This window comes from Enterobacter cloacae complex sp. 370H10 (assembly GCF_050031535.1).
GTDB classification, from domain to species: domain Bacteria; phylum Pseudomonadota; class Gammaproteobacteria; order Enterobacterales; family Enterobacteriaceae; genus Enterobacter; species Enterobacter intestinihominis.
The window spans coordinates 4,493,713-4,607,485 of record NZ_JBLGWG010000001.1; the positions used below are offsets into that span (position 1 = coordinate 4,493,713).

Sequence of the window (113,773 nt, forward strand, 5' to 3'; positions counted from 1 at the left end):
GCCAGTAGCCACAGAGGTAATCTTTAATAGCCGCAGGTGTGGCGTCGTTAAATATCTGCTTGAACCTCACAGGTGCTTTACGATGCGACTCCAGAAACTCTTTCAGAAGTTCATCCGTTGCCGAGTGATCTTTATTTTTGCGAATATCTAACTTCAGTTTTGACATCAAGGCTTTCTTTTCAATGTTAAAAACCGTTTCTTCATTCCTCCAGACAACCAAGTCATGGGTATATTTTTCAAACCATTCTTCTTCCAATTGATACAATGGCTTCATCAGTAGTTTGTCCACAGTACTTTTGCGTTCACCAGATTCCGCCAGCGTCAGTAAGAAAAGTGATACCGGACTGCGCAAATTATTCAGTCGGCACACATCAATACGGTTCTGGCATGCAAGCGAAATAACCCCCAGTACCGATGCGGCAATCAAAGCCTGAGGAGCCTGCGTGTGCTGTTCCACTTCATAAACCGCATTTCTGATAATCTGAGGAAACGAATCAATAGGAAAAGGACGAGCGTTAAACATGCAATACCTCTAATAAAATTAACGTTAAAAAGTTTCGCTCAAGTTGCCATTCCGCTATTAATTGCAGAAATAGCAGGATGAACACGGAGCATTCAGAAAAAAACAAAAAAATAAAAGCACAAAACCTCTGGATCCTAACGTTCGTTAATCCAGCAAAGCAGATCGCTTAACAACCAACCACAGGACTTCAACCCAATAGACTTACGCAACGGAAACTGACCAACTTGCTCCAGTTTCCAAGCCGTTGAACGAGATATCGATGTGATGCACTGACGTTCTTTTTCACGTACGAGGCGATCATGGGGTTCGCCATAGTTGCGTAGGATCTGCAAGCGTTCGCTTGATGTTGGATACTTGAATGTTGTTTTCATACTGCCTCCATTGTTTTGGTAAAAGAAGCATGTATCAGATTTACAACTCAAGAAAGTCATTCTTGTCTTACTAAGCAGTTAATAGCCACTTAGTAAGACAAAATTTTTATGTATTATGATTAAATTATCCATGTGGCTACCTCTAGTTCACTAAAAGTGACTTCACAGTTAAAACAATATTTTTCAGAGTGAATAAATTCATTCAACAAAGATGCAACTGCCATAGGTTCTTTTTTAATGTTTTTCGTACTACAGTACTCAGAAATTAAAATGGACAAAACTTTTTTCTGATCAGACATGCTTCTATATTTTGCATTTATTTGCGGTTTTTCAGCCCATCGTTTAACAGTTGAATGCTTAACTTTTAATTGATGACTCATTTCAAGATGTGTGACCAATTTATTAATCACTACTTCCTCAGATGATCCCGCCCCCCACCATTCATGTATAAAAATATATAGCGCCGCTCTATAGTGTTCAATAAACGGAATTGAATCCACTGACTTTTTTATATCACAATAATTATAATCAATGCTGTCTTTAGAAACTTCCACTTCATCACTTAATAAATAATAATTCTGCAAAAAATCAAAAGATTTACTATCAACATACACCTCAACTAAAATTTTTGACGCCTCATTGGACAAAATTAAATAATCACTATCATCTCGCCCATGAATAGTGATACTCTCAAGGACTTCATTATCACTTAACACAATATTTAGGCCTGGTGATATAATTTTTTCTTTTAAAAAATGGGCTGTTTTTGTTGGTTTCAATCTCCAATAACCATACGCATAACCACTATATGTAAAACGGGATATTCCAAGGTCATTATTTATTAACCTGGCATCAATGTCGGTATTCTTGGTTGGATGGAATTGTCTAACTTTGAATTCCGGCATTAACTCATGTTGATAATAATCCATTCCATTTTTTATTTTTAAAATCTCGTATTTCAACAAAAAAGAATCGGCACCAATATACCGAATAATTCTACAGGGCAAAGAATTCAATTTCATATACAATGAAACCCTATGTTGAAGCCACTCATCAACGATCAACTCAGGATCTATCTTCAATTTATCAGAAACTAATTTTAAAGAATAAAAATAAGACCCAGCTTTCATTTTACTTCCTTATGATATTTTCCACACAATGATGCTATCAATTTATATCAATAAAATCAGTAGCCTTGTTCAGAAATTAAGATACTTATTGCGGATACTGAAAAGTTAGATATGCGAGGCATCTTGTTTAGAGTACTGTTCTTCTCTAAAATTAACAAAATAGTCCAAGAAGAACAGCTCGTGAGAAAAAAAATAGTTACCAAAGCACAAATTTACCGTGCCGTCGCCAGCTCAACCGCAATTGAAACCGGTGTTTCTGTGCAAAAAATTGAGCAACAACTCAAACAAAATCAGGCACAGGCGAAAGCCGTTGGCCTCGCCCGTTAGTCTGGCAAGATGTCGCTAACCAGTCGCATCATAGGGCTGTATTTCCCTGATACACCTGCCTATATTGCCCTGAAGTAAAGGTTTGTGCTCACCCCACAGGCTCTAAATAGCTGCGCCTAATACTGCTACAACTGCCACCTATTGACGTATGGCAGTTACCACAAGAGCAGCAAACCACAAGCCAGATGTAACGCGGCTGAGTGGGTATAATGCTTACCCCTTGTCCTGCAAGGACTCATCAAAAGTGGAGCACTATTCCGCGCAGCTATTTAGCCCAACGAGTCCTTACCTCCGCCCAAACAAGTTCACAACGTTGTTTTCCTGCTGTCGCTGATAGTTGTTGACCCTATCTTCCCAAATCTCAAGCGCCCTGCGCTTTTCAGGCAAGTAATCATAACGATCATAGTGTTTCGAGCTGACGTCATTCAAAGCGTGATTCTGGATACGGTCGCGGATCTCTTTGCTGATCCCCGCCTCCCCCATCAACGTTTTACAGGTGCGACGTAAATCTCGCGCCGTGAAAACTTTAAACTCAGGATTAAAAGCCCGGAAATACATGATGGAACGCGCCAGACTATCAGTGCGTACCGGTCGATCTCCATTGGTCGAGAGTGGGAAGATATAGGGACTGTTGCTTTCCTTAGTCAGTTCTTTCACTGAGGCTAATTCCTGTAGTGCCGATTCAGTCAGCGGGATCAGATGCTCACGCTTGTTTTTCGATACATCGGCTATGACCAGCAACGTCTTTTGTTGCCAATCAATAGCACTCCACTGGCTGGCAATCATTTCAAACGGACGCTGCCCACCAGCATAAACACAGAAGCGAATCAGATGCTGCATCAGCGGCCCAACGTTGGTGGCCCCGGCGAACTGTTCCATGACAACACGCAACTCTTCCAGTGTTAGCCATGTATCACCCACTTTTTCCGCCGAAGACTGTTTCGGTATGGCCGAGACCGGGTTAACTTCAAGACCAAACGTGATACCCACGCTGGTATTAATCGGATCGTTATCAGCTTTCAGGCCGTAGTTAAATGCCGCCATCAGATACGAGCGAATCCGATTAGCATGCACCACCGCATCACGCTGGATAATGCCTGAGAGGATGGTTTTGATCTGCAGAGGTGTTACATCTTTCGCTTTGGTTTCTCGAGGGATAACCGTGTAGCACTCTTTTTCAAGACGCTTCAGAACATCAGCCCAGGTCCGCTTATTGTCGAGCTTCATCTTGTTAACGTAGCCATGCACCAGCTCTTCAAACGATCCTTGAGAGCGATGGATCTGCATAATGTGCTGTTCGGCCAGGCGCTGTTGCTCAAGCTCTTGCTGGGGCTCTTTTCCTTCAACAAGCCAGGCACCATACTTTTTCGCCAGCTCATTGGCCGTCACCAGTTTCATCTCAGGCCAGATGCCCAACTGGATGAACTTCTCTTTCTTCCCTTTCTCAACGTAGTAACGGAAATAAAAAACTTTGCTGCCAGAAGGCTGAACCTTAACGCCAAGCCTGCCAGTACCACGTTGAGCACTGTTGCTCCACACGTAGTACGCCGTGCTTTTTGTCTTCAATCCACGTATAGCAGTCTCAGTAAGATTAGCGGCCATGAGTTTACCTTTCTAAGATAAGCGTTACCTGACCCGATGCCCATTTCGGGTCAGGTAATGGGTCAGGTAAGGATAGTACAATGAGGAAATAAGAGAACCAATTAGAAACAAAAATAACTTCATAACCAATTGATTATAGACAATTTAAAATACAAACAGAGACAATGGCGAACAATTAAAAACATGCCAATTTTATGACTCATAATCGCTTGGTCGCTGGTTCAAGTCCAGCAGGGGCCACCAAATTTTAGCTTTAGAATCATCCAGTTAAGCCACTCTTGCGAGTGGCTTTTTTGTTGTCTGAATTTTAAGTGGCGATGAAATGGCGGTAAATTTTTAACCCGATTTTCCTCGGCGCATAAAAAAACCCGCACAGGGCGGGCACTTAGCAGGAATTTATCACAGACATAATGGCTGCTGACCACCCACAGTCGGGTGAGGTGGAGCGGGAGTTAGTCAGTGTCAGACTCCATCACCGCTGGCGTGGGCGGAAATGTCGTGTCGTCTGACGGGGTGATGACGAGTCGCGGGACATTGTAATTCGCCCCAATCTGGTCGAGATCGCTTCCGGCAGCGTAAGCCAGCATGACCGAACGCGCGGCCTCGTTGACGCGCTGTCGCCAGATAACTCCCCGGTAGGCGTTTTCCTCCAGCAGCTTAACAATCGGCTCTGATTCGAGGATCAGCGTGCGCGCGACTGCCCCCTATTGTTCCTCCGGGTATAACGAGACGAGGGTCGCCTTTCGCTCTGCGAGGATGGTCTCATAGTCCAGCACTTCCACGACATCAGGCGTAAGGTCAACAATTGCCATAGCGTTTAACTCAGTGGAATGGTGAGGGAAAAGGGCTGGCCGTTAGCCGATCGCGTGCCGGTGATATCTACATACAGCCCGCCGTCGGTCTCCGACCGCTCAAAGGTGATGGTTGTCAGACTGACGCGCGGCTCCCACTTCTGGATCGCGGAATAGCACGCGGCCATAATCTGCAATCGCAGTGCCGGTGTCTGCGGCTGGTCAATCAGTGCCGACAGAAGCGAGCCGTATTCACGGCGCATGACGCGCGAGCCAACCGGCGTGACGAGAATATCGCGCACGCTTTGCCTGATATGCTCGACCTCAGATATACTGAGGACGGTCTGGCTGTTCATACCGAGATAACGCACCGTCATTTAGTACCCTCCGTCCAGCTTCCGCCCCGTTCAACGCCGCCGTGGTCATGGTCATCCGCCTGCACGCCGTTTGAGGTCAGTTTCCCGCCGGTGTGCTCGATGTTCCCGGTCATCTTCCCGCCCTTCTGCACTTCGAGCGTGCCGGTCGTCAGTTTGTTGGTACACACCACCTCGGTGTGTATCGAGCGTGATACGGGTCGAGGCTTTCACCAGCACCACCGGCACGGTGGCTGTAATGGAATCCGACGCGGTAACGTCTGCGGTTTTGATACCTGACACGGTGAGCGCACTGTTTTCGGGTTCGTACTCAATGACCGCACCATCAGGGAAGGTAACGTGAAGCGCATCGGGTGAGGCTGACGGCGCGGGATTGTCATCTGAGAAAATGCCCGGCAGCACAAAGGCCGTATCGAGCTCACCGCCGATGGCCAGCAATAACACCTGCTCGCCAACGGACGGAGCCCACCACACGCGAGAGCGACCGGCGCGACAGGTGAGCCAGTTAAGCCAGGTGGTTTGCATGCCGCCGGTCTGGACACGACACAGCCCCTCGTCGTGGTCGACGTCGGTTACGATGCCGGTGCGGATGAGGTTGCGGATCGCGCGTGCGATTTCCTGTAGAGAATTTAAATTATTCATACAGGAAGGATGCCGCCGGGCAAGGCCAGCGGCAATTGGGCGAGGTTTTGTTAGGTACGACACAACGATACCTTGCCACATACAGCATGAATCGTTAGCCTGCCAGACAAAACCATAAAACATCAAAATCATTGATGACCGATGTGGCAACCTTTTCTCGTTGAGTGATATATTTAGATAAAATAATAGAAGGAACTGACTAAAAATGTTTGACTCAATCGTTTTGAACCGTTCAATTGATGGTCCTGCCATTACCATTGGTGAAATAGCAGAAGCATTGCTTTTCTATCAAAATATTCATATTGTAATGGACACATCAAATTTATTAGGACTCATTCAGTCAATTGGTCCCCATAACATTATCAGATTACTTTCCCATCCCGATGTAAAAACAACCTACATTGAGGAAATTCTCGGGGTTATGAGTGATGAGACTAACTTTGGAACTGAATACACTCTTGCGAGTGGTTATTTTTCAGGAAACCAAGAGCACGGAGAGATTAAAAGCTGGAAAAAACGTCTTGAATTCATGCTGACAAGGCAGGGGTTGAATAAAACTCAAGCCGAGAATTTCACCGAAAGATTTAGACAATGCGTCACATTAAAAAGACTTACTGGAGACCACTTTATTAATGGTGGAGTTATATCTGCTGCAAAAGAAAATTTCAATGATCCTGAATACGTCTCAAGTGCTGCGCGTATTATCCTGAGAAACCTACTTCCAAAAGAAAAATCTGAGGATGAATTCTACTTCAGGATCCATCCATCTCATGGAACATTTCGCGTTTCTACCAATATTGATTTTCCTGAAATTAATAGGTATCAAAATAATGTACTTGCTAACAATGATGAAACTACGCCAGCGAGTATAGCTTCAAGCATACTTAACTCATCCTATGGCCTCATACTGGCAGCTCACTATGGTGGCGACTTTCACACATCAACAACCGAATCCAAGATAATCCAGCAGAAAAACAAACAAATTCTAACTCGTGCTAATGCCAACCGTAATGAACTAAGTAATTTTTATGAAATAGCACTCACAGGGTGTCCCGACATAGCAACAGTTATAAATAAAGGGGAAAGATCTTTTGAGGAGTTCTTAGAACTTTTAACACGTGCCAAAAAGTTCAAAAAATGGCTAAAAGGAAAATCCCCCGACGAGAAACTTTTATCTCAATACCTTGAAGATATTACAACCTCCAGTTGGTTTGGTAGTGGTTCAGGCAAAGCCTTGAGATACTTAGCAAGTAATGGCCTAGGGCTTATAGATCCTATCACAGGTCTCCTTACATCAGCCCTCGATTCTTTTATACTCGATAAATTAACTGCTGGCTGGAGGCCTAATCAATTTATCATCAAAGAAATAAAACCTTTCGTTGATATACATGATAATTGTTGAAATCATTTGGCCCTGACTAAACAGGGCTAAGAGAATAGTATTTGTATATTGAGGCCATCAAACCAAATGCTCTATTATAGCATTTGTAATCAATTTTTTGTCTTCCAAGCTGAATCCGAGTAACTGGCGCTCTGCGTACTGCACATCCTGAGCGTGCGCGTTTGGACGGTCTTTTAGTCCGTAATGATGGACACGCGCGATGCGCTGCACATTTCCGGTAAATTCCACCACTGCACCGTTTTCACGGCCACTGGCTTTCATGTACCGGTTAGTGCGAAGCTTCTGATACATTGCCCGTTTAATTCGACCTTTTTTGGCTCTGAGTGGCTGGCGCTTTCGTGCCTGATACGGTGAGCCATCCGGGGCTTTTTGCTGTTTGATACGTTGCTGTTGCGCCGTTCTGAGTTGCTTCGCAATCTCACTGGCAAGCTTCCGACGCCCTGCGGGTGACAGGGCAGCAAGCAGCCCCGCGAGCTGGTTATCAAAGGGTTTAAATTCACTCATCCCACTTGCTCACCAGTTCGCCGTTGATATAGAGCTCTTTTGGACGCGTGACGGGTTCAGGCGGTGGCGGCTCCGGGGCATAGCTCACATGCAGCGCGCCGTTTTCCTCCCTGATGATGGTGCGCTCGGTGAGCTGGAGGCTGATACTGATATCAACCGTATCCTCGTCGTTTAAATCCATCTGGAAACGGTAACCTTTTTTATGCCCCTCATCGAGCGTGCAGATATCCGGCTGGTTTTCCCTCAGCCACGCGACCACCGGCACGAAAATCAAATCAGGGTCGCCTACAAAATCGCACACGATCACATTCAGGGTGTAAATTTTCTCGTGGGACAGGGAGGCCGCGAGCCGTGCATCGATATTCCCCTCGTCGGCAAAAATGCGCATCATCTCGGGGTTGGTTTTAAGCTGCGGGATGGCGTCAGTTAGCGCTTTTCGCAGGCTGATTGCTTTCTTCATCGAGATTATCCTGACAGGCTTTGACGGTTTCAATCTGTAACGCACAGGCGGCGAGCGCGTGCTCAAGCCTGCGGATATCTGCACTCAGGTCGCCATTAGTGGCCGGGTCGCTTCCCGGCATCGGGCAATAGCTCACTTTCGGGCAGGCGCTGTAAACAATGACCGGCGGAGGCGCAACCGGCGCGGGTGTGCAGCCTGCGCACAACATCAGGCAGCTCAGCGCTGTATGCCGAAGGTCTTTCCGAGATTATCCAGTAGCTGATACCCCGTTCCGCTATGGGTGAAATGTGGGATCGGACGGTCTAAATAATCTGCATCCGGCACGCTGAAGGTCAGGCCGCTGTGCTCTGTCAGCCAGCTGGCCACTTCGCGCAGCGTGGGGGGCTGGAAGGAACATGGCCAGAGGCGTTCGAATACGCCGACCAGTTTAGGAACAAACAGACGCTGAAAGCCGTTTTCAGCAGGTTGCGAGCGTTCCACGTACCCGGTAAACCAGCGCAACACCAGATCGGTGTATCGCCGCCGCTGTCTGGCTGGATATCCGCTGCTGAATCGCCTGGCTGATATGGGGCAGACCTTTGCCCGGTGGATGCTGCTGTTTCCCAATATCGCACGGGTACGCCGTGAAAACTTACACGCTGCTCATCGAGTCATTGACCCGACCGCAAGGGATTTTTAAATAAATATTTATCTATCGACTAAATTTCCCCTTGTCCCAGCTCTCGCCGCGGGCCGTTAAGTCAATTGACGGCACGGCCGCTATTCCCTCAGCATCATAAAAAAATGCGGACGTTGTAAAGCTGTACACTGTGCCGTGAACAGTAAATGAGATATTGTTGCCTATGCCTTCAACTTTTGCGCGGGCGGTATTCGCTGTAAGCGTGGGCGCGATATGTTGTTTTTCGAGAGCCACCAGCGGATCACCGTCAATCTTACTCGCTAAAAAATAACGATACACTTCCCCGGTGGTCATGTTCGAGCCGTCATACTCAGTAATGTATAACCAGGTCCGGGGCGTGAGCTGGCGAACTTGATATAGCCGATCACTAACAGTTAAACGCTGTATATGTTGGAAATAACAGTACCCCGCAACCGCCAGGGCCATAAGAATAGTGGCGATCCAGTGCAGCGTCCTAAAAGTGATGCTGTTTAACATAGTCGATGCCTTGCTTTATCCAAAATTGGTCAATCGGATCATCACCAAACGGCGGGGTCCCCGTAAAATTACCCCATTCGGGTCTTGATGTGCCGGCTTTCCACTGCGCCGCGCCGGCAGCAATAAGCAAAATCTTTGCAGGGATGCACGCTGCATAACCCACAGCGCCGTAATGGAAATTCCCGAAGTCAGCATAAGCCCGTTTATGTTGTTTGTAATCCCACGGCCCGCCGTTTCTTACTCGCTCATAAAACCACGTATACGTAAGCGGGGCGGCCATATTCTGGACTTCGTGACGCGCCCGCGCGAGCCTTATGTGTTCGCGCAATATCTCCAGCCCGCGGGGTGGATAAATCGGTATACATGCCATCGTTCTTCCTTTCTGCCAGGCAAAAAGGGCAACATAAGAGCAATAACGGTAACGCGTATTGCTGAAGATCAATTTATTAATTTTATTTGCAACATCAATAAGTAACGAAATTAAATAACACGAACCTATAACACAATTTGTATCACCTGCGATCCGTATTTAGTCATTAATGAGGGTTTACCCTAATGGAAATGGAGTTTTAAAAATGGCTATTCCTGCTTATCTATGGCTTAAGGATGATGGCGGCAACCCGATTAAGGGATCTGTGGATATTCAAAATAGAGAAGGTAGTATAGAGATCCTCTCTTTTAGTCACGGCTTGTTAGTTCCGACCGATAACAACACAGGCAAGATCACCGGCACGCGCTTACATGCGCCGCTCGTAATTGAAAAAGAGTTTGATAGCTCCAGCCCGTATCTCTACAAAGCGGTAGCCACCGGCCAAACGCTGAAAAGCGCAGAGATCAAGTGGTATAAAATCAACGATGCGGGCCAGGAGGTTGAATATTTCAATATGCTGCTTGAAAACGTCCGGGTAGTCAGCATTAACCCCGTCATGCATAACTGTAAAGAGCCAGCGTTACAGATACACAATCATAATGAGGGAATACAGCTCCGCTATGAGCGGATCACCTGGAAGTATTGCGATGGGAACATCCAATACTCGGACGCGTGGAACGAGCGGGTTACAGCGTAAAAAAAGGGCGGTTAATCCGCCCTGTATTGTTTTTAGTGCCAATTCTTTCGCCCCCTCGGTTTGCCAGCACGTAGCCTCCCCTCAATGGCAACATCCCGCGCGATCACCTGGTGCCAGCTCTCCGCACTTTTTATACATTTGGGGTATTTTAATCATGCTTAATGCTGTTAAGCATTCTCTGGCAGTTATTGCGGCGTACCGCTGCCGCTGCAGCCTCCAGAACCCCAAATTTTCGAGTTTCTCGGCTCACGCATTCAAAAGTGAACTCTAAGGTCACATTTAACCCCGTGCTCCCCGTTCCAGAAGGAAGATTCAACAACTCTCACTCTTTCACAAACCCTAAAAACTAAAGAAATCCCCCATCGCGCCGATCATCATCCGTGTGTATTATTTCCTTTAGCTTTTACAACAACTAACCTTAACTCAAATACTTAAGCGCCAGAGCGAAAGGCATCATGAGCACACCGATCAAACGGCTAGAAATCATTAAAAATGCCATTGAGCTGGAAGATGACGACATCATCCGGAGCCAGTTGAAACGTCTCAAAGAGGAAGCCTTTGACGATAATCTCCTGTCCATCGTCGCGGCGCTTGAGCAGAAAAATTACACCGCAGCCCTTCGCGCTATCACCGCCTGGCTGCAAAGCCAGCGCGCCGTTACCCCGTGGCGTGACCCGCAGCTGGCGGCCAGCAAGCTGGAGCTGAAAGCTCTGGAAGAGCGTCTGCGCGATCTGATTGATCGCCGTAACGCTCGGGTACAGCAGCTTGATGAATTCAACGATCTCTATTTCTCCCGCCTCGGGCCGTTGATGCAGCAGATCCTCGCCCTGCGTAAAACGCTGGCGGAGCTTAACCTGCGTCGTCAGCAGGCGGAGACGCGTCGTCGGGAAGAGGATTACCGCCGCTGCCAGGGCTATATGGCGCAGGCCGTAGAGGTTCTGACAACGCTCACCCGGCGCTGGCGAGATCTGCCTGCGGATTCCGTTCAGGCGGCAGAGGCGCGCAAGCATCTTCAGCAGCAAAGTAATCTGATTGCCAACCTACTGGCCGAAGCGATGGAGCTGGAGACCGGTTTAACGCGTGAAGAAGAGCCAGCACGTCAGGCGCGCGATGAGGCCAACGAAGAGTACAAAAAGTATCGCGAACAGCATCATGATGCCGAGGTGCGCCTGCGTAAAGGCAAGGATCTCTCTGAAGAGGATCGGAACGAGCTGAAGCGGCTCTGGCGTCAGGCGAGCAAGCTATGCCACCCGGATCTGGTTGCCGATGATTTAAAAGAGGAAGCCAACAGGATGATGGTGCAACTCAACCAGGCCAAACAGCGCGGCGACGTGAAGGCCATTCGCTCGCTGGTCGCCCGTCTGCAACAAGGGTTTGAACCGATGATGGCGAGCGACAGGCTGAACGACCTGGAACGTATTCGCAAAAAAATGGCGCAGGTGCGTGAGCAAATCGACACCCTGGTGAACGAGCTGGCAGAGCTGGAGAAGGAAGAGTCCTGGCTGCTCGTCTCGTCGCTCAGCAATATGGAAGCCTACTTTGCCCAGCAGGAGAAAGCGCTGAGAGAGGTATGCGCCTCGCTCGAACATCAGGTGAGCGAAGCGCAGCTGGATCCGGCAGCCTGATTATTTGGCGTGCCAGTACGCACTGGCACGTACCAGCTGTGGGTCAATTGCGTCGGTTTCAAACTGACGGCTCAGGCGTTTCACCACCTTCCCCTCTCCGGTCAGCCAGATAAAGTAATCCTCTTCCGGCACGGCCAGCGCTGCAAGATGGTCGGCTACCGCCTGCTCGTTGTGGCCGATAACCCAGGTGATGTTGAACCCGCTCAGGTGCGCCAGATAGTCCTGGTACGCCGCATCGCCCACGGTGACGATGGCGTGGATCGCCGGGGGAACAGGCAGTTTTGCGATGCTTTCTAAACGGCGGCGCAGCGCGGGCATACCCGACTCGTCGCACACGTACAACTGCCAGGCGTAATCTTCCGGCACCACCAGCGAACCACGCGGACCGCCGATGGTCAGCTTGTCGCCCACCTTCGCCTCTACCGCCCAGTTGCTGGCAATGCCGCCATCATGCACGAAAAAATCGAGCGCCAGCTCGTGTTTTTCGTCATCGTACAGCGGGGTGTAGTCACGCGCCTGCGGACGCACCCCATCGCCCCAGTCGATGCCTTCATCGGTCACCACAGGCGGCACGAAAGGGGTGCCCGGTGCCGGGAAAAAGACTTTGGTATGGTCGTCAAAGCCGCGAGAGCTAAAGCCCTCCAGCGCCTCGCCGCCTAGTACAATGCGCTGAAATCCTGCGCTGACTCGCTCAGTGCGCATCACGTTCAGCTCACGAAAACGCAGGTCATTGCGGACACGTTGAGGGTAACGGGTAGATGCCATGTTGATGCCCTTCTCAGGTGAATACGATATATCGGAATGAATTTTTAATGATAATGATTGCTATTAACTCAGAAATCAAGATCTTTTAGATTGCATCTGAATATATCTTAGATATAGTTTAGATATATCAAATTGAGGAAGAAACATGCGACACGAACACGACGGCGGCGGACGCCGGCCACGATTTTTTGGCCATGGTGATTTGCGGCTGGTGATCCTGGATATCCTGACCCGCAACGCGAGCCATGGTTATGAGCTGATCAAAGAGATCGAGAACCTGACGCAGGGACATTACACGCCAAGCCCTGGCGTGATCTACCCGACGCTGGATTACTTGCAGGATCAGGCGCTAATCACCATTACCGAAGAAGAGAACGGCCGTAAGCGGATTGCGATTAACGCCGCCGGGCAGCAATGGCTGAATGACAATCGGGAACAGCTGGAGCAGATCCAGACGCGTATCAAGGCGCGCTCCGTCGGGTTCCAGCTGCGCAAAAACCCACAGATGAAGCGGGCGCTGGATAACTTCAAAGCGGTTCTGGATCTGAAGGTTAATCAGGGAGAACTCAGCGACGCGCAGTTAAAACAGATTATCGGCGTGATTGACCGCGCGGCACTGGAGATCTCCCAGCTGGATTAAGCCAGCACGCCGTCGCTCACGCGGAACACGCGGACCAGCTCTTTCAGGTGCATCGCCTGTTCGTTAAGGGATGCCGCCGCCGCAACGGACTCCTCCACCAGCGCGGAGTTCTGCTGGGTGGTGGCGTCTATCAGGCCAATCGCGCTGTTGATCTGCGAGATACCTTCCGTCTGTTCATGGCTGGCCTGGCGAATTTCACGCAGGATGACGTCCATCTCTTCCACGTTGCCGACCATGCCGTTGATAAGCCCGCTGGCTTTCTCCACAAGGTTCATGCCGTCCTGCGTCTGGCTTGTGGAGCTTTCAATCAGCTGGCGGATCTCACTTGCTGATGTTGCACTTTTCTGCGCGAGCTGGCGTACCTCACCCGCCACCACCGCAAAGCCGCGACCATGCTCACCCGCGCGCGCCGCTTCGACCGCCGCGTTCAGCGCCAGAATGTTGGTCTGGAAGGCAATGGCGTCGATCAGGTCGATAATGTCGGACATCCTGTTCGATGTTTCGTTAATCAGGCGCATTTTGCTGGTGACCTGCTTCATCATCTCGCCGTTGTTTTTGACCACGGCAGCCGCATCGGCAGACAGGTTCGTCGCTTCTCCGGTGTGGGACGCGGTGTTCTTCACCGTGGCGGTAATCTGCTCCATCGACGCGGCCGTCTGCTCAACGGAACTGGCCTGCTCCTCCGTGCGGGCAGCCAGATCCTGGTTGCCTGCGACAATCTGCGCGGCGGCGCTGGAGATGTTTTCCGATCCGGTTTGCACCTGCTGCACAATCTCCAGCAGGCGCGTTTTCATCTCCATCAGTGCGGTGAGGAGCAGTCCGGTTTCATCTTTACCGTGCGAGGTAATGCTGCCGGTGAGATCGCCATCGGCGATGGCCTCCGCAAAATTTACCGCGTCGTTCAGCGGGCGGGTAATGGATCGCACAATGAACCAGCCAGTCAGGCTGGCTGCCGCGACGCTGAAAAGCGTAATCAGGATCAGCAGCAGACGATTAGTGCGGAAATCGCCTTCCACCTGCTCGCCCGCACTCTGCATTTCATGATCCTGGATCGCAATCAGCGCCTGCACTTTCGCTTTATAAGACTGTTGCAGGTCCAGGGTGTTGGTCATCATCTCGTTTATCGCGCCTGCACGGTCGTTATTCTGCATGGCCTGCAAAATGCGGTAGCGCGAGTCAAGATATTGCTGGCGTACGCCGTGGATGTCCGCCAGCACCTGTTGGGATTTTTTATCCTTGAGAGCGTTGTCCAGCTCGCTCAGGATTGCGGTGATGCGCTCGCTTATCGCCTTCAGACGCTGTTCTGATTGCGTCGTGTACATTCCCTGTTCGTCCAGCAGCATGAGCTGCTGCGTGCTGATAAATTCCTGGAAGTTGTCGATTAACTGGTTCGCTTTTACCGTAGTTGGATAGTCGCTGGTAAGGATGGTTTGCATTCCATTGTTTGCCCGATTCAGGCTCATCAGAGACAAGCTTGCGCTGACGACCATCAGGACAATAAATAATCCAAACGCCAGAAATAATTTCGTGCCGATCTTTACGTCATGTATGAACATATTTACCCCATCGATGTGATTATTTCTCAGACGATCGCTGTTATCGGTAGGAAACGCGCTAACTTTATGACTTTGATCGTTTTTTTATTTCTCACTTTCAATAAACCCGGGGCGTAGCAATTAAAAATCGGGTGCTTTTTTTAGTTACTTAATATTTCATTAACAACATAACTTATTCTGAAAAACAAAAAAGCCGTTTACCCCGGAGGAATAAACGGCTTTATCGAAGCATGCATTTCTTAATGCAGCACGGTAACCGCATCTTCAAGACGTCCGGCCCGGTGCTTAACCATCGCGGAAATCTGCGCGCTCTCTTCGACCAGGTCAGCATTTTTCTGCGTAATGCTGTCCAGTTCTGCCACGGCACGGGTCAGCTCTGTCAGGCCTGTCGCTTGCTCGGAGGTGGAGTGGCTGATCTGCGCGATAAGCTGCGTGACGTTTTTCACCTGCTCGACAATATCATCCATGGTACGTCCCGCGGCGTGGACCTGATCGGCGCCCGACTGCACTTTGCTGGCGCTGGCGTCGATCAGCTTGCGAATATCGTTAGCCGCGTTCGCGCTGCGGCTGGCAAGATGACGCACTTCGCCCGCCACCACCGCAAAGCCTTTCCCCTGTTCGCCCGCGCGTGCCGCCTCAACCGCGGCGTTCAGCGCCAGAATATTGGTCTGGAAGGCGATGTCATTGATAAGCGAGGTAATAGAGCCAATGCGTTGGGTACTGTCGGCAATGTCATCCATGGTTTTCACCACGGTCTGCATCACGGTGCCGCCCTGCGTGGCCGCGCTGCTGGCAGCCATCGACAGCTTGTCGACTTCGGCTGCGGTCTCAGAGTTACTCTGCACCGACGCCGCCATCTGGTTCATTGTTGCCACGGTCTGCTGCACGTTAGCCACGGTCTGGCGCGTGCGGTCGTTGAGATCTTCATTACCCTGCGCCAGCCTGTCGCTGCCGTCGCGCACGCTCACCACCTGGCTGGAGACGTCGTTGATAAGCCAGCGGCACATCAGCCCCAGTTGTCCGACGGCCCGCAGCGTCAGCCCCAGTTCATCGCTGCGGTTAAGATGCTGCACGCTGTTACGCTCGCCGGTAGCGACCCTGAGCGCCTGCCGTGCGACGTTTTCCACCGGGCGGACAATCTGTTGCTCAAATACCAGGGTGCCAAGCAGCATCACCACGGCTGCCGCCACCAGCGAAGCCCAGCCTGCGGCACTGGCAACCAGCGTTGCAGCCATCACCGCAAAAAGTACCGCCATTACGCTACGCACGCGCCAGCGCAGCGGCATCGCCGGTAATTTGCCGAGCCAGCCTTTGCGTACCACCAGCCCTTTATGAATGCGTTTTTTGCTACGTCCTTCATTGAGCGCCTTATAAAGCGGCTCCACCGCGGCGACCTCGTCCTCGGTGGCGCGGGTACGAATGGACATATAGCCCGTCATCTGACCGTTACGCACCATTGGTACCGCATTGGCGCGTACCCAATAGTGATCGCCATTTTTACGTCGGTTTTTGACAATCCCGCTCCAGGGCTCGCCCTTTTGCAGCGTGTACCACATGTCGGCAAAAGCCGCTTTCGGCATATCGGGGTGGCGCACAATGTTGTGCGGCTGCCCGAGCAGCTCCTGTAGCGTAAAGCCACTCACTTGCACAAAGGTGTCGTTAGTGTGGGTCATGTAGCTGTGGAGGTCGGTGGTCGACATAAGCGTGGTGTCATCGTCCAGCGGATATTCATTCTGGGTGACATAGTCAGGAGAGGACATAGTGAGCATCCCTTGCAGGTTATTTGAATGTTAATTTTGTGGCTTATGTTTTTTCGGCGATAAAAAATTTATCTTTAGTTGTTAAATATGATTGAGATCGCAAATCTCGGTTAAACCGCACTTTTCGTACGCTTTTCTAATTAATTGATTTAAAATACTTTCGACACGAAACTACCTACAAAGCATGATCCCCCGGCGCACACTTAAGGCGCATTTCCTGCCCTGGAGCAGTGCAATTGACGAAACCCCATCCCCGGCTCGTTATCCCTTATCCCGTGCGGCGCGCGATGGCATGATTAAATATTGTGCAACTTTGATTTCACCTGGCGTTTATCCCGATTTTTGTTAAGGCATCTGAGGTGGCGTAATCCCTGCAATACTTAACTCAGTATCATGTGATACGCGATCCCCGGGAGCATATTTTGAACAGGTTACCTTCCAGCGCCTCGGCTCTTGCCTGTACCGCGCACGCACTGAATCTCATTGAAAAGCGAACGCTTGATCATGAGGAGATGAAACAACTTAACCGTGAGGTCATTGATTACTTTAAAGAGCATGTGAATCCTGGTTTTCTGGAGTATCGCAAATCTGTTACCGCCGGCGGGGATTACGGAGCCGTAGAGTGGCAAGCGGGGAGTCTGAATACGCTTGTCGACACCCAGGGACAGGAGTTTATCGATTGCCTGGGTGGTTTTGGTATTTTCAACGTGGGGCACCGTAATCCAGTTGTGGTTTCCGCCGTACAGAATCAACTTGCGAAACAACCTCTCCATAGCCAGGAACTGCTCGATCCGCTTCGCGCCATGCTCGCGAAAACGCTGGCAGCCTTAACGCCCGGTAAGCTGAAATACAGCTTCTTCAGCAACAGCGGCACCGAATCGGTCGAAGCGGCGATTAAACTCGCCAAAGCGTACCAGTCGCCGCGCGGGAAATTCACCTTTATCGCCACCAGCGGCGCGTTCCACGGGAAATCCCTGGGCGCACTGTCTGCTACCGCCAAATCCACCTTCCGCAAACCGTTTATGCCGCTGCTGCCGGGCTTCCGCCACGTACCGTTCGGCGACATCAACGCCATGCGCACCATGCTGAGTGAATGCCGTAAAACCGGCGACGACGTGGCGGCGGTGATCCTGGAGCCGATTCAGGGCGAAGGCGGCGTGATCCTCCCGCCGCAGGGCTATCTGCCCGCCGTGCGTCAGCTGTGCGATGAGTTTGGCGCGCTGCTGATCTTCGACGAAGTGCAGACCGGGATGGGGCGTACCGGCAGGATGTTCGCCTGCGAGCATGAGAACGTTCAGCCAGACATTTTATGCCTGGCGAAAGCGCTCGGCGGCGGCGTGATGCCGATTGGCGCAACGGTCGCCACTGAGGAGGTCTTCTCGGTGCTATTCGACAACCCGTTCTTACATACCACCACCTTTGGCGGTAACCCGCTGGCCTGTGCGGCAGCGCTGGCCACCATCAACGTGCTGCTGGAGCAAAACCTGCCTGCGCAGGCGGAGCAGAAAGGCGACATGCTGCTGGACGGCTTCCGTCAGCTGGGCCGGGAATACCCGGATTTGGTACAGGATGCACGCGGGAAAGGGATGCTGATGGCGATTGAGTTCGTTGATAACGAAACCGGTTATAGCTTCGCAAGCGAGATGTTCCGCCAGCGGGTACTGGTGGCGGGAACGCTCAACAACTCGAAAACCATCCGCATTGAGCCACCGTTGACGCTCACCATTGAGCAGTGTGAGCAGGTGCTGAAGGCGGCGCGTAAGGCGCTGGCGGCGCTGCGGGTGAGCGTGGAAGAGGCATAAAAAACGCCGGGTGGCGCTACGCTTACCCGGCCTACAACATACTGCAGATGTCGGCCCGGTAAGCGTTAGCGCCACCGGGCTGCTTTTTATCGGTGAAACTCTGCCACCGTCATGGTGAAGCGAAGCACGGTATCGCCTTCATTGGCGTAGCCGTGCGCCGCTTCCGTTTTCGCTACCGCCGACGCGCCAGCATTAACCTGTGCCACCGTCTCGTCCACCGTCAGGGTTAATACGCCTTCGTTCACGTGCAGCAGCTCAAACGTTCCCGCCGGATGTCCCGGAGAGGTGAACGTTTCTCCCGGATGCATCTCCCACTGCCACAGCTCAATCATGTCCGGGCCTGCGGTGCCTGCCAGCAATCTGGCGTAACCGCCCTGTGCGCCCTGCCACAGAACCGGGATCGCCTCTTCCTGAATAATGTGTACCTGCGGCTCGCTGGAGACATTAACGATATCTGCCACCGAGACGCCAAGCGCGGCGGCCAGTTTACACAGAATGGCAATGCTGGGGTTGGCAGCCCCTTTTTCGATCTCCACCAGCATGCCTTTGCTGACGCTGGCGCGGCGAGAAAGCTCGTCCAGCGACAGTTTTTTCTCTTTCCGCCAGCTGCGGATACGGTTCGCCACGGCCAGGCTTACCTGGGCAACATCGGCGCCCGCATCGGTCATTATATTGACTTTATCAGTCATTGGTCACTACCATGGTATAAAACAGTCAATACAGGATTATTTATGTCTCTTGTAGCACCGTCAATAGATTCGCGACTTGTCGGGATCGCGCCCGGCTTTCGGGCGCTGAGCATTCAGGTTGAAGCCGCCCCGATTACCCAACCGGAGGTTGCTCCCGCCGCGCTGGCGCAGGTCTGCCAGCAGATGCTCAATGATGATGTGCCCTGGGCAGAAAATCATCTCGCCGCCTGGGATGAGGTGTTTAAAGCCTTTGGTGCAAAACCCAAACGTACGCCCTGCTCGGCCTCGGCTCTGCGTAAGCGCGTGATGAGAGATGGTTCGCTGTCGCCGCTCGACCCGGTGGTGGATATCTATAATGCCATCAGCATCCGCTACGCTATTCCGGTGGGGGGAGAAAATCTGGCGGCTTACGCGGGTGCGCCGCGCCTGACGCTGGCCGACGGCAGCGAGCCGTTTGATACCTTTAAAGAGGGTGAGCCGGTAGTCGAAAACCCGGAACCAGGCGAAGTTATCTGGCGTGACGATCTTGGCGTCACCTGCCGCCGCTGGAACTGGCGACAGGGGATACGCACGCGTCTGGACAGCCAGGCGCAGTCCATGTGGTTTATTCTCGAAAGCCTGCCGTCGATGCCGCTGGCGGCATTACAGGAAGCTGGCGATGAGCTGGTGAGCAATCTGCAAAAGCTGATGCCGGGCGCGACGGCGCGTGTTCAGTTGCTGGAGCTGGCGTGAACAACGCCGGGTGGCGCTTCGCTTACCCGGCCTACAAAATCACCCCCCCCGTACCCGTAGACCCGGTAAGTGCAGCGCCACCGGGCAAACACCGCACCATCCTCCCGTAGGCCCGGTAAGCGTAGCGCCACCGGGCAAACACCGCCCCCTCTCGCCCCCGTAGGCCCGGTAAGTGCAGCGCCACCGGGCAAAACGCTACTCCGGCAACAACCCCACAAAGCAGCGTTTTTTGCGCGGCTCTGACATCAACTCTTCGAGCTTGTCCACGCACGCCAGATAGTGTGGCGTTTGCTTATGCGCCAACACCGCCTCTTCGTCTTTATAGGCCTCATAGATAAAGAACCGGGTTTTCACCCTCGGGTCCTGCAAGACGTCAAAGCGCAGGTTTCCCGGCTCCTGGATCGCCCCCTCGTGGTTGGCGCGAAATACCTCCAGAAACTCATCCACCCGCTCGGGTTTGATGTTGATTTCCACCAGCGTCACGTTCATTTTGCTTCTCCCTGTTTCTCTTCCTGCCAGAACTGGAACGCCTCACGGGCGCTCATGTTCTCGTGAACCACTTTCTTCACCGCCTTCAGCATGGCGAGCGGCGCGCTGGACTGGAAGATGTTGCGCCCCATATCCACGCCGGACGCGCCCTGGTCAATCGCCCGCCAGCACATCTCAAGCGCCTCATGCTCCGGCAGCTTTTTGCCGCCCGCGATAACAATCGGCACCGGACAGCTGGCGGTCACTTTTTCAAAGCCCTCGTCCACGTAGTAGGTTTTGACGAACTGAGCCCCCATTTCGGCAGCGATGCGGCTGGCGAGCGAGAAATAGCGCGCGTCGCGCGCCATCTCTTTACCCACGCCCGTCACCGCCAGCGTCGGCATGCCGTAACGCGCCCCCGCATCCACCAGCTTGATGATGTTGTTGATTGACTGATGTTCAAACGGGCTTCCGATATAGACCTGCGCCGCCACCGCGCAGACGTTCAGGCGCAGCGCGTCTTCCATCGCAACCGCCACGCACTCGTTAGACAGCTCGCCCAGAATCGAGTTACCGCCGGAGGCGCGCAGCACCACCGGTTTGTTCGTCGCGGCAGGTACCTGGCTCCTGAGGATGCCGCGGGTACACATCAGCACGTCGGTTTCGCCAAACAGCGGCGCGATGGAGAGATCGATACGCTCAAGGCCGGTGGTCGGTCCCTGAAAGTAACCGTGGTCAAAGGCCAGCATCACCGTGCGGTTGCTCTGCGGATTGAAGATGCGCGAAAGCCGGGACTGCATGCCCCAGTCGAGCGAACCGCAGCCCTTCAGGGTGTACGGCACATTCTGCTGCGGCGTACCGATGCCAAAATCCTTGCCGTCTTTGATGTCGTCTAAATCAGCCATTTGCTCCCCCGTCAGAAATCGTATTTGCTGATGTTCTCTTTGGTGAACACCACCCGCTCCGGCAGCAGCACGATGCCGTTGCCCTTCGCCTCATACTGGTAGCCCTGCACGCTGTTCGGCTCGACCTTCAGCGTCCCGATATCTTTCACCTCCACGCTGTCGCCAGGGTTAAGATCGCCTTTTTTCAGTAAACGATCGGCGACATTGACTGCAATTTTGCCCTGCTGCACCACGTCCCACAGGCCGAAGGCTTTCACCGTGCCGCGCTCAACGTACGGACGCATCACGTTTGGCGTGCTGAAGCCGACAATCGCCACCCCTTCCCGCTTCAGGTTTTCCGCCGCCTGTGCCGCCGCCGGCAGGGCGTTGGCGTCCGGGGCGATGATCGCATCCAGATCCGGATAGGCTTTTAAGATCCCCTCGGCGGTTTGCAGGGATTTAGTGGCGTCGTTATAGCCAAACTGCGTGGTGACGACCTGCCACTGGGGATGGTCTTTCTCGATTTTGGCCTTCGCCTCTTTCACCCACTGGTTCTGGTCGGTGACGGTGGGGCTGGAGTAGAAGAACGCCACTTTAGCGTTCGGTTTGGTGACCTGTTTGCCTGCCATCTCCACCAGCAGGCCGCCCAGCTGTTCCGGCGTGCCCTGGTTGATGTAAATGCTGCGGCACTCCGGTTTGGTGTCGGAATCCCAGGTCAGGACCTTCACGCCGCGCTGCATCGCGCGCTTCAGCGCCGGGCAGAGACCGTCCGGCGACACGGCAGAGACGATGATGGCGTTATAGCCCTGGTTGACGAAGTTATTGATCAGCTGCACCTGGCCGGAGACGCTCGGCTCGGTCGGGCCGTCGTAAGTCACGTCCACGCCAAGTTCTTTCCCCGCCTCTTTCGCGCCGTTGCCGCCGCTGGTGAAGAATCCCACACCCACCAGTTTTGGGATAAAGGCAATGCGGTCCGCCGCCTGCGCCGAAGCGAAGCTGAGGGCCATTGCCAGGACGAGCAGTTTTGTTTTCATCTTACGCTCCGGATAGTTTTCTGAAGAGAGAACGCACCCATTCACGGTGCAGACTCAGCGAACGCCCCATCACCACCACAACCAGCAGCGCCCCTGACAGCGCGCTCGACACCTGGTTGGGGATGCCAACCATCTGTAAACCCTGTTGCAGGTACCCCACCAGCAGCGCCGCCAGCGCCGTACCGACAACCGAACCTGAGCCGCCGTAGATATTCGCTCCGCCGAGCACGGCGGCGGTGAGCGCAGGCATCAGTAAATCGCGCCCCAGATCCGAACGCGCGGAGCCGAAATAGGAGACCATCACCAGCGCGGCAATCGCCGAAGCCACGCCCACCAGGCCGTACAGCGCATACGGCATACCGTTCACCGACAGCGCCGCATAGCGCGCCGCGCGCGGATTCTGGCCAATTAAAAACAGATGTCGACCAAAGCGCCCGCGATGGGTAATCAGCCAGAAGAAAGCGGTAATCACCGCGAACAGCACCAGCGGGATCGGCAGGCCCAACACCGTGAGGTTAGCGAACGCCGTGAAGCTGTCCGGAAAGCCGCCGATCCCCTCGTAGCCCGTCGCGCCCGCCATGCCGGAGAGCAGCAGCGCCCCGCCGCCGTAGAGGTAGAGCGTGCCGAGGGTGATCACTAAAGGGCTGATACCGGTGTAGTGGATCAGCGCCGCATTCAACAGTCCGCACAGCAGGCCGAGCAGCAGCGTCAGCGGGATGGCGACCGCCATCGGCCACCCCGCCTGCATCATCACCCCCAGCGCGATAGCGCACAGGCCGATGGTTGAGCCGAGGGAGATGTCGATCCCGCCGCTGATAATCACCAGCGTGAGCGGTAGCGCCACGATACCAATGCAGATAAAGTCGCTGGTGCTGAACAGCAGCATATTGATGTCGAGCATGCGCGGGTTGATGGCGCCGAAGAGCAGGATCTCCAGCACCAGTAAAATCAGCAGCGCGCTTTCCCAGTTAAGCCTCATTTACGCCACCTCTTTGTTGCGTTTGGGAAACGGGGTGACGTGCTTTCCCCCTCTGTTACCCGGCTGGAAACGGCTGTATTTCAGCGCCCGCTGATGCCGTGAGAGCGCCTGACGCAGCCGCCCGTCGAGCACCAGCACGCCCAGCAGCACCAGCCCGGCGATAAAGTCATTCCACCAGGCCGGCAGCCTGAACAGCACCAGCACGGTGTCGATTTGGGTGAGGAAGAACGCGCCGAGGAAGGCGCCGATCAGCGTGCCGGTGCCGCCCAGCAGCGAGATGCCGCCGAGCACGCAGGCGGCGATGGCCTTCATCTCCAGCCCGCTGCCGGTCTGGTTGGGCACAAAGCCAATCTGCGCGGCAAAGACGATCCCGGCGCAGGCCGCGAGTATGCCGTTGAGGGTAAAGGCGATCATGCGGGTGCGGTTCACCGCCACGCCCAGCTGACGCGCGGCGGCGAGGTTATCCCCCACGGCGTAGAAATCACGGCCAAAGGCGGTGCGCGACAATGTCCACGCGCCTGTAACCACGATTATCAACACCACAATGCCGAGCGGAGAAATGCCGACGGCGGCAGGCTCAGAGAGGGATTTCAGCCCCGGCGGCAGCCCTTCAATCCACTTCCCGCCGGTCCAGAGCAGCATCGCTCCGCGGTACAGCCCCAGCGTGCCGAGGGTGGCGACAATCGCTGGAATGCGCAGCCCCACCACCAGAAAACCGTTGAACGCCCCCGCCAGCGCGCCAATCGACAGCGCGAAGAGAATGGAAACGGGCAGACTGTAGCCGCTGTTGAGCGCCACGCCGACGGCAATGGCGGACAGCCCGACGGTGGAGCCGACGGAGACGTCGATATTGCGGGTCAGCATCACCAGCGCCGCGCCGATGGCCAGCAAAATCAGGATCTGCGAGCTGGCGAAGATCATCCCCAGCGTCTGTAAGCTAAGGTAGGACGGGTTCAGCGCCACCAGCACGGCGAACAGGGCCAGAATGGCGAGAAACGCGCTCAGCTCGCGGTTTTTCAGTAAGATCTTCATGATTGCCCTCCAAACGCCAGCGCCATCATCCGGTCGAGACTGACGGCCTGGCGCGGCAGTTCGCCGCTGAGCACGCCCTGATGCATTACCAGCACCCGATCCGCGAGGCCGGGAAATTCATCGAGATCGCTTGAGATCATCAGCACTGCCACGTTCTGCGCCGCCACGCTTTTCAGCAGCTGGTAGATATCGGCGCGCGCCGATACGTCCACGCCGCGCGTCGGTTCATCGACGATCAGCAGCAGCGGATTGGCCTCAAGACAGCGCGCCAGCAGCACCTTCTGCTGATTACCACCGGAGAGCGTGCGCACGGTTTGATCCGCATGGTTGAGCTTGATCCCCAGCGCCCGGTGGTAACGCTCCACTACCGCAGACTCCCGCTTTCGCTGCTGCCAGAGCGACGGCTCGTTCAGCGTCACGGTGTTCCAGCGGACAGGCGCGTCGAGAAACAGGCCGGACACCTGCCTGTCTTCTGGCAGATAAACCAGCCCTTTTTCCAGACGGGAACTGACCGGATCGGCGGTGATCTCCTGGTTCTCCAGCCACACCCGCCCGCCGCGTACCGGACGCAGGCCGTAAAGCGTTTCGGCAAACTCGGTACGCCCGGACCCCACCAGCCCGGCCAGACCGACGATCTCCCCGGCGTAAATCTCAAGGCTGAGATCGATAAACCCTTCCCCGGTGAGATCCTCCACCCGCAGCACCGGGAAATCCTGCGCCTGGGTTCGGCGGTTGCCCGGCAGCGCCAGCCACAGCTTTTGCGTATCGCTTAGCGACTTTTCCCGGCTGACCGGCGTCATGGCGGCGATCAGGGCGTTATCGTCAAAGTGCGCGGTTTCGCCGCTCAGCACCACCGCGCCGTCGCGCATCACCGAGACGTGGCTCGAAAGCATGCGAATTTCCGGCAGCTTGTGCGAGATAAAAACAATGCCAACGCCGAGATCCTGCAGCGCGCGGATCTGGCGAAACAGGCGTTCTGTCTCGCCCGGCGTGAGCGATGCCGTGGGCTCGTCGAGGATCAGAATCCTGGCGTTGCGCATCAGCCCGCGCAGGATCTCCACCATCTGCTGATCCGCGACTTCCAGAGTGCTGGCAGCGGCATCGAGATTAAGCTGACATTGCAGCTGCTGGAGTTTCTCCGCCAGCCGCTTTTCCCGATCTCGTTCGCGCGGCAGACGAAACAGGATGTTTTCCCGCACCGTCAGGTTGGGGAAAAGCAGCGGCTCCTGTGGCACCAGATAAATGCCTAACCGGTGCGCCTGCGACGGGGTAAGCCGTGCAAAAGACTCGCCCGCAACCGAAAGCTCACCGCGATCCGGCGTTTCAACCCCGGCGATGATTTTCATCAACGTCGATTTTCCCGCGCCGTTACCGCCCATCAGCGCATGCACCTGCCCAGCAAGCAGCGTGAAATCAATGCCTTTTAACACAGGCACGCCAGAGAACTGTTTGCAGATGTCACGTGCCTCGAGAAGTGGTGTCATCATCGCTCCGCTATTGAACAAATGATTTTTAGATTTAATAATGTTCAAAAGCGTAGACGGTGAACTATATTTACAACCGTGCAGGGATCACAGTTTTATCGATTGAGATTCAGATAAACCGGGAAGGATCGAAAAGATCCGTTTTGTCGCGTGGCTCACATTTTCACGCCGCACCATCACGAACATATGATCTAAATTTTTATAAGAGTCCAACTATGAGCGATAAACGCACTGCGGAAGAAGGACGGTTTGCCGGGCTGGCACTGGCGGAAGAGGAGCTGGTGGCGCGCGTGGCCTGGTGCTACTACCACGACGGGCTGACCCAGAACGACATCGGCGAGCGGCTCGGGCTGCCGCGCCTGAAGATCTCCCGCCTGCTGGAGAAAGGCCGTCAGTCCGGGGTGATCCGCGTGCAGATAAATTCCCGCTACGAGGGCTGCCTGGCGCTGGAAACCGAGTTGCAACAACGATTTGGCCTGAAACTGGTGCGCGTGATGCCCGCCCTGAATACACCGCCGATGAACGTGCGGTTAGGCATTGGCGCGGCCCAGTCGCTGATGGGCGTGCTGGAGCCCGGCCAGCTGTTAGCGGTGGGCTTCGGTGAAACCACCATGAGCAGCCTGCAACACCTGAGCGGCTTTATTAGCTCACAGCAGATCCGCCTGGTGACGCTCTCCGGCGGCGTGGGGCCGTATATGACCGGTATCGGCCAGCTGGATGCGGCCTGTAGCGTCAGCATGATCCCTGCCCCGCTTCGCGTGTCATCCGCTGAAGTCGCCGGGATCTTAAAGCGCGAAACCAGCGTGCGGGACGTGATCCTCGCCGCCACCGCCGCTGACGTGGCGGTGGTCGGCATTGGCTCGGTGAACCAGCGCCGTGACGCGACGATACTGCGCTCCGGCTATATCAGCGAAGGTGAACAGTTGATGTACGCCCGCAAGGGCGCGGTCGGCGATATCCTTGGCTATTTCCTCAATGCCGAAGGGGAATGCGTCGAGGAGCTGGAGATCCACAAAGAACTACTGGGCGTCACGCTCGATGAACTGGCACAGCTGCCCACCATCGTAGGCGTGGCCGGGGGGGAAGAGAAAGCCGATGCGATTTATGCCGCACTGAAGGGCCGCCGTATTAATGGCCTGGTGACGGAAGAGACGACAGCCCGCGCGGTGCTGGCTCTGGCCATTTAAGAGCCCTCCCTGCGCTAACAATGAGGCATGCTCATGAGTTACCTTTTAGCGTTAGATGCAGGGACAGGCAGCGTTCGCGCCGTTATTTTCGATTTGCAGGGCAACCAGATTGCCGTTGGCCAGGCCGAGTGGAAACACCTGAGCGTCGAGAACGTGCCGGGCTCGATGGAGTTCGACCTCGACACCAACTGGCAGCTGGCCTGCCGGTGTATTCATCAGGCGCTGGAGCGCGCGCGCCTGAGCGCGGCGGATATTCAGTCCGTCGCCTGCTGTTCGATGCGCGAAGGGATTGTGCTGTACGACCGCAACGGCGAGGCTATCTGGGCCTGCGCCAACGTCGACGCCCGCGCCAGCCGCGAGGTAGCTGAACTCAAAGAGATCCACGACTACCGGTTTGAATCCGAAGTGTATGACGTTTCCGGCCAGACGCTTGCCCTCAGCGCCATGCCGCGCCTGCTGTGGCTGGCGCACCATCGTCCGGATATTTATCGTAAAGCCGCCACCATCACCATGATCAGCGACTGGCTGGCGGCGAAGCTCTCCGGCGAGCTGGCGGTGGACCCGTCCAATGCGGGCACGACGGGCATGCTGGATCTCTTCTCCCGCGACTGGCGTCCGGCGCTGCTCGACATGGCCGGGCTGCGCGCCGATATCCTCTCCCCGGTAAAAGAGACCGGCACCGTACTGGGGACCATCACCAAAGCAGCCGCACAACAGAGCGGTCTGCGCGAGGGCACCCCGGTGGTGATGGGCGGCGGCGACGTGCAGCTGGGCTGTCTGGGGCTGGGCGTGGTGCGCGCCGGACAAACGGCGGTGCTGGGCGGCACCTTCTGGCAACAGGTGGTGAACCTGCCGCAGGTGCGCACCGACCCTGAGATGAACATCCGCGTAAACCCGCACGTTATCCCCGGCATGGCGCAGGCGGAGTCGATCAGCTTCTTTACCGGGCTGACCATGCGCTGGTTCCGCGACGCCTTCTGCGCCGAAGAGAAGCTGATTGCCGAACGCATGGGAATGGACCCCTACTCCCTGCTCGAAGAGATGGCGAGCCGCGTCCCGCCGGGCTCCCACGGGGTGATGCCGATCTTCTCCGACGCGATGCATTTCAAACAGTGGTACCACGCCGCGCCGTCGTTTATTAACCTCTCCATTGACCCGGAAAAGTGCAACAAAGCGACGCTGTTCCGCGCGCTGGAGGAGAACGCGGCGATCGTCTCGGCCTGCAACCTGGCGCAGATTTCGCGCTTCTCCGGCGTGACGTTTGAGAGCCTGGTGTTTGCGGGCGGCGGCGCAAAGGGCGCCCTGTGGAGCCAGATTTTAAGCGACGTCTCCGGCCTGCCGGTGCGCGTGCCAGAAGTCAAAGAGGCAACGGCGCTCGGCTGCGCCATTGCCGCAGGAGCTGGCGCGGGGCTGTTCGCGGATATGGCCTCGACGGGCGAGCGGCTGGTGAAGTGGAGCCGCGAGTTCACGCCAAACCCGGCGCACCGCGAGCTGTACGACGGCATGATGCAGAAATGGCAGGCGGTATACGCGGACCAGCTCGGGCTGGTGGACAGCGGGCTTACAACCTCGATGTGGCAGGCGCCGGGCCTGATGCGCGACACACGCCCCTCACCCTAACCCTCTCCCCAGAGGGGAGAGGGGACTGTTCCGTGCGGCCTTTCACCCTCTCCCCAGAGGGGAGAGGGCCGGGGTGAGGGGTGAAGTTCTTTGAGATCTATCACAATCATTCGATCCCGCTTTTACCTTTCTGCCGCCGCTGGCTAAATTAGTAACTCATCCGACCACATAACAATAATTTTACACTGGAAGAGACTATGAGCCGCTACCCGTCGTTATTCGCCCCTCTCGATCTGGGGTTCACTACCCTCAAAAACCGCGTGTTAATGGGCTCAATGCACACCGGGCTGGAGGAGCGTCCGGACGGGGCTGAACGTCTGGCAGCCTTCTATGCCGAGCGCGCGCGCCACGGGGTGGCGCTGATTGTCACCGGCGGCGTAGCCCCTGCCCCTTCCGGGGTGACGATGGAGGGCGGCGCGGTGTTGAATGATGCGTCACAACTGCCGCACCACCGCATTGTGACCGATGCGGTTCACAACGAGGGCGGCAAAATCGCCCTGCAAATTCTGCATACCGGGCGCTACAGCTATCAGCCGAACCTGGTTGCCCCCTCGGCTATTCAGGCACCGATTAACCGCTTTACTCCCCATGCCCTCAGCCATGACGAGATCCTGGCGCTGATAGATGACTTTGCTCGCTGCGCCGCGCTGGCGCGGGAAGCGGGTTACGACGGCGTGGAGGTGATGGGCTCAGAAGGCTACCTGATCAACGAATTCCTTGCCGCACGCACCAACCAGCGCGACGACGAATGGGGTGGTGACTATGCCCGCCGCATGCGTTTTGCCGTGGAGGTGGTGCGTGCGGTGCGTGAACGTGCGGGTGCGGATTTTATTATCATCTTCCGCCTGTCGATGCTCGACCTGGTGGAAGGCGGCGGCACCTTCGACGAAACCGTGCAACTGGCGCAGGCGATTGAAGCCGCCGGTGCCACCATTATCAACACCGGGATTGGCTGGCACGAAGCGCGCATCCCCACCATCGCCACGCCGGTGCCGCGTGCGGCGTTCAGCTGGGTTACGCGCAAGCTGAAAGGCAAAGTCTCCGTTCCGCTGGTGACCACTAACCGCATTAACGATCCGCAGGTGGCGGACGATGTGATCTCCCGCGGCGACGCCGATATGGTGTCGATGGCGCGTCCGTTCCTCGCGGATGCCGAACTGCTCTCCAAAGCGCAAAGCGGCCGTGCGGATGAGATCAACACCTGTATCGGCTGTAACCAGGCGTGTCTGGATCAGATCTTCGTCGGCAAGGTCACCTCCTGCCTGGTGAATCCCCGCGCCTGCCATGAAACCAAAATGCCGATCGTTCCTGCGACCAACAAGAAGCGTCTGGCCGTGGTGGGCGCAGGACCCGCTGGCCTGGCGTTTGCGGTCAATGCCGCCTCGCGTGGGCACAGCGTGACGCTGTTTGATGCGCTGGCGGAAATCGGCGGGCAGTTTACTATCGCCAGACAGATCCCCGGCAAAGAGGAGTTCTATGAAACGCTGCGCTATTACCGCCGGATGATCGAGGTGACGGGCGTCGATCTGCGGCTCAATCAGGTTGTCAGCGCGGCGGATCTGATCGGTTTCGACGAGGTGATCCTCGCGAGTGGGATCGCCCCGCGCACCCCTGCGATCGAGGGCATCGATCATCCGAAGGTATTGAGCTATCTGGACGTGCTGCGCGACAAAGCGCCGGTTGGCGAGAAGGTGGCGATCATCGGCTGCGGCGGGATCGGTTTTGATACCGCGATGTATTTAAGCCAGCCGGGCGAAGCCACCAGCCAGAACATCGCTGAGTTCTGCGTGGAATGGGGCATTGATACCAGTCTCAGTCAGTCCGGCGGTTTACGCCCGGAAGGTCCGCAGCTGCCGAAAAGCCCGCGTCAGATCGTGATGCTCCAGCGTAAAGCCAGCAAGCCGGGTGAAGGGCTGGGGAAAACCACAGGCTGGATCCACCGCGCCACCCTGCTCTCGCGCGGGGTAAAGATGATCCCGGGGGTGAGCTACCAGAAGATCGACGGCGACGGGCTACACGTTCTGATCGGCGGTGAGCCGCAGCTGCTGGACGTGGATCATGTGATTTTGTGCGCCGGGCAGGAGCCGAAGCGCGATCTGGCCGATCCGCTGCGTGAGGCAGGGAAAACGGTACATTTGATTGGCGGGTGCGACGTGGCGATGGAGCTGGATGCGCGGCGGGCGATTGTGCAGGGGACAAAACTGGCGCTGAGTATTTAACGGCATCGCCCGGTGGCGCTTCGCTTACCGGGCCTACGGGTCCGAGGCCATTGTAGGCCCGGTAAGCGAAGCGCCACCGGGCATTTGAAACCGTAGGCCTGTGCAAGCGAAGCGCCGCCAGGCAAAGCGATCTTACCGACGACGCCCCAGCTTCACCGATTTCAGCACCACGAATTTGTTATTGGTGGCAATGGTGACGCAGTTACCGAAAATCTTCTTCAGCTTGTGGAAGTAGTCCAGATGGCGGTTCGCCACGATGTACAGTTCGCCGTTGATTTTCAGGCAGCGGCGCGCGTGGTGGAACATCTCCCACGCGACGTTATCCGTCAGGGCGTGCTTCTGGTGGAACGGAGGATTGCAAAACACCGCGTTGAAGCGGAAAGGCTCTACGCCGGACAGCGCGTTATTGATCATAAACTCGCAGCGATCCAGCGCCTCCGGCAGATTGGTTTCCACGTTCAGACGGCTTGAAGCCACCGCCATTGGCGATTCATCGCTGAACACCACGCTGGCCTCCGGGTTCTTCGCCAGCAGCGTCAGGCCAATCACGCCGTTACCGCAGCCGAGATCGACAATCTCCCCTTCCAGGTTTTCCGGCAGATGTTCCATAAAGAAGCGTGCGCCGATATCCAGACCGGTACGGGAGAAGACGTTCGCGTGGTTGTGGATGGTCCAGTCGGTCCCTTCCAGCTTCCAGCTCAGGGTCTCTGGCGCGTCGGCCAGTTCCGGCGCGCTGAAGGTACAGTTGATCAGGCGCGCTTTTTTCCAGGCCAGCGTCGTAGTGGTCGGGCCGAGCACTTTCTCGAACAGTTCCAGCGTCGAGGTGTGAATATCACGCGCCTTGGCGCCCGCGATGATGCGCGTTTCTGGCGTCACGACTTTACGCAGCGCGCGAAGTTGCTGCTCCAGCAGCGCCATGGTTTTGGGCACTTTAATCAGCACCACGCCTGGCGCCTGCGGGTAGTCCGCGGTGCTGTCGAGGAACTTCACGCTGGATTCGTCGATATCGTTGTGACGCAGGTTTTCACGCGTCGCCAGCTCGCTTAAGTAAGAATCGCCGATACTGTAAGGCGCATGTTCCGCCAGTGCACAGCCCAGCGCGCCAAACGCGTCATTCAGGATCAGAACCGGGCCGCGGATTTCAGTCTCATCCAACTGCTGCAGCAGATATTCATCCGCCGCTTCCCACGCCTGAAGCGGGTTCACGTCGTCCGTTTCCGGGAAACGTTTAAGGTTGAGTGAACGGAAACCGTTGTCTAAGTGGCTCATCGGCCCTCCTGAATGGTAAAATTTGGCGTATCCCTGAAAAGGGTGCGTGAGTATACCCGTTTTCACACTATTTTGGGGTTTTGATGAACCAGCTGACTTATCTCCAGGGCTACCCGGAGCAATTACTATCCCAGGTTCGCGACCTGATCGCCGCGGGAAAGCTCGGCGCGGTGCTGGAAAAACGCTACCCGGGCACGCATGATTTCGCGACTGACAAAGCCCTCTGGCAGTATACGCAGGATCTGAAAAGCCAGTATCTGAAGAGCGCCCCGCCGATCAACAAGGTGATGTACGACAACAAGATCCACGTGCTGAAAAACGCGCTCGGCCTGCATACCGCCATCTCCCGCGTGCAGGGCGGCAAGCTGAAGGCTAAGGCGGAGATCCGCGTCGCGACCGTCTTTCGCAATGCGCCGGAAGCCTTTCTGCGGATGATCGTGGTGCACGAGTTGGCGCACCTGAAAGAGAAAGATCACGACAAAGCGTTCTATTCCCTGTGCTGCCATATGGAGCCGCAGTACCACCAGCTGGAGTTTGATACCCGTTTGTGGCTGACGCATTTATCGTTAAAGAGTAATGCGCAGTAGCGCACGCGAAATGTCATGAGGACGTGCTACAGTGGCTTTAGGTTCCCTGCTACGGAGTACGTAAACGTTTATGATACGTTTCGCAGTCATCGGTACGAACTGGATCACGCGCCAGTTCGTCGACGCCGCCCACGAAACCGGCAAATATAAGCTCACCGCAGTCTATTCCCGCAGCCTTGAGCAGGCGCAAAGTTTTGCGAATGACTACCTGGTTGAACATCTGTTCACCTCACTCGATGAGATGGCGCAAAGCGACGCCATTGACGCGGTCTATATCGCCAGCCCGAATGCTCTGCACTTCCCGCAAACGAAGCTGTTCCTCAGCCATAAAAAGCATGTGATCTGCGAGAAGCCGCTGGCGTCGAATATCCACGAAGTGGAAGCCGCCATTGCGCTTGCCCGCGAAAACCAGGTGGTGCTGTTTGAAGCGTTCAAAACCGCCAGCCTGCCCAACTTCCTGCTGTTGCAGCAGTCCCTGCCGAAAATTGGCAAAGTGCGTAAAGCCTTTATCAACTACTGCCAGTATTCCTCGCGCTACCAGCGCTATCTGGACGGCGAAAACCCGAACACCTTTAACCCGGCCTTCTCGAATGGCTCGATTATGGATATCGGTTTTTACTGCCTGGCCTCTGCGGTCGCCCTGTGGGGGGAACCACACGGCGTGACGGCCACCGCCAGCCTGCTGGAGAGCGGCGTGGATGCACACGGCGTTGTGGTGCTGGACTACGGTGATTTCAGCGTGACGTTGCAGCACTCGAAGGTCAGCGACTCCGTGCTGCCAAGCGAAATTCAGGGCGAAGACGGCTCGCTGGTGATCGAAAAAATCTCCGAATGCCAGAAGCTCAGCATCGTTCCGCGCGGCGGAAAAGCGCAGGAGCTGACGCAGCCTCAGCATATTAACACTATGCTTTATGAGGCAGAGGTCTTCGCCCGTCTGGTAGAAGACAACGAAGTTAACCACCCGGGACTGGCGATCAGCCGCACCACGGCGAAGCTGCAAACGGAGATCCGCCGACAGACCGGCGTAATCTTCCCCGCAGACGGCGTGAATGTGGAAGCCGTCGCGTAAAGCTGTGTAATGAAATCGTGCAGACCATTGACGAAATCGATGGTCTGACATAATTTGTTACCTGCAAAGGGGAGTAACTTCTTCGCCGGTGGATCGTCATTACGATGCGTGCAAAACCGCATCCGGTCGCCGGGCAACCTTCGTGGTTGTAAGTGAGACCTTGCCGGAAGGCGAGGTCTATGCATAAAAAGCTAACGGCTATCGTCTTCTGACCATAGCCGTTTTTGTTTTTTTATGTGTAAGGAAAATAGTATGCATTCTGTCGGCACTCCAATGCTGTGGGGCGGATTCGCGGTTGTCGTGCTCATCATGCTGGCGATCGACCTCTTTTTGCAGGGTCGTCGCGGCGAACACGGCATGAGCGTTAAGCAAGCCGCCGTCTGGTCGCTGGTATGGGTTACCCTCTCACTTCTTTTCTGCGCCGCCTTCTGGTGGTATCTGGCCTCAACCGAAGGTCGCGCGGTGGCCGATCCTCAGGCACTCGCCTTCCTCACCGGCTATCTGATTGAAAAAGCGCTGGCGGTTGATAACGTCTTCGTCTGGCTGATGCTGTTCAGTTACTTCGCCGTGCCTGCGGCCCTGCAACGCCGCGTGCTGGTATACGGCGTGCTAGGCGCCATCATCCTGCGTACCATCATGATCTTCGCCGGTAGCTGGCTGATTACCCAGTTCGAATGGCTGCTGTACGTGTTTGGTGCGTTCCTGCTGTTCACCGGGGTCAAAATGGCGCTGGCGAAAGAAGACGATACCGGTATCGGTGATAAGCCGCTGGTGAAGTGGATCCGGGGTCATCTGCGCATGACGGACAAGATCGAGAGCGAGCATTTCTTCGTGCGTAAGAACGGCCTGCTGTTCGCCACCCCGCTGCTGCTGGTGCTGATTCTGGTCGAGCTGAGCGACGTGATTTTCGCGGTGGACAGTATCCCGGCTATCTTCGCGGTCACTACCGACCCGTTCATCGTCCTGACCTCGAACCTGTTCGCCATCCTCGGCCTGCGTGCGATGTACTTCCTGCTGGCGGGCGCGGCAGAGCGCTTCTCAATGCTGAAGTACGGTCTGTCGGTGATTCTGGTCTTTATCGGTATCAAGATGCTGATTGTTGATTTCTACCATATCCCGATCGCCATTTCGCTCGGCGTGGTGTTTGGCATTCTGCTGGTGACGCTGATTATCAATACCTGGGTTAACCGCCAGCACGATAAGAAGCAGCAGGCTTAGTGCAACGTTCGGTGCGGGCTGATGCCCTCACCCCACCCCTCTCCCACGGGGAGAGGGGGAAATGCAATGCAGGCCGGGTAAGCGCAGCGCCACCCGGCACTTTCGTTAACCAATAGTTAAAAAACATGACGCAACACGTAAAATCCAGCATTTTACGCTTCCGCCTTTCGCTGCTTTCCCTGATACTCAACCAGGCAAACAAATACTTACATCCGGATACAAATGTGACTTAGAGCACATCCAGGATGGAACGCAATTTCACTCAGGAATAACGTATGAGCACACAATCTAAGGGCCTGCTTGCGCGCCTGGCGCAGGGCAGTCTTGTAAAACAAATTCTGGTCGGGTTGGTACTGGGTATTCTGCTGGCGATGGTGTCAAAACCTGCGGCGGAAGCGACGGGACTGCTCGGCACCCTTTTCGTTGGCGCACTGAAGGCCGTCGCCCCGGTACTGGTGCTGATGCTGGTGATGGCGTCGATTGCCAACCACCAGCACGGACAAAAAACCAACATTCGCCCTATTCTGTTCCTGTATCTGCTGGGAACCTTCTCTGCTGCCTTAACGGCCGTTGTGTTTAGCTTCCTGTTCCCGTCCACGCTGCACCTGACCAGCGCGGCCGGTGATATCACCCCGCCGTCCGGGATTGTGGAAGTCCTTCGCGGCCTGCTGATGAGCATGGTCTCTAACCCCATCACCGCACTGATGAACGGAAACTACATTGGCATCCTGGTCTGGGCGATTGGTCTGGGCTTCGCGCTGCGTCATGGCAACGAGACCACGAAAAACCTGGTTAACGATTTGTCCAATGCAGTGACCTTCATGGTGAAGCTGGTGATTCGCTTTGCACCAGTCGGTATCTTTGGTCTGGTTTCTTCGACGCTGGCCACCACCGGTTTCGACGCACTGTGGGGCTACGCGCAGCTGCTGGTCGTCCTGGTCGGCTGTATGCTGCTGGTGGCGCTGGTGATCAACCCGCTGCTGGTGTTCTGGCAGATCCGCCGCAACCCGTATCCGCTGGTGCTGACCTGCCTGCGCGAGAGCGGCGTGTATGCCTTCTTCACCCGCAGCTCAGCGGCGAACATACCGGTGAACATGGCGCTGGCGGAGAAGCTGAACCTGGACCGCGATACCTATTCGGTGTCGATTCCCCTGGGTGCAACCGTGAACATGGCCGGTGCGGCGATTACCATCACCGTGCTGACGCTGGCGGCGGTGCATACGCTGGGTATTCCGGTAGATCTGCCAACCGCGCTGCTGCTGAGCGTCGTTGCATCACTGTGTGCCTGTGGCGCATCCGGCGTGGCGGGCGGCTCTCTGCTGCTGATCCCGCTGGCCTGTAACATGTTCGGTATTCCGAACGAGATTGCCATGCAGGTTGTCGCGGTCGGTTTCATTATCGGCGTATTGCAGGATTCCTGCGAAACCGCGCTGAACTCCTCTACCGACGTGCTGTTTACCGCCGCAGCCTGTCAGGCGGAAGATGCGCGTTTAGCGAAGAACGCCCTGCGCAGTTAAAAAGAAAAGCCCGGTGGCGGCTACGCCTTACCGGGCCTACAAGGTAAATGCAAAACGGCAACATGTGTTGCCGTTTTTAGTGTTTGCACCCTCTCCCTGTGGGAGAGGGCCGGGGTGAGGGCACCAGCCCGCACCCGACTTATAGCGTCACACCACTCTTAAAGATCGCCAGCTCGCGGAAGTCGTTCTTCTCGTTGCAGGTCTGCCTGCCGCTGGCAAATTCCACAATCGTGTCCACGAATTCGCTCAGCAGCTGCGGCATCGCTTTGCCGTGGATCAGCTGGCCCGCGTCAAAGTCGATCCAGTGCTTTTTCTTCGCCGCCAGTTCGCTGTTAGTGGCGATTTTCACCGTCGGCACAAACCCGCCGTACGGCGTACCGCGCCCGGTACTGAACAGCACCATATGACAGCCCGCGCCTGCCAGCGCACTGGTGGCGACCGCATCGTTGCCCGGTGCGCTGAGCAGGTTCAGGCCGTGCGTTTTTAGCCGTTCACCGTAGCGCAGCACGTCTACCACCTGGCTGGCGCCCGCTTTTTGGGTGCAGCCCAGGGATTTCTCTTCAAGCGTGGTGATCCCGCCCGCTTTGTTACCCGGCGAGGGGTTCTCGTATATCGGCTGGTTATGGGCGATGAAGTACTGTTTGAAGTCGTTGACCATGGTGACGGTCTTCTCAAAGATCTCTTCGTCGCGGCAGTGGCTCATCAGAATGCGCTCTGCGCCGAACATCTCCGGCACTTCGGTCAGCACCGTAGTGCCGCCGTTGGCAATCACGTAATCCGAGAAGCGACCCAGCATTGGGTTAGCGGTAATGCCGGAAAGGCCATCAGATCCGCCGCACTCCAGGCCAAACTTCAGTTCGCTCAGCGTGCCCGGCTCGCGCTTGTCGTGACGCATCACCTCGTACAGCTGATGCAGCTGTTCAACGCCCGCTTCCACTTCGTCGTCCTGGTGCTGACACACCATAAAGTGCACGCGCTCAGGGTCAAATTCGCCCAGCGTGTCGCGGAAGGCGTCGACCTGATTGTTCTCGCAGCCGAGGCCGATCACCAGCACCGCGCCCGCGTTCGGGTGGCGCACCATATTTTGCAGCATGGTGCGGGTATTGATGTGGTCGTCGCCCAGCTGGGAACAACCGTAGGTGTGGCTGAACAGATGCACGCCGTCGGTGCCTTCAGCATCATTAGTCTCTTTCAGGAAACGCGTCTGAATTTGACGCGCGATCCCGTTCACGCAGCCGACAGTCGGGAGGATCCACAGCTCATTGCGGATCCCCACCTCGCCGCTGGCGCGGCGGTAGATCTGTACCTCACGATCGGCCGCCTGTCCTTCTTCTGGCTGGAAGTCAGGTTGATAGCTGTACTCGTCCAGATCGCTGAGATTGGTGCGGGTATTGTGGGAATGAATGTATTCACCCGGCGCAATATCCGCCAGCGCATGACCGATGGGCAAACCGTACTTCACCACGTTCTCCCCTTTCGCAATGGGGATCAGGGCAAACTTATGTCCACGTCCAATGGCCTGGCGTAACGTCACCGACTGGTTGTCGAAGGTCACTTCCGTCCCTTCGGCTAAATCGGCCAGCGCGACGGCAACGTTATCCAGCGAATGGATTTTGATGTATTGCATATCAACCTCAAACGGCCTTAGTTCAGTTCAATGGCGAAGTAGTCACGCGCATTGTTAAAGCAGATGTTTCTCACCATTTCGCCCAGCAGCTGGATATCCGCTGGCGCTTCACCCGCGTGCACCCAGCGGCCAATCATCTGGCACAGAATGCGGCGGAAATATTCATGGCGGGTATAGGAGAGGAAACTGCGGCTGTCGGTCAGCATGCCAACGAAGCGGCTCAACAGGCCGAGCTGCGCCAGCTGTGTCATCTGACGCTCCATGCCGTCTTTTTGATCGTTAAACCACCAGCCGGAACCGAACTGCATCTTGCCCGGCATCCCTTCGCCCTGGAAGTTGCCGATCATGGTGCCCAGTACTTCGTTATCGCGCGGGTTCAGGCAGTAGAGAATGGTTTTCGGCAGCAGGTTTTGCTCGTTCTGTTTGCTCAGCAGTTTTGACAGCTCTTCCGCCAGAGGGCGGTCGTTGATGGAGTCGAAGCCCACGTCCGCGCCCAGCAGTTTAAACTGACGCTGGTTGTTATTACGCAGCGCGCCGATATGGTACTGCTGAACCCAGCCGCGACGGGCATATTCCGCACCGAGGAACACCAGCACCGCGGTTTTGAACTGGGCGACTTCATGCTCGCTCAGGGCTTCGCCGGAGAGACGACGCGCCAGGATGCTGTCCAGCTCGGCTTCGCTGGAATCCGCGAACAGCACCACGTCCAGCGCGTGGTCAGACACTTTACAGCCGTGTGCGGCAAAGTGATCCAGACGTTTGGTCAGCGCGGATTGCAGATCGGCGAAACGACGGATATCGGTATCCGATACTTCCGCCAGCTTCGTCATGTAGTCATTAAAGGTCGGCAACTCAATGTTGAAGGCTTTATCCGGACGCCAGCTTGGCAGCACTTTGATGTCAAAGGTGCTGTCCTTCGCGACAACCGCGTGGTGCTCCAGGGAGTCGATCGGATCGTCGGTTGTGCCCACCATCTTCACGTTCATCTGCTGCATGATGCCGCGCGCCGAGAAGCTATCCTGCGCCAGCAGTTCGTTGCACTGATCCCAGATTTCATCCGCCGTGGCGGGAGAGAGCAGCTTGCCGGTGATGCCAAACGGACGACGCAGTTCGAGGTGCGTCCAGTGGTATAACGGGTTACCGATGGTGTGGGGAACGGTAGCGGCCCAGGCGTCAAACTTCTCGCGATCGGTCGCGTCGCCGGTACACAGGCGCTCGGCCACGCCGTTGGTGCGCATCGCGCGCCATTTATAATGGTCACCCTTCAGCCAGATATCATACAGGTTTTTGAAACGGTAATTTTCGGCAACCTGTTGCGGCGGTAAATGGCAGTGGTAGTCGAAAATCGGCTGATCTTTTGCGTAGTCGTGGTACAGGCGGCGAGCAAATTCGGTATCTAACAGGAAATCTTCGGTCATAAACGGTGTCATTATCGTCTTCCTCATTACGGGAGCGTCAGAAAGCTTATGTTCAGATGCTGCAAAGTTATCACACCAATTTCCAGAGTCCGACGTTTTTTTCGTGAGTTAGATCAATAAACGTCGACAAATAAATTACCCTCAAAGGGGTAAACCTTCTTGCAGACCGCGCCAGATCTGGCTTTGCGCACGCCTCATAATATCCCTACAAAGATTCACTCTTTTGTGATGTCACTCACCTTTTAAAGTTGTATGACAAGTTATCTTTTCGCCGTCGCAAACTATAAGCCGACGGAATGCATTACCGGTGTTTGTTACATCGGATTTAACGGTACGGAAGCCGACTTAGCACGATGACTTATGGCAAGGTTCGGGCCGTTCCGGGACAGGTTCCCGGTTACGCCCCTCCCGTTACAGAACAGCTCCCGGCAACGGTTGAGTTGTTGCCGTGTCCCGACACGGAAATAACATAACGATGAGGTTTTACATGCGTAAAATTAAAGGGTTACGTTGGTACATGATCGCACTGGTGACGCTCGGCACCGTGCTGGGCTACCTGACACGTAACACCGTGGCAGCAGCGGCGCCAACGTTGATGGAAGAGTTACATATCTCCACGCAGCAATACTCTTACATCATTGCGGCTTACTCTGCCGCTTACACCGTAATGCAGCCTGTTGCAGGTTATGTTCTTGATATTCTGGGTACAAAAATTGGTTATGCCTTCTTCGCTGTAGCCTGGGCCGTCTTCTGTGGGGCGACCGCGCTGGCCGGCAGCTGGGGCGGACTGGCGCTGGCGCGTGGTGCGGTAGGTGCTGCCGAAGCGGCGATGATCCCCGCGGGTCTGAAAGCCAGCTCTGAATGGTTCCCGGCAAAAGAGCGTTCAATCGCTGTCGGTTACTTCAACGTGGGCTCCTCCATCGGGGCGATGATTGCTCCGCCACTGGTGGTGTGGGCGATTGTGATGCACAGCTGGCAGATGGCGTTCATCATCTCCGGTGTGCTGAGCTTTGCCTGGGCCATGGCGTGGCTGATCTTCTATAAACACCCGTGCGACCAGAAAAAGCTGTCTGACGAAGAACGTGACTACATTATCAATGGTCAGGAATCTCATCATCAGACCGACAACGGCAAGAAAATGTCCGTCTGGCAGATCCTGGGTACCCGTCAGTTCTGGGGTATCGCCCTGCCACGCTTCCTGGCGGAACCGGCCTGGGGTACGTTCAACGCCTGGATCCCGCTGTTCATGTTCAAAGTCTACGGCTTTAACCTGAAAGAGATCGCGATGTTCGCCTGGATGCCAATGCTGTTTGCAGACCTGGGCTGTATCGTCGGCGGCTACCTGCCACCGCTGTTCCAGCGCTGGTTTGGCGTGAACCTGATTGTGTCCCGTAAGATGGTGGTCACCATGGGCGCCCTGCTGATGATTGGCCCTGGCATGATTGGCCTGTTCACCAGTCCTTACGTGGCTATCGCCCTGCTGTGTATCGGGGGCTTTGCTCACCAGTCTCTGTCTGGCGCGCTGATTACGCTCTCGTCCGACGTGTTTGGTCGTAACGAAGTTGCCACCGCCAACGGTCTGACCGGGATGGCCGCCTGGACCGCAAGTACCCTGTTCGCCCTCGTGGTCGGCGCGCTGGCAGACACCATCGGCTTCAGCCCGCTGTTCGCGGTACTGGCCATCTTCGACCTGCTGGGTGCAGTGGTTATCTGGACGGTGCTGAAGAGTAAATCCGCCGAGGAACTGGCGAAAGAGTCCCTTGGGGGACCGGCGACGCAGAGTTAGCTTGTTGTGCCGGGTGGCGGCTTCGCCTTACCCGGCCTACAACACCCGATAAAACCGTAGGCCGGGTAAGCGTAGCGCCACCCGGCAAAAATGTCGCAAAAGCCGCCTCCGGGCGGCTTTTTTAATGGCGAAATCTGGAGAGTGGCACGCAAAAGTGGTATAACAAATCATTCGCCGTACCCTGCCTGGAGCGCATATGGAAATCACCGAATCACGTCGTTTATATCAACAACTTGCCGCCGAGCTGAAAGATCGCATCGAGCAAGGGGTCTATCTTGTCGGTGATAAACTTCCCGCTGAGCGTTTTATTGCGGATGAAAAAAGCGTCAGCCGTACGGTGGTCCGCGAAGCCATCATCATGCTGGAAGTTGAAGGGTATGTTGAGGTACGCAAAGGTTCCGGTATTCACGTGATTTCCAGCCAGGCGAAACACTCCCCCACGCCGGACGAAAGTCTGGAATTTGCCAGCTACGGTCCGTTTGAGCTTCTCCAGGCTCGCCAGCTGATTGAAAGCAATATCGCAGAATTCGCAGCGACGCAGGTCACCAAGCAGGACATCATGAAGCTGATGGAAATCCAGGATCATGCGCGTAAAGAAAAATGTTTCCGCGATTCCGAATGGGACCTGCAATTCCACGTTCAGGTCGCCCTTGCGACTCAGAACACAGCGCTGGCGGCAATCGTTGAAAAAATGTGGACTCAGCGCGTTCACAACCCGTACTGGAAGAAACTGCACGATCACATTGATTCCCGCACGGTAGATAACTGGTGTGACGACCACGACCAGATTCTTAAGGCCCTGATTCGTAAAGATCCGCATGCGGCGAAACTGGCAATGTGGCAGCATCTGGAGAACACTAAACAGATGCTTTTTAATGAAACGAGTGATGACTTTGAATTTAACGCTGACCGCTATCTTTTTGCTGATAATCCGGTGGTTCACCTCGATACCGCGACCAATGTCGCAAAATAACCTCCTGAACTGCTGGCAGGCGCACCGCCGCGCCTTCCGGCCAGACAGGGTAAGAAAACCTCTATAGTGTCAGCCTTTGTAAAATCTCTCGCTCCCCTCCGTGGCTTACGCCAAAATCGTGTTTCCCCTCAAATTCTGTGACGCAGAACGTCGGGCTTTGTTACAATTGGATTCACTTCGTTATTTTGTAAGTTAGTGCTTGCTAACTAGCCAATTAACAGGGAACAGTGTTGGCCACACATCATTGTGTCCGCGAGCGACCATAATGAAATCATAACAATGTCGCCGTGCTGTTTTCCCGAATGACAGGCGTGACGTTAACCGATTTCCAGGAACACTGAATGGAACTTTTGACCCAACTACTGAACGCCCTCTGGGCTCAGGATTTCGAAACGCTGGCCAACCCGTCCATGATTGGCATGCTCTACTTTGTGTTATTTATGATCCTGTTCCTTGAGAACGGTCTGCTGCCTGCTGCCTTTTTACCGGGCGACAGCCTGCTGGTGCTGGTTGGGGTGCTCTGTGCAAAAGGGGCGATGGCTTTCCCACAAACGGTTCTGCTGTTGACCATTGCCGCCAGCCTGGGTTGCTGGGTGAGTTATATTCAGGGGCGATGGCTGGGCAACACGCGAATCGTTCAGAACTGGCTTTCGCATCTTCCGGCACATTATCACCAGCGAGCGCACCACCTTTTCCATAAGCACGGGCTCTCCGCCTTGCTGATTGGCCGCTTTATCGCATTCGTACGCACCCTGCTGCCGACCATTGCGGGCTTGTCCGGCCTGAGCAGCGCGCGCTTCCAGTTCTTTAACTGGATGAGCGGCCTGCTGTGGGTTCTGATCCTGACCACGCTCGGCTACGCGCTCGGTAAAACGCCGGTCTTTATGAAATATGAAGACCAGCTGATGTCTTGCCTGATGCTGCTGCCCGTCGTCCTGCTGGTGTTTGGCCTGGTCGGTTCACTGGTCGTACTGTGGAAAAAGAAATACGGAGCCAGGGGTTAACGATGGTTATCTCCCCGCTCGCGCTGCGCCGCTTCTCTTACGCCATCGTCGCGCTAATGATGTTCAGCGCTCTCATCCTGCTATGGTCTGCCCTACAGCACCAGGAGTCGACGCTGACTATCCGTCCTGTGAGTCAAGGAACCAGCGTGCCGGATGGTTTTTCCATCTGGCATCATCTGGACGCTAACGGGATCCGCTTTAAGAGCATCACGCCGCAAGACGATGTGCTGCTGATAAAATTTGACTCCAGTGCGCAAAGCGCCGCGGCGAAAGCGGTGCTGGACCGCACGTTGCCGCAGGGTTACATCATCGCGCAACAGGATGATGACAGCCACGTAGCCTCCTGGATGTCACGGTTACGCGACACGTCGCATCGATTTGGCTAACGACTAATATTCCGAATATTTTCACCCACTTTGGTGAAACTCCCGTTTACTTACTATGCTTAAGTACGCGGAGCACCCCTCAGATGTTCTCCGCATAGTTCTGGAACACGGCTTACGCCGTAACACAATGGAAGGTTTCTATAATGAAATACCGCATCACCCTGGCTCTGGCCCTTTTTTCTTTAAGCACAGCTTCCTTCGCTATGTCTCTTTGTCAGGAGAAAGAACAGGATATTCAACGCGAAATCAGTTATGCCGAAAAGCATAACAATCAGCACCGGATCGACGGACTGAAAAAAGCGCTGAGCGAAGTGAAAGACAATTGTACGGACAGCAAGCTGCGTGCCGATCATCAGGAAAAAATCGCTGAACAGAAGGACGAGATAGCCGAGCGCCGTCAAGACCTGCAAGAAGCGAAAGAGAAAGGTGATGCGGAAAAAATTGCCAAGCGCGAGAGGAAGTTGCAAGAGGCGCAGGACGAACTGAAAGCGCTGGAAGCTCGCGATTATTGAGTTAACGGAAATCTCAACAGGAGAGAATCATGTCAAAAGATACAACTTCAGAACATCTGCGCGCTGAGCTGAAATCCCTGGCGGACACCCTGGAAGAGGTGCTGAACTCTTCTGCCGATAAATCGAAAGAAGAAGTCAGCAAACTGCGCAGCAAAGCGGAGCAGGCACTGAAAGAGAGCCGTTACCGTCTGGGTGAAACCGGTGATGCACTGGCGAAACAGACCCGCGAAGCGGCTGCGCGCGCAGACGAATATGTACGTGACAATCCATGGACAGGCGTTGGTATTGGTGCCGCAGTGGGTGTGGTGCTGGGTGTCCTGCTGACGCGTCGTTGATTATGGAAGATCCACGTCACGCACAAGGGCCTGCTAAAAACGTCCTCGGCATCGGCCAGCGTATTCTTACGACGCTGGTCGGGATTGCCGAAACGCGCGTCCGGCTTGCGGTAGTGGAACTGGAAGAGGAGAAAGCCAATCTCTTCCAGATGCTGCTCATGCTTGGGCTTACGATGCTCTTTGCCGCGTTTGGTCTGATGAGCCTGATGGTGTTAATCATCTGGGCTATCGATCCACAGTATCGACTGAACGCGATGATTGCGACTACCGTGGTTCTGCTGGTGGCGGCGCTGATAGGCGGTATCTGGACCCTGCATAAAGCGCGCACGTCGACCTTCCTGCGCCATACGCGCCAGGAGCTGGCCAACGACCGCGCCCTGCTGGAGGATGATAAGTCGTGAGCGACAAAGCCGAACGTCAAAAGCGGAAAGCGTATCTGCTGAGCCAGATCCAGCAGCAGCGGCTGGATCTGTCCGCCAGCCGTCGCGACTGGCTGGAGCTGACCCAGCGTTACGATCGCGGCTGGAATACTCTTCTGAGCCTGCGTTCGTGGGCGCTGGTGGGTAGCAGCGTGATGGCGATCTGGACGATTCGTCATCCAAACATGCTGATTCGCTGGGCACGCCGTGGCTTTGGTGTCTGGAGCGCATGGCGTCTGGTGAAAGCAACGATTCGTCAGCAGCAGCTGCGCTAGCCTTCTCGCCGGGTGGCACTGCGCTTACCCGGCCTACGGTAAAAAAGTAGGCCGGGTAAGGCGTAGCCGTCACCCGGCAAAATCTCTCTATGCTCCCTTACTCAATATCTTTGAAAAAGATTGACAGTTTTCCTTGCTAACAATTGCCATCCGCCCCGTTTACACTCCTCTCCATCGACAGCAAAGACGCGGTATCTACCCGAATTTGCACGCAAATAACGTTTAGCCGCTGATGTGGTTTCCTGGAGAGTAAAATGAAAAAATTAGAAGATGTTGGTGTATTGGTAGCGCGTATTCTGATGCCTGTGCTGTTCATCACCGCAGGCTGGGGCAAAATTACCGGCTATGCGGGCACTCAGCAGTATATGGAAGCGATGGGCGTGCCGGGTTTCCTGCTGCCACTGACCATCCTGCTTGAGTTCGGCGGCGGCCTGGCAGTGCTCTTCGGTTTCCTGACCCGCACCACGGCGCTGTTCACCGCAGGCTTTACCCTGCTGACCGCGCTCATCTTCCACAGCAACTTTGCGGAAGGCGTGAACTCCCTGATGTTCATGAAAAACCTGACCATCGCGGGTGGCTTCCTGCTGCTGGCTATCACGGGTCCGGGCGCCTACAGCATCGACCGTCTTCTGAATAAGAAGTGGTAAGCACGCTATACTGATTAAATTCAAAGCGAGGAGACATCTCCTCGCTTTTGCTATCTGACGGAGGAGTAAAAAATGGGACAACTCGTAGACGGCGTCTGGCAGGATGTCTGGTATGACACCAAATCCACCGGTGGACGCTTTAAGCGCTCTGTTTCGGCCTTCCGTAACTGGCTGACCGCCGACGGCGCACCCGGCCCGAGTGGCGAAGGGGGCTTTGCGGCGGAGAAAGATCGTTATCATCTGTATGTTTCTCTCGCCTGTCCGTGGGCGCACCGCACGCTGATTGTGCGCAAACTTAAAGGTCTCGAATCGCTAATTCCGGTTTCGGTGGTCAACCCGCTGATGCTGGAAAACGGCTGGACGTTCGACAGTGACTTCCCGGCCGCGACGGGTGATGAGCTTTATCATCACGATTTCCTGTATCAGCTCTATCTGCGCGCCGATCCGCACTACACCGGACGCGTAACGGTGCCTGTACTGTGGGACAAGAAAAACCAGACGATCGTCAGCAATGAATCCGCTGAAATCATTCGCATGTTCAATACCGCGTTTGACGCGCACGGCGCCCGCGCCGGGGATTACTATCCGGTTGAGCTGCGCGAGAAAATTGACGAGCTGAACGGCTGGATCTACGACAACGTCAACAACGGCGTCTATAAAGCCGGTTTTGCCACCAGTCAGGAAGCGTACGACGAAGCGGTCGGCAACGTGTTTGGATCCCTGGAACGTCTGGAGCAGATCCTCGGCCAGCATCGTTATTTAGCGGGCGATCGCCTCACCGAAGCAGACATCCGCCTGTGGACGACGCTGATCCGCTTCGATCCGGTGTATGTCACCCACTTTAAGTGCGACAAGCATCGCATCAGCGATTATCTGAACCTGCACGGTTTCCTGCGCGACATCTATCAGATGCCGGGTATTGCGGAGACGGTCAATTTTGACCATATTCGCACCCATTATTTCCGCAGTCATAAGACCATCAACCCAACGGGCATTATCTCCATTGGTCCGTGGCAGGATCTGGATGAACCACACGGGCGCGACGTGCGTTTCGGATAATTATTTAGGGAATCAATTGATTCCCTTTTTTAATTCACGGCATACATCTATCCTTACCTCGATCGCTTAGAAAACAAGTGATTGACTGACTAAGAGGCAAGGAAAAATGGACTGGTATTTAAAAGTACTGCGCAACTACGTTGGATTTGGTGGCCGTGCCCGCCGTAAAGAGTACTGGATGTTCGTTCTGGTGAACTTCGTCCTGATTATGGTGCTGGGTATTGTGGACAAAATCCTCGGCTGGGAACGCGAGGGGGGCGAAGGCATTCTCACCACCATTTATGGTGTGTTGGTTCTGCTGCCTTCATGGGCCGTACTGTTTCGTCGTCTTCACGACACCGATCGTTCGGCGTGGTGGCTGCTGTTGCTGTTGATCCCGCTTATCGGCTGGATCGTGATTTTGATTTTCAACTGTCAGAGCGGAACGCCGGGAGAAAACCGCTTTGGTCCGGATCCGAAGATCTGCGCATAAAAAAAAGCCCGGTGGCGCTTCGCTTACCGGGCCTACAAATTACGATTTTATTTATTATATTGCGTGAAAAGCTTCGGAATTTCGCGTAAACACCATGATTTGGCTTCGCCCATGCTGTCACGACGCCACGCCATAATAATATCCACTTCGCTGGTGTATTCCGGGCTGACAACGCGCAGCCGTCCCTCTGCAATGTCCTTTTCGACGAACGGATACGGCATGGTCGCCACGCCCAGCCCCGCCAGCAGCGCCTGACGCTTATCTTCCAGCGACGTCACCGTCAGACGCGGCTGTTTATCCAGCAACTGCACCGTTAACACCGGGCGCTCTCGCGCGGTATCCGCCACCGCCACGCCGCGGTATTTCACGCGCGTGACCTCAGAGAGCGGTTCCGGCTCCTGATGGATCGGGTGACCCGGCGCAGCGACGTAGACGTTCATCACGCTGTACAGTTTGCGCGAGTTAATTTCTGACGATGAGCGGAAATGCATATCCGGCGCAATGACGATATCCGCCCTGCCCGTCTCAAGACGCTCCCACGCCCCGGCCAGTACCTCGGTGATGATCGACAGCTGGGTATTGGCTTTCGCGGCCAGTCTGTCCACCAGCGGGAACAGCGCCTCGGTGGGCACCAGCGCTTCGGTCACTAACGTCAGATGGGTTTCCCAGCCGCGGGCCAGCGCTTCGGCATCGGTCGTCAGTTTATCCGCCGCTTCCAGCAATACGCGGCCGCGCTCCAGCAGCATCCGCCCAACGTTGGTGAATTTTGTTCGATGACCAGAGCGATCGAAGAGCACAACATCCAGCTCCTCCTCCAGCTTTTGCATGGTATAGCTCAGCGCAGACGGAACGCGCCCCAGTTCATCTGCCGCCGCGGCAAAACTGCCGCGCCTGTCAATCGCGTCCATGACGCGAAGCGCCTCAAGCGTCAATGCTCTCTCTTTAGCCATCTCGTTCTCATTCAGGAAATTTGAACATACCGGGCAGAATATCTGGCTAACAATGCAGCGTCCATACCTTTACCATTGATTTAGTGTAAAGAGAGGTCAAGTTTATGATTACGACAAGAACAGCGAAACAGTGCGGACAAGCCGATTTCGGTTGGTTGCAGGCCCGCTACACCTTTTCCTTTGGACACTACTTTGACCCTAAACTTCTCGGTTACGCTTCACTGCGCGTATTGAACCAGGAAGTGCTCGCCCCGGGCGCGTCCTTCCAGCCGCGCACGTACCCGAAAGTCGATATCCTGAACCTGATCCTGGAAGGCGAGGCAGAATACCGCGATAGCGAGGGCAATCATGTCCAGGCGAAGGCTGGCGAGGCGCTGTTAATTTCCACGCAGCCGGGTATTAGCTATAGCGAGCATAACCTCAGCAAAGACAAAACGCTGACCCGCATGCAGCTGTGGCTGGATGCCTGTCCGGAGCGGGAAAATCCGCTGGTGCAAAAAATCGATCTGAAGGGCGATAAACAGCAGCTGATTGCCTCGCCAGACGGCAGCAAAGGCAGCCTGCAGTTACGCCAGCAGGTGTGGCTGCACCATATCGAGCTGAAAAAAGGTGAACAGGCAAGCTTCCAGCTTCATGGTCCGCGCGCCTATCTGCAGTCCATTCACGGTACGGTGCATGCGGTGACGCACGCGGAAGAGAAAGAGGCGCTCACCTGCGGCGACGGCGCGTTTATTCGTGATGAAGCGAATATCACCCTGGTGGCGGATACGCCGCTGCGCGCGCTGCTGATTGATTTGCCGGTTTAACCCCCCCTCACCCTAGCCCTCTCCCCATAGGGGAGAGGGAACGATCGAGCCCCTCGCCCCTATGGGGAGAGGGATTGGGGTGATGGGAAATTTTTACACCTTACTCGCCATAATCTCAATAATCTGCCGGTCCGTTGCCTGCATCGAGCGGCACGCCAGCGCGCACAGGTTCGCGATCGACTGCTCCACGTCGTGCGCCACAATCCCCTCATTACCCGTCACGGCAGTATCATCCAACGCCATCATCACGGCTTTCCAGGCGCTGGTGACGCTGGTCGAGACCTTCATTGCGCAACTGTTAGACGCCCCGTCACAGATCATCCCGCTGACGTCGCCGATCATACTGCCGATCGCCATGGCAATAGTCTGGTAAGATCCGCCCATCAGCCACGCCATCCCCGCCGCAGCCCCCATTCCGGCTGTTGTCGCCGCACACAGCGCGGACAAGCGCGGAAGCTGGTAATGGATATAGATCGCCGACAGGTGCGAGAGCATCAGCGCCCGCGCCAGCCGTTCGTCATCGGCCTGAACGTGCTCAGCCACCACCACCACCGGCATGGTGGCGGTGATGCCCTGATTCCCGGAACCCGAGTTGCTCATCGCCGGCAGCGTCGCGCCCCCCATGCGGGCATCCGAAGCTGCGCTGGTGCGGATAACAATGTCTGAACCCAGATCCTGCGCCATCCATCCGCGTGTGCGCTGTTTATTGAGCGTCGCACCAATATGCAACCCCCAGTTGCCACGTAAACCTTCGCGGGAGAGCGCATCGTTCAGCCGTCCCGCATCGAGGATAAAGCGGATCGCGTCGAACGGCACCTGTTCCACAAACTCAAGGATCTGCGACAGCGTGGTGGTCGAGAGCACCTCCAGCGGATCGTCGCTGTTCTGGCTCTGATTATCGTCAAGCCTGAAGCGCGTTTCGCCCTGACACACCATCTCCACCACACGGGTGTGCCCGCCGGCGATGGTCACCATCGCCGAGGATTCACCGACGTAAACGCAGGCACGTGAATAGAGGATCTCATCGCACGGCTCCTGCAATTTTACCTGCACCAGACCCGCGTTCAGCAGTGCTTTGGCGCGCGTTAGCGCCTCGGACGACGCGTCTTTCAACACCTCCAGTCCGGCATGCGCGTTACCGCCTGTCGCCCCCAGCGCGGCCGCGATGGGTAAACCGACCATACCGGTACCGGGCACCGTTACGCCAAGCCCGTTTTTCATCAGGTTCGGCGATACCCACGCCTCGATACGCGTCACCTCACCGTCAAGCTGTCCGGCAGCCATCGCGCACGCCAGCGCCAGCGAGACGGGTTCGGTACAGCCCAGCGCAGGCTTTACCTCTTCCTGCACCGCGCGAATAAAATGGTTCCATAAAGGATTAATTTGCTCAGACATCGTTACGACCTTATTTAACCTCATGAGAAGGCGAGGAAAGGAGAAACACAAAGCAGCAGCCCGGTAATCACAATAATCACCAGCGATACGCCTTTATATTTATGAAGTGCGGGCACTTTGTAGACCAGCCACGCCGGAATTAAGCAGCCCACCATCCCGAAAATAGGGCTACAGATGGAAGTGAAGCTCAGCACCGGCGCGTTTAACACAATCGCGCTCCAGGCCAGCAGGATGGCGAACAGCATAATCCCGCGCTGGACGGCATTTTCATTGATTTTCTCCGCCGGCATTTTGCGGCGCAGGATGTTCATCACAATGCCCTGCGTCGCCTCACGAAAGCCGAGATAGACGCCAAAGAACGCGGTCATCACAGCGAAAATATTGAGGATTACGCTGACAATTTTGACCCAGCCCGCGCCGTCACCGCTGATAAACTGTGCTGCGATTGCCAGGGCGGAAATATTCTGCTCGTAGGCTTTTACCGCCTCGTCGTGCCCCATCGCCAGGGTGAAGGAGACAGCGTAGAAAAAGACCGTCACAAACAGCACGCCAAAGGCGATATTCATTGCCCGCAGCGCTTTATGACGCGCCACCTCAACGGATTTTTCCCGTGAACGATAGGAAATCACCATCGGGCTTAATGTCTGAATAAACAGAATGGAGGTTAAGGTGAAAGGCAGCGTAATAATGGCGTTTTTAATCAGCAGCCCCATTGGCGGCAGCATGCCGACGTTGGCTAAATGCCAGAGGCCAATCATCGAAAGCCCCAGCGCCGCCACCACAAATAATTTGGTCAGCACCATCAGGCTGGAGACTTTAAACAGCAGCTTTTCACCGCGCGACGAAATGGCGACCAGAATGCAGATCAGGAATAAGCCGTAGAACGGATTTTCCGACAGCAAACCGTCGGTTACGCCGAAGGTGTGTAAATAGGATGCGCTGTCGTTGGTAATGGCCGTCGAATAGACAAACATCCAGATCACCAGCATCACGAAATAAAGTGCACCCAATAAGATGCCCCAGTTTTTGCCTAAATATCCGCTAATAACGCTCGGATAGTCTTTACATTCCGGTGATTCCGCCAGCGTATTAATAAACAGGCGCTGGAACAGGTACATGGCCGGATAACCAATTATCGACGAGAGTAAAAATACCCATAGCCCCATTAATCCAACCTGCACCGGAAGAAAAACAATGCCCGCGCCGATAGCCATCCCAATACTCATGATGACCCAGCCCGTATCGGTGCTGTCGAATTTAATCGCCTCTCGCCATTCGCTTTCGCTCATTCCCGCCCGCCTTGCCGCAGGGGAATCACTCACAATCACACTGCTGTTTGTTGCCATATTCATTGGGCACTCGCTTATTTTGTAGGGTAACGATTTGTTTTTATAAGGTTCCGATCGCCAGCGATTGCGAGTCAGAGGGTGCAGGTGTGAGTTATTGGTATGGGGAGATCATATCCGGAGCGCGGGAGAAAAAAGTCACAACTTTTATAGGGATTTCCTTAGGCGAGAGGAAAATATTACTTCGGGATAGCAGAAAAGAGAGCGAGTTTTCTAAAATTGACGGTGTTCACAAAATTAAAAGCCTCCTCATCTGAGGAGGCTGAAGATGGAGCCTGTGTTAGATCGCCTGCGTAAACGTCCTCGAAATCACGTCCTGCTGCTGCTCGCGCGTCAGAGCGTTAAACCGCACCGCATAGCCTGAAACGCGGATCGTCAGGTTCGGATAGTTCTCCGGATGGGCGATGGCATCCAGCAGCATCTCCCGGTTCATCACGTTGACGTTCAGGTGCTGCCCGCCCTCAATGGTCGCTTCGTGGTGGAAGTACCCGTCCAGCAGCCCGACAAGGTTGGTTTTGCGCACCAGCTCGTCCTTGCCCAGTGCCTGCGGCACGATGGAGAAGGTGTAGGAGATCCCGTCTTTGGCATAGGTGAACGGCAGCTTGGCGACCGAGGTCAACGACGCCACCGCTCCTTTTCTGTCGCGCCCGTGCATCGGGTTGGCGCCAGGCGCAAACGGTGTACCGCCGCGACGTCCGTCCGGCGTGTTGCCGGTCTTCTGCCCGTAAACCACATTGGAGGTGATGGTCAGGATCGACTGTGTCGGCACGGCGTTGCGGTACGTCGGCAGCGCCTGGATTTTCTTCATAAAGCGCTCAACCAGATCGCAGGCGATACTGTCCACGCGATCGTCGTTGTTGCCGTATTGCGGATAGTCGCCTTCGATGACGAAATCGACCGCCAGACCGGTGTGGTCGCGCACCGGTTTTACCGTGGCGTACTTGATGGCCGACAGGGAATCCGCCGCCACCGACAGCCCGGCAATGCCACAGGCCATGGTGCGGTAAACGTCCCGGTCGTGCAACGCCATCAGCGAGGCTTCGTAGCTGTATTTATCATGCATGTAGTGAATGAGATTCAGCGCACTGATGTACTGCACTGCCAGCCAGTCCATGAAGTGATCGAGGCTCGCCATTACGGTGTCGTAATCCAGTACCTCATCCAGCAGCGGCTCGGTTTTCGGCCCCACCTGGATCTTCAGCTTCTCATCCACCCCGCCGTTAATCGCGTACAGCAGCGTTTTCGCCAGGTTGGCGCGTGCGCCGAAGAACTGCATCTGCTTGCCGATCACCATCGGACTGACGCAGCAGGCAATGGCGTAGTCGTCGCTGTTGAAGTCGGCACGCATCAGATCGTCGTTCTCGTATTGCAGCGAGGAGGTGACGATCGAGACCTGCGCGGCGTATTTCTTGAACGCGATCGGCAGCTGTTCGGACCAGAGGATCGTCAGGTTTGGCTCCGGCGCAGGCCCCATGGTGTGCAGGGTATGCAGATAGCGGAAGCTGTTTTTGGTCACCAGCGTACGGCCATCCAGCCCCATGCCGCCAATCACTTCCGTGGCCCAGATCGGATCGCCGGAGAAGAGCGTGTCGAACTCCGGCGTGCGCAGGAAGCGCACCATGCGGATCTTCATGATGAAGTGGTCGATCAGCTCCTGGGCCTGCACCTCGTTCAGCCTTCCTGCCTGCATGTCGCGTTCAATGTAGATATCGAGGAACGAGGCCGTGCGCCCCAGCGACATCGCCCCGCCGTTCTGGGATTTCACTGCGGCAAGGTAGGCAAAGTAGACCCACTGCACCGCTTCCTGCGCATTCATCGCCGGACGTGAAATATCAAAGCCATAGTTCGCCGCCATCTGCTGGATCTGGAGCAACGCACGTTTATGCTCCGCCAGCTCCTCGCGCAGGCGGATCGTGGCCTCCAGATCGTCTCCGCGCTCCAGTTTCCCCTGGAGATCGGCGAACTGAAGTTCCCGCTCGCGCACCAGATAGCTGATGCCATACAGCGCCACGCGGCGGTAGTCGCCGATGATGCGTCCACGCCCGTAGCCGTCCGGCAGACCGGTGAGCACGCCGGATTTTCGGCAGCGCATCATCTCCGGGGAATAAACGTCAAATACGCCCTGGTTGTGGGTTTTGCGCAGGTCGGTGAAGAGATATTCAAACTGCGGATCCATCTCGCGACCGTAGGCTTCGAATGAGCTGCGGATCATATTGATTCCGCCGTACGGATGCAGGGCCCGCTTGAGCGGCTTGTCGGTTTGCAGGCCGACGATCGTCTCCAGCTCCTGGTCAATATAGCCCGGCCCGTGCGCGGTAATGGTGGTGGCGATGTTGGTGTCAAAATCCACCGGAGCGTGAGTAGCATTCTCCTGGCGAATGCCGACCATCACCTTCTGCCACAGCGCCGTCGTTGCTGGCGTCGCCTGCGCGAGGAAAGCTTCATCGCCTTCATAAGGGGTGTAGTTATGCTGAATAAAATCGCGCACGTTAACGGCGTTTTTCCATTCTTCACCGCGAAACCCGGCCCATGCGTCGCTGTAAGGCGCGACGCCCGTATCGATTGTTACTTTCATCAGATTCTCGCTTTATCAGGCGTAAGCCGCAGCCGGGGTGACCTTCCCAAGACGGAGGGCGTCCAGCGCGATCATTTTTTCTTCATTGGTAGGGATCACCGCGCAGGCCGCGCGGGACGACTCGGTGGAGATCACGCCCTCACCCGCGCTGCCCGGCAGGGCATTTTTGGACTCGTCGAGGATGATGCCAAACACCTTCAGGTGCTCCACCACCAGCGCGCGGATAAGCACGGAGTTCTCACCGATCCCGCCGGTAAACACCACGCCATCCAGACGGTGCAGGGATGCGGCATGACCGGCGATATGCCGCGCTATGCGGTGGACAAAGGTCTTTATCGCCAGCCGCGCCCGCTCGTTGCCGTCATGCCAGGCTTTCTCCAGCACGCGCAAATCGGAGGAGATGCCGGAGATCCCCAGCAGCCCGGACTCTTTGTTGACCACGCGCTCCAGATCCTCGAACGTCTGGCCGGTCTGCCGGGCAATCCACGCCATCGCGCCAAAATCTACGTCGCCACAGCGCGTGCCCATCACCAGTCCTTCAAGCGGCGTCATCCCCATGGACGTGTCCACGCTTCTGCCGTTACGCACCGCGCAAATGGACGCCCCGTTGCCGAGATGGGCAATCACCAGGCCGCTGTCTTCGGCGGAGAGCCCGAGAAGCGCGTGCGCCTGCGCCGCCACGTAGCGGTGAGAGGTACCGTGGAAGCCGTAGCGGCGCACGCCCAGCTCTTCAAAATAGCGGTACGGCAAGCCGTACAGATACGCCTGCGGCGCCATGGTCTGGTGGAAGCTGGTATCAAATACCGCCACCTGCTGCACCCCGGGGAAGAGTCGCTCTGCGGCTTCCACGCCGCTCAGGTTAGCGTAGTTATGCAGCGGCGCCAGCGGGGAGACCTGGCGGATCTGCTCCATCACCTCTTCCGTGATCAGGGTCGACTCGCTGAAGAGATCGCCGCCGTGGGCAATGCGATGGCCAATCAAAGCCACGCTGCCCATCAGGTCGCGCTTCTCCAGCTCCAGGGCGATGGCGGCCAGCGCCCCTTCGTAGTCCTGATGAGCCAGTCTGACTGGCTCACCCCCATTCACGGAAATAAAGGCTTTTTCTGTGTTGATGCCGTCCGCAATGCCCGTCAGCAGGGCATCGCAGCCTGCGGCGTCCAGCACCGAAAACTTAACAGAGGACGATCCGCAGTTAATGACCAGTACTACCGGAAACTCAATCATGGTATGGCTCCGCTCTTCCTGAGCTTTGGTTTAAAACAGTTTGTACACGATGTTCAGAATGGTCAGCAGGCCGACCACGGTGACGAAGATGTTCTCGGTCCGGCCTTTGTATTTCGCCAGCGCCGGTGCTTTGCGGATGGCGTACATCGGCAGCAGGCACAGCAGAGAGGCGATAATTGGCGCGCCCATGGCTTCAATAAGGTCCAGAATGTTCGGGTTGGCATAGGCCACAATCCAGGTGGAGCCCATGATGAAGACCATGCTGATGGTGTTCAGCTTGCCCACGGAGACGTTCTTCTTGTCGCCCTTGTAGCCGAACTTAACGATCAGGCCGTTCAGCCCCTCCAGCGTGCCCAGGTAGTGACCGAAGAAGGATTTAAAGATAGCGACCAGCGCGATGATGGACGCGCCGTACTCCAGCACCGTGGCGAACGTGGATTTACTGCCTGACATCGACGCAAAGTGGTTCGCCAGGTAAGAGAGCACCGGAATGTTCTGCGCTTTGGCGTCCGCCATGTTCTGCGGAGAGAGCGTAAACAGGCAGCTAAAGGCGAAGAACATCACCACCGCCACCATCAGCAGGCTGGCGCGACCGATGATTTTGGAACATTTCTGCTCGGTGAATTCTTTACCAAACTCCGGCTCGTACTCTTCGCGCTTGGAGACCACAAACGAGGAGACGATAGGCGAGAAGTTGAAGGAGAAGACCATAATGGAAATCCCCAGCCACACCGTGACAAGAATGCCGTCATGACCGGTGAAGGCGATATCGCTCAGGTTAACCTGGTCGATCACCGCTGAGTTCCAGTACGGGATCAGCGAGAGAGAAATCAGCACCAGGCTGGCGATGAACGGGAACACCAGGTAGCTCATCACCTTCACCATCAGGTCTTTACCGAACCAGATCACAAAGGCCATCAGCAGCAGCAGGAACAGCGCTACCACGCCGCGGTTCAGGGCAGGCATCTGGAGCTGGTTTTCCCAGAAGGTCATAAAGGTGTTGGTAATGGTGACGCCGTAAATCCACAGCAGCGGGCAAATGGCAAAGAAGTAGAGGAAGGTGATCACCACCCCGCCGGTCTTACCAAAATGCTCTTCCACCGTTTCGGTGATGTTGCCGGAGACGTTACTGCCGGACAAACACAGACGCGCCAGCGCGCGGTGGCAGTAAAAGGCAATGGGGAACGCCAGAACCAGCATCAGCAGAATAGGGATCAGGCCACCAAAGCCTGCGCGGATGGGGAAGAACAGCACGCCAGCGCCAATGGCGGTACCAAACAGGCCGAGCGTCCAGGTGGTATCCGATTTACGCCAGGAGGACGTTTTTGTCTGGCCAACGATAATGCTTTCTGTGTTGCTCATAGGTCACCTTTATGCGTCAACGAAGCCGGTAATTTGGGAAACACGGGAGAGATCAATATTGCCACCGGAAATAATGCAGACGGTTTTACGGCCCTGAATATAGTGGTCCAGCTTGCCGCTTAATAACGCCGCGCACGCCAGCGCGCCAGCACCTTCCGTAACCACTTTATTTCGCTGAATAAGCGCGATCATGCTGTTGCGAATCTCGTCTTCGCTGACCAGCACAATGTCGTCAACCAGTTCACGAACGATTTCGAAGGTTAAATTACCCGGGCGAGACACGTCGCAGCCGTCCGCTAATGTGCCGGTAATGCGGTGGTTCGTTATTTCACCGGTCTGATACGACGCCGCCATTCCGTGCACGTTTTCAGACTGCACGCCGATAATATTGATAGTTGGGTTGATGGATTTAATTGCTGTCGCAATACCGGCAATTAAACCACCACCGCCGATGGGAACAATCACGTTATCCACGTCGTATAAATCTTCGAGGATTTCCAGGCCGATGGTGCCCTGACCGGCGATCACTTTCGGATCGTCGTAAGGCGGGATAAAAATGCGCCCTTCCATCTCGACGATTTCGCTCACTTTGGCGATAGTGTCGTTAAAGTTCTCGCCATGCAGCACTACTTCGGCGGAGTAGTCGCGCGTGGCGGCCACCTTGGATTTCGGCGCGCCCATAGGCATTACTACTTTGCCGTCGATGCCAAGCATGGCGCAGGAGAGCGACACCCCCTGCGCGTGGTTCCCTGCGGAACAGGCAACCACGCCCTTGCGTTTTTCCGCATCGGTCAGCGAGCTTAATTTATTAAACGCCCCACGTATTTTAAACGAACCGGTACGCTGCATATTTTCAAATTTCAGGAATATCTCACCCTTACACCGTTCGCTCAGATAATTTGAGCGCGGCATACCGGTTTTATAGATCTTTCCCGCCAGTCTTTTTCTGGCGTCCTGAATATCGTCAATGGTCACCGGGAGATCGTAAGTAATGTGCATAATATCCTCGTTATAATAATTCATTGTTTTCAGGCAAAGTCAGGGTATCAGAGCGTTAAAAAGCGTCGCTCCGGGCATTTTAAATCATCATTATTTCTATCGTCGTTTTTCGATATTCATCGACGAATATTGTTTTGCCAGTTCAACTAATACTGACGCCGATTTTTTAATACTGTAATTTTTTGACCACACGGCAGCATAACGCGCCACAGGTAATGCATCTTCCACCGGCAGGACAATAAACTGGTCCGAGCCGAATGGCGCAATCATGTCACGGGGGATCACCGTCAGGTAATCGGCATTGAGAACAAGGTTATAGATGGTGACGACGGAATCGGTCTGGACGATGTTTTCAATGCTGATGTGGTTATCTTGCAGGGTGGTCAGGAGTTCGTTGTAGTAGCCCATATCGGTTTGCGGCATCACCCACTGCTCGTGCGTGAGCGATGCCAGTCTGGTCGGGCCGGTGCACGTTCGTGATTTACTCGCCACCAGCACAAACTCAGATTCAAAGAGTGGCTCAACGTGAAGATCCTGGAGCAACATCCCGTCGCTCAGCGTGCCGATGGCGAAATCCAGCCGGCCATCGCGAATGGCGGGCAGGAATGAAGAGAGCTGCGCTTCATACATTGAGACGCGCGCCTTTGGGAACACTTCCTTGAATTTTTTGATCATCCCGGACAGAAAGGTGAAGCCAATCAGCGACGGATAGCCGAAGGAGACGTCCATGACGGTACTGAAACTGAGGCTGTTGATCTCGCTCACCATGTTTTTCATTTCGCGGGTGATCGACTCAGCGTAGGACAGCAGCACCTGACCGGCGGCAGTGAGTTTTACGCCGGTGTTTTTACGCACCATCACTTCCACCCCAAAGTAAGATTCGATGTCGCTGATGATTTTGCTGACGGCAGGTTGCGTCAGCCCCAGTTGTCTTGCAGCAGAACCTATAGAGCCACTTTTGATGACTTCCTGAAATACCACGAGGTGCTGTGTTTTCGGTAGAATAATAGTATTCATAATATTCTGCGCTTATTTCCATATGACGCAGCGGATTCTACCCAATATTGTTTCAGGGGGTATGTGCTGTTACTCACAATTTGCCAGGATGCCCTTTTTACAACCACATTTAAAATCGATTTATAATCTTATTATTCAAACAGTTAGATAGCTAAAAATACGCAATTACGCTGATATTGATCAACAAAATCCGCGGTAATAAATTTATTTTATGGCAATAACCAGCATGAATTTTTTTGCCTTAACAATATTAATAAAGACTATCTTTCAGGCAATTAAAGGTTAATAAACCATCATTATTCTTTTAAAACATTTTTGTGGTTTATCAACTTTGTCAGGAATATTTTCTCAGCTTCCGGTTAAAGAGTGGGATATATCACACATTCACCAGAAGAATGTTTTTAGATTCAATATTAAATTATCAAATGAATAACATTCAGCATCACTGAGTCAACATTCACAACATCTGTTCAACACTAAAATTTTCTAATTTTATAGCGTTAAATTTTGTGATTACGATCATGCGCAGCAGATGAAAGGAACGCATAATCGGTAAAGCAGTGAAATGTGCTTGGCGTCGCAAAATTGAGAATTGATGTCGTTTGGCGTTTCGCTGACCCGGCATGCAACCTTCAGAAAACAAAAACCCCGCCGAAGCGGGGTTTCGTAAGAAGTTGAAGCTGACCGATAAGCCGGGTTCTGTCGTGGACAGTCATTCATCTAGGCCAGCAATCGCTCACTGGCTCAAGCAGCCTACCCGGGTTCAGTACGGGCCGTACCATGTGAACCCCTATTTGGCCTTGCTCCGGGTGGAGTTTACCGTGCCACGGACTGTTACCAGCCGCGCGGTGCGCTCTTACCGCACCCTTTCACCCTTACCTGATCCCGCTTACGCGGGCCATCGGCGGTTTGCTCTCTGTTGCACTGGTCGTGGGTTTCCCCCCCAGGCGTTACCTGGCACCCTGCCCTGTGGAGCCCGGACTTTCCTCCCCTCCGCCCGTCTCCCCCGAAAGGGACGACGACGAAGCGGCGACTGTCTGGTCAGCTTCGGCGCGCAGTATAGAGGGTTTGCGCGCCGCTGTCACCCCTGGCTACGCATGCCTACCTGCAATGTGGCCGCGATATTGCGCGAGGCGCGGTAAATGTTGTCGTACGCTCCCTGGAACGCCTCTTCCAGTGAACCGATGCGGGTCAATACGCTGAACACCGCGTCGATGCCGTACTGATGCACCACACCCACATCCTGCGTCAGACTTCCGGCAATCCCTATCACCGGCTTATGGTATTTTTTGGCGACGCTCGCCACGCCGACGGGCACTTTGCCATTAATGCTCTGGCTGTCGATGCGCCCTTCTCCCGTCAGCACCCACGTGCAGTCGTGAATATGTTCTTCAAGATTGAGCGCCTGAGTGACAATCTCAATGCCGCTTTTCAGCTCAGCGCCCAGGAAGGCCATCAGCGCCGCGCCCATGCCGCCCGCCGCTCCTGCCCCCGGAACCGGGTTGACGTCAATGCGCAGCGATTTTTTGATCACCTCGGCGTAGTGGCTAAGACTGGCGTCGAGTTCGAGGATCATCTCCTCCGTGGCGCCTTTTTGCGGGCCAAAGATACGCGACGCGCCGCTTTCACCGACCAGCGGATTCGTCACGTCACAGGCGACGCGGATTGCGCACCCCTGAAGACGCGGATCAAGATCCGAAATATCAATACGGTTCAGCGCCATCAGGCTGCCGCCGCCGTAGCCGATCTCCGTCCCGTTCGCATCCGTAAACCTCGCGCCCAGCGCCTGCATCATACCCGCGCCCCCATCGTTGGTTGCGCTCCCGCCGATACCGATAATGATGTTGCGCGCGCCTTTATCCAGCGCGCGGAGGATCAGCTCCCCCGTCCCGCGCGACGTCGTGACCAGCGGGTTACGCTGCGCGGGAGGAACAAGTACCAGGCCGCTGGCGGCGGCCATCTCGATAAACGCGGTGGTACCGTCGCCCGAGATCCCCCAGTTGGCCTTCACCTTTTCCCCTAACGGGCCGGTGACGACAGCCTGCTGCCAGGTGCCCTGCGTCGCGGCGATCATCGCTTCAACCGTACCTTCTCCGCCGTCAGCAACGGGAACAGACACGTAATGAGCGTCGGGGAAAATTTCCCGAAATCCTTTTTCTATCGCCTGCGCCACCTCAGTGGCAGACAGGCTTTCTTTATAAGAGTCTGGCGCGATTACGATTTTCATAGTTGTATGCCTGAGCCGTAGGCCCGGTAAGCGTAACGCCACCGGGCGGGACGTCATTAGCGAGCAATTTCAACCTTCGCCAGCTTTTCGTAATAGCACGCTAACGCGCTGTGATCGGCGGTGCCCAGACCGTCCGCACGCAGCGCCTGCATCATCTCCATGACGGCGGCAGTCAGCGGCAACTGCGCGCCCACGCCGTGGGAGGTATCCAGCGCATTCGCCAGATCTTTAATGTGCAGATCGATGCGGAAGCCCGGCTTGAAGTTACGATCCATCACCATCGGTGCCTTGGCATCCAGCACGGTGCTGCCCGCCAGACCACCGCGAATGGCCTGATAGACCAGATCCGGATTAACGCCCGCTTTGGTGGCCAGCGTCAGTGCTTCGGACATGGCCGCGATGTTCAACGCCACAATCACCTGGTTTGCCAGCTTGGTGACGTTGCCTGCGCCAATTTCACCGGTATGCACCACGGAGCCAGCCATGGCTTTCATCAGGTCGTAGTATTTGTCGAACACGGCTTTATCGCCCCCCACCATTACCGACAGAGTACCGTCGATGGCTTTCGGTTCGCCGCCGCTGACCGGCGCATCCAGCATCTCCACGCCTTTCGCTTTCAGCGCCTCACTGATTTCGCGGCTCGCCAGCGGCGCGATAGAACTCATGTCGATCACCACCAGACCCGGCTTCGCGCCGTCGATAATGCCGTTCTCACCCAGCGCCACCTCTTTCACGTGCGGGGAGTTTGGCAGCATGGTGATAATGACATCGCACTGCTCGGCGATCGCTTTTGCAGTTGTCGCCGTTTCTGCGCCAGCCGCAATCACTTCTGCCACCGCGTCTGAATTACGATCTAAAACCACCAGTGAGTAACCTGCTTTGATGAGGTTTTTGCTCATTGGTTTGCCCATGATACCCAGGCCAATAAAACCCACTTTCAGCGTCATAATCTGTTTCCTCAATGATGGTTATTTTTTAAAAGCGTCTGCTAATTTCTGCGTGGCGGCGCGGAATACGCCGAGGTCGCTGCCGACGGCGACAAACGTTGCGCCCCACTCCAGGTAGCGGCGGGCATCAGCTTCCACCGGCGCCAGAATGCCGCACGGTTTACCGTGCGCTTTGGCACGGGCAAAAATGTGCTGGATTGCCCGCTGCACGTCCGGGTGGCTGGCGTTGCCCAGATGACCAAAGGCGGCCGCCAGATCGCTCGGGCCGACGAAAATACCGTCGACACCTTCGGTCGCGGCAATGGCGTCGACGTTATCGACCCCCTGCTGGCTCTCGATCTGAACCAGAATGGTGATGTTCTTGTTGGACTGGGCGAAATAGTCCGGCACGGTGCCAAACATGTTGGCGCGGTGCGAGACAGACACGCCGCGGATCCCTTCCGGCGGATAGCGGGTGGCAGCTACGGCCAGCACCGCTTCTTCTTCCGTTTCAACAAACGGGATCAGGAAGTTGTAGAAGCCGATATCCAGCAGACGCTTGATGATCACCGGCTCGTTGGTAGGTACACGCACCACCGGCGCGCTGTGGCTGCCTTTCAGCGCCATCAGCTGCGGAATAAACGTGTTGATATCGTTTGGCGCATGTTCGCCGTCCAGTACCAGCCAGTCGAATCCGGCCAGGCCCAGCACTTCGGTGCTGATGGGGTTGGCCAGCGCAGACCAGCAGCCAATCTGAATCTGATGCGCCGCAAGGGCCGCTTTAAATTTATTCGGGAAGATGTCGTTACTCATTACGTATACCTTTTTTAATTCCGCAGTTTTAGCCAGTAGCTTTTCTTATTTATTCCGACTCAGCGTCAGCGTTATATTTATTTACTGACTGAATTTTGGCGTTATAAAATCGTCATTCAGTATAATCGTCACCACCCGGCAGCACATTGTCTCAATGCTCAATTATCCAACGGGGTTAGCACGCTATTTTGAGCATATGCCCAATGCAGTGGGCGCTGATGCACAGAATCAACGATTAGTGTTTCGGGAGCGATCGCGATCACATTCTCACTTTTCCTCTCCTGACATTCTTTATTTCCTCAATAAGAAACGATTAACCATCTGGCTATATTTAGTATCAGATATTTTGCTGGAGATGAGTGAACAATGGCCGATATTGAAATTCGACAGGCGGCGCCGACGGCGTTCTATATAAAAGTGCACGATACCGATAACGTGGCGATTATTGTCAACGACAATGGCTTAAAAGCGGGTACCCGCTTTCCGGACGGGCTGGAGCTGATTGAGCACATTCCGCAGGGGCACAAAGTCGCACTGGTCGATATCCCGGCGCAGGGCGAAATCGTGCGCTACGGCGAAGTCATCGGCTATGCGGTGCGCGCTATCCCGCAGGGTAGCTGGATTGAGGAGTCGCTGGTTGAGCTGCCCACCGCCCCGCCGCTGGAGACGTTGCCGCTGGCTACCCGCGTCCCTGAGCCGTTACCTCCGCTGGAGGGTTATACCTTCGAAGGTTACCGCAACGCGGATGGCAGCGTGGGAACCAAAAACCTGCTTGGCATCACCACCAGCGTGCATTGCGTGGCGGGTGTCGTGGATTACGTGGTGAAAATTATTGAGCGCGATCTGCTGCCGAAATACCCCAACGTTGACGGCGTGGTGGGTCTTAACCACCTGTACGGCTGCGGCGTGGCGATCAACGCGCCCGCAGCGGTCGTGCCGATCCGCACGATCCACAATATCGCCCTTAACCCGAACTTTGGCGGCGAGGTGATGGTGATTGGCCTCGGCTGTGAAAAATTGCAGCCAGAACGCCTGTTGCAGGGTACTGAGGATGTGAAAGCCATTCCGGTTGACGAGGCCAGTATTGTGCGTCTTCAGGATGAACACCATGTCGGCTTCAGATCGATGGTCGACGACATTTTACAGGTGGCAGAGCGCCATCTGGAGAAGCTGAACAAACGCCAGCGTGAAACCTGCCCGGCCTCTGAACTGGTGGTTGGGACACAGTGTGGCGGTAGCGATGCGTTTTCCGGCGTCACCGCTAACCCGGCGGTAGGTTATGCCTCCGATCTGTTCGTGCGCTGCGGCGCCACGGTGATGTTCTCTGAAGTCACCGAAGTGCGTGATGCTATCCACCTGCTCACGCCGCGCGCCGTCAACGAAGAGGTGGGCAAACGCCTGCTGGAGGAGATGGCCTGGTACGATAACTATCTCGACATGGGCAAAACCGACCGCAGCGCCAACCCGTCGCCGGGTAACAAGAAAGGCGGCCTGGCAAACGTGGTGGAAAAGGCCCTCGGGTCGATTGCCAAATCCGGCCAGAGCGCGATTGTGGAAGTGCTCTCACCTGGTCAGCGACCAACCAAACGCGGTCTGATCTACGCGGCAACGCCTGCCAGTGATTTCGTGTGCGGCACCCAGCAGGTAGCATCCGGCATTACGGTACAGGTCTTTACCACCGGACGCGGCACGCCGTACGGCCTGATGGCGGTACCGGTGATCAAAATGGCGACCCGCACCGAGCTGGCAAACCGCTGGTATGACTTAATGGATATCAACGCGGGCACCATCGCCACCGGGGAAGAGAGTATTGAAGAGATGGGCTGGAAGCTGTTCCACTTCATTCTGGATGTGGCAAGCGGACGGAAGAAAACCTTCTCCGATCAATGGGGATTGCATAACTCGCTGGCGGTGTTTAACCCGGCACCGGTGACGTGATGGCCCCTCACCCTGTCCTCTCCCCACCGGGGAGAGGGTAAAAAAACCGCAACGAGCAGTCCCCTCTCCCCTATGGGGAGAGGGTTAGGGTGAGGGGAAAAGCCTCTTTAGACCAGCACCACATCGATCCCGCTTTTGCGTAACCCTTCCAGGCTTTCCGCCGGAATACCTTCATCAACGATAATCATGTCGATCCGCTGAGTATCAATGATTTTATGCAGGCTTGAACGGTTAAACTTGCTGGAATCAGTGACAACGATAATACGCTCCGCCACCTCGCACATTTTCCGGTTCAGACGGGCTTCATCCTCGTTGTGCGTACTCACCCCCCGATCGAGATCGATGGCATCGACGCCCAGGAACAGCAGGTCAAAATGGTAATTCTGTAAGGACTGCTCCGCCTGGTCACCATAGAAGGACTGCGACTGACGGCGCAAGTGCCCGCCGGTCATCAGCAGCTCCACTCCCTCCGCTTCCAGCAGCGCGTTTGCCACGTTCATCCCGTTGGTCATGGCAATGACATCGGTATGCTGGCGCAGCATGCGGGCAATTTCAAAGGTCGTGGTGCCGGAGTCCAGAATAATGCGATGACCCGGCTTCACCAGTTCAGCCGCCGCCTGCGCGATGCTGCGCTTCACAGCCGTATTAAGGGAACTTTTGTCCTCAACGGACGGCTCCACGCCGGGGGCATTGCCTTCGCAAATCAGCGCGCCGCCGTAAGCGCGAACGGCAATCCCCTGCTTTTCCAGAAAGGCCAGATCGTTACGGATCGTCACCGTCGACACGCCGTATAAAAGAGAAAGATCGTTAACCTGCACGCTTCCCTGCGCCCGCAACCGCTGAATGATCTGCTCTCGCCTTTCACTGGTGCCGGTGATGCGCTTCTCTGCGGATGAATCGGTGCTGCTCATACGAGCTCCTTAGTAAATAAACTTTCGTTTCATTTCGTTTTGCTTATTAACGCCTTTCTTTTGAGGGAATGCAAGCCCTGTATGGTGAGCAGACGCAAGCTTAACCGCCGCTGAAACCTTTCATTATGTTTCTTTTGTGAAACAGATCGGAAAACTATTATCTTTCGTTTTATTTTTACCCCACCATAATGCAGTATCAAATGAAACAAAACGAAAGATGAATACCAACACCATCCGAAATGGAGAGGAAAGTGAAACATCTGACAGAAATGGTGGAACAACATAAACGGGGGAATACAAACGGGATTTACGCCGTCTGTTCCGCACATCCATTGGTACTTGAAGCTGCAATTCGTTACGCCCATTCACAACAGACGCCTCTGCTGATTGAAGCCACCTCAAACCAGGTGGATCAGTTTGGCGGCTATACCGGTATGACGCCCGCCGATTTTTATGGGTTTGTCTGCAATCTGGCGGGATCCCTCGGTTTCCCCACCTCACAGCTGATCCTTGGCGGCGATCATTTAGGTCCTAACCGCTGGCAAAACCTGCCAGCTTTGCAGGCGATGGCGAACGCCGACGATCTGATCAGAAGCTACGTGGCGGCCGGATTTAAAAAAATTCACCTCGATTGCAGCATGTCCTGCGAAGACGATCCGGTTCCTTTAACCGATGCAATCGTTGCCGGGCGTGCCGCTCGGCTGGCTAAAATTGCCGAAACCACCTGTCTCGAGCAATTTGGCGTAGCGGATCTGGTCTACGTTATCGGCACGGAAGTTCCGGTTCCCGGTGGGGCACACGAAACGCTGACCGAGCTTGAGGTCACCACACCAGAGGCGGCACGTGCCACGCTTGAGGCACACCGCCACGCATTCGAGAAGGAAGGGTTAAGCGACATCTGGCCGCGCATTATTGGCCTGGTGGTTCAGCCTGGCGTTGAGTTCGACCATGCGCACGTTTGTGACTATCAACCGCATAAAGCCGTCGCACTGAGCAAGATGGTTGAAGCCTACGACACGCTCGTATTTGAGGCACACTCTACCGATTACCAGACGCCGCAGGCGCTGCGCCAGTTGGTGAAAGATCACTTCGCCATTCTGAAAGTCGGCCCTGCGCTAACCTTCGCGCTGCGCGAAGCGCTGTTCTCCCTGGCTGCAATTGAAGAAGAGCTTTTGCCGGCAAAAGCCTGCTCAGGACTGCGTCACGTCCTGGAAAACGTGATGCTCGATCGCCCGGAATACTGGCAAAGCCACTATCACGGCGACGGCAATGCCCGTCGCCTGGCCCGCGGTTACAGCTATTCCGACCGCGTGCGCTATTACTGGCCAGACAGCCAGATTGACGAGGCTTTTGAGCGACTGGTACGCAACCTGGCGGATGAACCGATCCCGCTGCCGCTGATCAGCCAGTATCTGCCGTTGCAGTACAGCAAAGTTCGCGAGGGTGCTCTCAGGTCCACACCACGGGAGCTCATTCTCGACCACATTCAGGACATACTCCAGCAGTACCATGCCGCCTGCGAAGGCGTAACGACTCAACACGCATAATTAAAAAGAGGAAAACGCTATGCCAAACATTGTCTTATGCCGCATTGATGAACGCCTGATCCACGGTCAGGTGGGCGTACAGTGGGTGGGGTTTGCGGGGGCGAACCTGGTGCTGGTGGCAAATGACGAGGTTGCAGACGATCCGGTTCAGCAAAACCTGATGGAGATGGTGCTTGCGGAAGGCATCGCCGTGCGTTTCTGGTCCCTGCAAAAAGTGATCGACAACATTCATCGCGCCGCCGATCGGCAGAAAATTCTGCTGGTCTGTAAAACACCGGCTGATTTTTTAACGCTGGTCGAGGGCGGCGTGCCCATCACCCGTATCAACGTCGGAAATATGCATTACGCCAGTGGCAAACAGCAAATTGCCAAAACGGTATCTGTAGACGCGAACGATATCGCCGCGTTTAACGGCCTGAAGGCGGCCGGAGTGGAATGCTTCGTTCAGGGCGTTCCAACAGAGACTGCTTTGGATCTCTTTAAACTGCTCTGAGGGATTCACAATGGAAATCAGTCTGTTGCAGGCTTTCGCGCTGGGGCTTCTCGCCTTTATCGCGGGCCTGGATATGTTTAACGGCTTAACACACATGCACCGTCCGGTGGTGCTCGGGCCACTGGTTGGCCTGATTCTGGGCGATCTGCACACCGGAATTCTGACCGGCGGTACGTTAGAACTGGTCTGGATGGGTCTCGCGCCGCTGGCGGGCGCGCAGCCGCCAAACGTGATTATCGGCACCATCGTTGGCACCACATTTGCCATTACCACAGGCGTGAAGCCGGATGTCGCGGTTGGGGTCGCCGTGCCGTTTGCCGTGGCGGTTCAGATGGGGATCACTTTCCTCTTCTCGGTGATGTCCGGCGTGATGTCCCGCTGCGATCGCATGGCGGCTAACGCAGACACCCGTGGTATTGAACGGGTCAACTATCTGGCACTGCTGGCGCTCGGCGTCTTCTACTTCCTGTGTGCGTTTCTGCCCATCTACTTCGGGGCTGAACACGCGAAAACCGCCATTGATGTCCTGCCGGAACGTCTGATCGACGGTCTGGGCGTCGCGGGCGGCATCATGCCAGCGATCGGCTTCGCTGTGCTGCTGAAGATCATGATGAAAAACGTCTACATCCCTTACTTCATTATCGGCTTTGTCGCCGCGGCCTGGCTGAAACTGCCGGTGCTGGCGATTGCCGCGGCTGCGCTGGCGATGGCGCTGATCGACCTGCTGCGCAAATCGCCTGAACCGACGGCGCCTGCGGCCCAGAAAGAGGAATTTGAAGATGGCATCTAATCCAACCACCCTGCCGGGCGTGTCTGAAAGTGAAGAGACGCTGCTGACCGGCGTGAATGAAAACGTCTACGAAGACCAGAGTATTGGCGCTGAGCTAACGAAAAAGGATATTAACCGTGTCGCCTGGCGTTCCATGCTGCTACAGGCCTCGTTCAACTACGAGCGAATGCAGGCCTCCGGCTGGCTGTATGGGCTACTGCCCGCGCTGAAAAAGATCCACACCAATAAGCGGGACCTGGCGCGCGCCATGAAAGGCCATATGGGCTTCTTTAACACCCACCCGTTCCTGGTGACCTTCGTCATCGGCATTATTCTGGCAATGGAGCGTTCCAAGCAGGATGTGAACAGCATCCAGAGCACTAAAATTGCCGTCGGTGCACCGCTCGGTGGCATTGGTGACGCCATGTTCTGGCTAACCCTGCTGCCTATTTGCGGGGGGATTGGCGCCAGCCTGGCGCTACAGGGATCCATTCTTGGCGCCGTGGTCTTTATCGTGCTGTTTAACGTGGTGCATCTCGGCCTGCGTTTTGGTCTGGCGCACTATGCCTACCGGATGGGTGTCGCCGCGATCCCGCTGATCAAGGCCAACACCAAAAAGGTTGGTCATGCTGCGTCCATTGTCGGGATGACGGTGATTGGTGCGCTGGTGGCAACCTATGTGCGCCTGAATACCACACTCGAGATTAAAGCCGGGGATGCGGTCGTCAAACTGCAAACCGACGTGATCGACAAACTGATGCCCGCCTTTCTGCCGCTGGTCTACACCCTGACCATGTTCTGGCTGGTACGCCGTGGCTGGAGCCCGCTGCGCCTGATTGGTATCACCGTGGTGCTGGGCGTTGTCGGTAAATTCTGTCACTTCCTGTAAAAGCAAAGAGGTTGCGATGTTAGGCATTATTTTGACGGGTCATGGCGGTTTTGCCAGCGGGCTGGAACAGGCGATGAAGCAAATCCTCGGCGAACAGCCGCAGTTTATCGCCATCGATTTTCCGGAAAGCTCCACCACTGCGCGGCTGACCGCGCAGCTTGAGCAGGCAGTGAATGATTTGGATGCAGAGCACGATATCGTGTTTCTCACCGATCTTCTCGGCGGTACGCCGTTTCGTGTGGCCTCTACCCTCGCGATGCAACACCCCGGCAGCGAAGTGATCACCGGCACCAATCTCCAGCTTTTGCTGGAGATGGTTCTGGAGCGCGACGGGTTAAGCAGTGAAGCATTTCGTTTGCAGGCGCTGGAGTGCGGCCATCGCGGCCTGACCAGCCTGGTGGATGAGCTTGCACGCTGTCGCGAGGAAGCGCCCGCCGAGGAAGGGATATGAGCCAGCTGCTGCGCGCGCGTCGTCTGCTTACCGGGCAGGGCTGGCTGGATGACCATCAGCTGCGCATGGATAGAGGCGTCATCACCGCCATCGAGCCGATTCCGGCAGGGGTTAACACCCGCGAGGCAGACCTGCTTTGCCCGGCATACATTGATATCCACGTCCACGGCGGCGCGGGTGTGGATGTGATGGATGATGCCCCCGACGTGCTGGACCGGTTAGCCATGCATAAAGCGCGTGAAGGCGTGGGGGCGTTTCTGCCTACCACCGTCACCGCTCCGCTGGAGGCGATCCATAGCGCGTTACGGCGCATTGCCCGACGCTGTCATGTCGGTGGCCCCGGTGCGCAGGTCCTGGGCGGCTATCTGGAAGGCCCGTACTTTACGCCGCAGAACAAAGGGGCACATCCGCAAGAACTGTTTCGCGAACTGGATCTCGCGGAACTTGATGATCTGATTGCGGTTTCGCAGAACACGCTGCGGGTAGTGGCGCTTGCTCCGGAAAAAGCGGAAGCCCTGAAGGCGATCCATCACCTCAAGCAAAAAGGGATACGCGTCATGCTGGGCCACAGCGCCGCTACATACGCGCAAACCCTGGCCGCATTTGATGCAGGCGCAGCCGGGCTGGTGCACTGCTACAACGGCATGACGGGGTTACACCACCGGGAGCCCGGCATGGTTGGCGCTGGCCTTACGGACCCACGCGCGTGGCTGGAGCTTATTGCCGACGGGCATCACGTTCATCCTGGAGCCATGCGGCTGTGTTGTTGCTGCGCGAAGGATCGTACGGTGCTGATTACCGATGCCATGCAGGCGGCGGGTATGCCTGATGGACGCTATACGTTGTGTGGTGGAAATGTCGAGATGCAGGGCGGCGTTGTCCGCACGGCCTCAGGCGGGCTTGCGGGCAGCACGCTCGCGCTGGATGCCGCCGTGCGAAATATGGTGGAGCATACGGGGGTCGCCCCAGAGCAAGCTATCCATATGGCTTCACTGCATCCCGCCCGTCTGCTCGGTATGGATCACTTGCTGGGATCGTTAGCGCCTGGCAAACGCGCCAATATTATTGCGCTGGATGCGGGTTTACACCTCCGGCAGATTTGGATCCAGGGTCAGGCTCTTTCCCTGTAGCCCTTTCACAGTGTGCCCTGTTGGCCTTACGGAAGACGATCGTAAGGCCTTTCTTTTCCTTTCCTTGATTTTCTCCTTTCCTTTCGCGATCACACTTTTCGTTTTATTTCTTTTACGCCATTGAACTTTCGATTTCTTTTCTATAGATTTTATTTAACTGCTAAAGTGAACAAGTGAAACGAAACGAAAGATAGCGACACGTTTGCCAGCGTCTGATGTGGAATTCACACGACTAAGGACTGAGTTATGCCACAAACAACTACCGCCGCCACCGGCACCTGGACCGAAAAAGAGATCCGCCAGCAGCCAGCCAGCTGGCTTCGCTCGCTCAACAATATTGATAACCTGCGCGCGTCGATCGACAGTTTTCTGACACCACTGTTGCGCAAGCCCGATCTGCGGATCGTTCTGACCGGTGCGGGTACGTCCGCTTTTATCGGCGACATCATTGCGCCATGGCTTGCCAGCCACACGGGGAAAAACATCGTCGCGGTACCTACGACCGATCTGGTCACCAACCCGATGGATTATTTCAGCCCTGCGCACCCGCTGCTTCTGGTCTCTTTCGCCCGTTCTGGCAATAGCCCGGAGAGCGTCGCCGCCGTTGAGCTGGCGAATCAGTTCGTACCGGAGTGCTACCACCTGTCGATCACCTGTAATGAAGCGGGCAGCCTGTACCAGAATGCCGTCGACAGCGATAACGCCTGCGCTCTGCTCATGCCAGCCGAAACGCACGATCGCGGGTTCGCGATGACAAGCAGCATCACCACCATGATGGCGAGCTGCCTGGCGGTATTCGCACCGGAAACGATCAACAGCAAAACGTTCCGGAACGTGTCCGATCGCTGTCAGGCGATCCTCACTTCGCTTGGCGATTTCAGCCCCGGCGTCTTTGGTAACGAACCGTGGAAACGCATTGTTTATCTTGGCAGCGGTGGATTACAGGGCGCCGCACGGGAGTCTGCGCTGAAAGTGCTGGAGCTGACCGCCGGCAAGCTGGCGGCATTCTACGATTCGCCAACGGGTTTCCGTCACGGGCCTAAGTCGCTGGTGGACAACGAAACGCTGGTCGTCGTGTTTGTCTCCAGCCATCCGTACACGCGTCAGTACGATCTGGATCTGCTCGCCGAGCTGCGTCGCGATCGTCAGGCTATGCGCGTGGTAGCCATTGCAGCCGAAACGGATCCGGTCATTGAAGCTGGCCCGCATATCCTGCTGCCGCCTTCTCGTTCATTTAACGATATGGAGCAGGCGTTCTGCTTCCTGATGTACGCCCAGGTCTTCGCACTGACCCAGTCTCTGCACGTTGGCAATACGCCAGATACGCCATCCGCCAGCGGTACGGTTAACCGTGTGGTCCAGGGCGTCGTTATTCATCCGTGGCAGGCTTAAGAGGACAGGCTCATGAGTATTATTTCTACCAAATATCTTTTGCAGGACGCACAGGCAAAGGGCTATGCCGTTCCGGCCTTTAACATTCATAACGCCGAGACGATCCAGGCGATCCTCGAAGTCTGTAGCGAAATGCGATCCCCGGTGATCCTCGCGGGTACGCCGGGGACGTTTAAACATATTGCGCTGGAAGAGATCTACGCCTTGTGCAGCGCATATTCCCTTACTTATGACATGCCGCTGGCGCTACACCTCGATCACCACGAATCGCTGGATGACATTCGCCGCAAAGTCCATGCCGGCGTACGTAGCGCAATGATCGACGGTAGCCATTACCCCTTCGAACAAAACGTCAAGCTGGTGAAATCGGTCGTCGATTTCTGTCACCTCAACGACTGTAGCGTCGAGGCCGAACTGGGCCGACTGGGTGGAGTGGAAGATGACATGAGCGTCGACGCCGAAAGCGCGTTCCTGACCGACCCGCAGGAAGCAAAACGCTTTGTCGAACTGACAGGCGTGGACAGCCTCGCCGTTGCCATCGGAACCGCGCACGGCCTCTATACCAAACGCCCAAAAATCGACTTCCAGCGGCTGGCCGAGATCCGCGAGGTAGTGACAGTGCCGCTGGTACTGCACGGTGCGAGCGATGTTCCGGATGAGGATGTGCGCCGCACCATTGAGCTGGGCGTCTGCAAAGTTAACGTCGCAACAGAGCTGAAAATCGCCTTCTCTGACGCAGTCAAAGCCTGGTTTGCCGAGAACCCACAGGGCAACGATCCGCGCTTCTACATGCGCGTCGGCATGGATGCCATGAAAGAGGTGGTCAGAAGCAAAATCACCGTTTGCGGCTCGGCGAACCGGCTGCTGCTTCCGGCTGAAGCCTGAACCCATCGCGCATAACGTTAGTACCTAAAAAATAACTATAAGCCTCGCAAATATGAAGGCGCGTCCTTAAACCGGACAGCGCCTTCCATTATCCTAAAAATCCGAGGAGTCCCTACATGACACAGGAAAAGTCGTTTAAATCGAAAGCGTGGGAGTTTTTCCAGAGCCTGGGAAAGACGTTTATGTTCCCGGTTTCGCTATTGGCCTTTATGGGGTTGTTGTTAGGTATCGGTAGTTCTGTCACCAGCCCTTCCACCATCAAAAGTTTTCCCTTTCTGGGCGGCGAGTTAACGCAGCTCACCTTTGGTTTTATCGCCATGGTCGGCGGCTTTGCTTTTACCTATCTGCCGCTGATGTTTGCCATGGCGATCCCAATGGGCCTTGCCAGACGTAATAAAGCGGTGGGCGCTTTTGCCGGATTCGTTGGCTACATGCTGATGAACATGAGCATCAATTACTACCTGACCGCCACCCACCAGCTTGCGGATGCCGCCACCATGAGACAGGTGGGACAATCCATCGTGCTTGGCATTCAAACGCTGGAGATGGGCGTGCTCGGCGGCATTGTGGTAGGGGTGATCACCTACTTCCTGCACGAACGCTTCCAGGACACGGTGCTGCACGACGCATTTGCCTTCTTTAGCGGCATTCGTTTTGTTCCGATTGTTACCGCCCTCACCCTGTCGCTGGTCGGCCTGGTCATCCCCCTGCTGTGGGAATATGTGGCAATGGGCATTGCCGGGATTGGTCATATCATCCAGAGCACCAGCGTCTTTGGGCCGTTCCTGTATGGCGTGGGCGTGCTGCTACTCAAACCTTTTGGCCTGCATCACATTCTGCTGGCGATGGTGCGCTTCACCCCGGCGGGCGGCATTGAGATGGTTAACGGCCAGGAAGTGGCCGGTGCGCTGAACATTTTCTACGCCGAGCTGAAAGCGGGTCTGCCGTTTAGCCCGCACGTTACGGCATTTTTATCGCAAGGGTTTATGCCGACCTTTATCTTCGGCCTGCCTGCCGTGGCTTACGCTATCTACCGCACCGCGCGCCCGGAAAACCGTCCGGTGATTAAAGGGCTGCTGCTTTCAGGCGTGCTGGTTTCAGTTGTCACGGGTATTTCAGAGCCGATTGAGTTCCTGTTCCTGTTTATTGCCCCTGTGCTTTACGCGTTTCATATCGTTATGTCTGGCCTGGCGCTGATGGTGATGGCGCTGCTCGGCGTCACCATCGGCAACACTGACGGCGGTATTCTGGATCTGCTGATCTTCGGCGTCATGCAGGGGATGTCGACCAAATGGTATCTGCTGTTCCCGGTGGGTATTGCCTGGTTTGCTATCTACTTCTTCGTCTTCCGCTGGTACATCCTCAAGCACGATATAAAAACGCCAGGCCGTGAGGTTGACGCGCAGGGTGCGCTCCAGGCGGTGGAAGCCAATACCCGGGCACGTGGAAAATCAAAATACGATCATGGGCTTATTCTTCGCGCGCTTGGCGGTAAAGAGAATATTGAGTCGCTCGACAACTGCATTACCCGCTTACGTCTGGTGGTAAAAGATATGGGGCTTATCGACCAGCAGGCGCTGAAGGCCGCTGGCGCCTTGTCAGTCGTGGTGCTTGATGCCCACAGCGTTCAGGTGATCATCGGCCCGCAGGTGCAGAGCGTCAAATCCGGCATTGAAGCCTTAATTTAACAGGGGGTCGTTGTGTTTGATTTCGACAGAATCATTGAGCGTAAAAGCGATAAATGCCGTAAATGGGATCATGCGTTTGTGTGCTCGCGTTTCGGTGATGTCCCGGAGGGATTTATCCCGCTGTGGATAGCAGACATGGATTTCACCTCGCCACCCGCCGTGATTGAAGGCTTTCAGCGCATCGTGGAGCATGGCACCTTCGGTTACACCTGGTGCTTCGACGAATTCTACGATGCGGTCATCGCCTTCCAGCGCACCCGTCATCAGGTTGAGGTGCATAAGTCATGGATCACCCTGACCTACGGCACCGTTTCTACGCTGCACTATACGGTTCAGGCGTTCTGCAATCCCGGCGACTGCGTGATGATGAACACCCCGGTGTATGACCCGTTTGCGATGGCGACACAGCGACAGGGCGTGCGGGTGCTTGCAAATCCGCTGAGCGTGAAGGAAAACCGCTATCAGCTGGATTTTAATCTGATTGAAGTTCAGCTCAAAACTCACCGTCCAAAACTGTGGTTCTTCTGCTCGCCGCATAACCCCTCGGGCCGCATCTGGCGCGCGGATGAGATACGCCAGGTGTCCGATCTCTGTAAGCGCTACGGCACGATTCTGGTGGTTGATGAGGTTCACGCCGAGCACATTCTGGACGGTACATTCGTCAGCTGTCTGACTTCGGGCTGTGCCGCCCAGGACAACCTGATTGTGCTGACCTCCCCCAATAAAGCCTTCAACCTTGGCGGGCTAAAAACATCCTACTCAATGATTCCAGACGATTCGCTGCGCCAGCGTTTCCGCCAGCAGTTGGAGAAGAACTCCATTACCTCGCCCAATATCTTCGGCGTGTGGGGAATTATTCTGGCCTATCGGCAAGGTCAGCCATGGCTCGACGCGCTGAATGGTTATCTGCGCGGCAATGCCCGCTACCTTGCAGATGCCATCCAGACCCACTTCCCTGCATGGAAGATGATGAACCCGGAGTCGTCGTATCTCGCCTGGATAGACGTCAGTGCGGACGATCGCAGTGCGACGGCGCTAACCCAACATTTCGCCAAACAGGCTGGCGTGGTCATCGAAGATGGCAGCCACTACGTACAAAACGGCGAAAACTACCTGCGTATTAACTTCGGCACCCAGCGCTACTGGCTGGAACAGTCCATCAACCGAATGCTAAAGCATTACTGATAAGGATCTTACCCCGATGAAAACAAGGCTCACTCTCTCGCTGCTGGCTCTCTGTGTTTCTCATGGCGCGGCGGCAGCAAACTACGCGCTCAGTAACAACAATATTGCCCTTTCGTTTGATGATGCAAATGCAACGGTAGTAGTAACGGACAGCAAGGCTAACCATCCGCTCACGCCACAGGAGTTGTTCTTTCTGACACTGCCGGATGAAACAAAAATCCACACCGCTGATTTCAAAATCAAGCACGTCGAAAAGCAGGGCAACGCGATAGTCATCGACTTTACGCATCCGGATTTTAACGTAACGGTGAAACTGAACCTGGTGAAGGGAAAATACGCCAGCATCGGCTACACCATCGCCGCCGTCGGGCAGCCGCGGGACGTAGCGAAAATGACCTTCTTCCCGACGAAGAAGCAGTCTCAGGCACCTTACGTTGACGGGGCGATTAACAGCTCGCCAATCGTGGCCGACTCGTTCTTCATCCTGCCAGACAAACCGATTGTGAATACTTACGCTTATGAAGCCACCACGAACCTCAACGTGGAGCTGAAAACGCCAATTCTGCCTGAGACACCGGTCAGTTTTACCACCTGGTTCGGCACTTTCCCGGAAACTAATCAGCTGCGGCGCAGCGTAAACCAGTTTATCGATGCCGTGCGCCCGCGGCCTTATAAGCCTTATCTGCACTACAACAGCTGGATGGACATTGGCTTCTTTACTCCTTACTCCGAGCAGGATGTCATTGGGCGGATGGACGAATGGAATAAAAACTTTATTGCCGGACGCGGGGTGGCGCTGGACGCGTTCCTGCTGGACGATGGCTGGGACGATCGCACCGGACGCTGGCTGTTTGGCCCGGCATTCAGCAACGGTTTTGGCAAAGTCAGGGAAAAAGCCGATAGCCTGCATAGCTCGGTTGGGCTGTGGCTTTCACCGTGGGGCGGTTACAACAAGCCGCGCGATATTCGCGTCTCGCATGCAAAAGAGTATGGTTTCGAAACCGTAGACGGCAAGCTGGCGCTGTCGGGGCCGAACTACTTTAAAAACTTTAACGATCAGATCATTAAGCTGATCAAAAACGAGCACATTACCTCGTTCAAGCTCGACGGAATGGGTAACGCCAATTCGCATATCAAGGGCAGCCCATTTGCATCGGATTTTGACGCGTCCATTGCCCTGCTGCACAACATGCGCAGCGCAAACCCGAACCTGTTTATCAACCTGACCACCGGGACCGACGCGAGCCCGTCCTGGCTGTTCTATGCTGATTCAATCTGGCGTCAGGGCGATGATATCAACCTGTACGGTCCCGGCACGCCAGTGCAGCAGTGGATGACCTACCGGGATGCCGAAACTTATCGCTCCATCGTACGCAAAGGCCCGCTGTTCCCGCTGAACTCCCTGATGTACCACGGGATCGTCAGTGCAGAGAACGCTTACTATGGACTGGAGAAAGTACAAACGGACGGTGATTTTGCCGATCAGGTCTGGAGCTACTTCGCGACCGGAACTCAACTTCAGGAGCTGTACATCACGCCGTCCATGCTTAACAAGGCGAAGTGGGACACCCTGGCACAGGCGGCGAAGTGGTCGCGTGAGAATGCCAGCGTGCTGGTGGATACGCACTGGATTGGCGGTGACCCAACTTCGCTTGAGGTTTACGGCTGGGCCTCATGGAGTAAAGACAAAGCGATTTTTGGTTTACGCAACCCGTCGGATAAGCCGCAACGTTACTACCTGGATTTAACCAAAGATTTTGAGATCCCGGCAGGAGAGCGCTCGCAGTTTACCCTGAAAGCCGTGTACGGCAGTAATTCGACCGTACCAGAGGAGTATAAAAACGCTGTGGTGATTACGCTGCAACCGCTGGAAACGCTGGTGTTTGAGGCGATGCCGGGAAAATAGTGAGGCTTTGACACGGAGTAGGCCGGGTAAGGCGAAGCCGCCACCCGGCAAAACAGGCGGCAGGGGCTTACTCCCCCTGCTGCTCCAGCGCATATTTATACAGCGCATTTTTCTTCACGCCGTGGATCTCCGCCGCCAGCGCCGCCGCTTTTTTCAGGGGGAGTTCAGCCTGTAGCAGGGCCAGCGTACGCAGCGCATCGGCAGGCAGGGCGTCTTCCTGCGCTTTATGCCCTTCGACAATCAGCACCATTTCGCCCTTGCGGCGGTTCTCATCCTCTTTCACCCACGCCAGCAGTTCGCCAACCGGCGCGCCGTGAATGGTTTCCCAGGTTTTGGTCAGCTCGCGCGCCAGCACCACGTAGCGGGATTCGCCCCAGACGGTAACCATATCCTCCAGGCTTTCCAGCAGGCGGTGGGTTGATTCGTAAAAAATCAGGGTACGCGGCTCTGCTTCCAGCTCCTTTAACACGTCGCGACGGCCTTTGGATTTAGCAGGCAGGAAACCTTCGTAGCAGAAACGATCGGACGGCAGGCCCGCCGCACTTAATGCGGCAATAGCAGCACACGGCCCCGGCAGCGGCACAACGCGGATCCCTGCTTCACGGCAGGTGCGCACCAGATGGTAACCCGGATCGTTGATAAGCGGCGTACCCGCATCGGAGACCAGCGCGATGTTCTGCCCTTCTTTCAGCTTCGCCACCAGCGTTTCGGCTTTTTGTTGCTCATTGTGATCGTGCAGGGCAAACAAACGGGCGTTAATGGCAAAGTGCTGCAGCAGTAAACCGGTATGACGGGTGTCTTCAGCAGCAATTAAATCAACAGCTTGCAATACAGTGAGTGCACGTTGGGTAATATCAGACAAATTCCCGATAGGAGTAGGTACAATATAAAGCTGGCCTTGAGAATTATCTGCCGTTTCGTGTTGTTTCATTGTTTCGTCCGTATTGCCGATTTAATATTGAGCATTGCGTAAAAAAATCACTGGATACAGTATGGTACCGTTAACGTTTCTTCGAAAAAAAGCCGCGCACAGCGTGCCCCTCCTGCTGGCAGCCCTGATCTTTACCGGCTGCGGCACCCAGGCACCCGACCAGAGCACTGCTCATATGCAGGGATCCGCTCAGGCTGATTCTGGCTTTTATCTGCAACAAATGTCGCAGAGTTCAAATGATACCAGGATCAACTGGCAATTACTCGCCATTCGTGCACTGCTGAAGGAAGGAAAAACCCAGCAGGCTGCCGAGCTGTTCAGCCAGCTGCCGCAGGATCTTAACGACGATCAGCGCCATGAGCAGACGCTGCTGTCGGCAGAACTGAAGGTCGCGCAGAAAGATTTCGACGGCGCGAAGAAGATCCTCGGCACTATCGAACTGAGCGCGCTGGATAAGAATCAGCAGGCCCGTTTCTGGCAGGCCGGTATCACCGCTGAGCAGGGTCGCCCCTCCCTGACGCTTCTCCGCGCGCTGATTGCCCAGGAGCCTCTGCTCGCGGGTGCGGACAAGCAGAAAAATATTGACGCAACCTGGCAGGCACTCGCCTCCATGACCCAGGATCAGGCCAGAGCGCTGGTGATCAACGCCGATGAAAATGTCCTGCAAGGCTGGCTGGATCTGCAACAGATGTGGTTCAACAACCGCAGCGATCCGAACATGCTGAAAGCCGGCATTACCGACTGGCAAAAGCGCTACCCGCAAAACCCGGGAGCAAAAATGCTGCCAACGCAGCTGGTGAACGTGCAAAACTTTAAGCCCGCCTCCACCAGCAAAATCGCCCTGCTGCTGCCGTTAAACGGCCAGGCAGCGGTGTTTGGCCGCGCCATTCAGCAAGGTTTTGAAGCCGCGAAAAACGGCACTACCGCCGTCACCGGCAGCGCCGTTCCGGCGCAGGCAGCACAGGCGGCGAATGTGAATGACGTCGTCAGTCCGTCAGCCGCCGAAACCAGCGACCTGACCACCGCGCAAACCCCTGCCCAGGGCACCATGCAGAATCCGGTTACCGCCCCAACGACGCAACCCGCTACCTCAGCGCCTGCGGCAACACAGGCCCCGGCTGAAACTCCGGCGCCCGCGACGGCAGAACAACCTCAGCCGCAAACCGCGCAGCCGGAACAGCAGCCAGCAGCCCAGCCGCAGGCTGTGGCCACCACCAGCGCTAACCCTGGTGCAGAGTTGAAAATCTACGACACCAGCGCCCAGCCGCTTGACCAGGTGCTGGCGCAGGTTCAGCAGGACGGGGCCAGCATCGTTGTCGGCCCGCTGTTGAAAAACAACGTGGAAGCGCTGATGAAGAGCAACACCACGCTGAACGTGCTTGCGCTGAACCAGCCAGAGCAGGTTCAGAACCGCGCCAATATCTGTTACTTCGCCCTCTCTCCGGAGGATGAAGCCCGCGATGCGGCCCGTCATATTCACGAGCAGGGCAAGCAGGCGCCGCTGCTGCTGATCCCACGCAGCACGCTGGGCGACCGCGTTGCCAACGCCTTTGCGCAAGAGTGGCAGACCCTTGGCGGTGGCGTGGTGTTGCAGCAGAAATTTGGCTCAGCTTCCGAACTGAGAGCGGGCGTGAACGGCGGGGCAGGTATTGCCCTCAACGGTAGCCCGGTATCCGCCAGCCTGCCGCAGCAGCAGAGCGTCACCATCGGCGGTCTGACGATCCCGGCCCCCCCTACCGACGCGCAAATCAGCGGCGGCGGTAAAGTGGATTCGGCGTACATCGTCGCTACGCCGGAAGAGATCGCCTTTATCAAACCAATGATCGCCATGCGTAACGGCAGCCAGAGCGGCGCAACGCTCTACGCCAGCTCACGCAGCGCACAGGGTACCGCAGGCCCGGATTTCCGTCTGGAAATGGAAGGACTGCAATACAGCGAGATCCCTATGCTGGCAGGCAGCAACCCGCAGTTGATGCAGCAGGCGCTGGGCGCGGTGCGCAATGATTATTCCCTGGCGCGTCTGTACGCGATGGGCGTCGATGCCTGGGCGCTGGCAAACCACTTTACCCAGATGCGCCAGGTACCGGGCTTTGAGCTTAACGGGAATACCGGCGATCTGACCGCCGATCAGGATTGTGTGATTAACAGGAAGTTATCATGGCTCAAATACCAGCAGGGGCAGATCGTCCCGGCCAGTTAAGCCGCAAAGAGACCGGCGACGCGTGGGAGCTAAAAGCGCGCCGCTGGCTTGAAGGCAAAGGACTGCGCTTTGTCGCCGCCAACGTTCGCGGGCGCGGCGGCGAGATTGACCTGATTATGAAAGACGGTCAAACCATCGTGTTTGTTGAAGTACGCTACCGACAGTCGTCCCGTTTTGGCGGTGCTGCCGCCAGCGTGACGCTCGCCAAACAACAAAAATTATTACAGACTGCCCACTTGTGGCTTGCCCGCCATAATGGGAGTTTTGATACTGTGGATTGCCGTTTCGATGTGGTAGCCTTCACCGGAAATGCGATCGACTGGCTTAAAAACGCGTTTGGCGAAGACGCATAAATAAGATTTTAAAGGGATACCGTGCTCGAACGAATAAAAGTGTGCTTCACAGAAAGCATTCAAACGCAGATTGCCGCAGCGGAAGCCCTTCCGGACGCGATCTCGCGTGCAGCGATGACGCTGGTTCAGTCGCTGCTCAACGGCAACAAAATCCTCTGTTGTGGCAATGGCACGTCCGCCGCCAACGCACAGCATTTTGCTGCCAGCATGATCAATCGCTTCGAAACCGAGCGACCGAGTTTACCTGCCATTGCACTAAACACCGATAACGTGGTCTTAACTGCGATTGCCAACGATCGTCTGCATGACGAAATTTACGCCAAGCAGGTGCGCGCCTTAGGCCATGCCGGAGACGTGCTGCTGGCGATCTCCACGCGCGGTAACAGCCGGGATATCGTTAAGGCGGTTGAAGCGGCAGTAACCCGGGACATGACGATTGTCGCCCTGACCGGTTACGACGGCGGTGAGCTGGCTGGCCTGCTGGGGCCGCAGGATGTGGAGATCCGCATTCCTTCGCACCGTAGCGCCCGCATCCAGGAGATGCATATGCTCACGGTGAACTGCTTATGCGATCTGATCGATAACACGCTTTTCCCTCACCAGGATGATTAAGGAGTTCTCATGAAGGTTTTATCGGCCCTTGCAGTCGTGATGTCTGCATTACTGCTTCAGGGATGCATCGCTGCCGCTGTAGTCGGTACCGCAGCGGTCGGCACCAAAGCAGCGACCGATCCGCGTACCGTTGGGACGCAGGTGGATGACGGTACGCTTGAGCTGCGCGTAAACAGTGCACTGTCGAAAGACGAACAGATCAAGAAGGAAGCACGCATTAACGTGACGGCTTATCAGGGTAAAGTTCTGCTGGCAGGCCAGGCGCCAACCCCTGAACTCGCCTCGCGCGCCAAACAGATCGCGATGGGCGTAGAAGGTACGGCGGAAGTGTTTAACGAGATCCGCCAGGGCCAGCCGATTGGTCTCGGCACCGCGTCATCTGATACCTGGATCACCACCAAAGTGCGTTCCCAGCTGCTGGGTACCGACCAGGTGAAATCCTCAAACGTGAAAGTAACCACTGAGAACGGCGAAGTGTTCCTGCTGGGCCTGGTGACAGAACGTGAAGGGAAAGCGGCGGCGGATATCGCCAGCCGGGTGAGCGGCGTGAAGCACGTCACCACCGCCTTTACTTATATCAAGTAATTCACACCTGACTGTAAGCCCGGTAAGCGCCAGCGCCACCGGGCTTTCTTTCACACCAGCGCCATACTCCCCACAATCACTCCGCTCAACGCCACCAGCCCCGCCGTCAGCCACAGCGCTTTCGCCGGGAATGACTTACGCAGCATGATCAGCGACGGCAGGCTCACCGCCGGCAGCGTGATGAGCAGCGCCAGCGCCGGTGCGGTACCCATGCCAGCCATCATCATGGTCTGAATAATCGGGATCTCCGCCGCGGTTGGGATCACAAACAGGCAACCGGCCACCGCCATCGCAATCACCCACATCAGCGTATTGTCGATAGCGCCATCCGCATGCGGGAACAGCCAGACGCGCGCCGCCCCCAGCACCAGTACGGCCAGGATATAGACCGGGATTGTGCTCCAGAAAAGCTGCCACAGCGCTTTGCCCCAGCGAGATAAGAAACTGCCCTGCGGATCGCTGAGATCCAGCTCAACGGAGGCAGGCCCGGCCTCGTTGTCTTTCACCAGGTGCTGCACCAGCGTAGCGACAAGCACCACCGTCAGCAGGCCAGCCGCCAGACGGATAAACGCGAAATGCCAGCCGAGAACGAAGCCCATAAACACCAGCGTTGCCGGGTTCAGCAGGGGGTTACCCATCCAGAAGGCAAGCGCGCCGCCCATGGACACGCGCTGTCGGCGCATACCCGCCGCCACCGGTGCAGCGCAGCAGGAGCACATCATGCCCGGCAGGGAGAAAATCGTTCCCAGCAGCGTGCCCTGCAGGCGCGGTTGTCCCAGGGTTTTTATCAGCCAGTTACGCGGGATAAGTACCTGAATCAGCGAGCCCAGCAAAACGCCCAATACCGCCGCTTTCCAGACGGCAAGAAAATAGACCATTGCGTAATCCCACGCCGCGCGAAGCGGGCTGGAATCGGCCTGCGCGAGAATCGATTTACCGATGCTGTGGGTGTCGGCGGCGGTGAAGGCTTTACCGTAGTACGGCTGCCATTTCACATACCAGAGGCCAATGATGACCACGAGAAAGAAGAGTGCGGGCTTCCACCACTGAACAGGTGTTGCCGCCTGAGATGAAGACTGACCAGTCATACCATTCCCCGGAAGGTGTTATTTAATAAGCCGGGGAAGTTTACGCCTCGCCCTGCGCGATTTCACGCAGTTTTGCCGAAGGGATAATATTAACCCCCTCTTGCGACGGAGCCAGTGCCTCTTTCAGCATCGCCTGCGCGACATCCCGCGCCTCGATGGACTTCCAGTTACCTGGCAGGATGCGAAACAGCGGAGCGAAAAAAGACTCGTTAAAACGCCGTTCGTCGCGGTGGCCCATCAGCATGGAAGGCCGCACGATGGTCAGGCGCTCCCATTGCTGCGCGATTAACGCCTCTTCCATTTTGCCCTTCACCTGGTTGTAAAAAAACGGCGAGCCTGCGTTCGCGCCGTGCGCGCTGACCACCAGGAAATGCTTAGCACCCAGCTTCTTGGCCGTCAGAGCGGTATCTACCACCAGCGTGTAATCTGCATGGACAAAGGCTTCTTTACTGCCCGCTTCCCGTCGGGTGGTGCCAAGGCAGCAAAAGGCGATATCAATGGGATCCTGCACCTGCGCCAGCGCGTCGGTAAGCTGGGGATCGTGCGGGTTATAGACGCCGGTGATATCCAACAGCGGGCGACGCGTCGGGGCGGCGATATAGTTGATATGCCGATCCTGGATCAACAGCCGCAGCAGATGTCCACCCACCAGCCCGGTTGCGCCGGTAATCAGTACCTGACTCATCTTGTCCCCTTTACAGAATTGTCCGTTTGCGATCTGGGCCTGCTCTACCACACTTAAAAGTCTGTTACCGGTAAGTATTTACCACAAACGGGAAAAAAACAGTCTGAAGCGAAAACAACGGAGGAAGCATGGGTAAAAAAATCGCAGTCTTGATTACCGACGAGTTTGAAGATTCAGAATTTACGTCGCCAGCAGAGGCATTCCGCAAGGCGGGCCACGAGGTGGTCACCATCGAAAAAGAAGCGGGTAAAACCGTGAAGGGCCACAAGGGTGAAGCCAGCGTGACCATTGACGAATCCATTGATAACGTCAGCCCGTCGGATTTCGACGCCCTGCTGTTACCGGGCGGCCATTCACCGGATTCCCTGCGCGGGGACGAGCGTTTCGTCACCTTTACCCGTGACTTCGTCGGCACCGGTAAACCGGTGTTTGCCATTTGCCACGGTCCGCAGCTGCTGATCAGCGCCGAGGTGGTACGCGGACGTAAGCTCACCGCGGTGAAACCGATCGTTATCGATCTGAAAAACGCCGGTGCCGAGTTCTACGATCAGGAAGTGGTGAACGATAACGATCAGCTGATCACCAGCCGTACGCCGGACGATCTTCCAGCGTTTAACCGCGAAGCGCTACGCCTGCTCGGTGCGTAACCAGTGCAGCTTCTTGCCAAAGCCCAGGGTGTTGTCGGTAAATTTCAGCTCATCGAGGCGGATTTCCCACACCGGGGCTTTTAGCGCTGCGGCCACCGGGAAGCGGCGCGTATAGCGTTTACGCTGGGCGTCGCTTTCCTCACCTTCCAGGCGACGAATTTCGCCTTTGAACTGGACCCCGCGGATCAGCGCAACGGTTTTAGGCTGACCATTTACCGTGCCCGCCACTTTTGCCTGTTGGCCCGTCATCTGCGCATGCCGCGTTTTGTCTTCGCTCATCACGTAAAAGGCCACGCGCTCGGGATCGTAGTAATAAAAGGCATTTGCGCACCACATCTCCTCGTCTTTACAGACGCACCAGGTCACAACATGCTGCTTTGCCAGCCAGCGGTTAATGGCGGCCAGTGTTTCCATTTTCGCTCTCTCTCATGCTATGGTGCGTTCACCTTAACATACTGAATCTGTTTACCGTGTGCTGGTTTCTCTATCTTGTCCGAACCGCTGATAACGCACTCTACACCGGGATCACTACCGATGTGGCACGGCGTTTTTTACAACATCAAACGGGAAAAGGGGCGAAAGCACTGCGGGGGAAAGGTGAACTTCAGCTGGCGTTTTCAGCCGCCGTGGGCGACAGATCCCTGGCGCTCAGGCTGGAGTACCGCATCAAGCAGCTGACGAAGCGCCAGAAAGAGCGTCTCGTCAACGGGGACGGCTCTTTCGAGGCGCTACGCGAAAGCCTGCTTAAAAACGATTGAAATGATCGTGGTACTCCACCAGACCGGTAACGCCGTCGAGCGAATCGTCCGCCAGAGGATGTACCAGGAAAGATGTTTCCGTGCCTGGCCAGTGGCAGCGCAGATCGTATCTGGACGCTGGCTCAAAGCCTAAACGCTCGTAGAACGCCGGATCGCCCAGAACGACGACAGCGGCATAGCCAAATTCATTCAGGGAATCCAGCCCTTCATAGACCAGCTGGCGTGCCAGGCCCTGTCCACGGTAGTTTTCATCCACCGCCAGCGGCGCCATGCCGACCCACTGTAACTCTTCGCCCTGCACAATCACCGGACTGAACGCCACGTAGCCGACTACCTGCCCTTCATCGTCGGTGGCAACCAGGCCCAGCGTAATCAGGCCATCTTCGCGAAGATCGTGAACCAGTTGAGCTTCGGCGTCGCCTGCAAAAGAGCGGCGTAACAACGCATCGATACCCGGCGCATCAATCCCAATTTCGACTCGAATCAGCATGGTTCACCTACTGAAGTGTGTTTACTGTCCGGCGGGGTTTTTAGCCCGGCCTCAACGAAATCTGCCATTTGCATCAACATTATACGCAGAGCTTTCGGCATCTGCTCCAGCTCAATGGCATCCATTAAATTTTTGACGTACAGACCGAGCTCCGTGTCGCCTTCAATCACCAGACGACGCTGGAAGAAGAGGGTGTCCGGATCCTGTTTGCGCGCGGCGATCATCAGCAGATCGCTGGCATCCGCGCTAAAGCTGACATCCGCCTCGGCGGTTTCACGGACGATAAGCCGATCGTTCTCTACGGAAGTAAACCAGCGCAACCCGATATCGCGTACTTCAATCTTTAACCAGCGGCCTTCCAGAAACTCAAGCTCACCGTCCTGTAGCGCCTGGCGGAACTGCCAGCTCAGTACCTGTTCCAGCACCTGGCGTTTAAGCGCGAACGGCGCCAGTTTTACCGGCACGCTCAGCATTGATGGGCCAAATTGTACGAGACGTGAACGCAGTTTATCCAGCACGAGCTTTACTCCCTGATAGCTATAGTCCTGCTATTTTGCCATATCCCGACAAGAAGATAGCGGCGTAAATCAACAAACCGTTGTCCGGTATACCTCATTATTGGTGCCATCAATACGCCATTAGCTGCCTTAAATCAAAAATTGTCGCGTATGGGTTAATTAAAATCCCAGCTCGTTAACATTTTTTACGATCCCTGCGATCGACAACATCGGGATAAATTATGGAGCTGCTCTGCCCTGCCGGAAACCTTCCGGCGCTTAAGGCGGCCATCGAAAATGGGGCCGATGCGGTCTATATCGGGCTGAAAGATGATACCAACGCCCGCCATTTTGCGGGTCTTAACTTTACGGAGAAAAAGCTTCAGGAAGCCGTTAACTTCGTCCACCAGCACCGGCGCAAACTGCACATCGCCATCAATACCTTTGCCCATCCTGATGGCTACGCCCGCTGGCAGCGCGCCGTGGATATGGCGGCCCAGCTGGGCGCCGATGCGTTGATCCTGGCCGACCTCGCTATGCTTGAGTATGCGGCAGAACGTTATCCGCATATTGAGCGCCACGTCTCTGTTCAGGCATCGGCCACCAATGAAGAGGCCGTGCGTTTTTATCATCGACACTTTGACGTGGCTCGCGTGGTGCTGCCGCGCGTGCTCTCTATTCATCAGGTTAAGCAACTGGCGCGCGTCACGCCAGTGCCGCTGGAGGTTTTTGCCTTCGGCAGCCTGTGCATCATGGCCGAAGGCCGCTGCTATCTTTCTTCCTATCTTACCGGGGAATCGCCAAACACCGTCGGTGCCTGCTCGCCTGCCCGCTTCGTTCGCTGGCAGCAAACGCCGCAGGGACTGGAGTCGCGCCTGAATAACGTGTTAATCGACCGCTATCAGGACGGTGAAAACGCGGGCTACCCGACACTGTGCAAAGGCCGCTATCTGGTGGACGGCGAGCGCTACCACGCGCTGGAGGAGCCCACCAGCCTCAACACGCTGGAGCTGCTGCCAGAGCTGCTGGCCGCCAACATTGCCTCGGTGAAAATCGAAGGCCGCCAGCGTAGCCCGGCCTACGTGAGCCAGGTGGCGAAGGTGTGGCGTCAGGCCATCGACCGCTGCATGGCGGACCCGCAAAACTACGCCCCGCAGGCGGCCTGGATGGAGACGCTCGGCGCGATGTCCGAAGGCACGCAAACCACGCTCGGCGCGTATCACCGTAAATGGCAGTGAGATAATCATGAAATATTCATTAGGGCCGGTGCTTTACTACTGGCCAAAAGAGACGCTGGAAGATTTTTACCAGCAGGCGGCTAACAGCAGCGCCGATGTGATTTACCTCGGCGAAGCGGTGTGCAGCAAGCGCCGTGCCACCAAAGTGGGCGACTGGCTGGATATGGCGAAAAGCCTGGCCGGCAGCGGCAAGCAGGTGGTGCTCTCGACGCTGGCGCTGGTGCAGGCGTCCTCTGAACTGGGCGAGCTGAAGCGCTACGTCGAAAACGGTGAGTTCCTGCTGGAGGCGAGCGACCTGGGCGTGGTGAACATGTGCGCCGAGCGTAAGCTGCCGTTTGTCGCCGGACATGCGCTGAACTGCTATAACGCGGTGACCCTGCGCCTGCTGCTCAAACAGGGGATGACACGCTGGTGCATGCCGGTTGAGCTCTCCCGCGACTGGCTGGCCAACCTGCTAAATCAGTGTGACGAGCTGGGCATTCGCAATCAGTTTGAAGTCGAAGTGCTGAGCTACGGCCATCTGCCGCTGGCCTACTCTGCCCGCTGCTTCACCGCGCGTTCCGAAGATCGCCCGAAAGACGAGTGTGAAACCTGCTGCATTAAGTACCCGAACGGACGCAGCATGCTGTCGCAGGAGAATCAGCAGGTGTTTGTCCTCAACGGCATTCAGACTATGAGCGGTTACGTCTATAACCTCGGCAACGAGCTGGCGTCAATGCATGGGCTGGTGGATATGGTGCGTCTTTCGCCGCTCGATACCGGCGTGTTCGCCATGCTGGACGCCTTCCGTGCCAACGAAAACGGCGCCTCGCCGCTGCCGCTGACGGCAAACAGCGACTGCAACGGTTACTGGAAACGTCTCGCCGGGCTGGAATTGCAGGGGTAAAAAAGCTCACTTTGTTAACAACGGTTATCATTTTTTAATGCAGTATTAAAGATTGACCGTCGACAAAGTGAGCTGTTATGACTGACAAAACCATTCCGTTTTCGGTGCTGGATCTGGCACCGATTCCACAAGGCTCCTCGGCAAGAGAAGCCTTTTCGCACTCTCTGGATCTGGCTCAGCTTGCCGAAAAACGTGGCTATCACCGCTACTGGCTGGCGGAGCACCATAACATGGTGGGCATCGCCAGCGCCGCCACCTCAGTACTGATTGGCTATCTGGCGGCGAATACCACTACTTTGTACCTTGGCTCCGGTGGCGTGATGCTGCCGAACCATGCCCCGCTGGTGATTGCCGAGCAGTTTGGCACCCTGAATACACTCTACCCCGGTCGCATTGATTTGGGTCTTGGCCGCGCGCCGGGCAGCGACCAGCCGACCATGCGCGCCCTGCGTCGCCATATGAGCGGCGATATCGACAACTTCCCGCGTGATGTAGCGGAGCTGGTGGACTGGTTCGATGCGAGCGATCCTAACCCGCACGTGCGCCCGGTGCCGGGCTACGGCGAGAAAATCCCGGTGTGGCTGTTAGGCTCAAGTCTGTACAGCGCACAGCTTGCCGCACAGCTGGGGCTGCCGTTCGCGTTCGCTTCCCACTTCGCACCGGATATGCTGCATCAGGCTCTGCATCTCTACCGCACAAACTTCAAGCCTTCCGAGCGTCTTGAGAAGCCGTATGCGATGGTGTGCATCAATATCATTGCCGCCGACAGCAACCGCGACGCGGAATTCCTGTTTACCTCCATGCAGCAGGCGTTTGTGAAGCTGCGTCGCGGCGAGACGGGCCAGTTGCCACCACCGGTAGAAAATATGCATCAGCTGTGGTCGGCCTCCGAGCAGTATGGCGTGCAGCAGGCCCTGAGCATGTCGCTGGTGGGTGATAAGGCGAAGGTGCGTCACGGTCTGGAGGCAGTGCTACGAGAAACGCAGGCGGATGAAATTATGGTCAACGGCCAGATTTTCGATCATCAGGCGCGTTTGCATTCATTTGATCTGGCGATGCAGGTGAAAGAGGAGTTGGTGGGGTAGTTTTTTGCCGGATGGCGGCTTCGCCTTATCCGGCCTACGCGATCCCTGTAGGCCCGGTAAGCGTAGCGCCACCGGGCTTTCTGTTTACTGATACACAGGCAACAGATTAAAACTCGACAGCATGTGCACCACCGCGTTGCCGATACCAAATACCAGGATCAGCGCAATCATCGGTTTTCCGCCCCAGACGCGGAATTTCGGGCTGCCGAAGCGCTTACGTGATTTACGCGCCAGCAGCGCCGGTACAATCGCCGCCCAGATGGTAGCCGCCAGTCCTGCATAGCCGATGGCGTACAGGAAACCGTTCGGCCACAGCAGGCCGCCCACAATCGGCGGCAGGAAGGTTAACAGCGCCGTTTTGAAGCGCCCCATCGCAGAGTCATCAAAACCAAACAGATCTGCCAGGTAGTCAAACAGGCCCAGCGTCACGCCGAGAAATGAGCTCGCCACCGCAAAGTTAGAGAAGACCACCAGAAGCAGATCCAGACTGCGGCTGTTCAGCACGCCACTCAGCGCCTGTACCAGCACATCAATGTTACCGCCCTTCTGCGCAATGCCGATAAATTCCGGACGCGGGATGTTACCCATCGTCCCCAGCAGCCAGATCACATACAGCCCCAGCGCCAGCAGCGTGCCGTAAATCAGGCATTTCACGATGGTGCGCGGATCCTTGCCGTAGTACTTCATCAGGCTCGGTACGTTGCCGTGGTAGCCGAACGACGCCAGACAGAATGGCAACGTCATAAGCAGGTATGGCGTGTAGGAGGTGTTCACTTCCGCAACGTTAAACAGCGTGGCCGGCGTGACGTGCCCCAGCAGGCTGCCGAAGGTCAGGAAGAAGGTGATGACCTTGGCGCCCAGCACGATCGCCGTCATGCGGCTGACCGCTTTGGTACTCATCCAGACGATAAACGCCACGCCCAGCGCGAAGCAGAGACCCGCCAGACGCGCCGGAACGTTCAGCGACATCTCGGAGAAGGTGTGATGCAGAATCGACCCGCTCGCTGAAATGTACGCGTAGGTCAGGATATAGAGTACAAACGCGATGGACAACCCGTTCACCAGGTTCCAGCCTTTGCCCAGCAGATCTCGGGTGATGGTGTCGAAGCTGGAGCCAATGCGGTAGTTCAGGTTTGCTTCAAGGATCATCAGCCCGGAATGGAGCATGCAGAACCAGGTGAAAACCAGCGCCGCCAGCGACCAGAAGAACCACGCACCGGACATAACCACTGGCAGGGAGAACATCCCGGCACCAATAATGGTTCCGCCGATGATCACCACGCCGCCAAGCAGCGAAGGTGACGTTTGGGTGGTGGTTAGTGTTGCCATGCGGCCTTATCTCCAGTCAAAAATGTGGTGTGCATTTTAATGTGATGCACTGTACCAGTACAAGAGTACAAAAGGAATAAAAAAAGCCCCGATAACAACTATCGGGGCTGTATATTTTACTTTACGTCAAAAGCGAAAAGGCTTACGCGTCACCGAAACGACGACGGCTGGTGCCTTCTTCGCGGCGTGGGCCACGATTTTCACGGCGCTCGCCGGAGAAACGACGAGGTTCGCCAGTGCGACCTTCGCTACGACCGCCTTCACGACGCTCGCCACCGAAGCTGCGACCACCGCCACGGCGTTCGCCACCGCGGTCAGAGCGAGGCTGTGCATCACCCATCAGTTGCATGTTCATTGGCTTGTTCAGAATGCGGGTGCGAGTAAAGTGCTGCAGTACTTCGCCCGGCATGCCTTTTGGCAGCTCGATCGTTGAGTGTGAACCGAACAGCTTGATGTTACCGATGTAACGGCTGCTGATGTCGCCTTCATTAGCGATCGCGCCAACGATGTGACGAACTTCAACACCATCATCACGGCCCACTTCAATGCGATACAGTTCCATTTCGCCAGCGTCACGACGCTCGCGACGTGGACGGTCTTCACCACCACGCTCTGGACGGTCACCGCGTGGACCACGGTCGTTACGGTCGCCACGACGTTCGAAACGATCGTCACGGTCACGGAACTCACGCTTAGGACGCATCGGTGCATCAGGTGGCACGATCAGGCTACGTTCGCCCTGCGCCATTTTCAGCAGTGCTGCGGCCAGAGTTTCCATATCCAGCTCTTCGCCTTCAGCGACAGGCTGGATCTGGGACAGCAGCGCACGGTACTGATCCAGATCGCTGCTTTCCAGCTGCTGCTGTACTTTCGCGGCGAATTTTTCCAGACGGCGTTTGCCCAGCAGTTCTGCGTTTGGCAGTTCGGCTTCTGGAATGGTCAGCTTCATGGTGCGTTCAATGTTACGCAGCAGACGACGCTCGCGGTTCTCAACGAACAGCAGCGCACGGCCCGCACGGCCCGCACGACCGGTACGGCCGATACGGTGAACGTAAGACTCGGAGTCCATTGGGATATCGTAGTTTACAACCAGGCTGATACGCTCAACGTCCAGACCACGTGCTGCCACGTCGGTTGCAATCAGGATATCCAGACGACCATCTTTCAGACGCTCCAGAGTCTGCTCACGCAGCGCCTGGTTCATGTCGCCGTTCAGCGCTGCGCTGTTGTAGCCGCTACGCTCCAGCGCTTCAGCCACTTCCAGGGTCGCGTTTTTGGTACGTACGAAGATAATCGCCGCATCAAAATCTTCCGCTTCCAGGAAACGGACCAGCGCTTCGTTTTTGCGCATGCCGTATACAGACCAGTAGCTCTGGCTGATGTCCGGGCGAGTGGTCACGCTAGACTGAATACGCACTTCCTGCGGCTCTTTCATGAAGCGGCGGGTAATGCGACGGATCGCTTCTGGCATGGTTGCAGAGAACAGAGCGGTCTGATGACCTTCCGGGATCTGCGCCATGATGGTTTCAACGTCTTCGATGAAGCCCATACGCAGCATTTCATCTGCTTCATCCAGTACCAGGCCGCTCAGCTTAGAGAGGTCCAGGGTACCGCGCTTCAGGTGATCCAGCAGACGGCCCGGCGTACCGACAACAATCTGTGGGCCCTGGCGCAGGGCGCGTAACTGCACGTCATAACGCTGGCCGCCGTACAGGGCTACCACGTTTACGCCGCGCATATGTTTAGAGAATTCCGTCATTGCTTCAGCAACCTGAACAGCCAGTTCACGGGTTGGAGCCAGGACGAGGATCTGCGGTGCACGCAGGTCCGGATCAATGTTGTTCAGCAGCGGCAGCGAGAATGCTGCGGTTTTACCGCTACCGGTCTGGGCCATGCCCAGCACGTCACGACCAGAAAGCAGGTGTGGGATACACTCAGCCTGGATCGGAGATGGTTTTTCGTAACCCAGATCGTTAAGGGCTTCAAGGATAGGAGCCTTCAGGCCCAGATCTGCAAAAGTGGTTTCGAATTCAGCCATGTAGTACAAGTGCCTCGATATTAATGGCGGCCAGTCTACTTAGCTCATCGTGAAAATGATTAGCAATTTTCATTGAAAAGTGTGAACCGGCTCAAATTAGGTGTATTGACGAACAACAACGCCCTCACCAGTGAAGGTGATGGCAATCAAAAGATTACGGGCTGATGTTTATGTCGTCAGCTATTGCTGGTCCGATTCTGCCAGGTCGTCTTGCTCCTGGCCCAAGAGCGATAATTCCAACAATGCATAACGGTGCTCAACGAAGTTATGTACGTTGTTAGCAACCGCTAATTTGAACAGTGCCGTAGCGCTGTCCATATCCCCCAGACTTAGGTAGTACTTACCTAAATAGAAGTTGGTTTCACTGAGATGCTCAGCGAGCGAGGTGTTATCCGTTGCGTCCGCCTTGAGGCGTTCCATCAGCGTTGCTTCGCTAATGTTGCCCAGGTAGAACTCGACAATGTTCCATCCCCACTGTTCCTTGTCCGATTTCTCGAAGCGCTGTTTCAGTGCTTCTTTGGCCTGCTTCTCATCGAGCTTCTGCTCAACGATGTAAAGCCACAGGCTGCGGAAAGGATCATTAGGATCGTCTTGATAAAACGCCAGCAGATCATCTTGCGCTAACTTATCACGACCGCCGTAATACAAGGCGATACCGCGATTCAAGTGCGCGTAGTTGTAAGTTGGATCAAGCTCAAGTACAGAATCAAACGCTTCATAGGCAGCATCAAAATTGCCTGCCTGCGTTAAATAAATGCCTAAGTAATTGAATACTTCAGGCATATCAGGTCGAATTGCCAGCGCTTGTGAAAAATCATTTCGCGCTAATGCCCTCAGACCGAGACTATCATACAACACTCCGCGCTCATATAAAAGCTGTGCGCGTTCGTCATCGGTTAAAGCCCGACTGGCAAGTATTTGTTCCATGCGTGCCAGAATCACTTCCTGCTGCAAAGTCGGTTGCAATGGCACTGCGAGGACTTCGCTCTTACGCCAGGCAGAGTTGCTGCATCCTGCCAGCGTTAAAGCTGTCGCAACGAAACACCAGCGCAAAAAAGGCTTCATTTCCCACTCCCGAAGACAACTATTGGATGAACGTCCTGTCCCCCGGCGGCTTAACAAGGCGTCCTGCCTGATAATAAGCCCTCCGCCTGCGCGGAGGGCAAATGGCAACCTTACTCGCCTTGCTGTTCGGCAGCCGGAGCTTCCGGCGCCGCAGCAGGCTGAGACTGCTCGGTTGCTTCTTTAATGCTCAGACGGATACGGCCCTGGCGGTCAACTTCCAGAACTTTCACCGGTACTTCCTGACCCATTTGCAGGTAATCGGTCACTTTCTCAACGCGCTTGTCAGCGATCTGAGAGATATGTACCAGACCTTCTTTACCGCCACCGATGGCAACGAATGCGCCAAAGTCAACGATACGGGTCACTTTACCATTGTAGATACGGCCCACTTCGATTTCAGCTGTAATCTCTTCGATACGGCGGATAGCATATTTCGCTTTCTCACCGTCGGTTGCTGCGATTTTCACAGTACCGTCATCTTCGATTTCGATGGTGGTGCCCGTTTCTTCGGTCAGTGCACGGATAACAGAACCGCCCTTACCGATAACATCTTTGATCTTGTCTGGATTGATCTTGATGGTGTGAATACGCGGAGCGAATTCAGAGATATCACCGCGTGGTGCGTTGATAGCCTGTTCCATCACGCCCAGGATGTGCAGACGCGCACCTTTAGCCTGGTTCAGAGCAACCTGCATGATCTCTTTAGTGATACCTTCAATTTTGATATCCATCTGCAGGGCAGAGATACCGTCGCGGGAACCCGCCACTTTGAAGTCCATATCACCCAGGTGGTCTTCGTCACCCAGAATGTCAGACAGAACAACGAAGTTGTCGCCTTCTTTCACCAGACCCATTGCGATACCCGCAACGGCGGCTTTGATCGGCACGCCTGCATCCATCAGCGCCAGAGAGGCACCACACACGGAAGCCATGGAAGAAGAACCGTTGGATTCAGTGATTTCAGACACGACACGTACGGTGTACGGGAATTTGTCTGCTTCTGGCATTACTGCCAGCACGCCGCGCTTCGCCAGACGACCGTGACCAATTTCACGACGCTTCGGTGAGCCAACCATACCGGTCTCGCCCACAGAGTACGGAGGGAAGTTGTAGTGGAACAGGAAGCTGTCAGTGCGCTCGCCCATCAGTTCATCGATGTTCTGTGCGTCACGTGCAGTACCCAGGGTAGCGGTAACCAGCGCCTGGGTTTCACCACGGGTGAACAGCGCGGAACCGTGAGTACGTGGCAGCACGCCAGTACGCACATCCAGACCACGGATCATGTCCTTTTCACGGCCATCAATACGCGGCTCGCCTGCCAGTACGCGACTACGAACAACGTTTTTCTCAATAGCGTGCAGGATTTCGCTCAGCTCGTTAGCGTCCAGCGTTTCGTCTTCCGCGATCAGGGTTGCGATGGTTTCATCTTTGATCACGTCAACCTGAGCATAACGCTCCTGTTTGTCTGTAATGCGATATGCATCGCTCAGACGAGATTCTGCCAGTGCAGCTACGCGTGCGTTCAGCGCGTCGTTTACCGCTTCTGGCTGCCAGTCCCAACGTGGTTTACCGGCTTCTTTCACCAGGTCGTTGATGTTCTGGATAACAATCTGCTGCTGGTCGTGGCCGAAGACCACTGCGCCCAGCATCTGGTCTTCACTCAGCAGTTCTGCTTCAGATTCAACCATCAGAACTGCTGCTTCAGTACCGGCAACAACCAGGTCCAGCTTACTCTCTTTCAGCTCTTCCTGAGTTGGGTTCAGCACATACTGGTCGTTGATGTAACCGACGCGCGCGGCACCGATTGGGCCATTGAATGGGATACCAGACAGTGACAGGGCAGCAGACGCACCGATCATCGCTACGATGTCCGGGTTAACCTGTGGGTTAACGGAAACAACGGTTGCGATAACCTGCACTTCATTGACGAAACCTTCCGGGAACAGCGGACGAACCGGGCGGTCAATCAGACGCGCGATCAGGGTTTCGCCTTCGCTTGGACGGCCTTCACGACGGAAGAAGCCACCCGGGATTTTACCGGCAGCGTAGGTACGCTCCTGGTAGTTCACGGTCAGTGGGAAGAAGTCCTGACCTGGTTTAGCTTTTTTCTGGCCAACTACGGTAACGAATACAGCAGTGTCATCCATGCTTACCATTACGGCAGCAGTAGCCTGACGAGCCATCATGCCGGTTTCCAGCGTGACGGTATGCTGACCATACTGGAATTTACGAACGATCGGATTCAGCAAAATTCTGTCCTTTCTTAAATGTTTGAAAGCACACCTCAGGTGTGCTGACGATTTAACCCGACCTTCTTCGCATCCTCGCGACTAATGACAACCGACACCCCCATGGGTGAAGCCTCTCATTAGCCGCGCGAACCTCTGCAATGAAGATCATTTATAGCAACAATACAATAGTTTCCCCTGAATTGCTGCCGTCTGGTTGAAAAAAGGGGCCATCAGGCCCCCTTTTCTGAAACTCGCAAGAATTAGCGACGCAGACCCAGACGCTCGATCAGCGCGGTGTAGCGTGCAACATCTTTACGCTTCAGGTAGTCGAGCAGTTTACGACGCTGAGAAACCATACGCAGCAGACCACGACGGCTGTGGTGATCTTTTTTGTGCTCTGCAAAGTGACCCTGCAGGTGGTTAATCTGTGCAGTCAGCAGTGCAACCTGAACTTCGGTAGAACCGCTGTCGTTAGTACCACGACCAAACTCAGAAACGATTTTAGCTTTAGCTTCAACGCTTAGAGACATTTTCAAACTCCAAAGTATAAAGAATGTAAGGATGCCGATCTCTAATTCAGCTATCCCATGTACGCCCCGCAGATTGTTAAACAATTTACCAGGCGTTAAGCGGCGATATTCTACTCGTCTCCCCTGCTTATCGCAAGGTGAGGCGTTATCACCGTCACGCTTCGACCGGGTATTCGACGACCAGACGACGCGGGGCAACGCGCCCTTCACCGTCCATTTCGCCCATCCCGATAAACTTGCCTTCCTCCCCTTCCGTCACACGGACCAGGCCCTCAAGCGGCGCCCCCGTTGTGCGGACCGGGTTTCCGTTCTTAAAGTAAACGGACGATGTTAAAGGAAGATTAACAACCGGGAAATCTGCTGCCGGACTGTCCATTGGCATCAGCAGCGGATCCAGCAGATCTGCCGGCGCAATTCCCTGCGCTTGCGCCTGTTCAGCCAGGGCGTGCAGATGCTCAAGCGTTACCATACGTTCGACCGGATACTTGCTGACCGCCAGACGACGCAGATAAATCACATGCGCGCCGCAGCCCAGCTTTTCACCGAGGTCGTCAATGATGGTGCGGATGTAGGTCCCTTTCGAGCAGTGCACTTCCAGCTCCAGCTCATCACCTTCGTGGCGAATGAACAACAGCTCATACACGGTAATCGGACGGGCTTCACGCGGAACGTCAATGCCCTGACGCGCATATTCGTAAAGCTTCTTGCCCTGATATTTCAACGCCGAATACATCGACGGCACCTGCATTGTGTCGCCCCGGAAGCTCTCCAGCGCCGCATCAAGTTGCTCTGCGCTGAAGGTTACCGGACGCTCTTCAACGACCTGACCATCCGCATCGGAAGTGTCCGTGCGCTGGCCCAGTTTGGCAATCACGCGGTAGCGCTTATCGGAATCCAGCAGATACTGGGAAAACTTTGTCGCTTCACCCAGGCAGATCGGGAGCATCCCGGTTGCCAGCGGATCCAGCGCACCGGTGTGCCCCGCGCGATTGGCGTTATAAATACGCTTTACTTTTTGCAGCACGTCGTTGCTGGATGCGCCCTGTGGTTTATCCAGCAACAGCACGCCATGCACGTCACGACCGCGACGACGAGGACGACTCATCAGTCCTCCTTGCTGTCGTCCGCCGGGTTAACACGACGCTCATCGTCATGTTTCACCACGCTGGTCACCAGGTTGGACATACGCATACCCTCAACCAGCGAGTTGTCGTAGAAGAAGGTCAGCTCCGGCACAATACGCAGACGCATCGCTTTGCCAAGCAGAGAGCGGATGAAACCAGAGGCTTCCTGCAGCGCTTTAATGCCGTTCTTCACGGCGTCTTCATCCTGGTCATTCAGGAATGTCACAAACACTTTGGCGTACGCCAGGTCGCGGGACATTTCCACGCCAGACACGGTGGTCATCATCCCCACGCGTGGATCTTTGATTTCACGTTGCAGAATGAGAGCGATCTCTTTCTGCATCTCCTGCGCGACGCGCTGTGGGCGACCAAATTCTTTCGCCATAATAAATTCTCCAGACAAAAAAGGGGCTTAAGCCCCTTTTTAAAATTACTGCCGGGTGGCGCTTCGCTTACCCGGCCTACGCTAATTAATCTTCAGTTGACGAAGATTACGCGATGGTACGCTGAATTTCGATGATCTCGAACACTTCGATCATATCGCCAACGCGAACGTCGTTGTAGTTCTTAACACCGATACCACATTCCATGCCGTTACGAACTTCGTTAACGTCATCTTTGAAGCGGCGCAGGGATTCCAGCTCACCTTCGTAGATAACCACGTTGTCGCGCAGTACGCGGATTGGGTTGTGACGCTTAATGGTCCCTTCGGTAACCATACAGCCCGCGATCGCACCGAATTTCGGTGATTTGAACACGTCACGTACTTCAGCCAGACCGATGATCTGCTGTTTCAGCTCAGGAGACAGCATGCCGCTCATCGCTGCTTTCACTTCGTCAATCAGGTTATAGATGACGGAGTAGTAACGCAGATCCAGGCTTTCAGCATCGATAACTTTACGCGCAGATGCGTCAGCACGAACGTTGAAGCCAACCAGGATAGCGTTGGACGCGGCTGCCAGGGTTGCGTCGGTTTCGGTGATACCACCTACGCCAGAACCGATGATCTTCACTTTCACTTCGTCGGTAGACAGTTTCAGCAAGGAGTCGGAGATCGCTTCCACAGAACCCTGTACGTCCGCTTTCAGAACGATGTTCACTTCGTGAACTTCGCCTTCAGTCATGTTGGCGAACATGTTCTCGAGTTTAGATTTCTGCTGGCGAGCCAGTTTCACCTCACGGAATTTACCCTGACGATACAGCGCCACTTCACGTGCTTTCTTCTCGTCACGTACCACGGTTACTTCGTCACCGGCAGCCGGAACACCGGACAGGCCGAGGATTTCCACTGGGATGGACGGACCCGCTTCCAGCACTTCCTGACCCAGTTCGTTACGCATCGCACGAACGCGACCGTATTCGAAACCACACAGAACGATGTCGCCCTTGTGCAGAGTACCTTCGCGAACCAGAACGGTTGCAACCGGACCACGACCTTTATCCAGGAAGGATTCGATTACCGCGCCGCTCGCCATACCTTTACGAACCGCTTTCAGCTCCAGAACTTCAGCCTGAAGCAGGATAGCGTTCAGCAGGTCGTCGATACCGGTACCTGCTTTTGCAGATACAGGGATGAACTGCGCTTCACCGCCCCACTCTTCCGGCATAACGCCGTACTGTGACAGTTCGTTCTTAACGCGATCCATATCGGCTTCTGGCTTATCGATTTTGTTGACTGCAACAACCAAAGGCACCTGCGCCGCTTTCGCGTGCTGGATAGCTTCAATGGTCTGTGGCATCACGCCATCATCGGCAGCAACAACCAGAACAACGATATCCGTTGCCTGAGCACCACGAGCACGCATTGAGGTAAACGCTGCGTGGCCTGGGGTATCCAGGAAGGTGATCATGCCGTTTTCGGTTTCTACGTGGTAAGCACCGATGTGCTGGGTAATACCACCCGCTTCGCCGGAGGCAACCTTAGTAGAACGAATGTAGTCAAGCAGAGAGGTTTTACCGTGGTCAACGTGACCCATGATGGTCACAACCGGTGCGCGCGGTTCAGCCGCTGCGCCCGTATCACGGTCGCTCATTACTGCTTCTTCCAGCTCGTTTTCACGACGCAGGATAACTTTGTGGCCCATCTCCTCGGCAACCAGCTGTGCGGTTTCCTGGTCGATGACCTGGTTGATGGTGGCCATTGCGCCCAGCTTCATCATCGCTTTGATGACCTGAGAGCCTTTCACCGCCATCTTGTTAGCCAGTTCGCCAACGGTGATGGTTTCGCCGATCACAACGTCACGGTTAACGGCCTGAGCTGGCTTCTGGAAGCCCTGCTGCAGAGCGGAACCTTTACGCTTACCGCCTTTACCACCGCGAACCGCTGCACGTGCTTCTTCACGGTCAGCTTTAGATTCAGCGTGCTTGTTACCTTTTTTCGCAGGACGCGCCGCTTTTGTACTGCGAGTACGGCCACGACCACCTTCAACTTCACGGTCGTTATCGTCTTCTGCCTGGCGCGCATGCTGAGAAGTGGTTACGTGATAATCGCTGTTGTCTTCAGTTGGTTCAGCGGTATTCACACCGTTCTTCTCGTTTTCTTCTGCCATGCGACGCGCTTCTTCGGCGACGCGGCGAGCTTCTTCTTCAAGCTTGCGGCGGGCTTCTTCTTCCGCTTTACGCTTCAGCTCGGCAGCTTCATTTTCACGGCGGGCTTTTTCAGCCTGGGCAGTTTTGGTCATTTCGTCGGTCTGTTGATTGCTCACTTTGTCTTTTTCCGCAGCGTCACGCTTCGCTTTTTCACCGGCGTCGCGTTTCGCTTTTTCTGCGGCCTCACGTTCAGCTTTTAATTCTGCTTCGCGTTTGGCAGTGGCTTCTGCCTCACGCTGAGCTTGTTCTTCCGCTTCACGCTGTGCCTGCTCTTCCGCAGCAAGGCGTTCTGCCTCTTGCGGATCACGTTTTACAAAGGTGCGCGTCTTGCGGACTTCAATTTGTACCGATTTGCTTTTGCCACCGGTACCAGGGATGTTCAACGTGCTACGCGTTTTGCGCTGCAGCGTTAACTTGTCAGGCGTAGAGCCGTGTTCACGGTTCAGGTGCGCTAACAAGGTTTGTTTTTCTTGCGCGGTCACCGAGTCATCAGCGGCCTTCGGGATCCCTGCATCAGCAAATTGCTGTACCAGGCGGTCCACGGAGGTCTGAATCTCAGCAGCCAGCGATTTTACAGTTACATCAGTCATGCTGTTCCTTCCTGCTACAGTTTATTACGCTTCGTCGCCGAACCAGCAAATATTACGTGCGGCCATGATGAGTTCGCCGGCTTTCTCGTCGGTTAAACCTTCGATATCAGCCAGGTCATCAACGCCTTGCTCAGCGAGATCTTCCAGCGTACAAACACCACGGGCAGCCAGCTTGAACGCAATCGCACGATCAAGACCTTCCAGATTCAGCAGGTCATCAGCCGGCTTCTTATCGCCAAGGCTTTCTTCCTGAGCCAGCGCCAGGGTGGTCAGTGCGTTTTTAGCGCGTTCACGCAGGGCTTCAACGGTTGGTTCATCCAGACCGTCAATTTCCAGCAGCTCTTTCATTGGCACGTAGGCCAGTTCTTCCAGCGTAGAGAAACCTTCTTCAACCAGCACAGTGGCGAAGTCTTCGTCAATGTCCAGGTATTTGGTGAAGGTATCGATCGCCGCGTGGGCTTCAGCCTGATGCTTGGCCTGAAGGTCATCAACGGTCATCACGTTGAGTTCCCAGCCGCTCAGCTGTGACGCCAGACGTACGTTCTGACCGTTACGGCCAATCGCCTGCGCCAGGTTGCCCGCTTCTACAGCGATATCCATGGTGTGTTTGTCTTCGTCAACAACGATAGACGCCACATCAGCCGGTGCCATTGCGTTGATCACGAACTGCGCCGGATTGTCGTCCCACAGAACGATATCAATACGCTCGCCGCCCAGTTCGGTAGAAACCGCCTGAACACGTGCGCCACGCATACCGACGCAAGCACCGACCGGGTCGATACGCTTGTCGTTGGTTTTCACCGCAATTTTCGCACGGGAACCCGGATCGCGGGCCGCCGCTTTGATTTCGATAACTTCTTCGCCGATTTCCGGCACTTCGATACGGAACAGTTCAACCAGCATTTCTGGTTTAGAACGCGTCACGAACAGCTGTGCACCACGTGCTTCAGGACGTACGGCATACAGCACACCACGAATACGGTCGCCTGGGCGGAAGTTTTCACGCGGCAGCATGTCTTCACGCAGGATAACAGCTTCAGCGTTACCCGGCAGCCCTTCGGATTTGATCTCCAGAGAGATGTTATCGCGGTTCACTTTCTTCACCACGCCAGTGATGATTTCGCCTTCCTGATCGCGGAACTGATCGACAACCAGCGCGCGCTCGGCTTCGCGAACTTTCTGCACGATAACCTGCTTCGCGGTCTGGGTGGTGATACGGTCGAAGGTGACAGATTCAATCTGATCTTCAACGTAGTCACCCACGTTCAGACTTTCGTCTTCAAAACGTGCCGCTTCCAGGGTGATCTCTTTGGTCGGTTGGGTCACTTCTTCAACGATTACCCAACGACGGAATGTATCGAAGTCACCGCTTTTACGATCGATTTCTACGCGAACATCGATCTCTTGTTCGTATTTTTTCTTGGTTGCTGTAGCCAGTGCACTTTCCAGCGCTTCGAAAATCTTCTCACGCGGCAGTGATTTCTCGTTGGAGACGGCTTCAACAACAGCCAAAATTTCTTTGTTCATCGCGGGCTTTTCACCTCAATCCAGACTGTTAAAAGTGGGGAACCAGGTTCGCCTTCTGGATATTACTCAGCGCGAACACTTCATCTTTGCCTTCGACTGTCACCGTGATCATTTCACCATCAACGGCTTTGATAATTCCCTGCCATTTACGGCGGTTCTGTACGGCCATACGCAGAACGAGAGCCACTTCTTCACCGGTAAAGCGCACATAGTGCTCGGCCGTAAACATCGGACGATCGAGGCCAGGTGAGGAAACTTCCAGGTTGTACGCAACGGTAATCGGATCTTCAACATCAAGAACCGCACTCACCTGGTGGCTGACATCAGCACAATCATCAACATTGATGCCATCTTCACTATCAATATAGATGCGCAGCGTCGATGTGCGGCCGCGAACGAATTCGATGCCGACCAGTTCGTAGCCCAGTGCTTCGACCGGTGCAGTAATCATCTCTGTTAATTTTTGCTCTAATGTGGACAAGCCCACCCCCAAGACATAAAAAAAGGGCGTAAAGCCCAGTTATTCTGTAGTCAGATAACAAAAAACCCCGATAAATCGGGGCTTTAGATAACTGAACCCTATAGCCACAACTGTGGCCTGGAGCACTTTCCGAAAGAATTTTTTCAAATCCAGCTACGAAGGCTCTAAGTCTTCACAGTATATTTGAAAAAGAACTTTATAGGAAAGTGGTTGCGGGGGCCGGATTTGAACCGACGACCTTCGGGTTATGAGCCCGACGAGCTACCAGGCTGCTCCACCCCGCGCCTGAAACGTGGCAAATTCTACGCGTTTTGGACAGAATTTGCAAATAATGCTGGGATTTGGTACCGAAGACGGGACGTAAAATCGGCGTTTAGTATATTGATAGTTGACCCCACCTGTCAACCCAGCTTCTGCCAGACAGAACAGACCAAATTTTTTACAAAAAACGCACGAGTCTCTTTCGGTCTTCGACAAAAGATGATTAAATGAATACTCACTTATTTTGCATAAAAATGCACAAGAGAGCGAAAGCGGTCTCTAATCAGTCAATCAAGCAGGGTTTTATTCTATGACGACGATTCTCAAGCATCTTCCGGTAGGACAACGTATTGGCATCGCTTTCTCAGGCGGCCTGGATACCAGCGCTGCACTGCTGTGGATGCGCCAGAAGGGAGCGGTTCCGTATGCATATACTGCGAACCTGGGTCAGCCGGACGAGGAAGATTATGACGCGATCCCTCGTCGTGCCATGGAGTATGGCGCAGAGAACGCACGTCTGATTGACTGCCGTAAGCAACTGGTCGCTGAAGGCATTGCCGCTATCCAGTGCGGTGCTTTTCATAACACTACCGGCGGCCTGACCTATTTTAATACCACTCCGCTGGGTCGTGCTGTCACCGGCACCATGCTGGTCGCAGCCATGAAAGAAGATGGCGTGAACATCTGGGGTGATGGCAGTACCTATAAAGGCAACGATATTGAACGTTTCTATCGTTACGGTCTGCTGACCAACGCCGAGTTGCAGATCTACAAACCGTGGCTGGATACCGACTTCATCGACGAACTGGGTGGCCGTCATGAAATGTCTGAGTTTATGATTGCCTGCGGCTTTGACTATAAGATGTCCGTTGAGAAAGCCTACTCAACCGACTCCAACATGCTGGGTGCGACGCACGAAGCGAAAGACCTGGAATTCCTGAACTCCAGCGTAAAAATTGTTAACCCGATCATGGGCGTAAAATTCTGGGATGAGAACGTGAAGATCCCGGCGGAAGAAGTGACCGTGCGTTTCGAACGCGGTCATCCGGTTGCCCTGAACGGTAAAACCTTCTCAGACGATGTTGAACTGATGCTGGAAGCAAACCGCATCGGCGGTCGTCACGGTCTGGGTATGAGCGATCAGATCGAAAACCGTATCATCGAAGCGAAAAGCCGTGGCATTTACGAAGCTCCGGGGATGGCGCTGCTGCACATCGCTTACGAGCGTCTGCTGACCGGTATTCACAACGAAGACACCATTGAGCAGTATCACGCTCATGGCCGTCAGCTGGGCAAACTGCTGTATCAGGGTCGCTGGTTTGATCCACAGGCGCTGATGCTGCGTGACGCCCTGCAACGTTGGGTGGCGAGCGCAATCACCGGCGAAGTGACGCTGGAACTGCGTCGCGGCAATGATTACTCCATCCTCAATACCGTGTCTGACAACCTGACCTATAAAGCAGAGCGTCTGACCATGGAGAAAGGTGAGTCAGTATTCTCTCCGGACGATCGTATTGGCCAGCTGACCATGCGTAACCTGGACATCACCGATACCCGTGAGAAGCTGTTCAACTATGTTGAGAATGGCCTGCTCTCCGCGAATTCCGGTAATGGTCTGCCGCAGGTTGAGAACCTGGAACACAGCGATAAGAAGTAATCGACAGCAAGACATGCAAAAGGCGCCCAATGGGCGCCTTTTTTGTGGTCTTCGTAGGCCCGGTAAGCGCAGCGCCGCCGGGCAAAACGGCGGGCGGCGCTGCGCTTACCCGCCCTACAATAGATCGGAAACACAGAATGTACAGACGAAAAAAAAGACGTCTTGCGACGTCTTTCTTCTGGAATATTGGTACCGAGGATGGGACTCGAACCCACAAGCCCGTTAGGGCACTACCACCTCAAGGTAGCGTGTCTACCAATTCCACCACCTCGGTACTGAATACTTACTGCGGGATATCGCTGGTTGGCTTAGCCGGTGCAGCTGGCTGAGTTTGCTCAGTTTTTGCTGGCGCGCTCAGATTTTCCCACTCGCTTCCTTTACTGGTCTTGTTGCTGTTGATATTGCCCAGCACCAGACTGATGATGAAGAACAGCGTAGCCAGAATCGCCGTCGTACGGGTCATGAAGTTCGCAGAACCACTTGAACCGAACAGCGTACCGGAAGCGCCTGCTCCGAAGGAGGCTCCCATATCAGCGCCTTTACCTTGCTGCAGCATAATCAGCGCTACGAGAGCGATGGCTACAATAAGGAAAATAACTAAAAGAGCTTCGTACATAATCAACCTGTTCCTTGCGGATTTGCCGCATACCAATGCTTCGACCAATTAGCAGGATTTTGTTTCCCACTGAAGCGGGTGTGAATACTAACCAAAGCGAATCACCTTCGCAAGGGCATTTTCGAGGCATTGTATCAACTGCGGAAAAAAACAGCAAAAAGCCATTAATTGCTTAAAACAAAGGCGGCAAACGCCGCCTTTTTAAACACTTATTCTGAAAGATTATGCAGCTTTCACTGCATCCGCAATGCGGTGCGCAAATTCAGTTACCTGCGCTTCGTCTTCACCTTCCACCATCACGCGGATCAGCGGCTCGGTACCCGACTTACGCAGCAGGACGCGTCCACGGCTGCCAAGCGTCGCTTCCACCTCTGCCATCACCGCTTTCACGTTATCATTTTCCAGCGGGTCGCCTTTACCAGCGGTGAAACGCACGTTCACCAGGATCTGCGGGAACATTTTCATGCCGCTGCACAGATCGTGCAGGCTCATATGGTTACGCGCCATCGCGGCAACAACCTGAAGCGCCGCCACAATGCCGTCACCGGTGGTGGTTTTATCGAGCAGGATCACGTGGCCGGAGTTTTCCGCGCCAATGCGCCAGCCTTTTTCCTGAAGTTTTTCCAGCACGTAGCGGTCACCCACTTTCGCGCGAACAAACGGGATGCCCAGCTGTTTCAGCGCCAGCTCCAGACCCATATTGCTCATCAGCGTGCCCACCGCGCCACCGCGCAGTTGCCCCTGACGCAGGCCTTCACGCGCAATGATGTAGAGGATCTGATCCCCGTCGACCTTGTTACCTTCGTGGTCAACCATGATCACACGGTCGCCATCGCCATCCAGGGCAATACCCAGATCGGCTTTTTCAGCCAGTACACGCGCCTGCAAGGCACGCACGTCTGTCGCGCCGACTTCTTCATTGATGTTCAGACCGTCCGGCTCGCAGCCGATGGTGATCACTTTCGCGCCCAGCTCGCGGAAAACATTTGGCGCAATGTGATAGGTCGCACCGTTTGCACAGTCCACCACAATTTTGAGGTGTGCCAGGCTCAGTTCATTCGGGAACGTGCCTTTGCAGAATTCAATGTAGCGGCCTGCGGCATCGACAATACGGTTGGCTTTACCCAACTCAGCGGAGTCGACACAGGTGATCTCTTTCTCCATTTCCGCTTCAATCGCCTCTTCCACGTCATCCGGCAGTTTAGTGCCGTCGATGGAGAAGAATTTGATACCGTTGTCATAGAACGGATTATGAGAAGCTGAAATGACGATGCCCGCTTCCGCACGGAAGGTACGAGTCAGATAGGCAACAGCAGGGGTCGGCATTGGCCCCGTAAAGGAAGCTGAAAGCCCCGCCGCCGCCAGCCCGGCTTCCAGCGCGGACTCCAGCATATAACCCGAAATACGGGTATCTTTACCAATAATGATCTTACGGGAGCCATGACGCGCCAGTACCTTACCCGCCGCCCAGCCCAGCTTCAGGACAAAGTCAGGGGTAATTGGCGCATCGCCTACGCGCCCACGGATGCCATCGGTACCAAAATATTTACGATTACTCATAGCGTTTGTTTTCCTTCGCTGCCAGTGTGGCTTCCACCACACGCATGGCTTCTACTGTTTCTTTTACGTCATGGACGCGAATGATGTGTGCACCTTGCATCGCGGCAATCACCGCGCAGGCCAGACTGCCGCTCAGACGTTCGTTCGGCCCGACATTCAACAACTGACCAATCATCGATTTTCTCGACATTCCCACCAGCAGTGGCAGGCCGAACTGATGAAACTCTGATAAGCGCGCAAGCAACGCGTAATTGTGTGAGAGATTTTTACCGAAACCGAAGCCCGGGTCGAGCAGCAATTTCTCTTTTGCGATACCCGCACGTTCACAGCGTTCGATATGCTCAATAAAGAAGCGGGTGACGTCGGCAAACACATCTTCATATTTTGGCGCCTCCTGCATTGTCTTAGGCTGGCCCTGCATATGCATCAGACACACCGGTAGCCCGGTTTCAGCGGCGGCTTCAATTGCGCCCGGCTCGGTCAGCGAGCGGATATCATTGATAATGTGAGCGCCCACTCTCGCCACTTCACGGATCACTTCGGGTTTGGAGGTATCAACGGAGATCCACACTTCAAAGCGCCGGGCGATAGCCTCCACCACCGGCACCACGCGCGCCAGCTCTTCTTCCACCGAAACCTCCGCCGCGCCAGGCCGCGTTGACTCCCCTCCAACGTCAATGATGGTGGCACCCGCGTTGATCATTAAATTCGCGTGTTTAACCGCGTCGATAAGCGAGTTATGCGTGCCGCCGTCAGAGAAGGAATCAGGCGTGACATTCAGGATCCCCATCACATGCGGATGTGAAAGGTCGAGATGCGAGTCCTGGGCGAAGAGTTTCATGGCTAAATCCCTGTTATTTGCATGGTTATATAAAAAAGAAAAACCCCGGAGCACGCTCCAGGGTTTGATGTACAGACAAACGCTTCAACAGCAGTGACTTACTTGTCGCCCAACTGCTCTGACATGGTGTTGCCCGGGTTTGGCGTACGCGGTTCATCGACCGGACGCGGTGCACGCGGGGTGCCATTGTTGTCAGAATTGTTAGACGCGCCTGGGTCTTCCCAGCCTGCTGGCGGACGCACTTCGCGGCGAGCCATCAGGTCGTCAATCTGCGGCGCATCGATGGTCTCATATTTCATGAGCGCATCTTTCATCGAATGCAGGATGTCCATATTGTCATTCAGGATCTGACGGGCGCGAGCGTAGTTACGCTCAATCAGCGCTTTCACTTCCTGGTCGATGATACGAGCCGTTTCATCGGACATATGTTTCGCTTTTGCCACGGAGCGGCCCAGGAATACTTCGCCCTCTTCTTCTGCATAGAGCAGCGGACCGAGTTTGTCGGAGAAGCCCCACTGGGTCACCATGTTACGTGCCAGGTTTGTCGCCACTTTAATATCGTTCGACGCACCGGTGGAAACATGTTCCGCACCGTAGATGATCTCTTCTGCCAGACGACCGCCGTACAGGGTTGAAATCTGACTTTCCAGCTTCTGACGGCTGGCGCTGATCGCGTCGCCTTCAGGCAGGAAGAAGGTCACACCCAACGCACGACCGCGTGGAATGATCGTCACCTTGTGTACCGGATCGTGTTCCGGCACCAGACGACCGATAATCGCGTGGCCCGCTTCGTGATATGCCGTGGACTCTTTCTGCGCTTCCGTCATCACCATGGAGCGACGTTCCGCACCCATCATGATTTTGTCTTTCGCTTTCTCAAATTCCACCATGGACACTACACGCTTGTTACCGCGAGCGGCAAACAGTGCTGCCTCGTTGACCAGGTTAGCCAGATCCGCACCGGAGAAGCCTGGAGTACCACGCGCGATGATTGCCGCGTCGATATCTGGTGCCAGCGGTACGCGACGCATATGCACTTTCAGGATCTGTTCACGACCACGAACATCCGGCAGACCGACCACAACCTGACGGTCGAAACGGCCTGGACGCAGCAGCGCAGGGTCGAGTACGTCTGGACGGTTAGTTGCCGCGATAACGATGATACCTTCGTTGCCTTCAAAGCCGTCCATTTCAACCAGCATCTGGTTCAGGGTCTGCTCACGTTCATCGTGACCACCGCCCAGGCCTGCGCCACGCTGGCGGCCAACGGCGTCAATTTCATCGATGAAGATGATGCACGGTGCTGCCTTCTTAGCCTGCTCGAACATGTCACGCACACGAGATGCACCGACACCGACGAACATTTCAACGAAGTCAGAACCTGAAATAGTAAAGAACGGGACCTTCGCTTCACCCGCGATGGCTTTTGCCAGCAGGGTTTTACCGGTACCCGGAGGGCCGACCATCAGGACGCCTTTCGGGATCTTACCGCCCAGTTTCTGGAAACGGCTCGGCTCGCGCAGGTATTCAACCAGTTCACCCACCTCTTCTTTTGCTTCGTCACAACCTGCTACGTCAGCAAAGGTGGTCTTGATCTGGTCTTCCGTCAGCATACGCGCCTTGCTCTTACCGAACGACATGGCACCTTTGCCACCACCGCCCTGCATCTGGCGCATAAAGAAGATCCAGACACCGATAAGAAGCAGCATCGGGAACCAGGAAATGAAGATAGAAGCCAACAGGCTTGGTTCTTCCGGCGGCTCGCCTACCACTTTGACGTTTTTGGTCAGAAGGTTATCAAGCAGCTTAGGATCGTTCACCGGGATGTAAGTCGTGTAACGGTTACTATCTTTCTTGGTAACGTTGATCTCACGTCCGTTGATACGCGCTTCGCGAACCTGGTCCTGATTGACCTCTTGCAGGAAGGTAGAATAATCCACCTTGCGGCCATTCGACTCGCTGGGCCCAAAGCTCTGGAAAACTGACATCAGCACAACGGCAATGACCAGCCAGAGTATTAGGTTTTTCGCCATGTCACTCAAGGGATTAACCTCATATTACAACTGTGTTAAAAACAGCGTCAGGATACTCTATATCCAGTTTCATTCAAACTTTCGCCTGAAATCTACCGGTTATCATTTTCGCCCGGTCGCTACAATATACACTTCACGGGAACGGGCCCGGGAAGAGTCCGGCTTACGAACTTTGACCTTCGCAAACAGGGAGCGAATTTCCTTAAGATACTCCTCGAAACCTTCGCCCTGAAACACCTTCACAACAAAACTACCACCAGGCGCTAGTACATCACGACACATTTCTAACGCTAGTTCCACCAGATACATGGCGCGGGGGATATCCACCGCCGGTGTTCCACACATATTTGGTGCCATATCCGACATGACAACCTGGACCTTACTGTCACCTACACGATCAAGTAATGCTTTAAGCACTAATTCATCACGAAAGTCGCCCTGAAGGAAGTCGACACCGACGATGGGATCCATTGGTAAAAGATCGCATGCGATGATTCGGCCCGTTCCGCCGATCTGCGTAACCGCATACTGGGACCATCCGCCAGGTGCCGCACCGAGGTCGACCACCGTCATTCCCGGTTTAAAAAGTTTGTCACTTTGCTGTATTTCATCAAGTTTAAACCAGGCGCGGGAACGTAACCCCTTTTTCTGCGCCTGTTGAACATATTTATCGCTAAAGTGTTCCTGAAGCCAGCGGCTGGAGCTGGCAGAACGCTTTTTACCTGTCATTTAACATTTCCGTCCTGGTTCATCGTTACTTGCCTGTGACGTAAATTTCTACGCAGCTATTTGGCGATATTAGGGAGATGGCGGTAGAATGAACCGTTTTCAATCCCAACGTAAGCAAAAATATACGATGAATCTGAGTACTAAACAAAAACAGCACCTTAAAGGTCTGGCACATCCGCTCAAGCCTGTAGTGATGCTTGGCAACAATGGTTTGACCGAAGGGGTGCTTGCCGAGATTGAACAAGCGCTGGAACACCACGAGCTGATCAAGGTGAAAATCGCCTCTGAAGACAGAGACACTAAAAACCTGATCGTGGAAGCCATCGTGCGCGAAACCGGCGCCTGTAATGTACAGGTCATCGGTAAAACGCTGGTGCTCTATCGCCCATCTAAAGAGCGCAAAATCTCGCTGCCACGTTAAGGATATCCTGAATCAAACACATTTTCTGTGTGAAACGAGGGATTTCTTTCAGCAGGCGAGCAAAATGCCATGCTCCTTGAGTTGATAAAAGGCCGCTATGCGGCCTTTTTCTTTTCTTTACAATGTATCAACATCTTAGAAGAGAAGCGAATTACAGGTATTCAACCTTAATAATTTCGTATTCCACTTCGCCACCCGGGGTGCGGATAATCACAACATCATCCTGCTCTTTGCCAATCAGGCCGCGAGCAATCGGGGAGTTCACCGAAATCAGGTTCTGTTTGAAGTCCGCTTCATCATCACCCACGATGCGATAGGTTTGCTCTTCGTCGTTGTCCAGATTCAGGACGGTGACGGTAGAGCCAAAGATCACGCGACCGTTGTTTGGCATTTTAGTGATATCGATAACCTGCGCGTTGGACAGTTTCGCTTCGATATCTTTGATGCGCCCCTCGCAGAAACCCTGCTGCTCACGCGCCGCGTGGTATTCAGCATTCTCTTTCAGGTCGCCATGCTCACGCGCATCCGCGATAGCGGCGATGATTTCAGGGCGACGTACGGATTTCAGAAAATCCAGCTCTTCGCGCAGTTTTTCGGCACCACGTAAGGTCATCGGAATAGCTTGCATTTGTTATACCTCTTAAACATTCCTGTTGGGAGCAGTGTTCCCTGCTCCAGCCCACCTGAACAGGCCAGAAGCAAAAAGAAAACCGACCCGGGAGCAACGCCCCAGGTCAGCAGCAATTTTTCAATTTGATACGCATTTTACCGCGAAGTTCACTATGGGTCATCGTTTACTTTACAGTGCCATGCACCGTAGTATGACGGTTTGTTTTCGGGTTGTTAGCGCGAGATTATGCGATTTTCCAGTTTTATCATCGGATTGACTACCAGTATAACGTTCACCGTTCAGGCCGCGAATGTTGATGAGTACATTAATCAACTGCCCGCCGGCGCGAACCTTGCCCTGATGGTGCAGAAGGTTGGCGCGCAGGCTCCCGAGATTGACTATCACAGTCAACAGATGGCGCTGCCTGCCAGTACCCAGAAGGTGATCACTGCCCTCGCCGCCCTGCTCCAGCTCGGGCCTGACTTCCGTTTTACTACCACCCTTGAAACCAGAGGTAACGTTGAGGGTGGCGAACTGAAAGGCGATCTTATCGCCCGTTTTGGTGGCGATCCCACCTTTAAGCGCCAGGATGTCCGCAACATGGTGGCGGTACTGAAAAAATCCGGCGTAACAAAAATTGATGGCAACGTGCTGATCGACACCTCCATTTTCGCCAGCCACGATAAAGCGCCTGGCTGGCCATGGAACGACATGACGCAGTGCTTTAGCGCCCCGCCAGCCGCCGCCATCGTTGACCGTAACTGCTTCTCCGTATCGCTTTACAGCGCGCCAAAACCCAATGACTTAGCGTTTATCCGCGTGGCGTCTTACTACCCGGTCACGATGTTCAGCCAGGTGCGGACGCTGGCGAAAGGCTCCCCGGAGGCGCAGTATTGTGAGCTCGACGTGGTACCGGGCGATCTCAATCGCTATACGCTCACCGGCTGCCTGACCCAGCGGGCCGATCCCCTCCCGCTGGCCTTTGCCATTCAGGATGGCGCAGGCTATGCCGGTGCCATTTTTAAAGATGAACTGAAGCAGGCGGGCATAACCTACACCGGAACGCTGCTGCGCCAGACGCAGGTGAATGAACCAGGCACGGTGATTGCCAGCAAACAGTCCGCGCCACTGCATGATTTGCTTAAGATTATGCTGAAAAAGTCGGATAACATGATTGCCGACACGGTGTTCCGTATGATCGGGCACGCGCGCTTTGGTGTGCCAGGAACCTGGCGGGCCGGTTCTGATGCCGTACGTCAGATCC

The 113,773-nt window shown here is 55.3% G+C and carries 108 protein-coding genes, 2 tRNA genes, 1 other RNA gene and 3 pseudogenes (2 of these 114 running past the window's edge); 50 read left to right on the forward strand and 64 right to left on the reverse strand.

Features of this window, described 5'->3' with window-relative positions:
- From ACQG2Q_RS22180 to ACQG2Q_RS22190, 3 genes are all read right to left on the reverse strand, one after another.
- Positions 1-523 carry the 5' portion of a YfjI family protein gene (locus ACQG2Q_RS22180; protein WP_097724947.1) on the reverse strand. 899 nt of this gene lie to the left of the window's left edge, so 523 of the gene's 1,422 nt are visible here — the first part of the coding sequence; the start codon lies at positions 521-523; its stop codon lies off the left edge, out of view.
- Positions 524-657: 134 nt separating this feature from the next.
- A complete protein-coding gene (locus ACQG2Q_RS22185) occupies positions 658-894 on the reverse strand; it encodes a helix-turn-helix transcriptional regulator (protein ID WP_016243847.1) in 237 nt (78 codons plus the stop codon).
- A 119-nt stretch (positions 895-1,013) separates the two neighbouring features.
- On the reverse strand, positions 1,014-2,024 hold the full coding sequence (locus ACQG2Q_RS22190; protein ID WP_089561931.1) for a hypothetical protein: 1,011 nt from the start codon (positions 2,022-2,024) through the stop codon (positions 1,014-1,016).
- A 111-nt stretch (positions 2,025-2,135) separates the two neighbouring features.
- Between ACQG2Q_RS22190 and ACQG2Q_RS22195 the strand changes: the two genes are divergently transcribed.
- The gene (locus ACQG2Q_RS22195; protein ID WP_016243849.1) at positions 2,136-2,351 is read left to right on the forward strand and encodes a hypothetical protein; all 216 of its coding nucleotides are present in this window, start codon (positions 2,136-2,138) and stop codon (positions 2,349-2,351) included.
- A 285-nt stretch (positions 2,352-2,636) separates the two neighbouring features.
- On the opposite strand, the gene ACQG2Q_RS22200 is transcribed toward ACQG2Q_RS22195, so the two are convergent.
- The 4 genes and pseudogenes from ACQG2Q_RS22200 to ACQG2Q_RS22215 form a co-directional block, all read right to left on the reverse strand.
- Positions 2,637-3,953 (reverse strand): tyrosine-type recombinase/integrase, encoded by a 1,317-nt coding sequence (locus ACQG2Q_RS22200; RefSeq protein ID WP_130997209.1) that lies wholly within the window; start codon positions 3,951-3,953, stop codon positions 2,637-2,639.
- 455 nt (positions 3,954-4,408) lie between these two features.
- Positions 4,409-4,765, reverse strand: a pseudogene (locus ACQG2Q_RS22205) (baseplate assembly protein); the annotation flags it as partial.
- 5 nt (positions 4,766-4,770) lie between these two features.
- On the reverse strand, positions 4,771-5,121 hold the full coding sequence (locus ACQG2Q_RS22210; protein WP_063849806.1) for a GPW/gp25 family protein: 351 nt from the start codon (positions 5,119-5,121) through the stop codon (positions 4,771-4,773).
- Positions 5,118-5,760 (reverse strand): annotated as a pseudogene (locus ACQG2Q_RS22215) (phage baseplate assembly protein V). The gene ACQG2Q_RS22210 and the pseudogene ACQG2Q_RS22215 overlap by 4 nt, the downstream one beginning before the upstream one ends.
- A 205-nt stretch (positions 5,761-5,965) precedes the next feature.
- Here ACQG2Q_RS22215 and ACQG2Q_RS22220 point away from each other — a divergent pair.
- A complete protein-coding gene (locus ACQG2Q_RS22220) occupies positions 5,966-7,162 on the forward strand; it encodes a hypothetical protein (protein ID WP_426759266.1) in 1,197 nt (398 codons plus the stop codon).
- A 57-nt stretch (positions 7,163-7,219) separates the two neighbouring features.
- Here ACQG2Q_RS22220 and ACQG2Q_RS22225 read toward each other — a convergent pair whose 3' ends face one another.
- The 6 genes and pseudogenes from ACQG2Q_RS22225 to ACQG2Q_RS22250 all read right to left on the reverse strand — a co-directional run bounded on the left by ACQG2Q_RS22225 (position 7,220) and on the right by ACQG2Q_RS22250 (position 9,652).
- On the reverse strand, positions 7,220-7,666 hold the full coding sequence (locus tag ACQG2Q_RS22225) for a phage virion morphogenesis protein (RefSeq protein ID WP_063849805.1): 447 nt from the start codon (positions 7,664-7,666) through the stop codon (positions 7,220-7,222).
- Entirely contained in the window at positions 7,659-8,126 is a 468-nt protein-coding gene (locus ACQG2Q_RS22230) for a phage tail protein (protein WP_032626339.1), read from the reverse strand. The genes ACQG2Q_RS22225 and ACQG2Q_RS22230 overlap by 8 nt, the downstream gene beginning before the upstream one ends.
- Positions 8,089-8,334 (reverse strand): Rz1-like lysis system protein LysC, encoded by a 246-nt coding sequence (gene lysC, locus ACQG2Q_RS22235; RefSeq protein WP_074169625.1) that lies wholly within the window; start codon positions 8,332-8,334, stop codon positions 8,089-8,091. The genes ACQG2Q_RS22230 and lysC overlap by 38 nt, the downstream gene beginning before the upstream one ends.
- A gap of 14 nt (positions 8,335-8,348) precedes the next feature.
- Positions 8,349-8,642 (reverse strand): annotated as a pseudogene (locus ACQG2Q_RS22240) (hypothetical protein); the annotation flags it as partial.
- A gap of 175 nt (positions 8,643-8,817) precedes the next feature.
- Complete coding sequence (locus ACQG2Q_RS22245; RefSeq protein ID WP_023307019.1) at positions 8,818-9,282, reverse strand: hypothetical protein; 465 nt, start codon at positions 9,280-9,282, stop codon at positions 8,818-8,820.
- Positions 9,260-9,652, reverse strand: a complete 393-nt coding sequence (locus ACQG2Q_RS22250; protein ID WP_017692645.1) for a polymorphic toxin type 44 domain-containing protein — start codon at positions 9,650-9,652, stop codon at positions 9,260-9,262. Before ACQG2Q_RS22250 ends, ACQG2Q_RS22245 begins: the two co-directional genes overlap by 23 nt.
- A 205-nt stretch (positions 9,653-9,857) precedes the next feature.
- Between ACQG2Q_RS22250 and ACQG2Q_RS22255 the strand changes: the two genes are divergently transcribed.
- A complete protein-coding gene (locus tag ACQG2Q_RS22255) occupies positions 9,858-10,349 on the forward strand; it encodes an Hcp family type VI secretion system effector (protein WP_032626342.1) in 492 nt (163 codons plus the stop codon).
- 455 nt (positions 10,350-10,804) lie between these two features.
- A complete protein-coding gene (locus tag ACQG2Q_RS22260; protein WP_022649453.1) occupies positions 10,805-11,974 on the forward strand; it encodes a molecular chaperone DnaJ in 1,170 nt (389 codons plus the stop codon).
- Here ACQG2Q_RS22260 and ACQG2Q_RS22265 read toward each other — a convergent pair whose 3' ends face one another.
- Entirely contained in the window at positions 11,975-12,739 is a 765-nt protein-coding gene (locus tag ACQG2Q_RS22265) for a siderophore-interacting protein (RefSeq protein ID WP_032626343.1), read from the reverse strand.
- A 145-nt stretch (positions 12,740-12,884) separates the two neighbouring features.
- Between ACQG2Q_RS22265 and ACQG2Q_RS22270 the strand changes: the two genes are divergently transcribed.
- Positions 12,885-13,379 carry a PadR family transcriptional regulator gene (locus ACQG2Q_RS22270; RefSeq protein WP_063849804.1) on the forward strand — a complete coding sequence of 165 codons (495 nt, stop codon included), beginning with the start codon at positions 12,885-12,887 and terminating at the stop codon, positions 13,377-13,379.
- Here the strand turns inward: ACQG2Q_RS22270 and ACQG2Q_RS22275 are convergent.
- A complete protein-coding gene (locus tag ACQG2Q_RS22275; RefSeq protein WP_063849803.1) occupies positions 13,376-14,935 on the reverse strand; it encodes a methyl-accepting chemotaxis protein in 1,560 nt (519 codons plus the stop codon). The two genes, ACQG2Q_RS22270 and ACQG2Q_RS22275, sit on opposite strands and share 4 nt — an antisense overlap.
- Positions 14,936-15,174: 239 nt before the next feature.
- The gene (locus ACQG2Q_RS22280) at positions 15,175-16,695 is read right to left on the reverse strand and encodes a methyl-accepting chemotaxis protein (RefSeq protein ID WP_045335753.1); all 1,521 of its coding nucleotides are present in this window, start codon (positions 16,693-16,695) and stop codon (positions 15,175-15,177) included.
- Positions 16,696-17,117: 422 nt separating this feature from the next.
- On the opposite strand from ACQG2Q_RS22280, the gene ygjG reads away from it, so the two are divergent.
- A complete protein-coding gene (gene ygjG / locus ACQG2Q_RS22285) occupies positions 17,118-18,497 on the forward strand; it encodes a putrescine aminotransferase (RefSeq protein WP_022649457.1) in 1,380 nt (459 codons plus the stop codon).
- Positions 18,498-18,583: 86 nt separating this feature from the next.
- On the opposite strand, the gene ACQG2Q_RS22290 is transcribed toward ygjG, so the two are convergent.
- The gene (locus tag ACQG2Q_RS22290; RefSeq protein ID WP_017382413.1) at positions 18,584-19,186 is read right to left on the reverse strand and encodes a helix-turn-helix domain-containing protein; all 603 of its coding nucleotides are present in this window, start codon (positions 19,184-19,186) and stop codon (positions 18,584-18,586) included.
- A gap of 42 nt (positions 19,187-19,228) precedes the next feature.
- On the opposite strand from ACQG2Q_RS22290, the gene ACQG2Q_RS22295 reads away from it, so the two are divergent.
- Positions 19,229-19,918, forward strand: coding sequence for a B3/B4 domain-containing protein (locus tag ACQG2Q_RS22295; protein WP_063849801.1), 690 nt, complete (start codon positions 19,229-19,231; stop codon positions 19,916-19,918).
- Positions 19,919-20,113: 195 nt separating this feature from the next.
- Here ACQG2Q_RS22295 and lsrG read toward each other — a convergent pair whose 3' ends face one another.
- Genes lsrG through lsrA form a run of 6 tightly spaced genes read right to left on the reverse strand, consistent with a single transcriptional unit; the run spans position 20,114 to position 25,799 of the window.
- Positions 20,114-20,407, reverse strand: coding sequence for a (4S)-4-hydroxy-5-phosphonooxypentane-2,3-dione isomerase (gene lsrG, locus ACQG2Q_RS22300; protein WP_022649458.1), 294 nt, complete (start codon positions 20,405-20,407; stop codon positions 20,114-20,116).
- The gene (gene lsrF, locus ACQG2Q_RS22305) at positions 20,404-21,291 is read right to left on the reverse strand and encodes a 3-hydroxy-5-phosphonooxypentane-2,4-dione thiolase (RefSeq protein ID WP_022649459.1); all 888 of its coding nucleotides are present in this window, start codon (positions 21,289-21,291) and stop codon (positions 20,404-20,406) included. Before lsrF ends, lsrG begins: the two co-directional genes overlap by 4 nt.
- An 11-nt stretch (positions 21,292-21,302) precedes the next feature.
- Positions 21,303-22,304, reverse strand: a complete 1,002-nt coding sequence (gene lsrB, locus ACQG2Q_RS22310; RefSeq protein ID WP_032626349.1) for an autoinducer 2 ABC transporter substrate-binding protein LsrB — start codon at positions 22,302-22,304, stop codon at positions 21,303-21,305.
- 1 nt (position 22,305) lies between these two features.
- Positions 22,306-23,283: an autoinducer 2 ABC transporter permease LsrD gene (lsrD, locus tag ACQG2Q_RS22315; RefSeq protein ID WP_023298683.1), complete on the reverse strand. Its 978-nt coding sequence runs from the start codon at positions 23,281-23,283 to the stop codon at positions 22,306-22,308.
- The gene (gene lsrC / locus ACQG2Q_RS22320) at positions 23,284-24,315 is read right to left on the reverse strand and encodes an autoinducer 2 ABC transporter permease LsrC (protein WP_063849800.1); all 1,032 of its coding nucleotides are present in this window, start codon (positions 24,313-24,315) and stop codon (positions 23,284-23,286) included.
- Positions 24,312-25,799 carry an autoinducer 2 ABC transporter ATP-binding protein LsrA gene (gene lsrA, locus ACQG2Q_RS22325; protein WP_063150234.1) on the reverse strand — a complete coding sequence of 496 codons (1,488 nt, stop codon included), beginning with the start codon at positions 25,797-25,799 and terminating at the stop codon, positions 24,312-24,314. Before lsrA ends, lsrC begins: the two co-directional genes overlap by 4 nt.
- Positions 25,800-26,014: 215 nt before the next feature.
- Here lsrA and lsrR point away from each other — a divergent pair, with 215 nt between their 5' ends.
- The 3 genes from lsrR to ACQG2Q_RS22340 all read left to right on the forward strand — a co-directional run bounded on the left by lsrR (position 26,015) and on the right by ACQG2Q_RS22340 (position 30,825).
- Positions 26,015-26,986 carry a transcriptional regulator LsrR gene (gene lsrR / locus ACQG2Q_RS22330; protein ID WP_022649464.1) on the forward strand — a complete coding sequence of 324 codons (972 nt, stop codon included), beginning with the start codon at positions 26,015-26,017 and terminating at the stop codon, positions 26,984-26,986.
- 33 nt (positions 26,987-27,019) lie between these two features.
- Positions 27,020-28,606 carry an autoinducer-2 kinase gene (gene lsrK / locus ACQG2Q_RS22335; protein WP_063849799.1) on the forward strand — a complete coding sequence of 529 codons (1,587 nt, stop codon included), beginning with the start codon at positions 27,020-27,022 and terminating at the stop codon, positions 28,604-28,606.
- Positions 28,607-28,803: 197 nt separating this feature from the next.
- Positions 28,804-30,825, forward strand: a complete 2,022-nt coding sequence (locus ACQG2Q_RS22340; protein ID WP_063849798.1) for an NADPH-dependent 2,4-dienoyl-CoA reductase — start codon at positions 28,804-28,806, stop codon at positions 30,823-30,825.
- Positions 30,826-30,957: 132 nt separating this feature from the next.
- Here the strand turns inward: ACQG2Q_RS22340 and rlmG are convergent, their stop codons facing one another.
- A complete protein-coding gene (gene rlmG / locus ACQG2Q_RS22345; protein ID WP_023298689.1) occupies positions 30,958-32,094 on the reverse strand; it encodes a 23S rRNA (guanine(1835)-N(2))-methyltransferase RlmG in 1,137 nt (378 codons plus the stop codon).
- Positions 32,095-32,177: 83 nt separating this feature from the next.
- Here rlmG and ACQG2Q_RS22350 point away from each other — a divergent pair, with 83 nt between their 5' ends.
- From ACQG2Q_RS22350 to sstT, 4 genes are all read left to right on the forward strand, one after another.
- The gene (locus ACQG2Q_RS22350; RefSeq protein WP_023298690.1) at positions 32,178-32,681 is read left to right on the forward strand and encodes a M48 family metallopeptidase; all 504 of its coding nucleotides are present in this window, start codon (positions 32,178-32,180) and stop codon (positions 32,679-32,681) included.
- Positions 32,682-32,751: 70 nt separating this feature from the next.
- Positions 32,752-33,750: a Gfo/Idh/MocA family protein gene (locus ACQG2Q_RS22355; protein ID WP_022649469.1), complete on the forward strand. Its 999-nt coding sequence runs from the start codon at positions 32,752-32,754 to the stop codon at positions 33,748-33,750.
- Between the two features lie 252 nt (positions 33,751-34,002).
- Positions 34,003-34,968 (forward strand): TerC family protein, encoded by a 966-nt coding sequence (locus tag ACQG2Q_RS22360; RefSeq protein WP_022649470.1) that lies wholly within the window; start codon positions 34,003-34,005, stop codon positions 34,966-34,968.
- 275 nt (positions 34,969-35,243) lie between these two features.
- Positions 35,244-36,485: a serine/threonine transporter SstT gene (gene sstT / locus ACQG2Q_RS22365; protein ID WP_023298692.1), complete on the forward strand. Its 1,242-nt coding sequence runs from the start codon at positions 35,244-35,246 to the stop codon at positions 36,483-36,485.
- A gap of 139 nt (positions 36,486-36,624) precedes the next feature.
- Here sstT and ACQG2Q_RS22370 read toward each other — a convergent pair whose 3' ends face one another.
- Both ACQG2Q_RS22370 and uxaC read right to left on the reverse strand, forming a co-directional pair.
- Positions 36,625-38,112, reverse strand: coding sequence for a UxaA family hydrolase (locus ACQG2Q_RS22370; protein ID WP_063149076.1), 1,488 nt, complete (start codon positions 38,110-38,112; stop codon positions 36,625-36,627).
- 17 nt (positions 38,113-38,129) lie between these two features.
- The gene (gene uxaC, locus ACQG2Q_RS22375) at positions 38,130-39,542 is read right to left on the reverse strand and encodes a glucuronate isomerase (protein WP_023307034.1); all 1,413 of its coding nucleotides are present in this window, start codon (positions 39,540-39,542) and stop codon (positions 38,130-38,132) included.
- A 475-nt stretch (positions 39,543-40,017) separates the two neighbouring features.
- On the opposite strand from uxaC, the gene ACQG2Q_RS22380 reads away from it, so the two are divergent.
- From ACQG2Q_RS22380 to ACQG2Q_RS22430, 11 genes are all read left to right on the forward strand, one after another.
- Entirely contained in the window at positions 40,018-41,316 is a 1,299-nt protein-coding gene (locus tag ACQG2Q_RS22380) for an MFS transporter (protein WP_063849797.1), read from the forward strand.
- Between the two features lie 196 nt (positions 41,317-41,512).
- Positions 41,513-42,289: a transcriptional regulator ExuR gene (gene exuR / locus ACQG2Q_RS22385; RefSeq protein ID WP_023298695.1), complete on the forward strand. Its 777-nt coding sequence runs from the start codon at positions 41,513-41,515 to the stop codon at positions 42,287-42,289.
- Between the two features lie 341 nt (positions 42,290-42,630).
- Entirely contained in the window at positions 42,631-43,293 is a 663-nt protein-coding gene (yqjA, locus tag ACQG2Q_RS22390; protein WP_022649475.1) for a DedA family general envelope maintenance protein YqjA, read from the forward strand.
- A gap of 2 nt (positions 43,294-43,295) precedes the next feature.
- Complete coding sequence (gene mzrA / locus ACQG2Q_RS22395) at positions 43,296-43,679, forward strand: EnvZ/OmpR regulon moderator MzrA (protein ID WP_022649476.1); 384 nt, start codon at positions 43,296-43,298, stop codon at positions 43,677-43,679.
- A gap of 143 nt (positions 43,680-43,822) precedes the next feature.
- Positions 43,823-44,191 (forward strand): DUF1090 domain-containing protein, encoded by a 369-nt coding sequence (locus ACQG2Q_RS22400; protein WP_017382428.1) that lies wholly within the window; start codon positions 43,823-43,825, stop codon positions 44,189-44,191.
- Positions 44,192-44,220: 29 nt separating this feature from the next.
- Positions 44,221-44,526, forward strand: a complete 306-nt coding sequence (locus ACQG2Q_RS22405; protein WP_008503141.1) for a DUF883 family protein — start codon at positions 44,221-44,223, stop codon at positions 44,524-44,526.
- A 2-nt stretch (positions 44,527-44,528) separates the two neighbouring features.
- Entirely contained in the window at positions 44,529-44,927 is a 399-nt protein-coding gene (locus ACQG2Q_RS22410) for a phage holin family protein (RefSeq protein WP_003862647.1), read from the forward strand.
- Positions 44,924-45,220 carry a YqjK-like family protein gene (locus tag ACQG2Q_RS22415; protein WP_022649477.1) on the forward strand — a complete coding sequence of 99 codons (297 nt, stop codon included), beginning with the start codon at positions 44,924-44,926 and terminating at the stop codon, positions 45,218-45,220. Before ACQG2Q_RS22410 ends, ACQG2Q_RS22415 begins: the two co-directional genes overlap by 4 nt.
- 254 nt (positions 45,221-45,474) lie before the next feature.
- Positions 45,475-45,867, forward strand: a complete 393-nt coding sequence (locus ACQG2Q_RS22420; RefSeq protein WP_063849796.1) for a DoxX family protein — start codon at positions 45,475-45,477, stop codon at positions 45,865-45,867.
- Between the two features lie 72 nt (positions 45,868-45,939).
- Positions 45,940-46,926, forward strand: a complete 987-nt coding sequence (locus ACQG2Q_RS22425; protein ID WP_023298697.1) for a glutathione S-transferase family protein — start codon at positions 45,940-45,942, stop codon at positions 46,924-46,926.
- 106 nt (positions 46,927-47,032) lie between these two features.
- On the forward strand, positions 47,033-47,398 hold the full coding sequence (locus ACQG2Q_RS22430) for a DUF805 domain-containing protein (protein WP_022649479.1): 366 nt from the start codon (positions 47,033-47,035) through the stop codon (positions 47,396-47,398).
- Positions 47,399-47,445: 47 nt separating this feature from the next.
- On the opposite strand, the gene yhaJ is transcribed toward ACQG2Q_RS22430, so the two are convergent.
- Positions 47,446-48,348, reverse strand: coding sequence for a DNA-binding transcriptional regulator YhaJ (yhaJ, locus tag ACQG2Q_RS22435; protein WP_022649480.1), 903 nt, complete (start codon positions 48,346-48,348; stop codon positions 47,446-47,448).
- Between the two features lie 104 nt (positions 48,349-48,452).
- Here yhaJ and ACQG2Q_RS22440 point away from each other — a divergent pair, with 104 nt between their 5' ends.
- The gene (locus tag ACQG2Q_RS22440; RefSeq protein WP_022649481.1) at positions 48,453-49,154 is read left to right on the forward strand and encodes a pirin family protein; all 702 of its coding nucleotides are present in this window, start codon (positions 48,453-48,455) and stop codon (positions 49,152-49,154) included.
- A 93-nt stretch (positions 49,155-49,247) separates the two neighbouring features.
- Here ACQG2Q_RS22440 and ACQG2Q_RS22445 read toward each other — a convergent pair whose 3' ends face one another.
- The 11 genes from ACQG2Q_RS22445 to garL all read right to left on the reverse strand — a co-directional run bounded on the left by ACQG2Q_RS22445 (position 49,248) and on the right by garL (position 63,038).
- Positions 49,248-50,549: a serine dehydratase subunit alpha family protein gene (locus tag ACQG2Q_RS22445; RefSeq protein ID WP_058646857.1), complete on the reverse strand. Its 1,302-nt coding sequence runs from the start codon at positions 50,547-50,549 to the stop codon at positions 49,248-49,250.
- Between the two features lie 20 nt (positions 50,550-50,569).
- Complete coding sequence (locus tag ACQG2Q_RS22450) at positions 50,570-51,901, reverse strand: amino acid permease (protein ID WP_022649483.1); 1,332 nt, start codon at positions 51,899-51,901, stop codon at positions 50,570-50,572.
- Positions 51,902-52,175: 274 nt separating this feature from the next.
- Positions 52,176-54,470, reverse strand: coding sequence for a formate C-acetyltransferase (gene pflB / locus ACQG2Q_RS22455; RefSeq protein ID WP_032626378.1), 2,295 nt, complete (start codon positions 54,468-54,470; stop codon positions 52,176-52,178).
- A 15-nt stretch (positions 54,471-54,485) separates the two neighbouring features.
- Positions 54,486-55,694: a propionate kinase gene (gene tdcD, locus ACQG2Q_RS22460; protein ID WP_032626381.1), complete on the reverse strand. Its 1,209-nt coding sequence runs from the start codon at positions 55,692-55,694 to the stop codon at positions 54,486-54,488.
- Positions 55,695-55,724: 30 nt separating this feature from the next.
- Entirely contained in the window at positions 55,725-57,056 is a 1,332-nt protein-coding gene (tdcC, locus tag ACQG2Q_RS22465; RefSeq protein ID WP_022649486.1) for a threonine/serine transporter TdcC, read from the reverse strand.
- Between the two features lie 9 nt (positions 57,057-57,065).
- Positions 57,066-58,055, reverse strand: a complete 990-nt coding sequence (gene tdcB, locus ACQG2Q_RS22470) for a bifunctional threonine ammonia-lyase/L-serine ammonia-lyase TdcB (protein ID WP_023298701.1) — start codon at positions 58,053-58,055, stop codon at positions 57,066-57,068.
- A 96-nt stretch (positions 58,056-58,151) separates the two neighbouring features.
- A complete protein-coding gene (tdcA, locus tag ACQG2Q_RS22475; RefSeq protein WP_023298702.1) occupies positions 58,152-59,072 on the reverse strand; it encodes a transcriptional regulator TdcA in 921 nt (306 codons plus the stop codon).
- A 672-nt stretch (positions 59,073-59,744) separates the two neighbouring features.
- Positions 59,745-60,121: RNase P RNA component class A (gene rnpB, locus ACQG2Q_RS22480), an RNA gene on the reverse strand.
- A 32-nt stretch (positions 60,122-60,153) separates the two neighbouring features.
- The gene (gene garK, locus ACQG2Q_RS22485; RefSeq protein ID WP_063849794.1) at positions 60,154-61,299 is read right to left on the reverse strand and encodes a glycerate 2-kinase; all 1,146 of its coding nucleotides are present in this window, start codon (positions 61,297-61,299) and stop codon (positions 60,154-60,156) included.
- Positions 61,300-61,355: 56 nt separating this feature from the next.
- Positions 61,356-62,246 (reverse strand): 2-hydroxy-3-oxopropionate reductase, encoded by an 891-nt coding sequence (gene garR / locus ACQG2Q_RS22490; protein ID WP_022649490.1) that lies wholly within the window; start codon positions 62,244-62,246, stop codon positions 61,356-61,358.
- A gap of 21 nt (positions 62,247-62,267) precedes the next feature.
- Positions 62,268-63,038: a 2-dehydro-3-deoxyglucarate aldolase gene (garL, locus tag ACQG2Q_RS22495; protein WP_003862676.1), complete on the reverse strand. Its 771-nt coding sequence runs from the start codon at positions 63,036-63,038 to the stop codon at positions 62,268-62,270.
- Between the two features lie 366 nt (positions 63,039-63,404).
- Here garL and garD point away from each other — a divergent pair, with 366 nt between their 5' ends.
- The gene (gene garD, locus ACQG2Q_RS22500; RefSeq protein WP_063849793.1) at positions 63,405-64,976 is read left to right on the forward strand and encodes a galactarate dehydratase; all 1,572 of its coding nucleotides are present in this window, start codon (positions 63,405-63,407) and stop codon (positions 64,974-64,976) included.
- A 107-nt stretch (positions 64,977-65,083) separates the two neighbouring features.
- Here the strand turns inward: garD and ACQG2Q_RS22505 are convergent, their stop codons facing one another.
- Positions 65,084-65,887 (reverse strand): DeoR family transcriptional regulator, encoded by an 804-nt coding sequence (locus ACQG2Q_RS22505; protein WP_015571958.1) that lies wholly within the window; start codon positions 65,885-65,887, stop codon positions 65,084-65,086.
- Between the two features lie 239 nt (positions 65,888-66,126).
- On the opposite strand from ACQG2Q_RS22505, the gene kbaZ reads away from it, so the two are divergent.
- The 11 genes from kbaZ (at position 66,127) to ACQG2Q_RS22560 (ending at position 78,222) form a co-directional block, all read left to right on the forward strand.
- Positions 66,127-67,434 carry a tagatose-bisphosphate aldolase subunit KbaZ gene (kbaZ, locus tag ACQG2Q_RS22510; RefSeq protein WP_032677146.1) on the forward strand — a complete coding sequence of 436 codons (1,308 nt, stop codon included), beginning with the start codon at positions 66,127-66,129 and terminating at the stop codon, positions 67,432-67,434.
- Between the two features lie 19 nt (positions 67,435-67,453).
- On the forward strand, positions 67,454-67,927 hold the full coding sequence (gene agaV, locus ACQG2Q_RS22515; protein WP_003861728.1) for a PTS N-acetylgalactosamine transporter subunit IIB: 474 nt from the start codon (positions 67,454-67,456) through the stop codon (positions 67,925-67,927).
- 10 nt (positions 67,928-67,937) lie between these two features.
- A complete protein-coding gene (agaW, locus tag ACQG2Q_RS22520; RefSeq protein ID WP_003861730.1) occupies positions 67,938-68,717 on the forward strand; it encodes a PTS N-acetylgalactosamine transporter subunit IIC in 780 nt (259 codons plus the stop codon).
- Complete coding sequence (gene agaE, locus ACQG2Q_RS22525) at positions 68,707-69,585, forward strand: PTS N-acetylgalactosamine transporter subunit IID (protein WP_022649494.1); 879 nt, start codon at positions 68,707-68,709, stop codon at positions 69,583-69,585. Before agaW ends, agaE begins: the two co-directional genes overlap by 11 nt.
- A 16-nt stretch (positions 69,586-69,601) precedes the next feature.
- Positions 69,602-70,036 carry a PTS galactosamine/N-acetylgalactosamine transporter subunit IIA gene (gene agaF / locus ACQG2Q_RS22530; RefSeq protein WP_032626392.1) on the forward strand — a complete coding sequence of 145 codons (435 nt, stop codon included), beginning with the start codon at positions 69,602-69,604 and terminating at the stop codon, positions 70,034-70,036.
- The gene (gene nagA / locus ACQG2Q_RS22535) at positions 70,033-71,166 is read left to right on the forward strand and encodes an N-acetylglucosamine-6-phosphate deacetylase (RefSeq protein ID WP_063849792.1); all 1,134 of its coding nucleotides are present in this window, start codon (positions 70,033-70,035) and stop codon (positions 71,164-71,166) included. Before agaF ends, nagA begins: the two co-directional genes overlap by 4 nt.
- Before the next feature lie 246 nt (positions 71,167-71,412).
- On the forward strand, positions 71,413-72,558 hold the full coding sequence (locus ACQG2Q_RS22540) for an SIS domain-containing protein (RefSeq protein ID WP_063849791.1): 1,146 nt from the start codon (positions 71,413-71,415) through the stop codon (positions 72,556-72,558).
- 12 nt (positions 72,559-72,570) lie between these two features.
- The gene (gene kbaY / locus ACQG2Q_RS22545; RefSeq protein ID WP_003861740.1) at positions 72,571-73,443 is read left to right on the forward strand and encodes a tagatose-bisphosphate aldolase subunit KbaY; all 873 of its coding nucleotides are present in this window, start codon (positions 72,571-72,573) and stop codon (positions 73,441-73,443) included.
- Positions 73,444-73,559: 116 nt separating this feature from the next.
- The gene (gene malX, locus ACQG2Q_RS22550) at positions 73,560-75,131 is read left to right on the forward strand and encodes a maltose/glucose-specific PTS transporter subunit IIBC (protein WP_022649499.1); all 1,572 of its coding nucleotides are present in this window, start codon (positions 73,560-73,562) and stop codon (positions 75,129-75,131) included.
- Positions 75,132-75,143: 12 nt separating this feature from the next.
- Entirely contained in the window at positions 75,144-76,316 is a 1,173-nt protein-coding gene (locus ACQG2Q_RS22555; protein ID WP_045308029.1) for a MalY/PatB family protein, read from the forward strand.
- Between the two features lie 16 nt (positions 76,317-76,332).
- Positions 76,333-78,222, forward strand: coding sequence for a hypothetical protein (locus ACQG2Q_RS22560; RefSeq protein WP_063849790.1), 1,890 nt, complete (start codon positions 76,333-76,335; stop codon positions 78,220-78,222).
- Between the two features lie 67 nt (positions 78,223-78,289).
- Here the strand turns inward: ACQG2Q_RS22560 and rsmI are convergent, their stop codons facing one another.
- Entirely contained in the window at positions 78,290-79,153 is an 864-nt protein-coding gene (gene rsmI, locus ACQG2Q_RS22565) for a 16S rRNA (cytidine(1402)-2'-O)-methyltransferase (protein ID WP_045622088.1), read from the reverse strand.
- Between the two features lie 61 nt (positions 79,154-79,214).
- On the opposite strand from rsmI, the gene ACQG2Q_RS22570 reads away from it, so the two are divergent.
- From ACQG2Q_RS22570 to dolP, 4 genes are read left to right on the forward strand one after another with little or no spacing between them, the layout of a single operon-like run.
- On the forward strand, positions 79,215-81,353 hold the full coding sequence (locus ACQG2Q_RS22570) for a penicillin-binding protein activator (RefSeq protein WP_045622090.1): 2,139 nt from the start codon (positions 79,215-79,217) through the stop codon (positions 81,351-81,353).
- Complete coding sequence (locus tag ACQG2Q_RS22575) at positions 81,311-81,706, forward strand: YraN family protein (RefSeq protein ID WP_022649504.1); 396 nt, start codon at positions 81,311-81,313, stop codon at positions 81,704-81,706. The genes ACQG2Q_RS22570 and ACQG2Q_RS22575 overlap by 43 nt, the downstream gene beginning before the upstream one ends.
- 21 nt (positions 81,707-81,727) lie before the next feature.
- Positions 81,728-82,318 (forward strand): DnaA initiator-associating protein DiaA, encoded by a 591-nt coding sequence (diaA, locus tag ACQG2Q_RS22580; RefSeq protein ID WP_003861754.1) that lies wholly within the window; start codon positions 81,728-81,730, stop codon positions 82,316-82,318.
- A 9-nt stretch (positions 82,319-82,327) separates the two neighbouring features.
- Positions 82,328-82,903 (forward strand): division/outer membrane stress-associated lipid-binding lipoprotein, encoded by a 576-nt coding sequence (gene dolP, locus ACQG2Q_RS22585; RefSeq protein ID WP_022649505.1) that lies wholly within the window; start codon positions 82,328-82,330, stop codon positions 82,901-82,903.
- A 50-nt stretch (positions 82,904-82,953) separates the two neighbouring features.
- On the opposite strand, the gene ACQG2Q_RS22590 is transcribed toward dolP, so the two are convergent.
- Together ACQG2Q_RS22590 and ACQG2Q_RS22595 are read right to left on the reverse strand one after the other, a co-directional pair.
- Positions 82,954-83,991 (reverse strand): permease, encoded by a 1,038-nt coding sequence (locus ACQG2Q_RS22590; protein ID WP_022649506.1) that lies wholly within the window; start codon positions 83,989-83,991, stop codon positions 82,954-82,956.
- Between the two features lie 40 nt (positions 83,992-84,031).
- Complete coding sequence (locus ACQG2Q_RS22595) at positions 84,032-84,676, reverse strand: NAD(P)H-binding protein (RefSeq protein WP_022649507.1); 645 nt, start codon at positions 84,674-84,676, stop codon at positions 84,032-84,034.
- 128 nt (positions 84,677-84,804) lie between these two features.
- On the opposite strand from ACQG2Q_RS22595, the gene ACQG2Q_RS22600 reads away from it, so the two are divergent.
- The gene (locus ACQG2Q_RS22600) at positions 84,805-85,323 is read left to right on the forward strand and encodes a type 1 glutamine amidotransferase domain-containing protein (RefSeq protein ID WP_015571965.1); all 519 of its coding nucleotides are present in this window, start codon (positions 84,805-84,807) and stop codon (positions 85,321-85,323) included.
- Here ACQG2Q_RS22600 and ACQG2Q_RS22605 read toward each other — a convergent pair.
- Positions 85,303-85,737, reverse strand: a complete 435-nt coding sequence (locus tag ACQG2Q_RS22605) for a YhbP family protein (protein ID WP_022649508.1) — start codon at positions 85,735-85,737, stop codon at positions 85,303-85,305. The genes ACQG2Q_RS22600 and ACQG2Q_RS22605 overlap by 21 nt on opposite strands.
- A 14-nt stretch (positions 85,738-85,751) precedes the next feature.
- On the opposite strand from ACQG2Q_RS22605, the gene ACQG2Q_RS22610 reads away from it, so the two are divergent.
- Entirely contained in the window at positions 85,752-86,081 is a 330-nt protein-coding gene (locus tag ACQG2Q_RS22610) for a GIY-YIG nuclease family protein (RefSeq protein WP_003861768.1), read from the forward strand.
- Here ACQG2Q_RS22610 and ACQG2Q_RS22615 read toward each other — a convergent pair.
- On the reverse strand, positions 86,068-86,571 hold the full coding sequence (locus tag ACQG2Q_RS22615; RefSeq protein WP_022649509.1) for a GNAT family N-acetyltransferase: 504 nt from the start codon (positions 86,569-86,571) through the stop codon (positions 86,068-86,070). The two genes, ACQG2Q_RS22610 and ACQG2Q_RS22615, sit on opposite strands and share 14 nt — an antisense overlap.
- Complete coding sequence (gene ubiT / locus ACQG2Q_RS22620; protein WP_047365702.1) at positions 86,565-87,089, reverse strand: ubiquinone anaerobic biosynthesis accessory factor UbiT; 525 nt, start codon at positions 87,087-87,089, stop codon at positions 86,565-86,567. Before ubiT ends, ACQG2Q_RS22615 begins: the two co-directional genes overlap by 7 nt.
- A 221-nt stretch (positions 87,090-87,310) precedes the next feature.
- On the opposite strand from ubiT, the gene ubiU reads away from it, so the two are divergent.
- The 3 genes from ubiU (at position 87,311) to ACQG2Q_RS22635 (ending at position 90,277) form a co-directional block, all read left to right on the forward strand.
- The gene (gene ubiU, locus ACQG2Q_RS22625; protein ID WP_022649510.1) at positions 87,311-88,306 is read left to right on the forward strand and encodes a ubiquinone anaerobic biosynthesis protein UbiU; all 996 of its coding nucleotides are present in this window, start codon (positions 87,311-87,313) and stop codon (positions 88,304-88,306) included.
- Positions 88,307-88,313: 7 nt separating this feature from the next.
- On the forward strand, positions 88,314-89,192 hold the full coding sequence (locus tag ACQG2Q_RS22630; protein ID WP_096216885.1) for a U32 family peptidase: 879 nt from the start codon (positions 88,314-88,316) through the stop codon (positions 89,190-89,192).
- 77 nt (positions 89,193-89,269) lie between these two features.
- Complete coding sequence (locus ACQG2Q_RS22635; protein WP_063849788.1) at positions 89,270-90,277, forward strand: luciferase-like monooxygenase; 1,008 nt, start codon at positions 89,270-89,272, stop codon at positions 90,275-90,277.
- A gap of 84 nt (positions 90,278-90,361) precedes the next feature.
- Here ACQG2Q_RS22635 and mtr read toward each other — a convergent pair whose 3' ends face one another.
- From mtr to ACQG2Q_RS22695, 12 genes are all read right to left on the reverse strand, one after another.
- Complete coding sequence (mtr, locus tag ACQG2Q_RS22640; RefSeq protein WP_046620869.1) at positions 90,362-91,606, reverse strand: tryptophan permease; 1,245 nt, start codon at positions 91,604-91,606, stop codon at positions 90,362-90,364.
- A 142-nt stretch (positions 91,607-91,748) separates the two neighbouring features.
- Positions 91,749-93,644 (reverse strand): DEAD/DEAH family ATP-dependent RNA helicase, encoded by a 1,896-nt coding sequence (locus tag ACQG2Q_RS22645; protein ID WP_022649514.1) that lies wholly within the window; start codon positions 93,642-93,644, stop codon positions 91,749-91,751.
- A complete protein-coding gene (gene yrbN / locus ACQG2Q_RS22650; protein ID WP_097397692.1) occupies positions 93,637-93,717 on the reverse strand; it encodes a protein YrbN in 81 nt (26 codons plus the stop codon). The genes ACQG2Q_RS22645 and yrbN overlap by 8 nt, the downstream gene beginning before the upstream one ends.
- A gap of 107 nt (positions 93,718-93,824) precedes the next feature.
- The gene (gene nlpI / locus ACQG2Q_RS22655; protein ID WP_003861782.1) at positions 93,825-94,709 is read right to left on the reverse strand and encodes a lipoprotein NlpI; all 885 of its coding nucleotides are present in this window, start codon (positions 94,707-94,709) and stop codon (positions 93,825-93,827) included.
- Positions 94,710-94,819: 110 nt separating this feature from the next.
- Positions 94,820-96,958 carry a polyribonucleotide nucleotidyltransferase gene (pnp, locus tag ACQG2Q_RS22660; RefSeq protein WP_022649515.1) on the reverse strand — a complete coding sequence of 713 codons (2,139 nt, stop codon included), beginning with the start codon at positions 96,956-96,958 and terminating at the stop codon, positions 94,820-94,822.
- A gap of 242 nt (positions 96,959-97,200) precedes the next feature.
- Complete coding sequence (rpsO, locus tag ACQG2Q_RS22665) at positions 97,201-97,470, reverse strand: 30S ribosomal protein S15 (RefSeq protein ID WP_003861789.1); 270 nt, start codon at positions 97,468-97,470, stop codon at positions 97,201-97,203.
- A 154-nt stretch (positions 97,471-97,624) separates the two neighbouring features.
- Positions 97,625-98,575, reverse strand: a complete 951-nt coding sequence (gene truB, locus ACQG2Q_RS22670; protein WP_023298718.1) for a tRNA pseudouridine(55) synthase TruB — start codon at positions 98,573-98,575, stop codon at positions 97,625-97,627.
- Entirely contained in the window at positions 98,575-98,979 is a 405-nt protein-coding gene (gene rbfA, locus ACQG2Q_RS22675) for a 30S ribosome-binding factor RbfA (RefSeq protein ID WP_003861793.1), read from the reverse strand. Before rbfA ends, truB begins: the two co-directional genes overlap by 1 nt.
- Before the next feature lie 106 nt (positions 98,980-99,085).
- Positions 99,086-101,773, reverse strand: a complete 2,688-nt coding sequence (gene infB, locus ACQG2Q_RS22680; RefSeq protein ID WP_022649517.1) for a translation initiation factor IF-2 — start codon at positions 101,771-101,773, stop codon at positions 99,086-99,088.
- 24 nt (positions 101,774-101,797) lie between these two features.
- A complete protein-coding gene (gene nusA, locus ACQG2Q_RS22685; protein WP_003861798.1) occupies positions 101,798-103,300 on the reverse strand; it encodes a transcription termination factor NusA in 1,503 nt (500 codons plus the stop codon).
- A 28-nt stretch (positions 103,301-103,328) separates the two neighbouring features.
- Positions 103,329-103,781, reverse strand: a complete 453-nt coding sequence (rimP, locus tag ACQG2Q_RS22690; RefSeq protein ID WP_014833432.1) for a ribosome maturation factor RimP — start codon at positions 103,779-103,781, stop codon at positions 103,329-103,331.
- Positions 103,782-103,988: 207 nt separating this feature from the next.
- Positions 103,989-104,065, reverse strand: a tRNA-Met gene (locus tag ACQG2Q_RS22695).
- Positions 104,066-104,352: 287 nt separating this feature from the next.
- Here ACQG2Q_RS22695 and argG point away from each other — a divergent pair.
- Positions 104,353-105,699, forward strand: coding sequence for an argininosuccinate synthase (argG, locus tag ACQG2Q_RS22700; RefSeq protein WP_022649518.1), 1,347 nt, complete (start codon positions 104,353-104,355; stop codon positions 105,697-105,699).
- 187 nt (positions 105,700-105,886) lie between these two features.
- On the opposite strand, the gene ACQG2Q_RS22705 is transcribed toward argG, so the two are convergent.
- The 6 genes from ACQG2Q_RS22705 to rlmE form a co-directional block, all read right to left on the reverse strand.
- A tRNA-Leu gene (locus tag ACQG2Q_RS22705) sits at positions 105,887-105,973 on the reverse strand.
- Positions 105,974-105,982: 9 nt separating this feature from the next.
- Positions 105,983-106,315, reverse strand: a complete 333-nt coding sequence (gene secG / locus ACQG2Q_RS22710; RefSeq protein ID WP_003861803.1) for a preprotein translocase subunit SecG — start codon at positions 106,313-106,315, stop codon at positions 105,983-105,985.
- Between the two features lie 222 nt (positions 106,316-106,537).
- Entirely contained in the window at positions 106,538-107,875 is a 1,338-nt protein-coding gene (gene glmM, locus ACQG2Q_RS22715) for a phosphoglucosamine mutase (RefSeq protein ID WP_003861804.1), read from the reverse strand.
- A complete protein-coding gene (gene folP / locus ACQG2Q_RS22720) occupies positions 107,868-108,716 on the reverse strand; it encodes a dihydropteroate synthase (protein ID WP_022649520.1) in 849 nt (282 codons plus the stop codon). Before folP ends, glmM begins: the two co-directional genes overlap by 8 nt.
- 98 nt (positions 108,717-108,814) lie before the next feature.
- A complete protein-coding gene (gene ftsH, locus ACQG2Q_RS22725) occupies positions 108,815-110,749 on the reverse strand; it encodes an ATP-dependent zinc metalloprotease FtsH (RefSeq protein ID WP_003861810.1) in 1,935 nt (644 codons plus the stop codon).
- Positions 110,750-110,851: 102 nt separating this feature from the next.
- Entirely contained in the window at positions 110,852-111,478 is a 627-nt protein-coding gene (gene rlmE, locus ACQG2Q_RS22730; protein ID WP_003861812.1) for a 23S rRNA (uridine(2552)-2'-O)-methyltransferase RlmE, read from the reverse strand.
- A gap of 127 nt (positions 111,479-111,605) precedes the next feature.
- Between rlmE and yhbY the strand changes: the two genes are divergently transcribed.
- The gene (gene yhbY / locus ACQG2Q_RS22735; RefSeq protein WP_003861814.1) at positions 111,606-111,899 is read left to right on the forward strand and encodes a ribosome assembly RNA-binding protein YhbY; all 294 of its coding nucleotides are present in this window, start codon (positions 111,606-111,608) and stop codon (positions 111,897-111,899) included.
- A gap of 151 nt (positions 111,900-112,050) precedes the next feature.
- Here yhbY and greA read toward each other — a convergent pair whose 3' ends face one another.
- Positions 112,051-112,527, reverse strand: a complete 477-nt coding sequence (gene greA / locus ACQG2Q_RS22740) for a transcription elongation factor GreA (protein ID WP_023298719.1) — start codon at positions 112,525-112,527, stop codon at positions 112,051-112,053.
- Positions 112,528-112,755: 228 nt separating this feature from the next.
- On the opposite strand from greA, the gene dacB reads away from it, so the two are divergent.
- Positions 112,756-113,773: the 5' portion of a serine-type D-Ala-D-Ala carboxypeptidase gene (gene dacB, locus ACQG2Q_RS22745; RefSeq protein ID WP_003861817.1), read on the forward strand. Its footprint extends 416 nt past the window's final position; 1,018 of the gene's 1,434 nt are visible here — the first part of the coding sequence; its start codon is at positions 112,756-112,758; its stop codon lies off the right edge, out of view.

Coding starts and splice junctions, on each gene's coding strand:
- ACQG2Q_RS22185 (WP_016243847.1), bottom strand. CDS start 894: ATGAAAACAACATTCAAGTATCCAACATCAAGCGAACGCTTGCAGATC.
- ACQG2Q_RS22190 (WP_089561931.1), bottom strand. CDS start 2,024: ATGAAAGCTGGGTCTTATTTTTATTCTTTAAAATTAGTTTCTGATAAA.
- ACQG2Q_RS22195 (WP_016243849.1), top strand. CDS start 2,136: ATGCGAGGCATCTTGTTTAGAGTACTGTTCTTCTCTAAAATTAACAAA.
- ACQG2Q_RS22200 (WP_130997209.1), bottom strand. CDS start 3,953: ATGGCCGCTAATCTTACTGAGACTGCTATACGTGGATTGAAGACAAAA.
- ACQG2Q_RS22210 (WP_063849806.1), bottom strand. CDS start 5,121: ATGACGGTGCGTTATCTCGGTATGAACAGCCAGACCGTCCTCAGTATA.
- ACQG2Q_RS22220 (WP_426759266.1), top strand. CDS start 5,966: ATGTTTGACTCAATCGTTTTGAACCGTTCAATTGATGGTCCTGCCATT.
- ACQG2Q_RS22225 (WP_063849805.1), bottom strand. CDS start 7,666: ATGAGTGAATTTAAACCCTTTGATAACCAGCTCGCGGGGCTGCTTGCT.
- ACQG2Q_RS22230 (WP_032626339.1), bottom strand. CDS start 8,126: ATGAAGAAAGCAATCAGCCTGCGAAAAGCGCTAACTGACGCCATCCCG.
- lysC (WP_074169625.1), bottom strand. CDS start 8,334: ATGTTGTGCGCAGGCTGCACACCCGCGCCGGTTGCGCCTCCGCCGGTC.
- ACQG2Q_RS22245 (WP_023307019.1), bottom strand. CDS start 9,282: ATGTTAAACAGCATCACTTTTAGGACGCTGCACTGGATCGCCACTATT.
- ACQG2Q_RS22250 (WP_017692645.1), bottom strand. CDS start 9,652: ATGGCATGTATACCGATTTATCCACCCCGCGGGCTGGAGATATTGCGC.
- ACQG2Q_RS22255 (WP_032626342.1), top strand. CDS start 9,858: ATGGCTATTCCTGCTTATCTATGGCTTAAGGATGATGGCGGCAACCCG.
- ACQG2Q_RS22260 (WP_022649453.1), top strand. CDS start 10,805: ATGAGCACACCGATCAAACGGCTAGAAATCATTAAAAATGCCATTGAG.
- ACQG2Q_RS22265 (WP_032626343.1), bottom strand. CDS start 12,739: ATGGCATCTACCCGTTACCCTCAACGTGTCCGCAATGACCTGCGTTTT.
- ACQG2Q_RS22270 (WP_063849804.1), top strand. CDS start 12,885: ATGCGACACGAACACGACGGCGGCGGACGCCGGCCACGATTTTTTGGC.
- ACQG2Q_RS22275 (WP_063849803.1), bottom strand. CDS start 14,935: ATGTTCATACATGACGTAAAGATCGGCACGAAATTATTTCTGGCGTTT.
- ACQG2Q_RS22280 (WP_045335753.1), bottom strand. CDS start 16,695: ATGTCCTCTCCTGACTATGTCACCCAGAATGAATATCCGCTGGACGAT.
- ACQG2Q_RS22290 (WP_017382413.1), bottom strand. CDS start 19,186: ATGACTGATAAAGTCAATATAATGACCGATGCGGGCGCCGATGTTGCC.
- ACQG2Q_RS22295 (WP_063849801.1), top strand. CDS start 19,229: ATGTCTCTTGTAGCACCGTCAATAGATTCGCGACTTGTCGGGATCGCG.
- lsrG (WP_022649458.1), bottom strand. CDS start 20,407: ATGAACGTGACGCTGGTGGAAATCAACATCAAACCCGAGCGGGTGGAT.
- lsrF (WP_022649459.1), bottom strand. CDS start 21,291: ATGGCTGATTTAGACGACATCAAAGACGGCAAGGATTTTGGCATCGGT.
- lsrB (WP_032626349.1), bottom strand. CDS start 22,304: ATGAAAACAAAACTGCTCGTCCTGGCAATGGCCCTCAGCTTCGCTTCG.
- lsrD (WP_023298683.1), bottom strand. CDS start 23,283: ATGAGGCTTAACTGGGAAAGCGCGCTGCTGATTTTACTGGTGCTGGAG.
- lsrC (WP_063849800.1), bottom strand. CDS start 24,315: ATGAAGATCTTACTGAAAAACCGCGAGCTGAGCGCGTTTCTCGCCATT.
- lsrA (WP_063150234.1), bottom strand. CDS start 25,799: ATGACACCACTTCTCGAGGCACGTGACATCTGCAAACAGTTCTCTGGC.
- lsrR (WP_022649464.1), top strand. CDS start 26,015: ATGAGCGATAAACGCACTGCGGAAGAAGGACGGTTTGCCGGGCTGGCA.
- lsrK (WP_063849799.1), top strand. CDS start 27,020: ATGAGTTACCTTTTAGCGTTAGATGCAGGGACAGGCAGCGTTCGCGCC.
- ACQG2Q_RS22340 (WP_063849798.1), top strand. CDS start 28,804: ATGAGCCGCTACCCGTCGTTATTCGCCCCTCTCGATCTGGGGTTCACT.
- rlmG (WP_023298689.1), bottom strand. CDS start 32,094: ATGAGCCACTTAGACAACGGTTTCCGTTCACTCAACCTTAAACGTTTC.
- ACQG2Q_RS22350 (WP_023298690.1), top strand. CDS start 32,178: ATGAACCAGCTGACTTATCTCCAGGGCTACCCGGAGCAATTACTATCC.
- ACQG2Q_RS22355 (WP_022649469.1), top strand. CDS start 32,752: ATGATACGTTTCGCAGTCATCGGTACGAACTGGATCACGCGCCAGTTC.
- ACQG2Q_RS22360 (WP_022649470.1), top strand. CDS start 34,003: ATGCATTCTGTCGGCACTCCAATGCTGTGGGGCGGATTCGCGGTTGTC.
- sstT (WP_023298692.1), top strand. CDS start 35,244: ATGAGCACACAATCTAAGGGCCTGCTTGCGCGCCTGGCGCAGGGCAGT.
- ACQG2Q_RS22370 (WP_063149076.1), bottom strand. CDS start 38,112: ATGCAATACATCAAAATCCATTCGCTGGATAACGTTGCCGTCGCGCTG.
- uxaC (WP_023307034.1), bottom strand. CDS start 39,542: ATGACACCGTTTATGACCGAAGATTTCCTGTTAGATACCGAATTTGCT.
- ACQG2Q_RS22380 (WP_063849797.1), top strand. CDS start 40,018: ATGCGTAAAATTAAAGGGTTACGTTGGTACATGATCGCACTGGTGACG.
- exuR (WP_023298695.1), top strand. CDS start 41,513: ATGGAAATCACCGAATCACGTCGTTTATATCAACAACTTGCCGCCGAG.
- yqjA (WP_022649475.1), top strand. CDS start 42,631: ATGGAACTTTTGACCCAACTACTGAACGCCCTCTGGGCTCAGGATTTC.
- mzrA (WP_022649476.1), top strand. CDS start 43,296: ATGGTTATCTCCCCGCTCGCGCTGCGCCGCTTCTCTTACGCCATCGTC.
- ACQG2Q_RS22400 (WP_017382428.1), top strand. CDS start 43,823: ATGAAATACCGCATCACCCTGGCTCTGGCCCTTTTTTCTTTAAGCACA.
- ACQG2Q_RS22405 (WP_008503141.1), top strand. CDS start 44,221: ATGTCAAAAGATACAACTTCAGAACATCTGCGCGCTGAGCTGAAATCC.
- ACQG2Q_RS22410 (WP_003862647.1), top strand. CDS start 44,529: ATGGAAGATCCACGTCACGCACAAGGGCCTGCTAAAAACGTCCTCGGC.
- ACQG2Q_RS22420 (WP_063849796.1), top strand. CDS start 45,475: ATGAAAAAATTAGAAGATGTTGGTGTATTGGTAGCGCGTATTCTGATG.
- ACQG2Q_RS22425 (WP_023298697.1), top strand. CDS start 45,940: ATGGGACAACTCGTAGACGGCGTCTGGCAGGATGTCTGGTATGACACC.
- ACQG2Q_RS22430 (WP_022649479.1), top strand. CDS start 47,033: ATGGACTGGTATTTAAAAGTACTGCGCAACTACGTTGGATTTGGTGGC.
- yhaJ (WP_022649480.1), bottom strand. CDS start 48,348: ATGGCTAAAGAGAGAGCATTGACGCTTGAGGCGCTTCGCGTCATGGAC.
- ACQG2Q_RS22440 (WP_022649481.1), top strand. CDS start 48,453: ATGATTACGACAAGAACAGCGAAACAGTGCGGACAAGCCGATTTCGGT.
- ACQG2Q_RS22445 (WP_058646857.1), bottom strand. CDS start 50,549: ATGTCTGAGCAAATTAATCCTTTATGGAACCATTTTATTCGCGCGGTG.
- ACQG2Q_RS22450 (WP_022649483.1), bottom strand. CDS start 51,901: ATGAATATGGCAACAAACAGCAGTGTGATTGTGAGTGATTCCCCTGCG.
- pflB (WP_032626378.1), bottom strand. CDS start 54,470: ATGAAAGTAACAATCGATACGGGCGTCGCGCCTTACAGCGACGCATGG.
- tdcD (WP_032626381.1), bottom strand. CDS start 55,694: ATGATTGAGTTTCCGGTAGTACTGGTCATTAACTGCGGATCGTCCTCT.
- tdcC (WP_022649486.1), bottom strand. CDS start 57,056: ATGAGCAACACAGAAAGCATTATCGTTGGCCAGACAAAAACGTCCTCC.
- tdcB (WP_023298701.1), bottom strand. CDS start 58,055: ATGCACATTACTTACGATCTCCCGGTGACCATTGACGATATTCAGGAC.
- tdcA (WP_023298702.1), bottom strand. CDS start 59,072: ATGAATACTATTATTCTACCGAAAACACAGCACCTCGTGGTATTTCAG.
- garK (WP_063849794.1), bottom strand. CDS start 61,299: ATGAAAATCGTAATCGCGCCAGACTCTTATAAAGAAAGCCTGTCTGCC.
- garR (WP_022649490.1), bottom strand. CDS start 62,246: ATGACGCTGAAAGTGGGTTTTATTGGCCTGGGTATCATGGGCAAACCA.
- garL (WP_003862676.1), bottom strand. CDS start 63,038: ATGAGTAACGACATCTTCCCGAATAAATTTAAAGCGGCCCTTGCGGCG.
- garD (WP_063849793.1), top strand. CDS start 63,405: ATGGCCGATATTGAAATTCGACAGGCGGCGCCGACGGCGTTCTATATA.
- ACQG2Q_RS22505 (WP_015571958.1), bottom strand. CDS start 65,887: ATGAGCAGCACCGATTCATCCGCAGAGAAGCGCATCACCGGCACCAGT.
- kbaZ (WP_032677146.1), top strand. CDS start 66,127: ATGGAGAGGAAAGTGAAACATCTGACAGAAATGGTGGAACAACATAAA.
- agaV (WP_003861728.1), top strand. CDS start 67,454: ATGCCAAACATTGTCTTATGCCGCATTGATGAACGCCTGATCCACGGT.
- agaW (WP_003861730.1), top strand. CDS start 67,938: ATGGAAATCAGTCTGTTGCAGGCTTTCGCGCTGGGGCTTCTCGCCTTT.
- agaE (WP_022649494.1), top strand. CDS start 68,707: ATGGCATCTAATCCAACCACCCTGCCGGGCGTGTCTGAAAGTGAAGAG.
- agaF (WP_032626392.1), top strand. CDS start 69,602: ATGTTAGGCATTATTTTGACGGGTCATGGCGGTTTTGCCAGCGGGCTG.
- nagA (WP_063849792.1), top strand. CDS start 70,033: ATGAGCCAGCTGCTGCGCGCGCGTCGTCTGCTTACCGGGCAGGGCTGG.
- ACQG2Q_RS22540 (WP_063849791.1), top strand. CDS start 71,413: ATGCCACAAACAACTACCGCCGCCACCGGCACCTGGACCGAAAAAGAG.
- kbaY (WP_003861740.1), top strand. CDS start 72,571: ATGAGTATTATTTCTACCAAATATCTTTTGCAGGACGCACAGGCAAAG.
- malX (WP_022649499.1), top strand. CDS start 73,560: ATGACACAGGAAAAGTCGTTTAAATCGAAAGCGTGGGAGTTTTTCCAG.
- ACQG2Q_RS22560 (WP_063849790.1), top strand. CDS start 76,333: ATGAAAACAAGGCTCACTCTCTCGCTGCTGGCTCTCTGTGTTTCTCAT.
- rsmI (WP_045622088.1), bottom strand. CDS start 79,153: ATGAAACAACACGAAACGGCAGATAATTCTCAAGGCCAGCTTTATATT.
- ACQG2Q_RS22570 (WP_045622090.1), top strand. CDS start 79,215: ATGGTACCGTTAACGTTTCTTCGAAAAAAAGCCGCGCACAGCGTGCCC.
- ACQG2Q_RS22575 (WP_022649504.1), top strand. CDS start 81,311: ATGGCTCAAATACCAGCAGGGGCAGATCGTCCCGGCCAGTTAAGCCGC.
- dolP (WP_022649505.1), top strand. CDS start 82,328: ATGAAGGTTTTATCGGCCCTTGCAGTCGTGATGTCTGCATTACTGCTT.
- ACQG2Q_RS22590 (WP_022649506.1), bottom strand. CDS start 83,991: ATGACTGGTCAGTCTTCATCTCAGGCGGCAACACCTGTTCAGTGGTGG.
- ACQG2Q_RS22595 (WP_022649507.1), bottom strand. CDS start 84,676: ATGAGTCAGGTACTGATTACCGGCGCAACCGGGCTGGTGGGTGGACAT.
- ACQG2Q_RS22600 (WP_015571965.1), top strand. CDS start 84,805: ATGGGTAAAAAAATCGCAGTCTTGATTACCGACGAGTTTGAAGATTCA.
- ACQG2Q_RS22605 (WP_022649508.1), bottom strand. CDS start 85,737: ATGGAAACACTGGCCGCCATTAACCGCTGGCTGGCAAAGCAGCATGTT.
- ACQG2Q_RS22610 (WP_003861768.1), top strand. CDS start 85,752: ATGCTATGGTGCGTTCACCTTAACATACTGAATCTGTTTACCGTGTGC.
- ACQG2Q_RS22615 (WP_022649509.1), bottom strand. CDS start 86,571: ATGCTGATTCGAGTCGAAATTGGGATTGATGCGCCGGGTATCGATGCG.
- ubiU (WP_022649510.1), top strand. CDS start 87,311: ATGGAGCTGCTCTGCCCTGCCGGAAACCTTCCGGCGCTTAAGGCGGCC.
- ACQG2Q_RS22630 (WP_096216885.1), top strand. CDS start 88,314: ATGAAATATTCATTAGGGCCGGTGCTTTACTACTGGCCAAAAGAGACG.
- ACQG2Q_RS22635 (WP_063849788.1), top strand. CDS start 89,270: ATGACTGACAAAACCATTCCGTTTTCGGTGCTGGATCTGGCACCGATT.
- mtr (WP_046620869.1), bottom strand. CDS start 91,606: ATGGCAACACTAACCACCACCCAAACGTCACCTTCGCTGCTTGGCGGC.
- ACQG2Q_RS22645 (WP_022649514.1), bottom strand. CDS start 93,644: ATGGCTGAATTCGAAACCACTTTTGCAGATCTGGGCCTGAAGGCTCCT.
- yrbN (WP_097397692.1), bottom strand. CDS start 93,717: ATGAAAATTGCTAATCATTTTCACGATGAGCTAAGTAGACTGGCCGCC.
- nlpI (WP_003861782.1), bottom strand. CDS start 94,709: ATGAAGCCTTTTTTGCGCTGGTGTTTCGTTGCGACAGCTTTAACGCTG.
- rpsO (WP_003861789.1), bottom strand. CDS start 97,470: ATGTCTCTAAGCGTTGAAGCTAAAGCTAAAATCGTTTCTGAGTTTGGT.
- truB (WP_023298718.1), bottom strand. CDS start 98,575: ATGAGTCGTCCTCGTCGTCGCGGTCGTGACGTGCATGGCGTGCTGTTG.
- rbfA (WP_003861793.1), bottom strand. CDS start 98,979: ATGGCGAAAGAATTTGGTCGCCCACAGCGCGTCGCGCAGGAGATGCAG.
- infB (WP_022649517.1), bottom strand. CDS start 101,773: ATGACTGATGTAACTGTAAAATCGCTGGCTGCTGAGATTCAGACCTCC.
- nusA (WP_003861798.1), bottom strand. CDS start 103,300: ATGAACAAAGAAATTTTGGCTGTTGTTGAAGCCGTCTCCAACGAGAAA.
- argG (WP_022649518.1), top strand. CDS start 104,353: ATGACGACGATTCTCAAGCATCTTCCGGTAGGACAACGTATTGGCATC.
- secG (WP_003861803.1), bottom strand. CDS start 106,315: ATGTACGAAGCTCTTTTAGTTATTTTCCTTATTGTAGCCATCGCTCTC.
- glmM (WP_003861804.1), bottom strand. CDS start 107,875: ATGAGTAATCGTAAATATTTTGGTACCGATGGCATCCGTGGGCGCGTA.
- folP (WP_022649520.1), bottom strand. CDS start 108,716: ATGAAACTCTTCGCCCAGGACTCGCATCTCGACCTTTCACATCCGCAT.
- ftsH (WP_003861810.1), bottom strand. CDS start 110,749: ATGGCGAAAAACCTAATACTCTGGCTGGTCATTGCCGTTGTGCTGATG.
- rlmE (WP_003861812.1), bottom strand. CDS start 111,478: ATGACAGGTAAAAAGCGTTCTGCCAGCTCCAGCCGCTGGCTTCAGGAA.
- yhbY (WP_003861814.1), top strand. CDS start 111,606: ATGAATCTGAGTACTAAACAAAAACAGCACCTTAAAGGTCTGGCACAT.
- greA (WP_023298719.1), bottom strand. CDS start 112,527: ATGCAAGCTATTCCGATGACCTTACGTGGTGCCGAAAAACTGCGCGAA.